100 protein-coding genes, 1 pseudogene and 1 riboswitch (2 of these 102 cut by a window edge) are annotated in these 115,343 nt (G+C 71.6%); of the genes and pseudogenes, 36 read left to right on the top strand and 65 right to left on the bottom strand.

The features are described from left to right. The 6 genes from ACQPZK_RS02170 to tmk all read right to left on the bottom strand — a co-directional run. Positions 1-316, bottom strand: the 5' portion of a protein-coding gene (locus tag ACQPZK_RS02170; protein WP_433536676.1) for a PSP1 domain-containing protein. The gene continues 524 nt to the left of window position 1, outside the view; the window shows 316 of its 840 coding nt (coding positions 1-316); it begins with the start codon at positions 314-316; the stop codon falls past the left edge of the window. A gap of 338 nt (positions 317-654) precedes the next feature. Beyond that, on the bottom strand, positions 655-1,335 hold the full coding sequence (locus ACQPZK_RS02165) for a hypothetical protein (protein ID WP_433536675.1): 681 nt from the start codon (positions 1,333-1,335) through the stop codon (positions 655-657). Then, positions 1,335-1,640, bottom strand: a complete 306-nt coding sequence (locus ACQPZK_RS02160) for a hypothetical protein (protein ID WP_355049258.1) — start codon at positions 1,638-1,640, stop codon at positions 1,335-1,337. Before ACQPZK_RS02160 ends, ACQPZK_RS02165 begins: the two co-directional genes overlap by 1 nt. Before the next feature lies 1 nt (position 1,641). Further along, the gene (locus tag ACQPZK_RS02155) at positions 1,642-1,971 is read right to left on the bottom strand and encodes a YbaB/EbfC family nucleoid-associated protein (protein ID WP_433536674.1); all 330 of its coding nucleotides are present in this window, start codon (positions 1,969-1,971) and stop codon (positions 1,642-1,644) included. A gap of 122 nt (positions 1,972-2,093) precedes the next feature. Next, the gene (locus ACQPZK_RS02150; RefSeq protein ID WP_433536673.1) at positions 2,094-3,350 is read right to left on the bottom strand and encodes a DNA polymerase III subunit delta'; all 1,257 of its coding nucleotides are present in this window, start codon (positions 3,348-3,350) and stop codon (positions 2,094-2,096) included. Further along, positions 3,350-5,440 carry a dTMP kinase gene (tmk, locus tag ACQPZK_RS02145; protein ID WP_433539084.1) on the bottom strand — a complete coding sequence of 697 codons (2,091 nt, stop codon included), beginning with the start codon at positions 5,438-5,440 and terminating at the stop codon, positions 3,350-3,352. The genes ACQPZK_RS02150 and tmk overlap by 1 nt, the downstream gene beginning before the upstream one ends. Before the next feature lie 317 nt (positions 5,441-5,757). On the opposite strand from tmk, the gene ACQPZK_RS02140 reads away from it, so the two are divergent. Then, a complete protein-coding gene (locus ACQPZK_RS02140) occupies positions 5,758-6,963 on the top strand; it encodes an amino acid deaminase/aldolase (RefSeq protein WP_433536672.1) in 1,206 nt (401 codons plus the stop codon). Positions 6,964-6,980: 17 nt separating this feature from the next. Here the strand turns inward: ACQPZK_RS02140 and ACQPZK_RS02135 are convergent, their stop codons facing one another. Beyond that, complete coding sequence (locus ACQPZK_RS02135) at positions 6,981-7,571, bottom strand: TetR family transcriptional regulator (protein WP_433539083.1); 591 nt, start codon at positions 7,569-7,571, stop codon at positions 6,981-6,983. 226 nt (positions 7,572-7,797) lie between these two features. Between ACQPZK_RS02135 and ACQPZK_RS02130 the strand changes: the two genes are divergently transcribed. Then, entirely contained in the window at positions 7,798-9,114 is a 1,317-nt protein-coding gene (locus ACQPZK_RS02130) for a D-arabinono-1,4-lactone oxidase (RefSeq protein WP_433536671.1), read from the top strand. A 99-nt stretch (positions 9,115-9,213) separates the two neighbouring features. Here the strand turns inward: ACQPZK_RS02130 and ACQPZK_RS02125 are convergent, their stop codons facing one another. The 7 genes from ACQPZK_RS02125 to ACQPZK_RS02095 form a co-directional block, all read right to left on the bottom strand. Further along, the gene (locus ACQPZK_RS02125; RefSeq protein WP_433536670.1) at positions 9,214-10,443 is read right to left on the bottom strand and encodes a CapA family protein; all 1,230 of its coding nucleotides are present in this window, start codon (positions 10,441-10,443) and stop codon (positions 9,214-9,216) included. An 80-nt stretch (positions 10,444-10,523) separates the two neighbouring features. Continuing rightward, positions 10,524-13,361, bottom strand: coding sequence for a type I DNA topoisomerase (gene topA / locus ACQPZK_RS02120; RefSeq protein WP_433536669.1), 2,838 nt, complete (start codon positions 13,359-13,361; stop codon positions 10,524-10,526). Positions 13,362-13,774: 413 nt separating this feature from the next. Then, on the bottom strand, positions 13,775-14,539 hold the full coding sequence (locus ACQPZK_RS02115) for a hypothetical protein (RefSeq protein ID WP_433536668.1): 765 nt from the start codon (positions 14,537-14,539) through the stop codon (positions 13,775-13,777). Next, the gene (locus ACQPZK_RS02110; RefSeq protein WP_433536667.1) at positions 14,530-15,072 is read right to left on the bottom strand and encodes a hypothetical protein; all 543 of its coding nucleotides are present in this window, start codon (positions 15,070-15,072) and stop codon (positions 14,530-14,532) included. Before ACQPZK_RS02110 ends, ACQPZK_RS02115 begins: the two co-directional genes overlap by 10 nt. A gap of 101 nt (positions 15,073-15,173) precedes the next feature. Further along, positions 15,174-17,522: a sodium-translocating pyrophosphatase gene (locus ACQPZK_RS02105; protein WP_433536666.1), complete on the bottom strand. Its 2,349-nt coding sequence runs from the start codon at positions 17,520-17,522 to the stop codon at positions 15,174-15,176. 322 nt (positions 17,523-17,844) lie between these two features. Further along, positions 17,845-18,279, bottom strand: a complete 435-nt coding sequence (locus tag ACQPZK_RS02100) for an ATP-binding protein (RefSeq protein ID WP_234584146.1) — start codon at positions 18,277-18,279, stop codon at positions 17,845-17,847. Next, the gene (locus ACQPZK_RS02095; RefSeq protein WP_355049272.1) at positions 18,279-18,635 is read right to left on the bottom strand and encodes an STAS domain-containing protein; all 357 of its coding nucleotides are present in this window, start codon (positions 18,633-18,635) and stop codon (positions 18,279-18,281) included. Before ACQPZK_RS02095 ends, ACQPZK_RS02100 begins: the two co-directional genes overlap by 1 nt. Positions 18,636-18,767: 132 nt before the next feature. On the opposite strand from ACQPZK_RS02095, the gene ACQPZK_RS02090 reads away from it, so the two are divergent. The 3 genes from ACQPZK_RS02090 (at position 18,768) to ACQPZK_RS02080 (ending at position 22,229) form a co-directional block, all read left to right on the top strand. Beyond that, positions 18,768-21,110 carry a DEAD/DEAH box helicase gene (locus ACQPZK_RS02090; RefSeq protein ID WP_433536665.1) on the top strand — a complete coding sequence of 781 codons (2,343 nt, stop codon included), beginning with the start codon at positions 18,768-18,770 and terminating at the stop codon, positions 21,108-21,110. Between the two features lie 99 nt (positions 21,111-21,209). Further along, positions 21,210-21,413: a hypothetical protein gene (locus tag ACQPZK_RS02085; RefSeq protein ID WP_433536664.1), complete on the top strand. Its 204-nt coding sequence runs from the start codon at positions 21,210-21,212 to the stop codon at positions 21,411-21,413. Positions 21,414-21,650: 237 nt separating this feature from the next. Next, complete coding sequence (locus ACQPZK_RS02080; protein ID WP_433536663.1) at positions 21,651-22,229, top strand: hypothetical protein; 579 nt, start codon at positions 21,651-21,653, stop codon at positions 22,227-22,229. Positions 22,230-22,450: 221 nt separating this feature from the next. On the opposite strand, the gene ACQPZK_RS02075 is transcribed toward ACQPZK_RS02080, so the two are convergent. The 10 genes from ACQPZK_RS02075 to ACQPZK_RS02030 form a co-directional block, all read right to left on the bottom strand. Beyond that, positions 22,451-22,912 carry an Rv3654c family TadE-like protein gene (locus ACQPZK_RS02075; RefSeq protein WP_433536662.1) on the bottom strand — a complete coding sequence of 154 codons (462 nt, stop codon included), beginning with the start codon at positions 22,910-22,912 and terminating at the stop codon, positions 22,451-22,453. Next, positions 22,912-23,262 (bottom strand): TadE family type IV pilus minor pilin, encoded by a 351-nt coding sequence (locus ACQPZK_RS02070; protein WP_433539082.1) that lies wholly within the window; start codon positions 23,260-23,262, stop codon positions 22,912-22,914. Before ACQPZK_RS02070 ends, ACQPZK_RS02075 begins: the two co-directional genes overlap by 1 nt. A gap of 77 nt (positions 23,263-23,339) precedes the next feature. After that, entirely contained in the window at positions 23,340-23,507 is a 168-nt protein-coding gene (locus ACQPZK_RS02065) for a DUF4244 domain-containing protein (protein WP_234584142.1), read from the bottom strand. 22 nt (positions 23,508-23,529) lie between these two features. After that, complete coding sequence (locus ACQPZK_RS02060; protein ID WP_433536661.1) at positions 23,530-24,168, bottom strand: type II secretion system F family protein; 639 nt, start codon at positions 24,166-24,168, stop codon at positions 23,530-23,532. Next, positions 24,168-25,454 carry a type II secretion system F family protein gene (locus ACQPZK_RS02055; RefSeq protein WP_433536660.1) on the bottom strand — a complete coding sequence of 429 codons (1,287 nt, stop codon included), beginning with the start codon at positions 25,452-25,454 and terminating at the stop codon, positions 24,168-24,170. Before ACQPZK_RS02055 ends, ACQPZK_RS02060 begins: the two co-directional genes overlap by 1 nt. After that, positions 25,451-26,662, bottom strand: a complete 1,212-nt coding sequence (locus ACQPZK_RS02050) for a TadA family conjugal transfer-associated ATPase (RefSeq protein ID WP_433536659.1) — start codon at positions 26,660-26,662, stop codon at positions 25,451-25,453. The genes ACQPZK_RS02055 and ACQPZK_RS02050 overlap by 4 nt, the downstream gene beginning before the upstream one ends. After that, positions 26,659-27,759: a septum site-determining protein Ssd gene (gene ssd, locus ACQPZK_RS02045; protein ID WP_433536658.1), complete on the bottom strand. Its 1,101-nt coding sequence runs from the start codon at positions 27,757-27,759 to the stop codon at positions 26,659-26,661. The genes ACQPZK_RS02050 and ssd overlap by 4 nt, the downstream gene beginning before the upstream one ends. A gap of 222 nt (positions 27,760-27,981) precedes the next feature. Next, the gene (locus tag ACQPZK_RS02040) at positions 27,982-28,119 is read right to left on the bottom strand and encodes a hypothetical protein (protein ID WP_433536657.1); all 138 of its coding nucleotides are present in this window, start codon (positions 28,117-28,119) and stop codon (positions 27,982-27,984) included. 597 nt (positions 28,120-28,716) lie between these two features. Continuing rightward, positions 28,717-29,310 (bottom strand): hypothetical protein, encoded by a 594-nt coding sequence (locus tag ACQPZK_RS02035; protein WP_433536656.1) that lies wholly within the window; start codon positions 29,308-29,310, stop codon positions 28,717-28,719. A 556-nt stretch (positions 29,311-29,866) separates the two neighbouring features. Beyond that, positions 29,867-30,295: a hypothetical protein gene (locus ACQPZK_RS02030; protein ID WP_433536655.1), complete on the bottom strand. Its 429-nt coding sequence runs from the start codon at positions 30,293-30,295 to the stop codon at positions 29,867-29,869. Positions 30,296-30,933: 638 nt separating this feature from the next. On the opposite strand from ACQPZK_RS02030, the gene ACQPZK_RS02025 reads away from it, so the two are divergent. The 3 genes from ACQPZK_RS02025 to ACQPZK_RS02015 all read left to right on the top strand — a co-directional run bounded on the left by ACQPZK_RS02025 (position 30,934) and on the right by ACQPZK_RS02015 (position 33,913). Further along, positions 30,934-31,971, top strand: a complete 1,038-nt coding sequence (locus tag ACQPZK_RS02025) for a tyrosine-type recombinase/integrase (RefSeq protein WP_433536654.1) — start codon at positions 30,934-30,936, stop codon at positions 31,969-31,971. A gap of 170 nt (positions 31,972-32,141) precedes the next feature. Beyond that, positions 32,142-32,948, top strand: coding sequence for an HAD family hydrolase (locus tag ACQPZK_RS02020; RefSeq protein WP_433536653.1), 807 nt, complete (start codon positions 32,142-32,144; stop codon positions 32,946-32,948). Between the two features lie 332 nt (positions 32,949-33,280). After that, on the top strand, positions 33,281-33,913 hold the full coding sequence (locus ACQPZK_RS02015; protein WP_433536652.1) for a TetR/AcrR family transcriptional regulator: 633 nt from the start codon (positions 33,281-33,283) through the stop codon (positions 33,911-33,913). A gap of 8 nt (positions 33,914-33,921) precedes the next feature. Here the strand turns inward: ACQPZK_RS02015 and ACQPZK_RS02010 are convergent, their stop codons facing one another. Continuing rightward, positions 33,922-34,668, bottom strand: coding sequence for an oxidoreductase (locus ACQPZK_RS02010; RefSeq protein WP_433536651.1), 747 nt, complete (start codon positions 34,666-34,668; stop codon positions 33,922-33,924). Positions 34,669-34,901: 233 nt separating this feature from the next. Between ACQPZK_RS02010 and acs the strand changes: the two genes are divergently transcribed. The 5 genes from acs (at position 34,902) to ACQPZK_RS01985 (ending at position 44,271) form a co-directional block, all read left to right on the top strand. Continuing rightward, a complete protein-coding gene (gene acs / locus ACQPZK_RS02005; RefSeq protein WP_433536650.1) occupies positions 34,902-36,866 on the top strand; it encodes an acetate--CoA ligase in 1,965 nt (654 codons plus the stop codon). 241 nt (positions 36,867-37,107) lie between these two features. Continuing rightward, the gene (locus ACQPZK_RS02000) at positions 37,108-39,900 is read left to right on the top strand and encodes an immune inhibitor A domain-containing protein (RefSeq protein WP_433536649.1); all 2,793 of its coding nucleotides are present in this window, start codon (positions 37,108-37,110) and stop codon (positions 39,898-39,900) included. Positions 39,901-40,233: 333 nt separating this feature from the next. After that, the gene (locus ACQPZK_RS01995) at positions 40,234-42,669 is read left to right on the top strand and encodes an immune inhibitor A domain-containing protein (protein ID WP_433539081.1); all 2,436 of its coding nucleotides are present in this window, start codon (positions 40,234-40,236) and stop codon (positions 42,667-42,669) included. 203 nt (positions 42,670-42,872) lie between these two features. Continuing rightward, complete coding sequence (locus ACQPZK_RS01990; protein WP_433536648.1) at positions 42,873-43,274, top strand: hypothetical protein; 402 nt, start codon at positions 42,873-42,875, stop codon at positions 43,272-43,274. 64 nt (positions 43,275-43,338) lie between these two features. After that, positions 43,339-44,271, top strand: a complete 933-nt coding sequence (locus ACQPZK_RS01985) for an alpha/beta fold hydrolase (protein ID WP_433536647.1) — start codon at positions 43,339-43,341, stop codon at positions 44,269-44,271. 3 nt (positions 44,272-44,274) lie between these two features. Here ACQPZK_RS01985 and ACQPZK_RS01980 read toward each other — a convergent pair whose 3' ends face one another. Next, entirely contained in the window at positions 44,275-44,640 is a 366-nt protein-coding gene (locus ACQPZK_RS01980; protein WP_030486287.1) for a hypothetical protein, read from the bottom strand. Beyond that, entirely contained in the window at positions 44,637-47,543 is a 2,907-nt protein-coding gene (locus ACQPZK_RS01975; protein WP_433536646.1) for an SseB family protein, read from the bottom strand. Before ACQPZK_RS01975 ends, ACQPZK_RS01980 begins: the two co-directional genes overlap by 4 nt. A gap of 152 nt (positions 47,544-47,695) precedes the next feature. Between ACQPZK_RS01975 and mycP the strand changes: the two genes are divergently transcribed. Continuing rightward, entirely contained in the window at positions 47,696-48,913 is a 1,218-nt protein-coding gene (mycP, locus tag ACQPZK_RS01970; RefSeq protein WP_433536645.1) for a type VII secretion-associated serine protease mycosin, read from the top strand. A gap of 85 nt (positions 48,914-48,998) precedes the next feature. On the opposite strand, the gene ACQPZK_RS01965 is transcribed toward mycP, so the two are convergent. Both ACQPZK_RS01965 and ACQPZK_RS01960 read right to left on the bottom strand, forming a co-directional pair. Beyond that, complete coding sequence (locus tag ACQPZK_RS01965) at positions 48,999-49,292, bottom strand: WXG100 family type VII secretion target (RefSeq protein ID WP_433536644.1); 294 nt, start codon at positions 49,290-49,292, stop codon at positions 48,999-49,001. A gap of 20 nt (positions 49,293-49,312) precedes the next feature. Continuing rightward, positions 49,313-49,633, bottom strand: coding sequence for a WXG100 family type VII secretion target (locus ACQPZK_RS01960; RefSeq protein WP_433536643.1), 321 nt, complete (start codon positions 49,631-49,633; stop codon positions 49,313-49,315). Between the two features lie 289 nt (positions 49,634-49,922). On the opposite strand from ACQPZK_RS01960, the gene eccE reads away from it, so the two are divergent. The 4 genes from eccE (at position 49,923) to rarD (ending at position 53,869) form a co-directional block, all read left to right on the top strand. Further along, positions 49,923-51,884 (top strand): type VII secretion protein EccE, encoded by a 1,962-nt coding sequence (gene eccE, locus ACQPZK_RS01955; protein ID WP_433536642.1) that lies wholly within the window; start codon positions 49,923-49,925, stop codon positions 51,882-51,884. 75 nt (positions 51,885-51,959) lie between these two features. Then, positions 51,960-52,346 (top strand): phage holin family protein, encoded by a 387-nt coding sequence (locus ACQPZK_RS01950; protein ID WP_433536641.1) that lies wholly within the window; start codon positions 51,960-51,962, stop codon positions 52,344-52,346. A gap of 111 nt (positions 52,347-52,457) precedes the next feature. Next, positions 52,458-52,955 carry a GNAT family N-acetyltransferase gene (locus ACQPZK_RS01945; RefSeq protein WP_433536640.1) on the top strand — a complete coding sequence of 166 codons (498 nt, stop codon included), beginning with the start codon at positions 52,458-52,460 and terminating at the stop codon, positions 52,953-52,955. Continuing rightward, positions 52,952-53,869, top strand: a complete 918-nt coding sequence (rarD, locus tag ACQPZK_RS01940) for an EamA family transporter RarD (RefSeq protein ID WP_433536639.1) — start codon at positions 52,952-52,954, stop codon at positions 53,867-53,869. Before ACQPZK_RS01945 ends, rarD begins: the two co-directional genes overlap by 4 nt. Positions 53,870-54,019: 150 nt before the next feature. On the opposite strand, the gene ACQPZK_RS01935 is transcribed toward rarD, so the two are convergent. Then, positions 54,020-54,742 (bottom strand): anti-sigma factor family protein, encoded by a 723-nt coding sequence (locus tag ACQPZK_RS01935; protein ID WP_433536638.1) that lies wholly within the window; start codon positions 54,740-54,742, stop codon positions 54,020-54,022. Further along, positions 54,739-55,233, bottom strand: coding sequence for a sigma-70 family RNA polymerase sigma factor (locus ACQPZK_RS01930; protein WP_433539080.1), 495 nt, complete (start codon positions 55,231-55,233; stop codon positions 54,739-54,741). The genes ACQPZK_RS01935 and ACQPZK_RS01930 overlap by 4 nt, the downstream gene beginning before the upstream one ends. Positions 55,234-55,469: 236 nt before the next feature. On the opposite strand from ACQPZK_RS01930, the gene ACQPZK_RS01925 reads away from it, so the two are divergent. Beyond that, positions 55,470-57,584 carry a PhoX family protein gene (locus tag ACQPZK_RS01925; RefSeq protein ID WP_433536637.1) on the top strand — a complete coding sequence of 705 codons (2,115 nt, stop codon included), beginning with the start codon at positions 55,470-55,472 and terminating at the stop codon, positions 57,582-57,584. Between the two features lie 96 nt (positions 57,585-57,680). On the opposite strand, the gene ACQPZK_RS01920 is transcribed toward ACQPZK_RS01925, so the two are convergent. Next, positions 57,681-58,463, bottom strand: coding sequence for an IclR family transcriptional regulator (locus ACQPZK_RS01920; protein WP_433536636.1), 783 nt, complete (start codon positions 58,461-58,463; stop codon positions 57,681-57,683). A 154-nt stretch (positions 58,464-58,617) separates the two neighbouring features. Between ACQPZK_RS01920 and ACQPZK_RS01915 the strand changes: the two genes are divergently transcribed. Beyond that, positions 58,618-59,817: an MFS transporter gene (locus ACQPZK_RS01915; RefSeq protein WP_433536635.1), complete on the top strand. Its 1,200-nt coding sequence runs from the start codon at positions 58,618-58,620 to the stop codon at positions 59,815-59,817. A gap of 302 nt (positions 59,818-60,119) precedes the next feature. Here ACQPZK_RS01915 and ACQPZK_RS01910 read toward each other — a convergent pair whose 3' ends face one another. The 20 genes and pseudogenes from ACQPZK_RS01910 to mqnC form a co-directional block, all read right to left on the bottom strand. Then, complete coding sequence (locus ACQPZK_RS01910; protein ID WP_433536634.1) at positions 60,120-61,205, bottom strand: polyprenyl synthetase family protein; 1,086 nt, start codon at positions 61,203-61,205, stop codon at positions 60,120-60,122. A 90-nt stretch (positions 61,206-61,295) separates the two neighbouring features. Next, a complete protein-coding gene (gene nuoN / locus ACQPZK_RS01905) occupies positions 61,296-62,849 on the bottom strand; it encodes an NADH-quinone oxidoreductase subunit NuoN (protein ID WP_433536633.1) in 1,554 nt (517 codons plus the stop codon). Continuing rightward, positions 62,846-64,378, bottom strand: a complete 1,533-nt coding sequence (locus ACQPZK_RS01900; RefSeq protein WP_433536632.1) for an NADH-quinone oxidoreductase subunit M — start codon at positions 64,376-64,378, stop codon at positions 62,846-62,848. The genes nuoN and ACQPZK_RS01900 overlap by 4 nt, the downstream gene beginning before the upstream one ends. Positions 64,379-64,442: 64 nt before the next feature. Continuing rightward, complete coding sequence (gene nuoL, locus ACQPZK_RS01895; protein WP_433536631.1) at positions 64,443-66,368, bottom strand: NADH-quinone oxidoreductase subunit L; 1,926 nt, start codon at positions 66,366-66,368, stop codon at positions 64,443-64,445. A gap of 12 nt (positions 66,369-66,380) precedes the next feature. After that, complete coding sequence (nuoK, locus tag ACQPZK_RS01890) at positions 66,381-66,698, bottom strand: NADH-quinone oxidoreductase subunit NuoK (protein WP_433536630.1); 318 nt, start codon at positions 66,696-66,698, stop codon at positions 66,381-66,383. Further along, positions 66,698-67,468: an NADH-quinone oxidoreductase subunit J gene (locus tag ACQPZK_RS01885; RefSeq protein ID WP_433536629.1), complete on the bottom strand. Its 771-nt coding sequence runs from the start codon at positions 67,466-67,468 to the stop codon at positions 66,698-66,700. Before ACQPZK_RS01885 ends, nuoK begins: the two co-directional genes overlap by 1 nt. Then, a complete protein-coding gene (nuoI, locus tag ACQPZK_RS01880; RefSeq protein WP_433536628.1) occupies positions 67,465-68,106 on the bottom strand; it encodes an NADH-quinone oxidoreductase subunit NuoI in 642 nt (213 codons plus the stop codon). The genes ACQPZK_RS01885 and nuoI overlap by 4 nt, the downstream gene beginning before the upstream one ends. Before the next feature lies 1 nt (position 68,107). Then, positions 68,108-69,460, bottom strand: coding sequence for an NADH-quinone oxidoreductase subunit NuoH (nuoH, locus tag ACQPZK_RS01875; protein ID WP_433536627.1), 1,353 nt, complete (start codon positions 69,458-69,460; stop codon positions 68,108-68,110). Continuing rightward, positions 69,457-71,949, bottom strand: coding sequence for an NADH-quinone oxidoreductase subunit G (locus tag ACQPZK_RS01870; protein ID WP_433536626.1), 2,493 nt, complete (start codon positions 71,947-71,949; stop codon positions 69,457-69,459). Before ACQPZK_RS01870 ends, nuoH begins: the two co-directional genes overlap by 4 nt. Further along, on the bottom strand, positions 71,949-73,265 hold the full coding sequence (gene nuoF, locus ACQPZK_RS01865) for an NADH-quinone oxidoreductase subunit NuoF (RefSeq protein ID WP_433536625.1): 1,317 nt from the start codon (positions 73,263-73,265) through the stop codon (positions 71,949-71,951). Before nuoF ends, ACQPZK_RS01870 begins: the two co-directional genes overlap by 1 nt. A gap of 341 nt (positions 73,266-73,606) precedes the next feature. Continuing rightward, positions 73,607-74,473: pseudogene (gene nuoE / locus ACQPZK_RS01860) on the bottom strand (NADH-quinone oxidoreductase subunit NuoE); the annotation flags it as partial. Next, positions 74,470-75,795: an NADH-quinone oxidoreductase subunit D gene (locus tag ACQPZK_RS01855; protein ID WP_433536624.1), complete on the bottom strand. Its 1,326-nt coding sequence runs from the start codon at positions 75,793-75,795 to the stop codon at positions 74,470-74,472. The gene ACQPZK_RS01855 and the pseudogene nuoE, both read right to left, overlap by 4 nt. Next, the gene (locus ACQPZK_RS01850) at positions 75,792-76,529 is read right to left on the bottom strand and encodes an NADH-quinone oxidoreductase subunit C (RefSeq protein ID WP_433536623.1); all 738 of its coding nucleotides are present in this window, start codon (positions 76,527-76,529) and stop codon (positions 75,792-75,794) included. Before ACQPZK_RS01850 ends, ACQPZK_RS01855 begins: the two co-directional genes overlap by 4 nt. Further along, positions 76,526-77,203, bottom strand: coding sequence for a NuoB/complex I 20 kDa subunit family protein (locus tag ACQPZK_RS01845; RefSeq protein WP_433536622.1), 678 nt, complete (start codon positions 77,201-77,203; stop codon positions 76,526-76,528). The genes ACQPZK_RS01850 and ACQPZK_RS01845 overlap by 4 nt, the downstream gene beginning before the upstream one ends. A gap of 14 nt (positions 77,204-77,217) precedes the next feature. Further along, a complete protein-coding gene (locus tag ACQPZK_RS01840) occupies positions 77,218-77,583 on the bottom strand; it encodes an NADH-quinone oxidoreductase subunit A (RefSeq protein WP_007454588.1) in 366 nt (121 codons plus the stop codon). Positions 77,584-77,718: 135 nt separating this feature from the next. Next, entirely contained in the window at positions 77,719-78,996 is a 1,278-nt protein-coding gene (locus tag ACQPZK_RS01835; protein WP_433536621.1) for a geranylgeranyl reductase family protein, read from the bottom strand. Positions 78,997-79,135: 139 nt separating this feature from the next. Continuing rightward, positions 79,136-79,360 (bottom strand): hypothetical protein, encoded by a 225-nt coding sequence (locus tag ACQPZK_RS01830; RefSeq protein WP_433536620.1) that lies wholly within the window; start codon positions 79,358-79,360, stop codon positions 79,136-79,138. 81 nt (positions 79,361-79,441) lie between these two features. Next, complete coding sequence (locus tag ACQPZK_RS01825) at positions 79,442-80,089, bottom strand: demethylmenaquinone methyltransferase (RefSeq protein ID WP_433539079.1); 648 nt, start codon at positions 80,087-80,089, stop codon at positions 79,442-79,444. Positions 80,090-80,281: 192 nt separating this feature from the next. Continuing rightward, on the bottom strand, positions 80,282-81,520 hold the full coding sequence (locus ACQPZK_RS01820) for an LPXTG cell wall anchor domain-containing protein (protein WP_433536619.1): 1,239 nt from the start codon (positions 81,518-81,520) through the stop codon (positions 80,282-80,284). A 362-nt stretch (positions 81,521-81,882) separates the two neighbouring features. Further along, positions 81,883-83,073, bottom strand: a complete 1,191-nt coding sequence (mqnC, locus tag ACQPZK_RS01815) for a cyclic dehypoxanthinyl futalosine synthase (RefSeq protein WP_433536618.1) — start codon at positions 83,071-83,073, stop codon at positions 81,883-81,885. 175 nt (positions 83,074-83,248) lie between these two features. Here mqnC and ACQPZK_RS01810 point away from each other — a divergent pair, with 175 nt between their 5' ends. After that, entirely contained in the window at positions 83,249-83,644 is a 396-nt protein-coding gene (locus ACQPZK_RS01810; protein WP_433536617.1) for a hypothetical protein, read from the top strand. A gap of 36 nt (positions 83,645-83,680) precedes the next feature. After that, complete coding sequence (locus tag ACQPZK_RS01805) at positions 83,681-84,208, top strand: hypothetical protein (RefSeq protein WP_433536616.1); 528 nt, start codon at positions 83,681-83,683, stop codon at positions 84,206-84,208. Between the two features lie 159 nt (positions 84,209-84,367). On the opposite strand, the gene paaE is transcribed toward ACQPZK_RS01805, so the two are convergent. Genes paaE through paaA form a run of 5 tightly spaced genes read right to left on the bottom strand, consistent with a single transcriptional unit; the run spans position 84,368 to position 88,112 of the window. Next, positions 84,368-85,477 carry a 1,2-phenylacetyl-CoA epoxidase subunit PaaE gene (gene paaE / locus ACQPZK_RS01800; protein WP_433536615.1) on the bottom strand — a complete coding sequence of 370 codons (1,110 nt, stop codon included), beginning with the start codon at positions 85,475-85,477 and terminating at the stop codon, positions 84,368-84,370. Then, positions 85,474-85,980, bottom strand: a complete 507-nt coding sequence (gene paaD, locus ACQPZK_RS01795) for a 1,2-phenylacetyl-CoA epoxidase subunit PaaD (RefSeq protein WP_433536614.1) — start codon at positions 85,978-85,980, stop codon at positions 85,474-85,476. The genes paaE and paaD overlap by 4 nt, the downstream gene beginning before the upstream one ends. Next, positions 85,977-86,702 (bottom strand): 1,2-phenylacetyl-CoA epoxidase subunit PaaC, encoded by a 726-nt coding sequence (gene paaC / locus ACQPZK_RS01790; RefSeq protein ID WP_433536613.1) that lies wholly within the window; start codon positions 86,700-86,702, stop codon positions 85,977-85,979. The genes paaD and paaC overlap by 4 nt, the downstream gene beginning before the upstream one ends. Before the next feature lie 46 nt (positions 86,703-86,748). Next, on the bottom strand, positions 86,749-87,036 hold the full coding sequence (paaB, locus tag ACQPZK_RS01785; protein WP_266248073.1) for a 1,2-phenylacetyl-CoA epoxidase subunit PaaB: 288 nt from the start codon (positions 87,034-87,036) through the stop codon (positions 86,749-86,751). Then, positions 87,033-88,112: a 1,2-phenylacetyl-CoA epoxidase subunit PaaA gene (gene paaA / locus ACQPZK_RS01780; RefSeq protein WP_433536612.1), complete on the bottom strand. Its 1,080-nt coding sequence runs from the start codon at positions 88,110-88,112 to the stop codon at positions 87,033-87,035. Before paaA ends, paaB begins: the two co-directional genes overlap by 4 nt. A gap of 371 nt (positions 88,113-88,483) precedes the next feature. On the opposite strand from paaA, the gene ACQPZK_RS01775 reads away from it, so the two are divergent. Together ACQPZK_RS01775 and ACQPZK_RS01770 are read left to right on the top strand one after the other, a co-directional pair. Beyond that, the gene (locus ACQPZK_RS01775; protein WP_433536611.1) at positions 88,484-89,482 is read left to right on the top strand and encodes a hypothetical protein; all 999 of its coding nucleotides are present in this window, start codon (positions 88,484-88,486) and stop codon (positions 89,480-89,482) included. After that, positions 89,482-90,438, top strand: a complete 957-nt coding sequence (locus ACQPZK_RS01770; protein ID WP_433536610.1) for a hypothetical protein — start codon at positions 89,482-89,484, stop codon at positions 90,436-90,438. The genes ACQPZK_RS01775 and ACQPZK_RS01770 overlap by 1 nt, the downstream gene beginning before the upstream one ends. A gap of 227 nt (positions 90,439-90,665) precedes the next feature. Here ACQPZK_RS01770 and ACQPZK_RS01765 read toward each other — a convergent pair whose 3' ends face one another. Further along, complete coding sequence (locus ACQPZK_RS01765) at positions 90,666-91,517, bottom strand: menaquinone biosynthetic enzyme MqnA/MqnD family protein (RefSeq protein ID WP_433536609.1); 852 nt, start codon at positions 91,515-91,517, stop codon at positions 90,666-90,668. Between the two features lie 389 nt (positions 91,518-91,906). Between ACQPZK_RS01765 and ACQPZK_RS01760 the strand changes: the two genes are divergently transcribed. The 7 genes from ACQPZK_RS01760 (at position 91,907) to ACQPZK_RS01730 (ending at position 99,840) form a co-directional block, all read left to right on the top strand. Then, the gene (locus ACQPZK_RS01760; RefSeq protein WP_433536608.1) at positions 91,907-93,157 is read left to right on the top strand and encodes a DUF222 domain-containing protein; all 1,251 of its coding nucleotides are present in this window, start codon (positions 91,907-91,909) and stop codon (positions 93,155-93,157) included. A 392-nt stretch (positions 93,158-93,549) separates the two neighbouring features. Continuing rightward, positions 93,550-96,078 carry an AAA family ATPase gene (locus tag ACQPZK_RS01755; RefSeq protein WP_433536607.1) on the top strand — a complete coding sequence of 843 codons (2,529 nt, stop codon included), beginning with the start codon at positions 93,550-93,552 and terminating at the stop codon, positions 96,076-96,078. A gap of 275 nt (positions 96,079-96,353) precedes the next feature. After that, positions 96,354-96,992: a transporter gene (locus ACQPZK_RS01750; RefSeq protein WP_433536606.1), complete on the top strand. Its 639-nt coding sequence runs from the start codon at positions 96,354-96,356 to the stop codon at positions 96,990-96,992. Further along, entirely contained in the window at positions 96,989-97,315 is a 327-nt protein-coding gene (locus ACQPZK_RS01745) for a transcriptional regulator (protein WP_433536605.1), read from the top strand. The genes ACQPZK_RS01750 and ACQPZK_RS01745 overlap by 4 nt, the downstream gene beginning before the upstream one ends. Next, positions 97,312-98,232, top strand: a complete 921-nt coding sequence (locus tag ACQPZK_RS01740; RefSeq protein ID WP_433536604.1) for an ABC transporter ATP-binding protein — start codon at positions 97,312-97,314, stop codon at positions 98,230-98,232. The genes ACQPZK_RS01745 and ACQPZK_RS01740 overlap by 4 nt, the downstream gene beginning before the upstream one ends. A gap of 11 nt (positions 98,233-98,243) precedes the next feature. Next, positions 98,244-98,981: an ABC transporter permease gene (locus tag ACQPZK_RS01735; protein ID WP_433536603.1), complete on the top strand. Its 738-nt coding sequence runs from the start codon at positions 98,244-98,246 to the stop codon at positions 98,979-98,981. A 94-nt stretch (positions 98,982-99,075) separates the two neighbouring features. Next, the gene (locus ACQPZK_RS01730) at positions 99,076-99,840 is read left to right on the top strand and encodes a VOC family protein (protein ID WP_433536602.1); all 765 of its coding nucleotides are present in this window, start codon (positions 99,076-99,078) and stop codon (positions 99,838-99,840) included. A gap of 100 nt (positions 99,841-99,940) precedes the next feature. Here the strand turns inward: ACQPZK_RS01730 and ACQPZK_RS01725 are convergent, their stop codons facing one another. The 4 genes from ACQPZK_RS01725 to ACQPZK_RS01710 all read right to left on the bottom strand — a co-directional run bounded on the left by ACQPZK_RS01725 (position 99,941) and on the right by ACQPZK_RS01710 (position 104,984). Further along, on the bottom strand, positions 99,941-100,729 hold the full coding sequence (locus tag ACQPZK_RS01725; protein ID WP_433536601.1) for an ABC transporter ATP-binding protein: 789 nt from the start codon (positions 100,727-100,729) through the stop codon (positions 99,941-99,943). Further along, positions 100,726-101,790 (bottom strand): FecCD family ABC transporter permease, encoded by a 1,065-nt coding sequence (locus ACQPZK_RS01720; protein ID WP_433539078.1) that lies wholly within the window; start codon positions 101,788-101,790, stop codon positions 100,726-100,728. The genes ACQPZK_RS01725 and ACQPZK_RS01720 overlap by 4 nt, the downstream gene beginning before the upstream one ends. Positions 101,791-101,914: 124 nt before the next feature. Beyond that, a complete protein-coding gene (locus tag ACQPZK_RS01715; protein ID WP_433536600.1) occupies positions 101,915-102,844 on the bottom strand; it encodes an ABC transporter substrate-binding protein in 930 nt (309 codons plus the stop codon). Positions 102,845-102,954: 110 nt separating this feature from the next. After that, positions 102,955-103,019, bottom strand: a riboswitch (cobalamin riboswitch). Between the two features lie 87 nt (positions 103,020-103,106). Beyond that, positions 103,107-104,984 (bottom strand): M14 family zinc carboxypeptidase, encoded by a 1,878-nt coding sequence (locus ACQPZK_RS01710; RefSeq protein ID WP_433536599.1) that lies wholly within the window; start codon positions 104,982-104,984, stop codon positions 103,107-103,109. A 213-nt stretch (positions 104,985-105,197) separates the two neighbouring features. Here ACQPZK_RS01710 and ACQPZK_RS01705 point away from each other — a divergent pair, with 213 nt between their 5' ends. After that, the gene (locus ACQPZK_RS01705; RefSeq protein WP_433536598.1) at positions 105,198-106,535 is read left to right on the top strand and encodes a C39 family peptidase; all 1,338 of its coding nucleotides are present in this window, start codon (positions 105,198-105,200) and stop codon (positions 106,533-106,535) included. Positions 106,536-106,642: 107 nt separating this feature from the next. Here ACQPZK_RS01705 and ACQPZK_RS01700 read toward each other — a convergent pair whose 3' ends face one another. Genes ACQPZK_RS01700 through mqnE form a run of 3 tightly spaced genes read right to left on the bottom strand, consistent with a single transcriptional unit; the run spans position 106,643 to position 108,609 of the window. After that, positions 106,643-106,939, bottom strand: coding sequence for a DUF4229 domain-containing protein (locus tag ACQPZK_RS01700; protein WP_433539077.1), 297 nt, complete (start codon positions 106,937-106,939; stop codon positions 106,643-106,645). 39 nt (positions 106,940-106,978) lie between these two features. Further along, positions 106,979-107,416, bottom strand: a complete 438-nt coding sequence (locus tag ACQPZK_RS01695; RefSeq protein WP_433536597.1) for a hypothetical protein — start codon at positions 107,414-107,416, stop codon at positions 106,979-106,981. Positions 107,417-107,439: 23 nt separating this feature from the next. Next, complete coding sequence (mqnE, locus tag ACQPZK_RS01690) at positions 107,440-108,609, bottom strand: aminofutalosine synthase MqnE (RefSeq protein WP_433536596.1); 1,170 nt, start codon at positions 108,607-108,609, stop codon at positions 107,440-107,442. A gap of 237 nt (positions 108,610-108,846) precedes the next feature. Here mqnE and ACQPZK_RS01685 point away from each other — a divergent pair, with 237 nt between their 5' ends. The 4 genes from ACQPZK_RS01685 to ACQPZK_RS01670 all read left to right on the top strand — a co-directional run. Next, complete coding sequence (locus ACQPZK_RS01685) at positions 108,847-110,403, top strand: C40 family peptidase (RefSeq protein ID WP_433536595.1); 1,557 nt, start codon at positions 108,847-108,849, stop codon at positions 110,401-110,403. Between the two features lie 112 nt (positions 110,404-110,515). Further along, positions 110,516-112,429 carry a hypothetical protein gene (locus tag ACQPZK_RS01680; RefSeq protein ID WP_433536594.1) on the top strand — a complete coding sequence of 638 codons (1,914 nt, stop codon included), beginning with the start codon at positions 110,516-110,518 and terminating at the stop codon, positions 112,427-112,429. A 197-nt stretch (positions 112,430-112,626) separates the two neighbouring features. Further along, a complete protein-coding gene (locus ACQPZK_RS01675; protein WP_433536593.1) occupies positions 112,627-114,660 on the top strand; it encodes a DEAD/DEAH box helicase in 2,034 nt (677 codons plus the stop codon). A 107-nt stretch (positions 114,661-114,767) separates the two neighbouring features. After that, positions 114,768-115,343 carry the 5' portion of a putative glycolipid-binding domain-containing protein gene (locus ACQPZK_RS01670; RefSeq protein ID WP_433539076.1) on the top strand. Its footprint extends 45 nt past the window's final position, so 576 of the gene's 621 nt are visible here — the first part of the coding sequence; it begins with the start codon at positions 114,768-114,770; the stop codon falls past the right edge of the window.

Raw genomic sequence — 115,343 nt, 5'->3', positions numbered from 1 at the left:
CATGGTCGACGGCCACCACCTTCATCGGCAGGCCGTGCGCGCGGATCAGCCGCTTGGCCGCCACCTTCGCCTCGGCCTTACGGCGGCGCAGCGCCTCGTCACGGCGCAGGTCGTCGTCGCCGGCCAACCCCACCAGCCGGGGGAAGCCGTCGGTCTCCTCGCTCACCCACTGGGCGGCCCAGACGCACTCGGCAACCTCGGGCCCGTCGTCGGTCGGCACGAGCACCCGGTCGCCCACCTGGGGACGCAGGTCGCCTGGGTCGAGGTAGTAGAGGCGCCCGTACCGGTTGAAGCTGACCGCGCAGAGCATGCCCATCCCCCCACCCTACGACGGATCACCGCGAAGGACGTCGGGGGCGATACCTCCAGTGCCATTCATGACCGTCGACTTGACCGATTGCCGGGCCACCCGTCGTGCCGATGATCCTCGCCCGGACGGTTGAATCCATGCCCGGGAAGGGGACAAACGCTGCCGGGCAGCGTTGAGTGGAGACAGACCTGCGGGGGGTGCAGGGGGAAGACCACGGCGTCGCCGTGGGCGCCGGCTCTGCTCTGGCGCCCGCGAGCGACGCCGTGGCCTGTCCGCGCACCAAAACCACGCCCGGCCCCGAACCAAACACCACGACCGGCCCGCTGACCGGACGCCGGATACGGCTACCAGCCGACCCGGGTGTGCTGGTCGTAACGGGCGCGCTCCTGGGTCGGCGACCGCCAGGCGGACTCGGCCAGGCTCGGCGCCCACTGGCGCAGCAGCGTCTCGGCGCCGTCGTACGCGACGCAGAGGACCGCGAGCACCCGCGCGGCGATCTCGGCGGCGTCGGCGACGCCCGGCCCGACCGGTGTCAGGCGGTTCGGTGGGCCGGCGGCGGTAGCGGCGACCACTGCCACCGCCTCGGCCGAGCGCAGCAGGTCGGCCAACGTGCGGGCGAGGGCGAGACGGCTGCCCTCCACCCAGTCGGCCAGCGCGTCCGCGTACCCGGCGGTGGACTCCATCCGCCCGACCAGGCTCTCCGGCCCCTCGTCCAGGTGGCGCAGCAGCGCGGCACGCTCCTGCCCGTACGCCGAGGCGGCCGGGCCGGACCAGAGCACGGGGTCGGTGAGCGCGGCGCCGACGTCGTCGTACCCCCGGACGAGCCGGCGCACGGCGTGCCCGGCGCTGACGAGCGGTGCTGGGTGCAGATCGAGGAAGCCCCGGACGGCGTCGCCGGGCAGCACCTGCATCCGGCGGAGCAGGGGCCACACCCGGTGGCCCTCGGGCACACCGGCCGCGAGCAACGCGTCCACCCGGCGCAGCAGGTCGAGGCCGGGTTCGGCGAGCCGGTCCAGTGGGTCCATCACGGCTCTCCGGTGATGCGGCGGCGGGCGGCCCGGTCGACCTCGGCGTACCGGTCGGCGGCCTCGCGGACCGCCGAGGCGGCGGCGGCCAGGCGGCCGGCGGCAGCTCGTGCCTCGCGGGCGCGGTCGTCGGTGGCGGCGGCCCACTGCCGGTGCAGGGCGCGACCGATCTCGCCGGGGCGGCCCGGGGCGTCCGCGCCGAACGCGGCCTGCGCCGGATCGCTCGCGGTAACGGTGTGGGACAGGGTGGTGAGCGTGGCGCTCGCCTCGTCCAACCGGGCGGAGAGCGCCCGCAGCGTGTCCATGTCAGGCCCCCGCGAGCGGTCGGTAGGCGGTGAACGTCTCGTTGTGCAGCTTCTCCCGGGCCCACTCGGCCGCGTCCGCCGCGGCGGTGACCGCGGCCTGCACCGAGCCGGCCACGTCGCGCGGGCTGCGGGCGTGCAGTGGCCCCAGGAACCGGACGTCGGTGATGCGCCCGGCGGCGGTGACCACCACCTCGACCAACCCGTCCGGCGAACGGACGGTGACCTCGACCGTCGACACGGCCTGGTCGAACTCGGCCTGCAGCGACTCGATACGGCGGTAGCGCCGCACCGCCTCCTCGATCCAGGCCTCGTCGATCTCCCCCCGCGGCATCGGCGACTCCTCCCGGATGGGTCCTCACTGAGCGTGCCGCCACCGTCACCACGGCACACCGGACCGTACCGCACAGCAATCGCACGTGTCGATGGCTGTGGACAACCGGTGGGAGCTGCGCGTCAGCCCTTCCAGAGGGCGAGCATCATCGCCTCGACGGCGATGCGCGGCTTGACGTTCGCGTCGATGGCCGCACGGCAGGCGAGCACGGCCTCCAGCCGGCGCAGCGACCCCTCGGCGTCCCACTTCTGGGCGCCGGCACCGGCGAGCGCGGCGGTGTCGGTGTGCACCGGGTCGACAGGTGCCCGCAGCGCCATGGTGAGCGCGTCACGGTAGAAGCCGGCCAGATCGACGAGCGCCCGGTCCAGCGCGTCGCGCTGAGCGCGGGTGGCCCGCGACTTCTGCCGCTTCTCCAGATCCTTGAGCTGACCGGCAGCACCCCGGATCGCGCCGGCAGCACCCCGGCCGGTGCCTCCCGCGCCGAGCGCCGTCTCCAACGCCGCCCGTTCGGCCGCGTCGGCCTCGGCGACCGACGCCTCGGCCTCCGCCTCGGCGGCCTCGATCAGCGCGGAAGCCGCGTCGAACGCCGCACCCACACCGGTCAGGCGGCGCGGCACGGCGAGTACCGCCTCACGCCGCTTGCGGGCCTCCGGGTCGCGAGCCAGCCGGCGGGCACGACCCACGTGCCCCTGCGCGGCCGCCGCCGCCCACTGCGCCACGTCGGGCGCGATGCCGTCCCGACGGACCAGCACCTCGGCCACCGCGGTGGCCGGCGGCTGCCGCAGGGGTACGACCCGACAGCGCGACCGGATGGTCACCGAGATGTCGTCCGGGTGGGTGGACGGGGCGCAGAGCAGGAAGACCGTCCGCGGTGGCGGCTCCTCGATGGCCTTGAGCAGGGCGTTACCGGCTGCCTCGGTGAGCCGGTCGGCGTCCTCGATGACCACCACCTGCCAGCGCCCGCCGGACGGGGTGCTGGCCGCGCGGAGCACCAGCGCGCGCATCTCGCCGACGCCGATGGAGAGCCCCTCCGGCACCACCATCCGGACGTCGGCGTTGGTCCCGCCCATCGTGGTGTGGCAGCCGGGGCATTCGCCGCAACCGGTGCCGTACGCACACTGCAGAGCCGCGGCGAAGGCGCGCGCGGCGACCGAGCGACCGGACCCGGGTGGCCCGGTGAAGATCCAGGCGTGGGTCATGCCGGCGGCCGGGTCGGGGGCGCCGGCGGCGGGCGCGGGAGCGGCCTCGCCAGGTGCGACGAGCGCGGGCGTCCGGTCGGTCGCCCCGGCCCGCAGCACGGCGGCCGCCGCGGCGGCGGCCCGGCGCAGTTCGGTCACCGCCTCGTCCTGACCGACCAGATCGGCGAAGACGTCCGGCATCAGGTCTTGTGCTCCATCGTCACCAGCTCCGCGTCGGATAACTCGGGCTGTACCGAGGTGTCCGGGCCCTGCGCCGGTCGGGGGTGCACGACGCCGCCGGGCTTGCCCAGCATCTCCTCGACGCGCCGGACCACCAGCGCAGTGATCTCGTCGGCCGGCCGGGACGCGTCGAGCACCAGGTAGCGCTTCGGGTCGGCGGCGGCGAGGTCGAGGAAGGCGTAGCGGACGCGCTCGTGGAAGGCGATCGACTCGGCTTCGAGCCGGTCGGCCTGCCCGCTGCGCGCGGAGACCCGGGACAGGCCGGTGCGCGGCTCGACGTCGAGCAGCACCACCAGGTCGGGCTTGAGGCCGCCGGTGGCCCAGGAGGAGAGCCAGGACACCTCGTCGACCGGGAGCGTGCGCCCGGCACCCTGGTACGCGAGCGACGAGTCGACGTACCGGTCGCTGATCACCACGTCGCCGCGGACCAGCGCGGGCCGGACCACGGAGGCCACGTGGTGCGCCCGGTCGGCGGCGTACAGCAGCGCCTCGGCGCGGGGGGACGGCGCCTCGTCGTCGGAGGTGTCCAGCACCAGCGACCGGATCCGCCGGCCGACGGCCGTCGCCCCGGGCTCGCGGGTGACCAGCACGTCGCGCCCGTCGGTGCGCAGCCGCTCGGCGAGCGCGGCGAGTTGGGTGGACTTGCCGGCGCCCTCGCCGCCCTCGAACACCACGAACAGCCCGGCGGAGACGAACGGCTCGGCCGGCGTCAGCGGACGGCCCCGGATCGAGCCCCAGAGGTCGGCGAGGACCGGGACGCCCTTCTTGTCGTCCATCTGGCCGAAGGCGCTGATCCCGGCGAAGATGCCGGCGGCGCCGGCCGCGAGCAGCAACAGTCGGGTGGAGGACACGGAGATGCCGAGGTCGGCGATCTCCAGCTTGCGCGAGCCGCCGACGCCGACCAGCACGCTGCTCAGCCCGATGGCCAGGATCAGCACCAGTCGGGTGCCGATCTGCACCACCGCGAACACCCGGCCGCGAACCTCGTCGGCCACCTCCCCGCCCAGCAGCGTGGTGCCGGCCAGGAAGGCCATGCCGGCGCCGGCGCCGACCAGCACCGCGCCGACGATCGCCATGGACAGGTGGATGGCGAAGGCGAGGGTCATCACGGCGGCGCTGGCCAGCACGATGCTCATGCCGAACCAGCGACGCCGGGACATCTCCTTGACGACCATCGGGCCGAGCCCGATGCCGAGCGCCAGACCGACGAAGATCGCGCCGAAGAGCAGCGAGAACGCGGCATCGCCGGCGCCCAGTGAGTTGGCGAAGAACTTGGCCGTGCCGACCACGATGCCGCCGCCAGCGAACGCGCCGAAGATGCCCAGCACCAGGCCGCGGACGAGCGGGGTCTGGCCGATGAATTTCCAGCCCTCGGAGAACTGCCGGAACATGCTCTGCTCGGAACGCCCCGCCTCGCCGCGCTGCGCGTCGCTGATCTCCTTGATCCCGAACGCCACCACCAACGCGGTGGCGAGCCGGGAGAAGGCGTTGAACCAGAGTGCGAGTTGAGCCGGCTCGGCCCAGGAGGGCAGGTCGCCTCCGACAGCGCCTCTGACACCACGGTCGAGCACCGCGAGGCCGATGGCCGCGGCCACCGGGGTGAGGCCGTACGTGGTGATCAACGTGAGCTGGTTGGCCGCCTCCAGGCGGGCCCGTGGGATCAGGTTGGGGACCGCGGCCTCCTTGGCCGGGATCCAGAGCAGGGTGAGCGACTCGATCAGGAAGGTGGCGATCAGCGCCCAGCCGACCACCAGGCCGCCGGCGGCGCCGCTGAGGGCGTAGAGCGGGATGGAGGCGAAGAGCACGAAGCGCAGCAGGTCGCAGATGACCATCGTCCAGCGCCTGTCGAACCGGTCGGCGAAGACGCCGGCCACCGGGCCGAGCACCAGAGCGGGAAGCAGCCGGATCGCGGTGACCCCGCCGAACGCGGCGCCCTGGGCGGTGCTGCCCTGCACCTGCGACGCGGCGAAGAGGGCGGTGGCGAGCAGGCCGAGCCAGTCGCCGAAGGAGGCCGCGCCAAGTACGATCCAGAGCCGGCGGAACGGCCTGATGCGCAGTACCGAGCGAATCGCGGCGTAGCCGGACGCATCGACCTGACCACCGCTGGACTGGTTGGCGGCGCTGCCCGACTGGTCACCCGCGCGCGACACGCCGGGCGACTCGCCGCTGTTCTGGCTTTCGATGGCCGTACCTCCACGTGCCGGCCCATCGCTGGGCACCCCCGGTGGAACACTCTAAACCCGGTGGGGGCCGCCCCACCGGCGACATTCTCCTGCTCGCTGAGCCTAGGCCGCCGACGGCATCGACCGCAGCCCGGGACGTATGCGAGGGTATTTCGCATTCATCGTCGGACAGTTAGCGTGCACACGTGGCCATCGAAAGCGACAAACTGCGCGAGCGCCTGGACCGGGCGACCGCCCATCTCGACCCCCCGTACGCCGTGGTGGATCTCACCGCCTTCGACGCCAACGCGGCGGCTCTGGCCGACCGCGCCGCCGGCAAGCCGATCCGGCTGGCCAGCAAGTCGGTACGCAGCCGGGACCTGATCGCCCGAGCGCTTCGCCGAGCCGGCTGGCAGGGCGTCATGGCGTTCACCCTGCCCGAGGCGATCTGGCTGGTCCGGGCCGGCCTGAGCGACGACGTGCTGGTGGCGTACCCGACCGCCGACCGGGCGGCGCTCACCGAACTGGCGGTCGACCCGACGCTCGCCGCCGCGATCACTCTCATGATCGACGGTACCGGCCAGCTCGACTTCGTCGACGCCGTCCGCGCCCCGGGGCAACGCGCCGAGCTGCGACTCTGCCTGGACCTGGACGCCTCCTGGCGACCGCTGCGTGGTGTGCACGTCGGCGTCCGCCGCTCGCCGGTGCACAGCGCCCGGGCGGCCGGCGCGCTCGCCGCCACCGTCGCCGACCGCGCCGGCTTCCGGCTGGTGGGGCTCATGTCGTACGAGGCGCAGATCGCCGGGCTGGGCGACGCGCCGCCGGGGCGGACGCTGCTGGCGGGCGCGATCAGGCTGGCCCAGCGCGGCTCCTACCGCGAGCTGCTGGCCCGCCGTGGTGCCGCGGTGGCAGCGGTACGCGAACACGCCGACCTGGAGTTCGTCAACGGCGGCGGCACCGGCAGCGTGGCCGCGACCAGCGCCGATCCCGCGGTCACCGAGGTCACCGCGGGATCGGGCCTGTACGGGCCCACGCTGTTCGACGCGTACCGCGCCTGGCGGCCCACCCCGGCGGCGTTCTTCGCCTGCGCGGTGGTCCGCCGGCCGACGCCGGAGTTGGCGACCGTTCTCGGAGGCGGTTGGATCGCCTCCGGCCAGGCCGCCGACAGCCGACTGCCCCGACCGTGGCTGCCGGCCGGCCTGAAGCTCGTGGGCACCGAGGGCGCCGGCGAGGTGCAGACCCCTCTCTCCGGCGCGGCGGCGGCCGCCCTGCGCGTCGGCGACCGGGTGTGGTTCCGACACGCCAAGGCAGGTGAGCTGTGCGAACGGGTCAACGAGCTGCACCTCGTCGAGGGGGATACGGTCGTGGCGACCGTGCCCACCTACCGGGGCGAGGGCCACGCCTTCCTCTAGGTGCGCGCACCGCCAGGTCAGGCGGACTGGGCGGCCTCGGCGTGCTGCTCGCTCTCACACCCGTCGACCTGGCGGTGCAGGTACTCCCGGATCAGCGCCTTCGCCTCGAGCAGGACCCGCTCGTCGCCGTCGGACTTCCGCCGGAACGCGAGCTTGATCAGCGCGTCGGCGGCTTCCACGGCGATCTCCAGGACGAAGCGCAGCTTCGGCACGTCGGTCAGACCGAAGCGCTCGGTGAGCACCCGCGCCAACTGGTCGGCGATGACGCCGTTGTTGTCGCGCTGCTCGTCGAGCAGGTGCAGGTCGACCACGTCGCCGAAGTGCAGGGTACGGAACCCGGGGACGGTGCGGTGCATCGTGATGTACTCGTCGATCCCCGCGTCGACGCCGTCCCACCAGTGCGTCATCTCGTCGGAGGCGAAGCGCTCGTCGAGCCGTTGCAGGTAGGACTCCATCGTGCGCAGGGTCAACGCCTGCACGATCGCCCGCTTGTCCGGGAAGAACTGGTAGACCGACCCGATCGCCACTTCGGCGCGCTCCGCGAGCAGGGTCGTGGTCAGCCCCTCGTACCCCACCTCGTCGACGAGTTCGGCGCAGGCGTCCAACATGCGCTGTACCCGCGCGACACTTCGACCCTGCACCGGTACGCGGCGCAGCGGCCCGGTCGTGGCGGCTGGTGTGGACACTCGGCGCCACCCCCCTTCGACGGATGAACATATCTCCACGTCACGAGTCCGTGACTACCGGTACAACGAGCGGACCGCAATTGCGGTATTTACCAGGGACAACGTTCCTGATATGAAGTCAGTTCATATTCATGAATGAGGAGTGCGCATGGTCGGCACCGCACCGCTCACGGCCCCCTGGTCCAACTGGGCCGGCAACCAGCGTGGCAGCGCCACCGCCATCCTGCGGCCCGGCTCGCCGGACGAGGTAGCGGAAGCCGTCCGGGACGCCGCCGCCACCGGAAGCCGTATCCGTGTCGCGGGCAGCGGCCACTCGTTCACCGCCGTCGCCCTCGCCGACGACCGGCGGATGGAGCTGTCCGAGCTGGAGACCGGCGTCAGCGTCGACGTCGCGCGCCGGCTGGTCACCGTACCGGCGGGAATGCCCCTGCGCACGCTCAACGGACTGCTCGCACGGCACGGCCTCGCGCTGCCCAACCTGGGCGACATCGACGCGCAGACCATCGCCGGGGCCATCTCCACCGGCACCCACGGCACCGGCGCCGGCTACGGCTGCCTCTCCACCTTCGTCGAGGCGCTCACCCTGGTCACCGGCACGGGCGAGGTGCTGCGCTGCTCCGCCGACGAGCACCCCGACGTCTTCGCCGCCGCCCGGGTCTCGCTCGGCGCGCTCGGCGTCCTGGTCGACGTGACCCTGCGGTGCGTGGACGCCTTCGTCCTGCACGCCCACGAACGCCCCGCCGCCCTCGACGAGGTGCTCGGTGACCTGCCCACATTGATCGGCCGCCACGACCACGTCGAGTTCTACTGGTTCCCCTACACGTCACGGGTCCAGGTCAAGGCCAACGACCGGGTGCCCGCCAACGACCGGCCGCTGTCCCGCTGGCGCGGTTGGCTGGACGACGACTTCCTGTCCAACAGGGTCTTCGCCGGCGCCTGCCGCCTCGGCCGGGCCGTGCCCGCCCTGGCACCCGGCATCAGCGCCGTCTCCGCCCGGGCGCTCACCGAACGGCGGTACACCGGACGCTCCGACCGGGTGTTCTGCACCCCGCGCCGGGTCCGCTTCGTCGAGATGGAGTACGGCCTCCCCCGCGCGGCGCTGCCCGAGGCGCTCACCGCGCTGCGACGGATCGTCGACGGGCTCCCGTTCAAGATCCTCTTTCCGGTCGAGGTGCGCTTCACCGCCGCCGACGACATCTGGCTGTCCCACGGCTACGGCCGGGACAACGCGTACATCGCCGTACACCAGTACGTCGGCATGCCGTACGAGCCGTACTTCCAGGCGTTCGAGAAGGTCACCGCCGCGCTGGGCGGCCGCCCGCACTGGGGAAAGCTGCACTACCGCGACGCGGCGTCCCTCGCCGAGGCGTACCCCCGCTTCGCCGACTTCCAGACCGTCCGCGACCGCCTGGACCCCCACCGCGTCTTCGCGAGCGCGCACCTGACCCACATCCTCGGCGCCTGAGGCGTCAGACGTCCAGGACGACCCAGACCCACTCGCCAACCCGGCCGGCACGGTCGGCCTGGAAGTCACGCACCATCGCCGGTCGGGCGGCGGTGGCGCTCAGCCGCCCGACGCCACCACCTGGTCCGGGCCGGCGCCGAGGGCCCGGACGTAGCCGAGCACCCGCTGGTACGCCGCCCGGTAGTCGCCCCGCCGACCTGGCGGCGTGCCCGGGTCGGCAAGCGCCGCGGTCAGGTCCACCAGCCGAAGGGCCGGCGCCAGGTCGGTCCAGGTCGGCAGGGCCTCCATCCGGGTCACCGTCCAGTGCCCCGGGGTGGTCTCGGTGAAGGTCGCCCGGGCCATCACACCCTCGCGGTTGTCGTCGATCGGCTCCGCGTGCCGGGCCAACTCGTTGCCCATGCCGAAGACCACCCACTTGTCGCCGAAGCGTTGGAACGGCTGCACCGCGTGGGCGTGATGACCCAGGATGAGGTCCACGTCGGGCGATGAGATCAACTGTCGGGCCCAGGCCCGCTGGTCGGCGTCCGGCAGGTGCTGATACTCCGTACCCCAGTGCAGGCTGAGCACGACGATGTCGGCGCCGGCGGCGCGCGCCTCGTGGGCGGCGGCGAGGATCTTGGGCGGATCGATCAGGTTGGCCAGCCACGGCTTGCCCTGAGGGCGACTCAGCCCGTTGAAGTTCAGGCTGTACGCCAGGTGGGCGACGCGGACGTCGCCGACCTGGTAGATCCGGGGCCGGGCCGCCTCGGCGGCGCTGCGGGCGCTGCCGGTGTGTCCCAGCCCGGCGGCGTCGAGTGCGCGGAGTGTCCGGGCCACTCCGTCGGCCCCCTGGTCGAGGGTGTGGTTGGAGGCGGTCGAGCAGCCGTCGAATCCGGTGGTGCGCAGCCCGTCGAGCACCTGCGGGGGCGCGTTGAACGACGGATAGCCGGCGAACGGGCCGGCGGGGTCGGCCAGTGGCGTCTCGAGGTGGCACAGCGCCAGGTCGGCGTCGCGGACCGCCGGGGCGACCCCGGCGAACATCGGGGCGAAGTCCATGCCGCCGGCACGGGCACCGTCCCGGCGCGCCTGGTCGGTCACCGCTGGATGGATCAGAACATCGCCGGCGGCGACGAGTCGCACGGTCCGCCGACTGGCGGGATCCCGGGGGGTCGGCCCGGTGGGCGACCCTGAGGCGACGGTCTGCGGGAGAGCGTGCGACGCGGTGGCCCCGGCCGGCCCGGAACTCTCGGCATCCATCGCCCAGAAGCCGACCGTGGCCACGGCAAGCAGCAACGCTCCGGCCGAGGCGCCGACGAGAACCCGGCGACGCTTGGCGGCATTGGCGAACATCCCCTCACGTTAGGGAACCTCCACCAACCCCCGATCCCAAATAGGACATTTCAGCCATTAGGGACAGGGGTGCGTGACCATCACTCCTCGGCGGGCCTTGCGGCGGTGGCCTTCTTCGGGGCCGCCTTCTTCGCCGGGGCCGCCTTCCTGGCCGCCGTCGCCTTGGCGGTGGTGGTCTTCTTCGCTGCCGTGGACTTGCTGGCGGCGGCCGTCTTCTTGGTGGCCGTCGCCTTCTTCGCCGGGGCCTTCTTCGCGGCCTTCTTGCGCGGCGCCGGACCCTTGGCCCGCTTGTCGGCCAGCATCTCGGACGCTTCCTCGATGCTCAGCGCCTCCGGCGTCTGCCCACGCCGCAGGGACGCGTTGACCTCGCCGTCGGTGACGTACGGACCAAAGCGCCCGTCCTTGATCACCAGCGGCTTCTCGGTCAGCGGGTCGACGCCCATCTCGCGCAGCGGCGGGGCGGCGGCCCGGCGGCCCCGGGTCTTCGGGGCGGCCAGCAGGGCCAGCGCCTCGTCCAGGGTGACCGTGAACATCTGCTCTTCGGATTCGAGCGAACGGAACTCCTCGCCCCGCTTCACGTACGGACCGTAGCGACCGTTGTTGGCGAACACCTCGACGCCATCGGGCGCGGTGCCCACCAGCCGGGGCAGGCTGAGCAGCCGCAGCGCCTCGTCGAGGGAGAGCGATTCCGGCGTCTGCGAGCGCAGCAGCGAAGACTTGCGCTCGCCGCTGGAGACGTACGGGCCGAAGCGGCCGGACTTGAGCACGATCGGCTCGCCGGTGGCCGGGTCGTCGCCGAGCTTGCGCTCGCCGCTGCCGCCGAGGAACAGCTCGTGCACCTTCTCCGGGGTCAACTCGTCCGGAGCCAGGCCCTCGGGGATCGGCGCCCGGTCGCCCTGAGGGCCGGCCTCCTCGCCCTCGGCCGGAGCGGCAGGCGTCTCGCCGGGGACCGCCCGCTGGAGGTACGGCCCGTACCGGCCGACCCGGACGACGACCTCGCGGCCGTCCTCGTCGGTGAAGAGCGGGATCGAGTTCACGCTGCGCGCGTCGATCTCGCTCAGGTTCTCGGTGACGAGCTTCTTGAGCCCACCGGAGCGGGCGATGTCCTGGTCACCGGCGCCGTTGGCGCTGCCGAAGTAGAACGCGGTGAGGAAGTCGACCGCGGCGTGGTCACCGCCGGCGATCTCGTCCAGCTCGTTCTCCATGCTGGCGGTGAAGTCGTAGTCGATGAGGCGGGGGTAGTGCCGCTCCATCAGGCCGATCACCGCGAAGGCCAGGAACGTGGGGATCATCGCCTGGCCGCGCTTGGTGACGTACCCCCGGTCCTGGATCGTCTGCATGATCGACGCGTACGTCGACGGGCGCCCGATGCCCAGCTCCTCCAGGGCCTTGACCAGCGACGCCTCCGTGTAACGCGACGGCGGCTGGGTGTGGTGGCCCTGCGCGGCCAGCTGCTCGGCGGTCAGCGGCTGGTCCTTGACCAGGGTCGGCAGCCGGCGCTCGGCGTCCTCGGCCTCGGCGTTCTCGTCGTCGCTGGACTCGACGTACGCCCGCAGGAAGCCCGGGTCGGTGATCGTCTTGCCGGTCGCGCCGAAGTCGGCCTCCTCCTGGGAGGTGGAGACCGCGCGGATGCGCACCGACACGCTGGAGCCGACCGCGTCGGTCATCTGGGAGGCGATGGTGCGCCGCCAGATCAGCTCGTAGAGCTTGAACTCCTCGGCGGACAGCTCCTTGGCCACCTCGCCCGGGGTACGGAAGTTGTCCCCCGCCGGGCGGATCGCCTCGTGCGCCTCCTGGGCGTTCTTGACCTTGCCGGTGTAGCGGCGGGGCTCCGGCGGGACGCTACGCTCGCCGTACAGCTCGACGATCTGCCGGCGGGCCGCCGAGATGGCGGTCTCCGACAGGTTCACCGAGTCGGTACGCATATAGGTGATGTAGCCGTTCTCGTAGAGGCGCTGCGCAGTGCGCATCGTCTGCTGCGAGGACAGGCGCAGCTTGCGGGCCGCCTCCTGCTGGAGCGTGGAGGTGATGAACGGCGCGTACGGGCGGCGACGGTAGGGCTTCTCCTCGACCCGGGTGACCGTGAACGGCCGCCCGTCGAGCCGGGCCGCCAGACCCCGGGCACCACCCTCGTCGAGGTGGACGACGCCCGCGCCGGCCCGGACCTTGCCGGTGGTCGGCTCGAAGTCCTTACCGGTGGCGATCCGGTCGCCGTTGAGCGCGATCAGGGTGGCGTTGAAGGTACGCGGCCCCTCACCGGCGTTCGCCACCGCGAGGGTGGCCAGGATGTCCCAGTACTCGGCGGTGCGGAACGCCATCCGCTGCCGCTCCCGCTCGACCACGATCCGGGTCGCCACGGACTGCACCCGGCCGGCCGAGAGCTTCGGCATGACCTTCTTCCACAGCACCGGGGAGACCTCGTAGCCGTAGAGACGGTCGAGGATGCGCCGGGCCTCCTGGGCGTCGACCAGGTCGCGGTCGATCTCGCGGGGGTTGGCCACGGCGGCCTGGATCGCCGGCTTGGTGATCTCGTGGAAGACCATCCGCTTGACCGGCACCTTGGGCTTGAGGGTCTCGACCAGGTGCCAGGCGATCGCCTCGCCCTCGCGGTCCTCATCCGTCGCCAGGAAGATCTCGTCGACCTCCTTGGCCAGCTTCACCAGTTTGCTGATCTGCTGCTTGCGGTCGGCCGAGACGACGTAGAGGGCGTGGAAGCCGTTGTCCACGTCCACCCCGAGGCGGGCCCAGGACTCGCCCTTGTACTTGGCCGGCACGTCGGCGGCGTTGCGCGGCAGGTCGCGGACGTGACCGAAGCTGGCCTCCACGACGTACCCCGGGCCGAGGTAGCCCGAGATCGTCTTGGCCTTCGCCGGTGACTCGACGATGACCAGACGGGTGGTTCCAGCGTTGCTCGGCACGTCTCTCCCCGACCTCACTCCTGCTCGTGGTCCGCCGGCGCCTTACGACAGCGACCGCTCTCGACCCCGCCGTGGCACCGGCGGTCCGGATGTCCAACGTAACGCGCCGTCCGCGTTTCGGGTTTCGCGGGCGGCAAACCGCTGCGGCGCGGCGGTCGACTCCCGCCCGCCGTGCTCGACACTGCCGGACGGCGCCACCGTACACCGTGGGTAGGGCTCGAAGCGGGTCACTGTGACGATGGCGGACCCCCAACCAGCCCGTCCAAGCCCAGCTGTCCAACACCAGACACCCCGCCCCACGCCACCCCCGCTCGCGTCGATCATGGGGTTGTGGTGGGCGTTCAGGCCCCGAAGGGGGGATATGTCCACCACCACAACTTCATGATCGACGCCCGTCAGCGCCGAGCGACGGGTCAGGGCCAGGCGTCGGGCGGCGTGGCGGGGGGTGGGGGGCCGACCAGCTCGGCGAGGCGGGCCAGGCGGCGGCGGCCGGTGATCCGGTACGCCGGGCCGCCCTCCTCGGGGCCGAGCAGCGTGCCGGCCAGGCCGGCGGCGGCGAGGGCCGCGCCGACCGCGTCCCAGGACCGCTGGTCGTCGGCGCCGAGGCGGAGCAGGAAGCCGGTGGGCGGCTCCGGCGTCCCGGCGGCGGCGAGCCACAGCCGCAGCCGCCGGCCGGTCAGGTGGAAGGCCGCCGGAGGACGCTTCGTCGGGCCGTCCAGCCAGGCGACCGCGAGCGGCTTCAACAACCGGGTGTACGACGTCCGCACGGCGTGCCGCTGGTCCTCGGTCGGCTCCCAACTCGCGGCCAACCCGCGCAGGGCCAGTTCGGCGACGAGCACGTGCACCCGCCAGGCGGCGTCCACCCGTACCGCGAGTCGGGCGGTGCCACCCATCCGGACGACCTCGCCGGGCCCGGCGAGCAGCCCGGCCAGATCGGCGACCGATGGATCGGCGGCGTCCGCGCCGAAGAAGACGAGTTGGCGTCCCGCGTCGTCGGCCCGGGGTGGCCTGGGCTGGTTCGGGTCGGACCGGTCCGAGCCGCCACGCCGCCGACTCGCGCCCGGGACAGCCGGGTCGGTGGCCGACGGGTCGGCGCGCGCCGGCTCGGGCTCGGGTACGGGGAACAGCGCCGGCAGCGACTGCGCGGCCGGCGTGTCACCGAGCCCGTTCAGCGACACTCGGGCACCTCGTCGAAGGCCTGTTTCAGCTCCTCGGAGTTGAGCTTGCTGGTGTCCAGCGCGCTGGCGTCGTACTCCTTGTTCAAGGTGTTCACGGCGGCCCGGACGCCGTCGTAGAAGGCGGCCGGTTCGTCGGTGCCCAGGCCCTCGATGGCGTCCCGGGCCCGGCCGTAGGCGTCCCGCATCTTCTCCAGCGACCCGCGGAAGCCCGCGGAGATGGCCTCGCCGTTGTCGGTCTCCGGGACCCCGGCCTGCTCGACCTTGCGGCGCGCGGTCTCGCTGGCCTGTTCCGCGCCACCGAAGAGCCGCACCAGGTTCTCCTTGGCCTGCGCCGGAGTGGTCTGCGCCGTCATCTGCTGATCGGTGCTGCTGGTCAACTTGCTGATCTCGGAGCGCCACGGGGTGAGCGCGCCGCAGACCGAGGCGGCCCAGGCCCGTGGGCTCGGTCCGCCACCGCAGCCGGCGAGGACGACGACGAGCGTGGCCAGGACCACCGTGAGCTTTCCGGCGGCAGACGCCTGGCACGTACGCATGCGTTGCAGCGTACGACCTTCGGCCAGGTGTGGCACCGGTCCGGATGGCCGGGGTCCCCGCCCGACGGGTGCGTCGAGCGGGGACCCCGGTACCGCCGGTGTCAGGCGTTGACGGTCTCCGGACGGTGGTCGGCGCTGCCCGCGCCGGTGTCGGAGTCGTCCATGGCGATGCCCTTGCGCTTGCTGAAGACCACCGACGCCACGATGATCAGCGTGGCGACCAGCGCGATGCCCACCCGCAGGCCGACGTTGCGGTCGTCGCCGACGCTGTACGCCACCACGGCGGGCGCGATCAGCAGCGAGACCAGGTTCATCACCTTGATCAGCGGGTTGATGGCCGGGCCGGCGGTGTCCTTGAACGGGTCACCGACGGTGTCGCCGATGACCGTCGCGGAATGCGACTCGGAGCCCTTGCCGCCGTACGCGCCGTCCTCGACGAGCTTCTTGGCGTTGTCCCACGCGCCGCCGGAGTTGGCCAGGAACACCGCCATCAGGGTGCCGGCCCCGATCGCGCCGGCCAGATAGGAGGCCAGCGCGCCCGGGCCGAGCCCGAAGCCGACCGCGATCGGCGCCAGGATGGCGAGCAGGCCGGGGGTCATCAGCTCGCGCTGCGCGTCCCGGGTGCAGATGTCGACGACCTTGCCGTACTCCGGGCGCTGGGTGCGGTCCATGATGCCGGGCAGCTCACGGAACTGCCGGCGTACCTCCATCACGACCGCGCCCGCCGAGCGGGACACCGCGTTGATGGCCAGCCCGGAGAAGAGGAAGACGACCGCCGCACCGATGATCAGCCCGACCAGGTTGCGCGGGTTGGCCACGTTCAGCGAGTTGAGGATCTCGGTACCGACGTCGCCCACGCCGGCGTCCGCGTACGCGGTGCGCAGGGTGTCCGTGTACGAGCCGAACAGCGCGGTCGCGGCGAGGACCGCCGTGGCGATCGCGATGCCCTTGGTGATCGCCTTGGTGGTGTTGCCGACCGCGTCCAGCTCGGTGAGCGTCCGCGCGCCGTGCTCGTCGATGTCACCGGACATCTCCGCCACGCCCTGGGCGTTGTCGGAGATCGGCCCGAAGGTGTCCATGGCGACGATGACGCCGACGGTGGTGAGCAGGCCGGTGCCGGCCAGCGCCACCGCGAACAGCGACAGCGTGATGGAGCTGCCGCCGAGCAGGAACGCCCCGAAGACGCCGGCGCCGATCAGCAGCGCCGAGTAGACCGCCGACTCCAGGCCGACGCTGATGCCGGCGAGGATGACGGTGGCGGCGCCGGTCTGGGAGCTCTTGCCGATGTCCTGCACGGGACGCTTGTTGGTCTCGGTGAAGTAGCCGGTCAGCGCCTGGATCGCGGCGGCCAGCACGATGCCGATCACCACCGCGCCGATGGCCACCAGTCGCGGGTTGCGGTCGACGTCGGTGAGGCCACCCTCCAGGTCGGCGAAGGTCGCCGGCAGGTACGCGTACGCGGCGATCGCCACCAGCACCGCCGAGATCACGGCGGAGATGTAGAAGGCCCGGTTGATCGCGGTGAGGCCGTTGCGGTCGGAGGCGCGCAACCGGGTGATGAAGACGCCGACGATGGCGACCAGCACGCCGATCGTGGAGATGATCAGCGGGAAGACCAGACCGTCCTCGCCGAACGCGGCCCGGCCGAGGATCAGCGCGGCCACCAGCGTCACCGCGTACGACTCGAACAGGTCGGCGGCCATGCCGGCGCAGTCGCCGACGTTGTCGCCCACGTTGTCGGCGATGGTGGCGGCGTTGCGCGGGTCGTCCTCGGGGATGCCCTGCTCGACCTTGCCGACCAGGTCGGCGCCGACGTCGGCGGCCTTGGTGAAGATGCCGCCACCCACCCGCATGAACATCGCCAGCAGGGCGGCGCCGAAGCCGAAGCCCTCCAGCACCGTCGGCGCGTCACCCCGGTAGACCAGGACGACCAGCGCGGCACCGAAGAGGCCGAGGCCGACGGTGAGGAAGCCGACCACGCCGCCGGTGCGGAAGGCGATCTTCATGGCCGCCTCGCGGCCACCCTGTCGCTCCCGGGCGGCGGCGGCAACGCGCAGGTTCGCGCGGGTCGCCAGCCACATGCCGGCACCACCGATGGACGCGCTGAACACCGCGCCCACCACGAAGAAGAGCGAGCGGCCGAGCTTCACGGCCGTCTCGCTGCCGTCGGTGTCGTGCACCGGCAGCAGGAAGAGCAGCACCACGGCGACGACGACGAAGATCGCCAAGGTGCGGAACTGGCGGAGCAGGTAGGCCGAGGCGCCCTCCTGGACCGCCCCCGAGATCTCCTGCATGTTGGTGGTGCCCTTGCCGGCTGCCAGCACGGCCTTCGTCAAAGCGGCGGCGAAGACGAGCGCCACCAGCGCGATGACCGCGGCGATGACGACGTACGTGACATTGCTTCCGGTAAGGGAAAGCCCGCCGCCATCGGCGGCCAAGGTCTCGGACATCTGTGTCCTCCTGTTACCGAACACTCGCGTCGACGGGTGGAGACGCACCGGTCGACGCCTGGATGCGGACTCGCAAGCGCGCGCCAACCCACCCCAGCGGACCAGCGATGACCACCCATACCCGCTGGCTGCGGGTTGGATCACTTGCTGACAACCCGGGTACTGTAGCCCTCCACAGTGTTCGAGGTCACAGGCAGGGGGCACCGTGTCTCGATGATCTTCGTCGCTGTGTTATGAAACGAAATCTGATATAGGGCCCGATCCATGACGACAAGGCCGCATCCCCAGCGGGGACACGGCCTTGTGAGTTGTCGTTCGGAAATCAGCGCCCGACGGGCCACACCATTCGCACCTCGGTGCCGATGCCCTCGTCGACCGGGCGCACCTGAAGGTCCTCGACGAAGCCCGCGAGCAGGGCGAACCCGACGCCGGTCGTCAGCGCCTCGTCGGTCAGCGACTCGTTCGCCAACTCGTCCGGCGGCAGCGCCGCCAGCCCGATGCCGGCCTCGATCGGCGCCCGGTCCACGACCCGCACCGCGTACGTGCCGCCGTCGGACATCTCCACCAGCACCGGATCGGCCAGGCCGTACTGGCGGTGCAGCGCGACCGCCCGGGTGCACGCCTCACCGATGGCCAGGCGCACCTCGTCCAGCAGGTCCTCGCGGACACCGGCCCGCCGGGCGACGGCCACGCCGACCAGTCGGGCGGTACGCACGTGCACCGGGGCCGGAGAGAAGGAGAGCCGGACCGTCGCCATCACGCGTTGGCGCCGCTCGGGCCCGCGCCGGCCGCCGCCTCGACCGTGGCGTGCAGCGGGAACACCTGGTCCAGCGCCGTGATCCGGAAGATCTTGAGCAGCGGCTCCTTGTCACAGACCAGGGCGAACGAGCCGCCGGCCGTCCGCAGCCGCTTGTGCGCGCCCACCAGCACGCCCAACCCCGTGGAGTCGAGGAAGTCCACCCGCCCGAGGTCCACGATCACGTGCCGCGCGCCACCGTCGATCAGTTCGAGGAGACGTTCGCGGAGCCGGGGCGCGGTGTAGACGTCCACCTCACCGCCGACCTCGAGCACCGTGTGCTCGCCCACGGTACGCGTCGCCAGCGACAGCTCCATCGGTCCTCCTCGCCAGAGCCGTAAACTCTCCTGGGCATCTAACCACTACCGCCGGGACACCCTGCGGTCACCGGCGGCGGCTATCCCCTTACCCCCGGGCCCGGCTTTTCATCTCCGAACACCAGTGCGAGAGTGCAGGACGTGACTACCTCCCCGCCGGTCGACCTGCTGCGCCGGCTGCGCGCACGGGGCGCGGGCGACCCGGTCACCCACGTCGAGCGGGTGCCCGCCCGCGTCGGGGTGCCGGCACCGTGGCCGGCGTGGGCGCCACCGGAGCTTCCGGCGGCGTTCGCCCGCCGCGGCGTGGTCGCGCCCTGGCAGCACCAGGCCGAGGCGGCCACCCTGGCGTACGAGGGCCGCCACGTGATCGTCGCCACCGGCACCGCGTCCGGCAAGTCGCTGGCGTACCAGCTCCCGGCGCTGGCCACGCTGCTCGCCGACCCCCGGGCCACCGTGCTCTACCTCGCGCCGACCAAGGCCCTCGCCGCCGACCAGCTGCGGGCCGTCGCCGACCTGGAGCTGGAGGGGGTACGCCCCGCCTGCTACGACGGGGACACGCCACGCGCGGAACGGGAGTGGATCCGCCGACACTCCCGCTTCGTGCTGACCAACCCGGACATGCTGCACCACGGCATCCTGCCCGGCCACGCCCAGTGGTCCGGGTTCCTGCGCCGACTGGCGTACGTCGTGATCGACGAGTGCCACACCTACCGGGGCGTGTTCGGCTCGCACGTGGCGCACGTGCTGCGCCGGTTGCGCCGGCAGTGCGCCCGCTTCGGGGCCAGCCCGGTGTTCGTCCTCGCCTCGGCCACCTCCGGCGACCCGGCGACCGCCGCCACGCGACTCACCGGCCTGCCGGTGACCGCTGTCACCGAGGACACCTCGCCGCGCGGCGGGGTGACCTTCGCACTCTGGGAACCGCCACTGCTACCACCCGACTCGGGCTCCTCTTCGCCGGTCCCGCCGCAGGCGACGGGCGACCACGACGACCTCCACCAGGTCCGCCGGTCGGCGCTGCGCGAGACCGCGGACCTGCTCGCCGACACGGTCGCCGAGGGGGTACGCACCCTCGCGTTCGTCCGTTCCCGCAAGGGCGCCGAGGTGGTGGCGGCCAACGCGCGCCGGGCGCTCGACGACGCCGTGCCCGGGCTCGGTGACCGGGTGGCCGCCTACCGGGGCGGCTACCTGCGCGAGGAGCGGCGTGAGCTGGAACGGGCGCTGCTGCACGGTGACCTGCTCGGCCTGGCCTCCACCAATGCGCTGGAGCTGGGCGTGGACCTGGTGGGGCTGGACGCGGTGCTGATCTGCGGCTATCCGGGCACCCGGGCGTCGCTGTGGCAACAGGCGGGCCGCGCCGGACGTTCCGGCCAGGAGGCCCTCGCGGTGCTGGTGGCCCGGGACGACCCACTGGACACCTACCTGGTGCACCACCCGGAGGCGATCTTCGGTGCGCCGGTGGAGGCGACGGTCCTCGACCCGGCCAACCCGTACGTGCTGGCCCCGCAGTTGGCCTGCGCCGCCGCCGAGGCACCACTCACCCCGGCCGACCTGGCGCTCTTCGGCGACGGGGCGAAGGAGGCCGTGGACGAGCTGGTGGCCGCCGGGGCGCTGCGACAGCGGCCCACCGGCTGGTACTGGCGGCACCGCGAGCGCCCCGAAGTGGATCTGCGCGGCGAGGGCGGCGCACCGGTCTGCGTGGTGGAGTCGGCCACCGGCCGCCTGCTCGGCACGGTCGACGGCAGCTCGTCCCACTTCCTGCTTCACCCCGGCGCGGTCTACCTGCACCAGGGCGTCTCGTACGTGGTCGACCAGCTCGACCTGGCCGACGGCTGCGCGCTGGTGCACGCCGAGGAGCCGGACTGGTCCACCCACGCCCGGGACGTCACGGACCTGTCGGTGGTGTCGGTGCGCTCCTACGTCGACGCCGGGCCGGTCGGGATGTTCCTCGGCGAGGTGGACGTCACCAGCCAGGTGGTGTCGTACCAGCGGCGCAGGATCGCCACCGGCGAGGTGATCGACACCCGACCGCTGGACCTGCCCACCCGGGAGCTGCGCACCGTGGCGGTGTGGTTCACGCTGTCCGAGCGGTCGCTGACGTCCGCCGGGGTGCAGCCGGCCGACGTGCCGGGTGCGCTGCACGCCGCCGAGCACGCCGCGATCGGCCTGCTTCCGCTGATGGCGACGTGCGACCGGTGGGACATCGGTGGCCTCTCGACCGCCCTGCACCCGGACACCGAGGCACCGACGGTCTTCGTCTATGACGGGCACCCGGGCGGCGCGGGCTTCGCGGAGCGCGCCTACGGGACGGCGTCGGCGTGGCTGCGGGCCACCCGCGACGCGATCGCGGAGTGCGGCTGCGAGACCGGCTGCCCGTCCTGCGTGCAGTCACCGAAGTGCGGCAACGGCAACAACCCTCTCTCGAAGCCGGACGCGATCCGGGTCCTCGACGTGGTGCTGGGGAATCTGCCCTCCTGAGTCACCTTGCATGAATCCCGGTGGCACTGGGCACAATGGTGTGGGAGCGCTTCCATCGATGCTTGTGTTGTAGTTCGCCCCCGCGCCCGAGGAGAAGTTGTGGCCGACACGATCGCTGAGACCGTCGACCTGCTCTACACCATCGACCAGGAACACCTCACCCTCGACCAGCAGATCGCGCTCGGGGCCGCGCTGGCCGCGCTGGCTCAGGCCGAACGGCTGGAGCAGATCAACGAGAGGCTGCGCGGCATCCACCAGGTGCTCAACACCTGGTCGCTGCGGTCGACGGTGGACAGTCGCTGAATCACGGCGTGACCGGTCCGGCCGGGCGGACCGGTCAGGTGGGACAGCCTGGCGATCGGGTCAGGCGGGCCGCCGAACGCGGCCGGCGGAGCGGGCCGGTCAGGGCGGGCCGGTCAGGGCGGGCCGGTCAGGGCGGGCCGGTCAGGGCGGGCCGGTCAGGGTGGCCGGTCGGGCACGGGCCGACGAGGGTTGACCGGCTGTGCGAGACTCCGGCGCGACACCCCCTGAGGAGACCAGATGCAGCTCGACAACTTGCAGACCCTGCAGCAGTTCCACATCCGCCAGCGGCTGCGGATGATGGTCAACCAGTACGAGGTCCGGGCGGTCGCGCCGGACGGCAGCGAGGGCGAGCTGCTCGCCTTCGCGCAGCAGAAGCGGCTCGCCTTCAAGGAGCAGGTGACGATCTACACCGACGACTCCAAGCAGCAGCCCCTGCTCGGTTTCAAGGCCCGCCAGCGCATCGACCTCGGCGCCACGTACGACGTCACCGACGCGACCGGTAACCCGATCGGCCTGTTCCGCAAGGACTTCGCCCAGTCTCTGCTCCGCTCCACCTGGCACGTCGAGCAGGCCGGCCTGCCGCAGGTGACGGGTCAGGAGCGCAGCCTGCCGGTGGCGCTGCTGCGCCGGTTCGTCGACTCGCTGTCCTGGCTGCCGTACCACTTCGACTTCCTCGCCGGCGGTCAGCCCGTCTTCTCGGTGGTCAAGAAGTGGGGCCTTCGCGACAAGTACGTCGTCGACGTGCAGAACCCGCAGATCGACCGCCGCCTCGTCATCGCCATGGCCGTCGCCCTCGACGCTCTCCAGTCCCGCTGACGCACCGGCTGGCGTTCTAGCCACCCCGCCCGCGATCTTGCACTTTGTGCGCCGGCATAGGCCACGAAAGCCACATCTCGTCGACACAAAGTGCAAGATCGGCGGAGCTACCCCCTCAAGCTCGGCCGGCGGGGCGGGGCTCACAGCTGCGCCCCGCCGCCGACGCTGCCAGTCCAACCCGACCCAGGCTCTACCCACTCCGATCCGGCCGGGTCTGCCGTTCAGCCGCGCACCGGCCCGGCGCGGGCCGTCGACGTGGCGACCCGTGTCAGACCCGGAACCGGCGTGAACGCCACCTCGACGGTCACCAGCACGTCCAGGCCGTCGACGACGCAGTCGACCATCCGGCCGGCGTTGCGCTGGGCGATGTCCGCAGCGGACGCGCACGCCACCACATCACCGTCGAGCGCTCGGGTGGCCCCGGCCAGCGCGCCGAGATCAGCGGCCACCGCGGCCCGCTGGGCTGCCACACCGGTCGCGGCGACGGCGGCGCCGAATGTCCCGACCAGCACGAACACCAGCCCCAGCGCGAGCAGCAGGATGGTCGCCCCACCCCGCTCCGTGTCTGCTCGGCCGTCAAGGTCTCGCCCGATGTCGGGGCTGCGGCTACGGAACTGACCACGGACTGGGCCGGTGCCATGGCTGCCGCCGTTACCGCCCGACCGTACCCTCGGCCGGGGCATCACCGGCTCATCTCTTGAGCGCCGGGTTCCACCGCTGCGACGGCGGTGGCCACCACGGTGATCCGTGGTAACCGGCCGCCCAGCGCACGAACGGGCGCCCGGACGGTCGCCTGCACCCGGTCGCCGTCGAACGACACCGACACCTCGGCCCCCGGTGGCGCGACCTGCGCACCGCCCGCGTCGCCGGCACCCCGGGCGGCGGCGAGCGCGGCTTCGCGCGCGGTGTGCAGACAACTCGCCTGCGTGCTGACGGCGTTCACCGCCGTCAGGCCGGCGAGCAGGAGCAGGAGAAGCGCCGGCAGGCCGGCCGCCAGTTCGGCGGTGAAGGTTCCCCGCTCGCCGCCGACGATGTGGGCCCACCGGCCACCGTCGGACGCGCGCCCGGGAGCGTCCGGGTTCCGCGTACGGTCGACCTGCCGGCGCCCGATCACTTGAGCGCCCGGTCGATGACGGCGGTCAGCGCGGACTGGACGTTGCCGGAGGTCAGCACCTTCAACAGGATCCCGGCGAAGGCCACCGCGGCGAGCGTGCCGACGGCGTACTCGGCGGTGTTCATCCCGTCGTCGCCGCGCAGTCGGGCGATGAGTTTGCGCATGGATGTTCCCTTCCTCGATGGGTCAGAGCACGTCGCCGAGAACGGCGACGATCACCGGCACCAGGCCGGCGAGAATGAACGCGGGCAGAAAGCAGAGCCCCAGTGGCAGCACGATGAGGACGCCCGCCCGACGGGCCGACGCCTCGGCGGCGGTGGCCCGGTCGGCCCGCAGGTCGTCGGCGAGGCGGGTCAGCGCACCCGCCAGCGCCGCGCCGCTGTTGGCCGAGCGGAACGCCGCCGCAGCCATCCGATCCGCCCCTGGCACACCGTCCAACGCCGACCACGCCTCCACTGGGCCGCCACCGAGGAGCAGCGTGCGGCCCACCCGGGCGAGTCGGGTGGCCAGCGGGCCGTCCAAGGCCTCGGCCACCGCCAGGACCGAGCGGTCCACCGGTGCGCCGGCCCGCATCGCCGCCGCCAGGAGGTCGGCGGCGAGCGGCAGGTCGGCGGCCTCCCGAAGCCGCTTGTCACGTACGGCGGGAGGCTCGATCCGCCGCAGCGACACATCCAGCAGAACGGCGACCGGAACCGCGCCAAGCATCCCGAACCAGCCCTCGACCAGCACTGCCACGGCAAGCCCGGCCATGCCTGCCGCGAGTCGGATCGCATCCGGGCGGCGGCGTATGCCCGCAGTCCGGCGAATGCGCACCGGCGGGGACATCAGGTGGTCCGCCCCGGTCCGGCGCCCAGCCGCTCGGCCCAGAACAGGCCGACGATCTGCAGGGCGACGGCGAGGACCGCGCACACCCCACCGACCGTGTCGTGCAGGAGCACCGCCAACGGGTCGACCCCGATCCCGTACCCCAGTCCGATCCCACCGATCGGCAGAGCCGCCAGCAACCAGGCTGTCGCGCGTGCGCCGGCCGCCTGTGCCGCTGCGGCGGCCAGCCCACGGTCGGTCGCACGGGCATCCGCCTCGATCCGCTCGACCAGCTCCGCCAGCGGCGCGCCGGTCCGATCCGCAAGTCGCACGGCGGCCGAGGTCAGGTCGCGAAGCCGATCGGCGCCGCCCACCGATGCTCCGGCCATCGGGGCGATCCCGAAGGCCGGCGGCACGGGCAGACCCGCCCGGAGGTCCGCCGCCAGACCACACAGCAGGTCCAGGGCGTGTCGTCGAATCAGCTCGGCCTGCCGATTCGTCCTCCAGCGCAGCAGGGCGCGGGTGGCGAGCGCGCCGTAGCCGGCCATCGCCACCGCGGCCACCGGGCCGCCGGCCACGCCGCCGACACCCGCTCCCGCAAGACCGACCAGGAGCAGCACACGACGCGGTGACCGTCGGACGCGTACCGGACGGGTCGCGAGCTGCCCACCGCCTTCCGGACCCGCCGGCTCTGCGACCAGCCTGCCGCCTCCCGGACCCGCCGGCTCCTCGAACAGCCCGCCGGCCGCGTGGCCCGCCGAGTCCGCGAACAGCCCGCCGGCCGCGTGGCCCGCCGAGTCCGCGAACAGCCCGCCGGCCGCGTTGCCCGCCTGGTCCGCGAACTGCCCGCCGGCTGCGCGATGCGGGGAGTCGACGGCCTTGAGGATCCCGGCCTCCGGCCCGGCGATGGCGGACGGGCGGCGCGAGTCCCGGCGGGCCGGCGGACGTCCCGGGCCGGCCGGTCGGGTGGGTCCCGCCGGTCCACCGGTCGCTCTCGATCGGGCCGGGCCGTCGTCCAGGTCCCAGCTGAACCAGGCGACCGCCGTCCGCCCACCGCTGGGCGTCGGCTGCGCGAGTACGCCCGGTTGAGCCGAGGCCGCCACACCATCCAGCGCCTCGATCGGACGGTCCTGCCCGCGAGCGAGATCCCTGATCCACTCGACCAGGGCGTCGTCCGGGTCGACACCGGAACGCCGTGTGGGCGCCAGCACCCGACGCCGGCGGTCCCTGATGCTTTTCGCCCGCCAGATCAACAGGATCGCGGTGGACAACAGCAGCGCCGCGACCAGCGCCATCGTGGCGTTCATGCCGGACCTGCCGATCCGGGCCACGGCTCGCTGAGGATCGGCGGAACCGCGACGCCCCGGTCCCGCAGCAGCGCGCCGAACGTACGGGCGGCCAAGCCCAGCCCTCGTCCACGTATCCAGGCGGGCACCACGGTGGCCAGGCGCTCCGGCCCTTCGGGGAGCAACAGACAGATCGATTCGAGGACGCGGCCCTGATCGCCGCGACGTACCTGAAGCAGGACCTGTAGCGCGGCGACCACCTGGGCGTGCAGCGCGGCGCGGGGCAGCCCGCCGAGCATGCCGAGCGCCTCCAGCCGGGCCGGCACGTCGTACGGGGTGTTGGCGTGCAGCGTCCCCGCGCCGCCGTCGTGACCCGTGTTCAACGCGGCCAACAGGTCGACCACCTCTGCGCCCCGGCACTCCCCGACGACCAGGCGGTCCGGGCGCATCCGCAGCGCCTGCCGGACCAGGTCACCGAGGCTGACGACGCCCGTCCCCTCGACGTTGGCGGTGCGGGCCTGGAGCCCCACCACGTGCGGATGCCCCGGCTGGAGCTCCGCCGCGTCCTCCACGAGGACGATCCGTTCGGTGGCCGGCACCAACCCGAGCAGAGTGTTGAGCAGGGTCGTCTTGCCCGAGCCCGTGCCGCCGGTGACCAGGTACGCCAACCGGGCTGCGACGACGGCGGTGAGCAGCGGTGCCACCGGTCGTGGCACCGTCCCCTGGCTGACCAGCTCGTCGAGCGTGTACGGGTGGTGCCGGAACGTCCGCAGGGACAGGTACGGGCCCTCGGTCGCGACCGGCGGAAGGACGGCGTGCAGGCGGGTGCCGTCGGGCAGTCGGGCGTCCGCGTACGGGGAGCCGTCGTCGAGCCGCCGACCAGCGCTGGCGATGAGCCGCTGCGCCAACCGGCGGACGTCGTCGACCGAGCCCACCGGGATCGCCACCTGATGCAGCCCTGTGCCCCGGTCGACCCAGACGCGTACGCCGTTGACCAGGACGTCCGTCACGTCTGGATCGGCCAGCAGCGGGGCGAGCGGTCCGGCGCCGACGAGGTCGTCGTGCACCCGGTCGGCGATCCGCAGGACGGCGGTGTCGCCCAGCACCGCGGCGGTGGGCTCGGCGCGTACGGCGGACACGATCGCCGCCGGGGTGACCGGGTCGGTGGCGGCGACGATCCGCTGCCGCACCCGGGCCGCGAAGGAGGAGTCCTCCGGCTGGCCGCTCATGCCGCACCGGTCGCGGCGCCGGTGAGGTCCGCGACGATCCGCTGGCACAGGGCGGCGAGCGGGCCCTTGCCCGCCGCCGCCGGGGCCTCGCCGCGTTCGAGGCCCCGGCAGAGCCCGGGCTCGGGACGCAGCGTGCCGGCCAGGGGCAGCCCGAGCGCCCGTGCCACCTCGGTGGCGCGTAACCGGCCGGGGGCGGGCCCGCGCACCACCACCGAGAGCGCGTCGCAGTGTGGTGCGGCCACGGCCACCACCCGGGCGGCGGCCGCGGTGGCCCGCAACTCCGCCGGTACGACGACGAACGCCTGGTCGGCCGCCTGCAACGCGACCACGGCGGCGTCGTCGAGCTGCCGGGGAAGATCGATCACCACGAAGTCCCGGCCCCGGTGGGCGGCGTCGACGGTCGCCGCCATGGCTGCGGCGGGCAGCGCCAGCATCTCGCCGCGGTCCCAGGAGAGCACCACCAGGTCGCCCCGACTGGGCAGGGCCTGTACCAGCGCGGGGGCGTCCACCCGTCCGTCCGCGCTGGTGAGCGACGGCCAGCGCAGCCCCTCCAACTGCTCCCAGCCGAGGACGAGATCGAGGCCGCCGCCGAGCGGATCGGCGTCGATGAGCAGGGTGCGCAGTCGGGCCCGCGCGGCGGTCACGGCGAGCCCGCCGGCGAGCACGCTCGCCCCGGCGCCACCTCGGCCACCGAACAGCGCGACGACCCGCGCCCCCGGGCCGTCCGGCTGGTCGGGGCCGTGCTCGGCCAGGCGGTCCACGAGCCAAGGCTCGGCGGCGGGCAGCGCGGCGACGTGTTCGGCGCCGATCAGCTCGGCGATCTGCCAGCCGGGGTCGATCTGGCCGGCCCTGCCGACGAGCACCAACCGGGACCGTTTCGGTAGTCGGGCCCGCAGACACGCCTGCGCCTGGTCGACACCGAGCAGCACCAGCGGCGCGGAGACCCAGCGGGTGCGCGCCGCGGCCGGGTCGGCGGCGAGCTCCACCTCGGCACCGCCGGCAGCGGCGAGTCGGAGCAGGTCGTCGAGCAGGTCGCCGTCCCCCGTGACGACCAGAGGGAGCCGTCGGATCGGCGGAACGGAGGTACGGGGTGCCATCGCGGCCTCCAGCGGTCGGGATCGGATGCACCGCCGACCCTGCTCGCCACGAACCCACGCCGCGCCCCGGAGCGGGTCGCCTGTGGACAACTTCGGGGCCTGTGGACAACGCCCGCCAAGACTCTTGATCTGCTATGCGCGCTGGCGTTCGCGCAGCTGGCGGCGCTGCCGCAAAAACACAGCAGGGCCGCTCCCGAGAGAGCGGCCCCAGAAAATCGCCGGTCAGCCGACGCGATCGGTCCAGGCGGCGTCGCTGATCATCGTCCGAAGAGACCGCGGCATCGGCCCGCCCAGCGCGGGGTTGCCGCAGATCGTGGCCTTCGACCAGGTGCTCGGCGAGGTGGCGGACCAGGCCGACACCTGGGACGTCCGTGCGGCTGCCGCTGCGTCAAAGCGGCCTGCCGACGAGCGTTGGGACCTCACCGACGAAGACGAGTGGCGGAGGCGACCGCCCAGGCTCTTCGAGCTGATCCACGCCCGACGACTCGCGGCCCGGCAGGAAGGGCGGGAGCGCTCCCCCGAAAGGGACGACCCCCGTCGGGGGGAAAGTGACCTGACGTAGCAGCGAGTGTGATCAAGTGCCGTACCGCGTGGTCAGACGTACCGGTCATGTCGTTGAGCATGATCGAGAGCTGCCGCGCGGTACGGCACTTACTGACGATCTGCTGACTCTCGAATGAGGCGCTGCGGGTGCCCGAGGACGGCCGGAGGCCGCCCGCAGGGCAGGCCGCAAGCGGGCCGCGTTCCGAACCCCTGCCTCGCAAGATCAAGACTGCTGTCGCCCAGCGTCGGTGACAGTCGTTGGCCTGCTCGCCGCGTCGTCTCTCGTCGACCACACGCTGAGCCGGTCGGTCAGCTTGGCTGTACGGATGGCTGTACAGCCAAGCCACCGCAGCAATCGTCCTCGGTCTTGTTTTGCTGCCAGCGTTACGCAGTTTGCGACCGGGTACAGCCTCGTCAGTGGAACTGGGACAGCCGCCTAGTCGACTGCTCCATTTGACGAACGATTCCGGGAAGCACCTCAGCGGCGTGGGCGAGAGCTCTGGCGCTCCTATCGAAGCTGTCCGCACCAAACACCTCAGCCGAGTAGGCCAGCGCCCGCACCGTCCGGGCGTCGACGCCACTTTCGGACGACGCCATCGTACGGATAATCTGCTTCAACTCGGCCACCGTCTCAGCCGTGACGGTTCCCGTCTCCTCCAACTGCTTTGTGATGATCTCCAACCGCTCTAATGGTGGAGCCGCAAGCTCGGTCAGCGCCCTCATCAAGGTGTCCACGTCGGCGACCTTCAGCCGGTTAAGCACGGAGGTATCTGCTCCCTCGTGCTCAACCTTCCACTGCTTCAGCAACTCCGGTGGGTACAGCCGAGCATCCCCGTCAACCTCTTCATGGTGACCAAGGCAGAGCAGGACAAGGTTCGCGAAGGAGTCGCGCTCCTCGGCGGGTAGGTCCTCGCGGTACCGGGCGGCACCCGGCCTCACCCCGTAGATGTGGGCGGCCTGAGCGTTCTTCTGGTAGACGCCGGGCCGAACTTCGAGCACGACCGGCATAGGACAACCCGGCGCGTAGCACTTGCCGTTGCTGACGGCCCAGAGGGCAGCCACCGTCGCAGGAGGAAGCTTCTTACGGACGCCAGCGCCGTCGGCGCGAGGCTGGGGAGCAGTCGTCATCATCACAGAGTGGCAGCACCGTATGACGTACTGTGCCCACGACTCTCCACCGAGTGGCTACTCCATCCGAGACACAACGCCGCACCTACCGTCTGATCCGCAGCGTCGGGTGAATGCGATCTCTATTGGCCTCGCCCAACCGTCGGCATCTCGTGGCGGCTCAATCCGTTGCTGCGCTTCCTGCTAGCCCTGCCCGTCCTCGACGCAGGCCCGGTAGAGCGAGCTGGCGTTTGCCGGCCGCTTCGCCCCGAACGCCAGTACGGCGTGCCAACGACTGCCGTCCGCTGTCGTCCTGCACTGCTGAGCATGACCGCTACGCTGACCCGGGGTAGATGCTGTCAACAGCAACTGGCTGTCTCGCTGCCTCTTGGCTGCCTCTGAGCCCGTTCCGAACAGCAGATCAAGATCAAAGCCTCGTATCGGCTCGTCTGGACCCCTACTCGATGACAAACCCTCTACTGTTTCGCTTCTTGACTTGAATTCCGTCCCTGAGCATCCGCGCAGCAGTAAACACCATGAATCCTGCGAAAAGAGCGCCCCCGAACTGAACAACAGATGACAGGTCTTCCTTCTCGAGAAAGGAGATGAGCGTGAACAGCCCAAATCCACCAACAAACAATCCGTTGAATATTAGTCCGGGGTTCCTGCGACGTTCAGTCTCATCTTCGATAAGCTTTTCTACTCGTTGGTCAATGTATTGCGTCAGGCGATCCTTGGACTTACTAGAAGAAGGCAACTCTTTGAGAATCTCAATATCTGCCCTGATCTGATCCCTTTTGCTCTTGGGTCGAAACGGGACCCGGAAAGCTGCTGCGGCTACTGCCAGCACTGCAAGGGCCACTTTGACGAGAAGATCCCAATCCACAAATCCAACCCTATGGACATCGTCAAGAACCTACGCTGCGAGTAGCCAACCTGCCATCCCGTCTGCCGCCGACCCACACACCGTGGAGCGGGCCAGGGCCAGGGTGACAAGGTGGAGCGCCCTACCGGACGAACGACCTTGGCACCCTGGCCCTGGCCCGCTCGGCTTGCCTGGGTCGGCGGTAGACGGGATGGCACCCCCTAACCACTACCACCCGCGACCGCAACCGTTCGGCAACTCCATCCTGGAGTCGTCTGGCCCCCGCCGGAGGCACAAGCTCTAACCCCAACCCGCCCTCATCCTCCGCCCCCTTCCTTACCTTCACCTCTTCCCCACCTCGGACCCGTGAGCGGTCGACGTGATTCCGTTCGGCAACTTGTCCGGCCTGGCCGTTGACCGGTCCACGGTTCCTGTGGTGAGGCTGAATGCGTGACGTGAGGTAGGACGTTGTAGTCCTGGTCCCGGTTGACCTCGGGGACTCGTCACCGGTTCCCTTTACGGAACCACGGGTGACGCGCGGGGCGGCCGTGGCTTTTCGGGCCGGCTGACTTTCCGCCCCGCCGCCGAAGGCGGGCGGGGCGGCGCCTCCGTCAGGAGCCGGTTACCGCGCCCGGCCCGCGCCGCGCGGAGCGCGCTTGATGATCATGCAGACGGCGATCCGGGCGCGGCTTCTCGCGGTCAACCCCTGTGAGGGGGTCCGGGTGCCTCGCAACCGGGCGGGTGAGGCGCGCGCAGGCACGATCAGCCGGGAGACGTTCGTCGGCCGGCTGCTGCCCGCCGTTCCGGCTGAACATCGGGGGATCGTCTGCGCTGCCGCCGGGGCGGGGCTGCGGTGGGGTGAGTGTGCGGGCCTGCCGTGGGAAGCGGTCGACCTTGACGGCGGGCTGCTGCACGTCGCCCAGGTAGCGGTGGAGACCCACGGCGGGGTCGTGCTGCGGGCGTACCCGAAAAGTCGGGCCGGCGTGCGGGCGGTGCCGATGCCGCCGTTCCTCGTCGCCGAGCTGCGCCAGCGACGCGGCCAGACCTCGCCGGACGGGCGGAGGTTGGTCTTCGCCGACCGGGACGGCGGGCCGCAGCGGCGGTCGAACTTCCGTCGGCGGGTGTGGCTGCCGTCGTTGGTGCGGGCCGGGCTGCTCGGTCGGGTCAACGAATTGGCGCGGGGTCGGTGGTTGGCGGTGTGGCCGGACCGGGACGGCCGGGAGCAGCGGGCGGAGTTTCCGACGGAAGCGGCGGCGGTGGCGCACGCGGCGGCGGCTGCGGTCGGCGGGTTGCGGTTCCACGATCTGCGGCACTCGTACATCACGTGGCTGGTGACGGACGGGGTGCCGGTCAACGTGGTGCGGCGGGTGGTCGGGCACGAGAAGGCATCGACGACGCTGGACCGGTACACGCACACGCCCGAGGACTACGCCGACCGGGTCCGGCTGACCTTCGCTGACGACTCGCTGACTTTCCGCCCGTCGGCCCGCCCGGCCGACCCGGGAGGACACACCGTCACCAGCCCGGGAGCGCTCCCCGGCAAAGGGACGACCCCCGTCGGGGGGAGACGGGGGTCGTCAACGGTTCGGCTCCGGGGGGGTCGAGCCGAACCACTCAGCGGTCACGGGGGGTGCAACCGCCGAGGGTCTGTCTGTTTCGGGGATGTGAAAGCACGTCGTGCGGACAAGTCTGCCTGAGCGGGCCCGTCACGTCGAGTGGTGTTCACTCCACTCAGCGCGAAAATCTCCTCGCTGAATGTGAGCACGGTCACGCTAAGCGGTGGTGGGGGTGCCCGTCCGCAGGTCCACGGGGTGGCCTGACCCCGGGCACCCGCCGACGATAGACCATCCGGCTAGACTTTCGCGCCGTGGGCCGAAGTGCCGCTTTCTTCGATCTGGACAAGACCGTCATCGCCAAGTCGAGCGCCCTGGCGTTCGGTCGGCCGTTCTACCGGGACGGGCTGATCACTCGGCGTGACGTGGTCAAGTCGGCGTACGCGCAGCTGATGTTCCGGCTGGGCGGCACCGACGAGCAGACCATGGCCCGAACACGGGACTACCTGGCCGCGCTCTGCAAGGGCTGGCAGGTGGAGCAGGTCCGCCAGATCGTCGCGGAAACACTTCACGAGCTGATCAACCCCTATGTGTACGCCGAGGCCGCCGCCCTCATCGAGGAGCACCAGGCGGCCGGGCGGGACGTGGTGCTGGTGTCGGCGTCCGGCGAGGAGATGGTCCGGCCGATCGGTGAGTTGCTCGGGGTGACCGACGTGATCGCCACCCGGATGACGGTGCGGGACGGCCGTTACAGCGGTGAGGTCGAGTTCTACGCGGCCGGCCCGAGCAAGGTCGAGGCGGTCACCGAGCTGGCTGCCGCGCGGGACTACGACCTGGCCGACTCGTACGCCTACTCCGACTCGTACAGCGATCGCCCCCTGCTGGAGTGCGTGGGCCACCCGAGCGTGGTCAACCCGGACCGGCAGCTACGCAAGCTGGCCTCGGAAAACGCCTGGCCGGTGCTGGAGTTCCGGCACCCGATTCCGCTGGGTCGCCGTTGGCGGGAGCGGCCGGCCGTTCCGGTGGCCGCGGCCGCGCTGGGGGTCGGTGTGGGCGTGGCCATCGGCATCGCCTGGTACGGCCGGCACCGCCGCACCCGCGCCGCCGCCACCCCGGCCTGACCGAGGCCCGTCCGGGCAACGAAAGACCTTCGCGCTCGCCGACGACGCCACCCTCGGTAGTCGTCGGCTCTCTCGGCGCTCACCCCGGAGGGCGTCATCGGCGTCGTCGACAGTCGTCTATCCGACACAGTTCATCGCCCCCGGTCCCACGCCGTATTGAGCGACCGCTCAAAAGAACGTACCCTCCGCTTGAGCGACCGCTCAAGACGGGCGAGATTCGCATGACTGACGACAGTGCACGACGCCGCGCTGCCCGGGGCCACCTGGCTGGCTCAACTGGTCACCGATGCGGTGATCGCACCGCCGCGCCCGGCGGGTCCGAGAGGAGAGCCATGTCCGACACCAGGCAGCGTCTCCTCGATGGCGCCATCGCCGCCATCCGGGAGCACGGCATCGCCGGCGTCTCGGCCCGTACCATCGCCGCCGCCGCAGGCGTGAACCAGGCGCTGGTCTTCTACCACTTCGGCACGGTGAACGACCTGCTCGCGGCGGCCTGCCGGGTCAGCACGGCCGAGCGGGTCGAGCACTGGTCGGCCCGGCTGGCCTCGACCGGTTCGCTGCGCGAACTGCTCGCGGTCGGACGGGCGCTGCACGAGGAGGAGCGCCAACTCGGCAACGTCAACTTCCTGGCCCAGATGTTGGCGGGCGCACAGGCGGACCAGCGCATGGCCGCCTCCACCGCCGGAGCGCTCCAGCTCTGGGTGAACGAGATCGAGCAGGTCCTGCGGCGGCTGCTCGCCGGGTCACCGTTCGCCGAGGTGGCCGACGTGCCCGGCCTGGCCCGTGCGGTCTCGGCGGCGTTCATCGGGCTGGAGCTCTACGACGGGGTGGACCCGGCGGGCGCGGACCGGGCGATGGCCGCGCTCGACCAGCTCGCGCTCCTCATGGAGATCGTCGACGACCTCGGGCCGATCGCCCGCCGCGCGCTACAGGCCAAGGTCAACCGGGCGACGCGGCGGGACTGAACCACCGCTCACGCGGCGGCGAGGATGTCGTCGCCGATGGCGGTGAGTTGGTCGGCGCCGACCTCGACGGCCACCATGTAGTGGCGCAGCCAGGAACGCAGCCCGTCCGGGGTGCCGGTGGCGAAGGCGCCGGCCGCGCCGACGTACTCGGGCTCGCGTTCGGCGTGACCGACGTCCACGGCGAGCAGGCCACGCGGGTCGAGGCCGCTGGCGAGCAGCACCAGGCGGGCGGCGCCGCGCGCCACCACGCCCGACGGCCCGGCGAACGGGCGCAGGTTGAGCAGTTCTCCGTGTACGACGGCGGCCAGCACCAGCGGGGAGACCGTCGTCCCGCCGGCCACCAGACCGGCCAGCCCGTCGAGGCGGGCGGCGACCACCGGATCGGCGACCGGACGACCCAGCTCGGCCTCCGGCACGATGTCCCGGGCGGCGAGGACGTGCAGCCGGGCGAGGGCCTGCCGGGGCGCCTTCGGCCAGAGTTCGCTCAGACCGGGCAGGGCACCGGCGACCCGGAGCGCCCCCTGGAGCACCGGCTCGGTGACGGTGCCGGCGCGTACCTCCTCGCGCTCGTGGGCGGCCCCTTCGAGCGCGGCGCTGGCCACCGCCGAGCGAAGGCTGACCTCGGCCGCGACCTGGCCGCCGTTGCGGCGCAGGGCGCGGTGCCCGAGCGCCTGGTCGAAGCGTTCGCGGGCCCGGTCGACGGCGGGCGCGATGTCGGCGAGCGCGAGCAGCGGGGCGAGCGGATCGGTGGTCACCCCGCCACGCTAGCGATCCCCACCGGGCCGATCGGCCCACACCCGCCCGCAACGCGACCCGGACCACCCGGTCCAGCGCGAAGCTGCGGGGCGCGAGGGGTCGGACGGGCCGTCGGGCGCGTGGCGGGGGCCGCTCGGCGCGATGAGGTGGGCAGCGGTCGCCGGCCGGGGGGCCCGCGACTACCCTCGTGCCCATCGAGACGCAGGTCACCCCGAGGACGAGGAGTCACGGCATGAGCGAGGCATTGGCCAATCTGCTGAACGAGACGCGCCAGTTCCCCCCGCCGGCCGAGCTCGCCGCGCACGCCAACGTCACCGTCGACGCGTACGCCGAGGCGCAGGCCGACCGGCTCGCCTTCTGGGCGAAGCAGGCCGACCGGCTGGCCTGGTCGAAGAAGTGGGACGAGGTGCTCGACTGGTCGAACCCGCCGTTCGCGAAGTGGTTCGTCGGTGGGCAGCTCAACGTCGCGTACAACTGTCTGGACCGGCACGTCGAGGCGGGCCGCGGCGACAAGGTGGCGATCCACTGGGAGGGCGAGCCGGGCGACACCCGCACCATCACGTACGCCGAGCTGCACGCGCTGACCTGCCGCGCGGCGAACGCGCTCACCGAGCTGGGCGTGACCGCCGGCGACCGGGTGGCGATCTACCTGCCGATGATCCCGGAGGCGGCGGTGGCCATGCTGGCCTGCGCCCGGATCGGCGCGGCGCACAGCGTGGTGTTCGGCGGGTTCTCGGCCGACTCGTTGAGCAACCGCATCCAGGACGCCAGCGCCAAGGTGGTGATCACCGCCGACGGTGGTTACCGACGGGGCAAGCCGTCGGCGTTGAAGCCGACCGTGGACGAGGCGGTGGCGAGCTGCCCGTCGGTGGAGCACGTGCTCGTGGTCCGCCGCACCGGCGAGGACGTGGCGTGGTCGGAGAAGGACCACTGGTGGCACGAGACGGTGGAGACGGCGTCGGCCGAGCACACCGCGCAGCCGTTCGACGCCGAGCACCCGCTGTTCATCCTCTACACCAGCGGCACCACGGCCCGCCCCAAGGGCATCCTGCACACCACGGGCGGCTACCTGACGCAGGCGTCGTACACGACGCACGCGGTGTTCGACCTGAAGCCGGAGACGGACGTCTACTGGTGCACCGCCGACATCGGCTGGGTCACCGGCCACTCCTACATCGTGTACGGCCCGCTCTCCAACGGCGCCACCCAGGTCATGTACGAGGGCACCCCGGACACGCCGCACAAGGGCCGGTTCTGGGAGATCGTCGACCGGTACCAGGTCAGCATCCTCTACACGGCGCCCACGTTGATCCGCACCATGATGAAGTGGGGCGAGGACATCCCGGCGGGCTTCGACCTGTCGTCGCTGCGGCTGCTGGGCAGCGTCGGCGAGCCGATCAACCCCGAGGCGTGGATGTGGTACAGGCAGCACGTCGGCCGAGGTGAGCTGCCCATCGTGGACACCTGGTGGCAGACCGAGACGGGCGCGATCATGATCTCGCCGCTGCCGGGCGTGACGGCGACGAAGCCGGGTTCGGCGATGACCCCGCTGCCGGGCATCGTCGCCGACGTGGTGGACGACCAGGGCCAGTCGGTGCCGAACGGTGGTGGCGGCTACCTGGTGCTCCGGGAGCCGTGGCCGTCGATGCTGCGCACCATCTGGGGCGACGACAACCGGTTCATCGAGACGTACTGGTCGCGGTTCGAGGGGATGTACTTCGCGGGCGACGGGGCGAAGAAGGACGACGACGGGCACATCTGGCTGCTCGGCCGGGTGGACGACGTGATGCTGGTGTCCGGGCACAACATCTCGACGACCGAGGTCGAGTCGGCGCTGGTGTCGCACCCCTCGGTGGCCGAGGCGGCGGTGGTGGGCGCGACCGACCCGACCACCGGTCAGGCGATCGTGGCGTTCGCCATCCCGCGCGGCAGCACGGACATCGCCGGCGAGGCCGGTGAGCAGCTCATCGCCGACCTGCGCAACCACGTGGCGAAGACGCTCGGGCCGATCGCCAAGCCGCGGCAGATCATGCTGGTGCCGGAGCTGCCGAAGACCCGCTCCGGCAAGATCATGCGCCGGCTGCTGCGGGACGTCGCCGAGAACCGCTCCCTCGGTGACGTCACCACCCTGCAGGACTCCTCGGTGATGGAGCTGATCTCCTCCGGCATGAGTGGCACGAAGTCCGACGAGGACTGACGACAGGCGTACCCATCGGTGGGTGACGGTCCGTACGGACCGTCACCCACCGTCTTCTTTTGTGGACTTGCGACCACCCCGCCTGCCGCTGGCCGCGGGCGGGACGGATAACGCCTGCATCACGTTCCTGTTGTTCGGCTGGATTCTCATTTAGTTTCACGAAGGTCGGTTGGCCTCGACGCGACGCTGCGTGCCTGGAGACTGCCGGCTTCCCTCGCCCATGCCCGAGAAACGGAGCGGCATGAACAGAAATTCCCATCCGGGGTCGCGCCGACGACTACTCGTCGCGCTGCCCGTCATCGCCCTCGCGGCCACGTCACTGACCGTGAGTGGCAGTGCGGCGGCACAGCCGTCCACCACCCCCCGGGCGGTGATCGGGGCTGACGAGTACTACATCAACTACGCCGAGCCCGAGGTCCAGACGGACACCACCGGCCGTGAGGTCAAGGGCAAGAACGGCGTCTACACGCCCGCCGTCGACTCGGCTCGCGCGTTCGACCAGAAGCACGCGCGGGGCAACCCGGTGACCGCGCGCCAGCTCGCGCAGATCGAGGCCAAGTCGATCAAGACGGGCAAGAGCCCGCGACAGATCAAGCAGTCGCCCACCACGCAGACGGCGAAGCTGCTGACGCTGCTGGTCGAGTTCAACGACCAGGCGAACGACGACTTCACCAACGTGATGGTCCCGAAGACGGTGTTCGAGGACCGCACCTGCGTCCCCGGCACGGTGCAGAACGGGCCGAAGCACAACAAGATCCCGGACCCGTCGCGGCTGCCGCACGAGGACAACAACTCGTTCTGGGTGCCGAACTTCTCGCCGTCGCACTACGACAAGATGCTGTACAGCAAGAAGGGCATCACCGAGCGGGTCCGTACGGACCTCAAGGGCCCGGACGGCAAGAAGGGCATCGACATCTCCGGTCGCACGATGCACAACATGTACCTGGAGATGTCCAAGAACGCGTACACCGTCGACGGGCAGGCCAGCCCGTGGATCACCGTGCCGCACTCGGAGGGCTGGTACGCGGCCAACCGCTGCACCCAGGACGAGAACGGCAACTGGGTTCCCGGCCGGGAGCAGTCGATGAACGGCCACCCGGACAACCCGGCCGGCGCGGGCCGACTGGCGACCGACGCGATCGAGGCGCTCGCCGCCAAGGACCCGAACTTCCCGTGGGCCGACTACGACAAGGAAGACCAGGCCGACCGCGACGGTGACGGCAACCTCTTCGAGCCGGACGGCGTGATCGACCACCTGGTGCTGGTGCACGCCGGCCAGGGCAAGTCCCGCGGCGGCGGCGACCAGGGCGTGTACGCCGTCTGGGCGCACTCCTCCTCGGTCCCGGGTGGCTACACGATCCCGGGCACCAGCCTGAAGGTGTCGAACTACATCGTGCAGCCGGAGGACGCCGGCGTCGGCGTCTTCGCGCACGAGTTCGGCCACGACCTCGGTCTGCCGGACCTCTACGACACCTCCGGCAACGCCGACTCCGACGTGGACTTCTGGGACCTCATGGCCTCCGGTTCGCACTCGGGTGAGATCTTCCAGGCGCTGCCGACGCACATGGGCATCTGGGACAAGTGGGTGCTCGGCTGGGCGGACCCGCTGACCATCCGTCCGGGGTCCAACCCGCGTGAGGTCAAGCTCGGGCAGACCTCGCGTACGCCGATCGACGCCGAGGACGGCATCAAGGTCGACCTGCCGGACAAGGTGACCGTCCTGGCCACCCCGCACAGCGGCACCAAGATGTGGCACAGCAACAACGACCAGAGCTGGGCCGACGTCAAGCTGAGCCGCTCGGTCGACGTGCCGAACGCCTCGGACGCGAAGTTCTGGATGTGGAACAACTACATCATCGAAGAGGACTGGGACTTCGGCTTCCTGGAGCTGTCGACCGACGGTGGGACGACCTGGTCCGAGCAGAAGGTGTACGCCGAGGACGGCACGGTCGTCACGACGCCGGACAACTACGGTGACCCGAACGGCCGGATGAACGACTTCGGTGGCAAGAAGTACGGTCTGACCGGCAGCACCGACGGCTGGCGTCACGACTACGTCGACCTGTCGGCGTACGCGGGCAAGACCGTCCAGGTGCGACTGCGCCTGGCCACCGATGAGGCGTTCGAGGAGCGCAACTGGTTCGTCGACGACTTCTCGGTGACCGGCGGCGGCGCCACCACCTGGAGCGACGACGTCGAGGGCGGCGCCAACGGGTGGGAGACCACCGGCGGCACCTTCGTCGACACCACCGGCGCCGGCTGGAAGGTCGCCGGTGGCACCGAGGTGCACGCCCAGTACTACCTGGCCGAGTGGCGCAACTTCGACGGCTTCGACAAGGGCCTGAAGTACGCCTACGACACCATCTACTCGCACGAGGCGTGGAAGGTCGACCGGATCTCCTACAACGCCCCGGGCATGCTGGTGTGGTACCGGGACAGCGCGCTGGGCGACGTCAACCACGTCACCGGTCAGATGACCTCCCTGCCGAGCTACGGCGCCAAGGGCGGGCTGCTCATCGTCGACTCGCACTACGAGCCGTACCGGCGTACCGGCACGGCGGCCGAGAAGGACCCGTCGGTGACGGACAACCTGCCCAGCCGTCCGCAGTCGTCGAACGCGGCCTTCACGCTCCAGAAGACGTACCCCTTCACGGAGTGCCTGGAGGCGGCGGACGAGCCGTACAGCGCCTACTGCACCAAGTTCAAGGCGCAGGCGCCGGTGAAGAGCTTCACCGACGCCAAGGGCTGGTACCCGGGCATCGAGATCCGCGACGGTGCCGCGTACGCCCGGGACAACGACGCCTCCGTGGTGGTCCCGTCGCGTGGCAACTCGCCGTACACCACCCGGGTGACCAACCCGGACGGCAGCCCGGCGCCGGACTACTACGGCGTCACGCTGGGCGGCGGCGCGATCGTGCTCGGTACGGGCAACCCGGCCGACGCGGGCGTGGCGAACGGCGTCTCGTTGACGATCCGTAAGGCCGCGAAGGACAACTCGTCCGCCACGATCTACGTCACCCCGGCGAAGAAGTGACGGTTTAACGGGTTCGGCAACTGATGGTGGGGCCGGTGGCGGGAACGCCACCGGCCCCACTGTCGTTGCACCTGATCTTATTGATCGAAAAGCATCGTTGCGGGCGTTGTCGGCCAGTCCACCCCTTCTCGAGCGCAGATGAAGCGCGGGGGTGTGACGGTGAAAAGCGTTCCCAACAAAATCTTGCAACAAATCGACGCGCGCATCTTCCCACCCGTCCCGGCAGTGTCTATGTTCACCATTGGTCCCACTAGTGGGATCGATGTATCACCGGCCCGTACCCCCGTTGGGTCGGTTCCCTCACACCGGAGGTACCACGTGCGCAAAGTCGCAGTGGGTCTGCTCGGGCTTTCACTGACGGCGACGGGGCTGGCGTTCGGACCGTCCGCCAGTGCCGCGCCGCAGCCGAAACTGCCGACGGCCGCTCCGTCGGTCGCCGAGCCCGCCCTTGCCGACCACGACCTGCCGAACCCGCTGGAGGACAAGCGGCGAGCGCTGCGCCAGGAGGGCCTCAGCAAGGTCCTCACCGGCAAGGCCAAGGCACAGAAGGTCAACGGCAGCACCGTCGTCAAGGTCGGTAAGACCCAGGCCGACGGGGCCGCCGCCCGCACCACCGGGGCGGGCACGGCACAGACCGAGGACCAGTACGTCGAACTCTCCCGTGAACGGACCGACAAGATCTTCGTGATCCTTGCCGAGTTCGGCAACGAGCGGCACCCGGACTTCCCGGACAAGAACATCGACCCCAACACCGCGGGGCCGACCAAGTTCGACGGGCCGCTGCACAATGAGATCCCGGCGCCCAACCGGGCGGTGGACAACTCCACCGTCTGGCAGCCGGACTACAACGCCGACCACTACCGGCAGCTCTACTTCGGCACCAACCCCGGTGACGAGTCGCTGAAGCAGTACTACGAGGCCCAGTCCTCGGGTCGCTACAGCGTCGAGGGCGAGGTCACCGACTGGGTCAAGGTCAAGTACAACGAGGCGCGGTACGGCCGCTCGGACGACCCGATCGCCGACGACGACGTTGCCAACCCGGCCAACGACCCGGCGGTCTGCGACAGCAACGTCTGCGACAACACCTGGGACCTGGTCCGCGACGCGGCCAACCAGTGGGTCGCCGACCAGAAGGCCGCCGGCCGCACCGACGCGCAGATCGCCGCCGACGTCAAGTCGATGGACCAGTACGACCGGTACGACTACGACGGTGACGGCAACTTCAACGAGCCGGACGGCTACATCGACCACTTCCAGATCGTCCACTCCGGCGGCGACCAGGCCGACGGTGACCCGATCCAGGGTGAGGACGCCATCTGGAGCCACCGCTGGTACGCGTACGCCTCGGACCAGGGCAGCACCGGCCCGGAGGACTTCCCGGCCGGCGGCACCCAGATCGGCAACACCGGCGTCTGGATCGGTGACTACACCATCCAGCCGGAGAACGGTGGCCGGAGCGTCTTCTACCACGAGTACGGCCACGACCTCGGTCTGCCGGACGACTACAACGTCATCAACGGTGGCGACAACAACAACGAGCACTGGACCCTGATGGCCCAGAGCCGGCTCGGCGCCAAGAACGACGGCGGCATCGGCGAGCGCGGTGGCGACCTCGGCGCGTGGAACAAGTTCCAGCTCGGCTGGCTCGACTACGAGACCGTCGTCGCGGGGCAGAAGAAGACGCTGGTCCTCGGCCCGCAGGAGTACAACTCGCCCGAGGCGCAGGCCGCGGTCGTCGTACTTCCGAAGCGGGACTACACCTTCTCGAACGGCGCGCCGTTCGAGGGCAGCAAGCAGTTCTTCACCGGCAACGAGGACAACCTCAACAGCACGATGACCCGGACGCTGGATCTCACCGGGAAGTCGTCGGCGGCCCTGTCCATGAAGGGCCGCTACAACATCGAGGCCAACTTCGACTACCTGTTCTTCGAGGCCTCGACGGACGGCGGCAAGACCTGGGCGACCCTGCCCGGCACCGCCAACGGCAACCCGCTGAAGGAGATCTCCCCCGGGCGCTTCGCCCTGGACGGCTCCAGCGCCGGCAAGTGGGTCGACGTCAACATCCCGATGAACTCCGTGGCGGGCAAGGTCGTGCAGTTCCGGCTGCGCTACCAGACCGACGGCGGCCTGTCCCGGGGCGGCTTCTACGGTGACGCGATCACCGTGACCGCCGACGGCCAGACCGTGTTCACCGACGGCGGCGAGAACGGCGCCAACGGCTGGACCTTCGCCGGGAAGTTCGAGATCGCCTCGGCCACCTACACCAAGGCGTTCGAGAACTTCTACATCGCCGGCACCCGGTCGTACACCTCGTACGACAAGTACCTCAAGACCGGCCCGTACTACTTCGGCTACCAGAACACCCGCCCGGACTACGTGGACCACTACGCGTACCAGGAGGGTCTGCTGATTTCGTACTGGAACCTGCGGTGGTCGGACAACGACACGTTCGCGCACCCGGGTGAGGGTCGGAACATGATCATCGACTCCCACCCGGAGCCGTCCTACAACCTGACCGGCGCCCCCTGGCGGGCCCGCGTCCAGGTCTACGACGCTCCGTTCAGCCTGAAGAAGGCGGACTCGTTCACGCTGCACATCAACAGCCAGGCCAACTACGTCCGTGGCCAGGCGGCGCAGCCGCTGTTCGACGACACCAAGCAGTACTGGTACCCGGAGCTGCCGAACCACGGCGTCAAGGTTCCGGCGACCGGCACCAAGATCCGGGTCGTGTCGCAGGACGGGATCAACACCACCGTCCGCTTCAACTGATCCCTCGATCAGGCACCACCCGCACCACGGCGATGCCCGGGCAGGTCACCTGCCCGGGCATCGCCCGTTCCAGGGAACCTCGACCGGACGGCGCACGTCCGACCACCGTGCAGCCGCGAACCCGCACCACCCTTACCGGCGCAGGTCTGGCCACCCTGCTGGCGCTGACCGGTTGCGCCGGAACACGGAACGAAGGAGGCACCGTGTCCGCCGAGCCGACCCCGTCCGGCACTCCCGCGCCCGGCGCGCCACCGTCCTCCGCCGCACCGACGACGCCCACCGAGTCGACGCCGTCGTCCCCCGCCGGCCGCCCGTCGCGCTCACGCGTCCCGCTGCCCACCCTGCGCCCGCCCACCGGACCGCCGCGCAAACCGACCGACGCCCGCCGGGCCAACGCCCTGGCCGGGCGGATCAACCGGGGCGGCGACGGACCCTGCTACGGCCTCGTCACCGACGACGGACGGCAGTACGCGCTGCACGGCACCGGCAAGGGCACCTTCGCCGTCGGGACGACCGTCCGCGTGACCATCGGCCCGGCCGACCCGGCCGCCGACTGCGGCCCGGGCATCCCGGCCACCATCGTCGACATCAGCCCGGTCGTCTGATCCCCGCCGGCTCACACCGGCCGGCGAAGCGGTCCCCTCCCGCAGGGGTCCTAGGCTGTCAACCATGACCGACCAGCGCGGCGAGACCGTCGACGAGTCCTGCGTCCTCACCGAGGGGCCGTGGACACACCGGTTCGTCGGCGCCAACGGCAGCCGTTTCCACGTGGTCGAGGCCGGCACCGGCCCGATGGTGCTCTTCCTGCACGGCTTCCCCGAGCACTGGTGGGCCTGGCACCAGATGCTCCCCGCCGTCGCCGACGCCGGCTTCCGCGCGGTCGCCGTGGACCTGCGCGGCTACGGCGCGAGCGACAAACCACCCCGGGGGTACGACGGCTACACCCTCGCCGCCGACATCGCCGGCCTCATCCGGGCCCTCGGCGAGCGCTCGGCGACCCTCGTCGGCAGCGGTGTCGGCGGCATGGTCGCCTGGACGGTGGCGTCGTTCCACCCGACCCTGGTCCGCCGGCTGGTGGTTCTGGGCGCACCTCACCCGCTGCGGCTGCGCGCCGCCATCTTCGCCGACCCGCGCGGACAGTTCGCCGCCTCCACCCCGGCCTTGAAGTTCCAGCTCCCCCGCTACGAACACGTGCTCACCAGGGACGGCGCGGCGGGCGTCGAGGAGATCCTGCGCCGCTGGGCCGGCCCGCGCTGGGCCGCCAGCGCCGAGTTCAAGGCGTACGCCGAGCGGTGCCGGGAGGCGATGCGCATCCCGCAGGCCGCTTTCTGCGCGCTGGAAGGCTATCGCTGGGCCTTCCGTTCGGTACTGCGGCTGCACGGCTACCGGTTCGTGCGCCTCATGCAGAAGCCGCTGATCACCCCGACCCTGCAACTGCACGGCGCGGCCGACATCGCCGCCCTGCCCCGGACCGCCCTCGGCTCCGGCCGGTACGTCGTCGCACCGTACGAGTGGCGTCTGCTGGACGGGGTGGGGCACTTCCCACACCTGGAAGCCCCCGAGCTGGTGCTCGGCGAGATCCTGCGGTGGGCCAAGTCGTGAGCGTCAGACCCGCTGCTCGCGTAGGTCGGTGACCTCGGCGGCCGGCGCCCAACCCTGGTAGACGCCGAAGTCGAAGACCTCCAACCGCATCGCCTCGGCCACCGGCCAACGACCACCCGTGTACTCGACGCGCAGCCAGGCGTCGTGCTCGCCGAGCACGATGAACGGCTGGCCCTGCCAGGTGCAGGTGGTCCGCACGTACGCCAGATCCTCGATCTCGCTCGCCGGCAGCACCCGCACGTAGCGGCCCGCGCGGACCTCCTCGAAGCCCTCGCCCGGCTCGGGCTGGTAGAGGCGGATGTCGTCGCCGTCCGGGCTGGCCTGGTACTCCCGGCCCTGCCAGCGGGCCACGTAACCGTCGCGCATCACTCCTCCGGAACCCGTCGCCAGGTGACCGCGTCCGTGTCGAGCACCGCGACCACCCGCTCGGTGCCGTCGTCGCCGATCCGCCAGAGCTTCGCGCCGTGCGGGAGACGGGCGCTGTCCACCTTGAACTCCGCCACCACGTCACTGCTCTCGCCCGGGGCGAAACCGTTGCCCCGGAACGGTGGGCGCTCGATGACCCAGCCCTCCATGGCACGCATCGCCGCCTCGTTCTGCCCGCCGTACGGGATCCGGTAGAGGCTGGGCCGGTGCGCCGGCCAACGCAGCACGTAGATCTCCTCGGCGTCCCGCTCGAACGGCGAACCGGGGTAGTTCAGGCCCAGTGCGTCGTGCAGCTCGGCCGGCGTGGTCAGGTGGGCCAGCTCGCCGGCCCGGTGCACGAAACCCGAGACCCGGTCGTACCCCCGCTCCAGGTAGTACGCGAGCTGGCTGGGCGCGATCGCCTTCTGCATGACGGTGGGGCGGGCCGGGTCGACCGCCGCCGGGGCGTACCGGGGTCGGGTGGCGGGTTCCGCCTCGGCCGCCGGCTCCACCGGGTCGACCTCCAGGTCGTCGCCGAGGCCCACCTCGGCGGCCCAGTTGGCCAAGGCGACGATCTGGTCACCGGGCAACTTCGCGCCGACCGGAGTGCCCGGGTTGACGGCGAACGACCAGTCCTCGTCGGGCCAACGCCGGATCAGCTGGGCAAACTTGACCCGGACCGTGTCGACGGCACCCTCGACGTGGTCGGCGAGGCGCTCCGGGGACGTGTAGACCACCACGTACGTCTCGCCGTCGAGGCGGGCGGTGCGCCAGACGAAGCCCGGATCGCCGGGACGGCTGCCCCGCTTCGAGTCCGCCGCCGCCGGCAGCAGCACGCGGGCCAGCAGCAGAGTGGACAGGAACGTGTCCGTGCTCCCGGCCCCGGCGGCGCCGAGCAGGTCCTCCTCGACCGTGTTCGCCGGCTGGAACTGCGGCGACGCCGGTTCGTCGATCGGCGGAGGCTCGACGGCGTCCGCGATCGTGGCCTCCGCGTCCGAGTCGGGGCGGGTCGGCTCGGGTTCGTAGCCCAACGGGGATCGGGGCGAACGGCCGGTGTCGTCGCCGGCCCGGTAGCCACCGTCGCTGGTCGGGCCGGGACCGCCCAGGCCGGCGTCGCTGGTCGGGCCGGGACCGCCCAGGCCGGCGTCGCTGGCCGGGCCGGGACCGCCCAGGCCGGCGTCGCTGGCCGGGCCGGGACCGCCCAGGCCGGCGTCGCTGGCCGGGGTGACGCCGGGTGGATCGAGCAGGCCCGCTTCACTGCCCGACGCGGCCCAGGCAGCTGGGTCCGGCACACCTCGGTCGAACACGCCCCGGTTAAGCGCGGACGGGTCGGGCGCGGACGGGGTGAACGGTGGCGGGGCAGGGGTGGTCGGGCCGGGTCGCCGTGCGGTGTCGAAGAAGGGGCCCACCTCGGGCGGATCGAGGAGATCCCGCGACTCGATGATGGTGCCCTCGATGACGATGGGCGTGAAGCCGCGACGGGGGGCGGGCGGGCCGGAGACCGGTTCGGCGACCGTCGGTGGCAGCTCCTCCACCGGGTCGAAGCGCCGCCGCTCCGAGGGACGGTCACGCGGGATCGCCTGGGTCTCGTCCGCCGAGGGCGTCGGCCCTGCGGTGCGGGCCGGTGGCGGCCCGCCATTGACCGGACCCGGCACCCGGAACGCGCGGGTGGGCTCCTCGGCCAACGGGTCGGGCCGTCGTGGCGGCAACGGCTGCGTGGCCTCGTCGTCGGTCAGCGGCGCTCGTACCACCCGGGACGTGCCCAGGTCGGCGGCGGGCGGCCACGATCCCCGGCTGGCATCCGGCGCGGGCATCGCGAAGGCCTGGGTCGTGCTGTCGCCGCCCGGCGCGTCGGCGGGGCGGCGGCGCGGAAAGGGCTGACTGCCGCGCCCGAACCGCGACGGCGGCACAGCCCGGTCGCCCGGCCGACCGTCCCCCGGAGGCAGGCCCGACTTACGGCCGGACGTCGGTTCGAAGAAGGAACGCCGGCCGTCCTGGTTGGTGCCGTCACCGGCGGCCGGACCGCCGCCCTCGCTGGTCGGACGGGTCGCGGCCGGCCGGCCGAGGCGTGGGATCGGCTGGTCGACCGGGGCGGTGCGGGTGCGGTCGGCGGCCAGGGGCACATAACGCGAGGCGGCGGTGCGGCTCGTTCCCGGCCCCACGCCGGCGCCCGGCAGGGTGCTGCGGGGCGGTTCGCTCGGCTGCGGTTGCCCGGCGGCGGGCAGGTCCTCCGCGCCGGACCGGCGCGGCCTGTCACCCGGGGCGGACGGGCGGGTGGGAATGCCGGCGGCGGAGGGCGGAGACGCCGGAGGCGTCGCACCCCTCGGCCCGGGTCGTCCGGACGACGTCGCCTCCGGGACCGGCGGCGCGGGTGGTACGAACCCGGCGGCGGGCGAGGCGTCCCGACCGGTCGTACCCGCCCGGAACCGGGAAAGGGTCTCGGCCCGCTCCAGCCGGGCCCGGGCGCCCATGGCGCGACCCGGCAGCCGGACGTCACCACGGGAGAGCTGCGACACGAACCAGGACGGCAGGTACCCCTCGACGGGCAGGCCGGGGTTGACCGCGAGCCACCACTCGTGGTTCGGCCAGCCGAGAGCGAGGTCGGCGAACGGCACACGCCGGTGGGTGCCCGCGTGCTCGCCCAGGCAGGCCCGCAGCGCCGCGGCGGAGGTGAAGGCCAGTACGTGCGTCCGGCCACCGGTCGTCCAGGTCCCCCAGCCGGCGGCCTGACCGGACGACGCCGGAGCGGAGACGGGCAACAGCAGATCGGTGCGGGACAGGAGGCGGAAGTAGAGCTCCTGGTCGTTGGCGCGCAGCGCTTCCCGCATCGCCACCTCGGCCTCCGTGGCCGGCTCCCATTCGGTCACGGCCACCTCTCCTCCCGAGAACAGGCCACAGGTATCGCGTACAACCTACAAGGTGGCATCAAGATCACAATGGCTGGCTGGCGGCGGTCCGCCCGGGCGAGGGGGAAGCGATAACATCCCGTTCCGGAGCCGACACGATACGGAGGCTGTCGATGTCCCGGTCGATTGCGCGCCCGGTCCTGGCCGGTCTGGCGGTCGCGCTGCTGACCGGCGCGACAGATCCGGCCGTCGCCGGCGCACCGCTCCGATCGGCCCCGGTCTGCGCGACCCCGCTGACGCCCGTTCGACCGGTCGAGGCCACACCGTGGCCACAGCAGCGGTACGACCCCGTGCGGCTCGCGCCGCTGACCACCGGCGCGGGGGTGACGGTCGCGGTGGTCGACTCCGGGGTGGACCGGGCACACCCCCAACTGGCCGGACGGGTGCTGGCCGGCACCGACCTGCTCGAACCGGGTGGGGACGGCGGTCGGGACTGCGCCGGGCACGGCACCGGTGTGGCGAGCATCATCGCGGCGGCACCGCGGCCCGACGTCGCCTTCCACGGCCTGGCGCCGGCCGCCCGGATCCTGCCGGTACGCGTGAGTGAGCAGCAGGTGGTGCAGGGCCGGGAGTCGGGGCGAACGGTCAGCGCCGCCGAGTTCGCCCGCGCCATCCGCTGGGCCGTCGACCACGACGCCGACGTGGTGAACCTCTCCGTGGTGCTGTACGCCGACGACCCGCAGGTCCGTTCCGCCGTCCGGTACGCCGTCGAGCGGGACGTGGTGCTGGTCGCCGCCGTGGGCAACCTGCACGACAACGGTGACCCGCGCCCGTTCCCGGCCGCGTACGACGGGGTGCTCGGGGTGGGCGCGATCGGGGCGGACGGGGCGCGGGCGACGTTCTCGCAGATCGGCGCGTACGTCGATCTGGTCGCCCCCGGCAGCGAGGTGCTGGTCGCCGCGCCCGCCCAGGGCCACCAGCGGGTGGATGGCACCAGTTACGCCACGCCGTTCGTCGCCGCCACCGCGGCGCTGCTGCGCGCGTACCGACCCGAACTGACCGCCGCCGAAGTGGCGGAGCGGATCGTCGCCACGGCCGATCCGGCGCCCGGCCCGGGACACGGCGGCGGGTACGGGGCCGGCGTGTTGAACCCGTACCGGGCGGTCACCGAGACCGGCGGCCGGCCGGGCGGCCCCCGATCGGCCGCAGCGCTCGCCGACGACCGGGCCGATCAGGCCGCGCTGGCCCGCCAGGCGCGTCGCGCGACCGCCCGGGATCGGGCACTGCTCACCGGCGCGGTGATCGGTGTGACGGCGGTCGCCGTGGTGGTGATGGCCCTCGTGCTGCCCCGGGGCGCGCGCCGACGCTGGCGACCGGCCGAGCCGGCCTGACCCGACCCGGTCGCCACCGTGGCCCTCGCCCGAGGGTGACCGGGACGCCGACGCGGCCATCGTCAGCGCTCCCGGCCCACCGACGTCACTGGAACAGCCCGGTGTTCTTCTTCTCGGTGTCGAGGTAGTCGGCAGCGGAGTCGTCCACCGCCAACTTGATCGCCCGCAGCATCGCCTGCAGGTCCTGCGAGGCGGAGCGCCACCGCGCCTGGCGCTGCTCGTACGCCTGGCGGGCGTCACCGGACCAGGCCGACACCAACGGCCCAGCGTCACGTTCCAGCTGGCCGAGTTGCGAGTCGAGCGTGTTCAGCGCCCGCTGAATGTCCGCGCCGGCCTGTTGCAGCGCGGCGAAGTTGACGACCAGCACACCGTTGTCCATCGGAAAACCCTCCCGGCAGGTCAGAGCGGCAGCTGGATGCCGCCGCGGTTGGTGCCGGCCACCCGGCTGGCCGCCTCGTCGTCCGAGACGTCGTACTGTCGGCCGGCGGTGCGAATGGCACCGGCGGTCTCCCGCAGCGCGCGGTGCAACGCCGCCTGATCCTCTGCCCACTGTCGCTTGACCTGCTCGAACGACCGCCCCCCGGCGCCGCGCCAGGCCTGCTGCAGCACCTCCAACTCGGCCAGCAGGCCGGTCAGCATGGACTGCAACGACTGGTCCACCTGCTCGAACTTCGCGGCGGTCTGCTTCATCACCGCTGCTTCTGCCTGGGTCTGGGACACCCGGACGTCACCTCGTCTCCTCGGTCGTGCCTGGCTGTCAATGCGCCCGCGGTGGGAGCGCACCGCTCGCGTGGCCCGCTCGACGAGCGTGGTCGGACACGGGTCAGCGATGAACTTCGTGGCTGACGGTAGCGGCCCGGTAGCGGTTCTGCTACCCCCTGGCTCTCCCCTGTGGACAACCATGGCAGCCATCGGTCGCCTACGATGTGCGGCAGCCCGGTCGCGGCGCGTGACGGGCGTCCGGGGGCGCTCGGCCGCCGGGCACGTCCAGACTGGTCGAGGAGGCGCGATGCCGCCGATCACCACTTCAGGCGCGCAGCCGGCGAGCCACTCCGGGTGGGGCCCGGTCGCCGCTCCCCCGACAGCCGGGACGGACATCCACGCCGCCTCGTCGGTCGACACCGCACCGGCCATCGGGTCGACCACGATCGGCGGCAGCGCGCCGAGCCCTCTCGGTGTCGTCGCATCCGGCGGCGACGTGCTGTCTCGACGATCTGCCGGGCGGTGGGCCGCGATCGGTCGGCTCGGTGCGGGGGTGCGTGCGGGCCAACTGGTCACCGGGCAGGTCGCCGTCGCGGTCGTTCTCGCCGCCCTCGGTCAGGGCGCCCCGATCATGATCGCCGCGCTGCCGGTGGCTGCTCTTCTGGTGGCCGCCGTCTGCGTCCGGGTCCGGGGCCGGTGGCTCTTCGAGTGGTTGGGCACCGCCGCCGGGCACGTGACCCGCCGTCGCGAGTTGGGCGAGCGGGCCGGCCCGGCCGAACTGCTCGACCTGGTCGCTCCCGGGGCCGTGGTCGGCTCGACCGAGTTGTCCAGCGGGCCGGCGGCGGTGCTGGAGGACACCGGCGGCATGGTGGTGGTCCTGGAGCTCGGAGACCCCGGTGACCTCCTCGGTGACGCGTCCAGGGCGATTCCCACGCCGTCCGCGCTGCTGCCGACGCCGGGACCGGACGTGCCACCGGTACGGATCCAACTGCTTCTCACCGGTACACCGGCGCCCGTCCCGGCGGCGGGTGGCACGGTCGGGACGTCGTACCGGCAACTCACCGACGGCCGCCTCGTCGGGCGCGAGCGGGCGGTCCTGGCGGTCCGGGTGCTCCGGGCGGACGGCTGGACGCCGGAGGCGCTGCGGCGGGCGCTCGCCGGCACGACCCGCCGGATCGTCCGGCGGCTGGGCCCGGTGACCGCCCGGCCGCTGGGCGTACCCGCGGCCCTGCGTGTCCTGGGCGAGCTGGCCCATCACGACGGCGAGCGACTGCTTGAGGCCTGGCCGTCGCTGCGCACCGGCACTCTGGTCCAGACCACGTTCCGGTTGGTCCGCTGGCCGCAGGCCGGTGGGGCGGGCGCGCGGCGGCTGGTACCCCGGCTGCTGACGCTGCCGGCGACCGCGACGACGGTGTCGCTCTGCGTGGGACCGGCCGCTGGCGCGGACGCCGCGGTCACCGAGCTGACCGTACGCCTGGCCGCCACGTCGACGGCCGAACTCACCGTGGCCGTCGACGCGCTGGGCCGTCTCGTCGACGGCGCGGGCGGGGAACTGCGGCGGCTCGACGGCGCACACCTGGACGGTCTGGCCGGCACGCTGCCGCTGGCGCTCCTCTCAGCCGGGCGGCCCGAGGCGGCGCTCGACGACTGGGAGCTGACCCTGGGCGAGGCGGGGATGCTGGTCGGCACCAACCGGCACGGTGGCGCGGTGACCGTGCGGCTGTTCCGGCCGGAGGGTACGCGGGTGCTGTTGCTGGGCGGGGTGCGGGTCGCGCAACTCGTCGCGTTGCGCGCGATGGCGCTGGGAGCGCTGGTGGTGGTCCAGACGTCGCGGCCGCGCGCGTGGGAGCCGTTCGTACGGGGGGTGGGCGCGCCGGGTGGCACGATTCCGCTGATCCCGCCGGGTCGGCCGGTCGCCGACTCGGCCGGCGCCGCGCTTCGGCCGTTGCTGCTGATCGTCGACACCGGACCGGTGCCGGCCGCGGCCGAACCCGGTCCGGCGTGGCGGGCAACCCTCGTGGTGCGGGACGAGCTGACAACGGCCGACGTGGACGCGTTGAGCCGCGCCGACCTGGCGGTGCTGCAACGGCTGCATCCGGCGGAGGCGTCGCTGGCCGGCGCGGCGCTGGGCCTGGGTCCCTCGGCCGACTGGCTCACCCGCATCCGCGACGACATGGTGGCGGTGGTGAATCGTCGCGCGCTGCGGTGGGCGCTGCTCTCTCCGACTCCGATCGAGGCCCAGCTGATCGGCCGGCCGGCACGGGCCTGAGTCGGCCGCCACGGTCGTCCTTGGTGGTCAACTGCCGGGTTACGCCCGTGGATGGTCCGTGGCACGATCCCCGCCATGGGTTTTCTGAAAGGGTTGCTGATTCGGCTGGCCACCACGGCACTGGCCTTCTGGCTGGCCACGCTGCTCATTCCGGGCATCGACCTGGAGTCGACCTCCGCCGTCCAGACGGTCACCACGCTGGTCCTGGTGGCGGCGATCTTCGGCATCGTCAACGCGGTGCTCCAGCCGGTCATCAAGACCGTCGGCTGCGGCTTCTACCTGCTCACGCTCGGCCTCATCGCGCTGGTGGTGAACGGGCTGCTCTTCCTGCTCACCAGTTGGATCGCCGACCAGGCCGGGCTGCCGTTCTCGGTGGACGGGTTCTGGCCGGCCGCCGTCCTCGGCGCCCTGTTCGTGAGCATCGTGACCTGGATCCTCGGAGCCGTCCTCGACCGCGACTGACCGACCACCACCGTCCCGGACCGCCCAGCCCCGACCGGCGGGGCGGTCCGGTGACCAGAGTCCGGGAATTGGTCGGCCGGCGGACCGCGCGGGTGGGTTAGCGTCGCCGACGTGTTCACCCTGACGCGGGCCGACGGCCACCTGCTCAGCACCGATCCCGCCCGGCTCGATCTGGACCGCGTGCACCACTGGCTGTCCACCGACGCGTACTGGGCACTGGGACGCGACCGGGAAACCGTCGTGCGCGCGTTCGAAGGGTCACTGCCGTTCGGCGTCTACCGGCCGCAGGACGGCCGTCAGGTGGCGGTGGCCCGTGTGGTCACCGACCGTGCGACCTTCGCGTGGCTCTGCGACGTGTACGTCGACCGGTCCGCGCGGGGCTCCGGGCTGGGCACGTGGCTGGCTGGCGCGGTCCGCGACCACCTGGCCGACCTGGGCGTACGCCGGATCCTGCTGGCCACCAACGACGCGCACGAGGTGTACGCGCGGGTCGGCTTCACTCCGTTGGACGTTCCCGAGCGGTGGATGAACCTCGACCGGCGACCGCCGGTGAGCCCCGTCACCGGAAAGGAACAAAACGGAGGTTCGCCCCTTACGGTGGAGGCGTGACGCCACTCCGCCTGGGATACCTCTACGGCATCGGCGCGTACCTGCTCTGGGGCTTTTTTCCGCTGTACTTCAAGCTGCTGCGACCCACCGGCCCGTTGGAGATCCTGGCCCACCGGATCGTGTGGTCGGTGCTCTTCGTGGCCCTGCTGCTCGGCGCGCTGCGCAACGTCGGCTTCCTACGGGCGCTGCTGCGCCGACGCGGGGCACTCGCCGGGATCGTCGCCGCGGCGGCGCTCATCGCCGTCAACTGGGGCGCCTACATCTACGGCGTCAGCTCCGACCGGGTGGTGGAGACCGCGCTCGGCTACTTCATCAACCCCCTGGTGGTGGTGCTGCTCGGGGTGACCGTGCTGCGGGAGCGGCTCCGGGCCGCGCAGTGGGTGGCCCTGGGCATCGGCGGGTCGGCCGTGGCGGTGCTCGCCGTCGACTACGGCCGACCGCCCTGGCTGGCGCTGACCCTGGCGTTCAGCTTCGCCGGCTACGGCCTGATCAAGAAGCGGCTCGGGCTGCCCGCCGCCGAAGGGCTCTTCGTCGAGTCTGCGGTGCTGGCGCTGCCCGCGCTGGGTTACCTGGCCTGGCTGTCCCGGCACGGCGGACTGACCTTCGGGCACGTCTCGGCCGGGCACACCGCGCTGCTGGTGCTGGCCGGCGCGGCCACCGCGATCCCGCTGCTGCTCTTCGCCGGGGCCGCCAACCGGCTGCCGCTGACCGGCCTCGGGATGATCCAGTACCTGGCGCCGATCCTCCAGCTCGCCTGCGGTGTGCTGATCTTCCACGAGCCGATGCCGCCGGCCCGCCTCGCCGGCTTCGCGCTGGTCTGGCTCGCCCTGATGGTCTTCACCGCCGACGCCATCAACAACTCCCGCCAGTCCCGCAACACCCCCCGAGTCCCCACCCCAGTCCCAACCCCGTAACCCCGCCCCGCCCCGCCCCGCCCCGCCCCGCCCCCGGCGATCTTGCAGTTTCTGTTGTCGATTTGTCGATCTGCACCCGATATGGCGCCACAGAAAGTGCAAGATCGCGGCACTGAGGGGTGGGGCGGGGCGGGGTGGGGTGGGGTGGGGTTAGGGGACTGCGTAGGTGAGGAGGGGGGTGCCGTCGGCTCTCTGGAGTTCCACGCTTACCAGTTCTGCGTCGGTGAAGCGGGTCATGCCGGTGAACACCAGGTCGTCGCCGGGGGCCGCCAGCCAGGAACCGATCTGCTCGCTGGCGCCGCTCGGGCCCCTCGCCACCAGACGGAACGGGTACGCCTTGCCGTAGCTCGTCCGCGCGTCGTAGCCGCAGTGCATGGTGATCTCGGTGCCCCACTTGCTGCCGGCCAGCCCGATCTCGGCGTGCACCGGACCGGCGAGCGCCACCGGCCGCATGGCGACCATCGACACCTGCGGAGCGGGGCGGGACGTGCCACGCGCTCCCGGGTCAGCCGGCGGCTCGACCGGTCGGGGCAGCACGGCGGCCGTTCCGACGCCGACCACCAGTGCCAGGGCGGCGGCGGCCAGCGCCGTCAAAGCGTACCGACGACGGGTCCTGGCGCGTTCGCGGCGCCGGCGCGCCCGGGCCTCCTCGAGCAGCGCGGGCGCCCGGGGTGCGGTCGGCGGTGGCAGGAACTGTTCCAGGCCCGCCGGGTCGAGGCGGCCGAGCAGTCCCGGTAGGACGGCGATCTCCGCGACAGCGTCCCGGCAGGAGGCGCAGCCGGCGAGGTGCCGCTCGTAGGCCGCCCGCTCGGCGGGGGCCAGGGCACCCAGCACGTACGCGCCGTCGTCGTGCGCGAACTCGCACCGGGTCATCCCGTCACCCCCATCTCGGCCAGGACCAACCGTAGTGAGCGCAGCGCGTAGTGGGTGCGTGACTTGACGGTGCCCGGCGGCACCCCCAGTCGCGCCGCCGCCTCCGCCACCGACCGCCCCTGGTAGAAGCACTCCACCAGGACTTCACGATGGGTCGGGCTGAGGCGGTTCAACGCCTCGGCGACGGTCCACGCCTCCACGGCGCGCTCGGCTTCGTCGACGACCTCCGGCGGCTCGGGAATCTCGTCGGTGAACACCTCACCGACCCGGGTGGAGCGTCGACGCCAGGCGTCGATGGCCAGGTTGCGGGCGGTCGTGAACAGCCAGGCCCGCACGGAGCCCCGCCGCGGGTCGAGGGACTCGGGGTGCCGCCAGGCCCGCAGCAGCGTCTCCTGCACCAGGTCCTCGGCCCGCTGCCGGTCGCCGTTGACGAGTCGCAGGGCGTGTGCGTACAGCGCCTCCGCGTGCTCGTCGTGCAGCGCCCGCAGCAGTTGGGCGTCATGGTCGCTGATGGCGGTCTCCTCACTTCCGGCGCGTGTCCGGCGGTGCGTCCGCCCGGGAATACGTGCGGTGACGCCGAACGGTTCAGCCCGAGGTCAGACCACTGGTGGCCAGGCAGGTGTTCACGCCTGGTTCACATCGCGGCCGACGACCGCTCACCGCGTCCTCCTAGCGTCCGGCTGGTACGCCGCCTGTCGTGCCACCCACTTACCTGGAGGCCTCTTCAATGAGCGACCGTCCCCGGCTGCTCCCGCTGTTGACCGGCAAGCGCCACGGCACCCGTGACGCCATGACCTGCCTGTACCGCTGCGGCAACGCCTGTGACCACCCTGTCCCGAACATGTCCGACAACGCGTACTTCGGTGACGTGGTGGACGCGGAGGTCTCGCGGCGCGGCGTGGTCCGGGCCGGCGCGGTCGGCGCCCTGGTGCTCGGCTTCGGCGGCGCGGCGGCCGGCGCGGGCCCCGCCGTCGCCGCACCCAATGCTCCCGAGGTGCCGGAGAACTTCGGCTTCGGCCGTCCCAACACGGGCGTCGGCAGCGGCGCGCTGACCTTCAAGCCGATTCCGCCGAACAGGCTGGACACCCTGGTCGTACCCAACGGCTACGACCACGCCGTGGTGATCAAGTGGGGTGACCCGGTGCTGCCGGGCGCGCCGGCGTTCGACCTGCACCACCAGAGCGCCGCCGCGCAGTCGAAGCAGTTCGGTTACAACAACGACTTCGTGGGCGTGCTGCAGCTGGACAAGCAGGGCAAGCGGGCGCTGCTCGTGGTCAACCACGAGTACACCAACGAGGACCTCATGTTCCCGGGCTTCCCCGGCCTGGACGGGCTCTCCGTGGAGCAGTTGCGCACCGCGATGGCCGCACACGGCATGTCCGTGGTCGAGCTGGAGCGGGTCGGTGGCACCGGGCAGTGGAAGCCCGTGGGCAACGGCCGCCGGCCGTACAACCGGCGGGTCACCGCGCTGAGCACCAAGTTCGACCTGACCGGCCCGGCGGCCGGCTCGGCGTGGCTGAAGACCGCCGCCGACCCCAAGGGCCGTACGGTCGTCGGCACGCTGAACAACTGCTCCGGTGGCGTCACCCCGTGGGGGACCGTGCTCTCCGGTGAGGAGAACTTCAACCAGTACTTCGTGGGCGCGGACGCCGCGCCGGCCGACCTGAAGCCGAAGCTGGACCGGTACGGCATCAGCACCGCCAGCCGCTACCCCAGCGGCAGCCGCAAGTGGGAACGCGCCGACGAGCGTTTCGACCTGGCCAAGCACCCCAACGAGGCGCACCGGTTCGGGTGGGTCGTCGAGATCGACCCGTTCGACCCGGAGAGCCGTCCGCGCAAGCACACCGCGATGGGCCGCTTCAAGCACGAGGGCGCGAACGTCATCGTCGCCAAGGATGGCCACGTGGTCGCGTACATGGGCGACGACGAGCGGTTCGACTACCTGTACAAGTTCGTCTCGGACAAGAAGTTCCTCACGGGCAACTCGTGGGCCGCCCGCAAGCACAACCTCACCCTGCTGGAGTCCGGCACGCTCTACGTGGCGAAGCTCGACCAGACCAGCGCCGCCGAGATCGACGGCTCCGGCAACCTGCCCAGCGACGGCGCGTTCGACGGTCGGGGCCGCTGGATCAAGCTGGTCAGCGGCAACAGGTCGTACGTCGACGGGATGACCGCGGCGGACGTGCTCACCTTCACGCGGCTCGCCGGTGACAAGGTCGGCGCGACCAAGATGGACCGTCCCGAGGACGTCGAGCCGAGCCTGCTGACCGGCAAGGTGTACGTGGCGCTGACCAACAACACCGACCGCGGCAAGGCCGGCAAGGCGCCGGCGGACGAGGCCAACCCGCGCAACGCCAACAAGCACGGGCAGATCCTGGAGCTGGTCGAGGACCGCAACGACAACACGGCGGAGACGTTCGCCTGGTCGCTGCCCATCGTCTGCGGCGACCCGACCGACCCCTCGACCTTCTTCTCGGGGTACGACAAGACCAAGGTCTCCCCGATCTCGTGCCCGGACAACGTCGCCTTCGACGCCACCGGCAACCTGTGGATCTCCACCGACGGCAACGCGCTGGGCAGCAACGACGGCCTCTTCGCCACCGCCGTCGAGGGGCCGGAGAAGGGCCACCTCAAGCAGTTCCTGACCGTGCCGATCGGCGCGGAGACCTGCGGCCCGTTCATCACCGGCGACAACCGCTCGGTGTTCGTCGCGGTGCAGCACCCCGGCGAGATCACCGGCGCGTCGGTGGAGAACCCGGCCTCCAACTGGCCCGACGGCGACTACGCCAAGCCGGGCGTGGTGGTCACCTGGCGCCTCGACGGCGGCCCGGTGGGCAGCTGACGATGCGCCGCTGACGTTGCTCGGGCGGTTCGGCGCCGGACCGCCCGCCAGAGGCCCTCTCCCAGCCCGGGAGGGGGCCTCTGGCGCGTCCTGAGGTCAGTGGTCGGCGGCGATGCCGTCGGCGACCGTACGGGCGACGGTGAGCAGCTTCGCGCGTACGACTCGGGCGGAGGTCATCATCTCGCTCGCGGGCAGGGCGCAGGCCAGCACGACCCGGCGCTCCATGTCCTTGTCGGGGGCGACGAGCACCGCCGCGCAGGCCACCCCCTGACGGAACTGTCCCAACTCCAACTGCATCCCCCGGCGGTCACCGGCGGCCAGGTCGGCCTCGAACGCCTCGCTGGTGGTCAGCGTGCCGCTGGTGAAGGGGCGCATGCCGTACTCGCGGAGATAGCGGAAGCGCTGCTCGGCGGTCAGGGTGGCGAGCAGGGACTTGCCGAGAGCGGTCGCGTGGGCTCCCTCGTCGAAGCCGGGGACGAGGTCCTCCAGGTAGGGCGATCGGTGCCCCTCGGCCACCGCCGTGATGGCGACCTGACCGCCGACGAACCGACCCAGGAAGTGGCTGTAACCGGTGTCGACGGCGGCGCGGCGCAACGTCTCGCCGACCACCGGCGGCCCACGGAAGGCGGTCACCAGCTCGCGGTAACGGTCGGCCACCTCGAGGCCCACGATGTACGTGCCGTCCTCGCGACGGATCACGTAGCCCTCGTACGCGAGGGTGCGGACGAGGTGGTAGGTGGTGGCCACGGTCAGCTCACACCGTCGGGCGATCTGCTTCACGGTCAGCCCCTTCGGGGCGCGACCGACCGACTCGAGCACCCGTAGTGCTCGGGACACGCTGCGGATCAGGTCCGAAGGTTCTGCCAAGGGGTCGCGCACAACCACCTCCGCCGCCGGGGACTTACACCATATGAAAAACAGGCCGCGTGCGAAATGCCTGTTCGGGTCGAGGATGCCAGATCCCCATCCACTCTTCGTACCGCAGCGGTCACCAGGAGTTGCCTGAGCACGACTCGCGTAGGTTTGCCGCACGATGACCGACACCGCCCTCACCCCCGCCCGCGCCCGCACCCGCCCGATCCGGGCCAGCGCGGGCGCCGTGGCCACCACCGTGGCCTGCGTCCTACCCGTCTTCCTGCTCGGCGGCCTCGCCGTCCAGATGGGTACGGATCTCCACTTCTCCCCCGCCGGGCTGGGTCTGGCGGTCTCCGTCTACTTCGGCGTGAGCGCGCTGGCCTCGGTGCCCTCCGGACGCCTCGTCGAGCGGTACGGGCCGACCCTGGTGGCTCGCTGCGGCATCGTGCTGGCCTCCGGCTCGATGCTGGCCGTGGCAGCGGTCGCCCGCTCGTACGGGGTGCTGCTCGTCCTGCTGGCGCTCAGCGCCGCCGCGAACGCCCTCGGACAACTGGCGAGCAACGCGGCGCTGGCCGAGCACGTCCCGCCGAGGAGGCAGGGGCTGTCGTTCGGCGTGAAGCAGGCGGCGATCCCGGTCTCCACCCTGCTGGCCGGCGCGGCGGTGCCCACGATCGCGCTCACCGCCGGCTGGCGCTGGGCGTTCGTGGTCGCGGCCGTCGCGGCGCTGACGACGCTGCCGGCCGTACCCCGGCAGGTGTCGGGCCGCGCCCGTCGGGCCGATGCGACGCGCGAGGGCCGGGCCACGACGGCCCTGGTGGTGGTCGGGGCGGCGGCGACGTTGGCGGCGGCCGCGGCGAACGCGCTCGGCACCTTCCTGGTCGACTCGGCCGCTGCCCGGGGCCTCTCGCCCGGCCTCGCCGGCCTCACCCTGACCCTCGGCAGCGCGGTCTGCGTCGTCGCCCGGGTGGGTGCCGGCGGACTGGCCGACCGGCGGGCCAACGGTCACGTCGCGCTCATCGCCGCGATGCTGGTGATCGGGGCGCTGGGGCTGGGTCTCCTCGCGGTGGCCGGCCCGGTTCCGCTGGTGGCGGGCGTGGTGCTCGGGTTCGGTCTGGGCTGGGCGTGGCCCGGCCTCATGAACTTCGCGGTGGTCCGCCTGCATCCGCAGGCTCCGGCCGCCGCCACCTCGATCACGCAGACCGGGGTGTACGCGGGCGGCTGCCTCGGTCCGTTGAGCCTCGGCCCGCTCGCCGCCCACCTGGGCTACCCGGCGATGTGGGCCACCGCGTCGGTGTCGATGCTCCTGGCCGCCGCCCTGATGCTGACCGGCAGCCGCCTCCTGACAACCACCAACACCCCAAACCCAGCCCACCCCTGACCCGCCCGCCCCGCCGCCCCACCCGGCCGCCGCCCCGCCCGGCCACCGCCCCGCGCCGCCGCGCCCCGCCCCGCCTCGCCTCGCCTCGCCTCGCCCGGTGATCATGAAGTTATTGCTCGACCACTCGGCGTGTCGAGGCGATAACTTCATGATCAACCGAGCTGGAAGGGGGCGCAACCGAGCTGGAAGGGGCGTAACCGAGCTGGAAGGGGGCGCGACCGAGCTGGAGGGGGCGCGACCCTGCGGGGGGCGCGGACCAAGGTGGAGGGGGTGCTGACGCGGACCGGTGGGCTTGGTGACGGTCAGCTGGTGCGGTCGGCGATGTAGTCGCAGAGCGATTCGAGGGCCTGGCGTGACGAGCTCGCGGGGAGCGGGGCCAGACACGCGCGGGCGTCCTCGGCGTAGCTGCGCACGGTCTCCCGGGCACGCTTGAGCGCCGGGCTCTCCCGCAGCAGCCCCAGGGCCTCGGCGTGCAGCGCGTCGTCGGTCAGCGGGCCGGTCGCCAGGATCTCGCGCAGCCGCACCGAGGAGGCGTCGGAGTCGTCGGCCGCACGGGCGTAGAGCACCGGCAGCGTCGGGACGCCCTCGCGCAGGTCCGTGCCGGGCGTCTTGCCCGACTGCACCGACTCGGACGCGATGTCGAGCAGGTCGTCGGAGAGCTGGAAGGCGACGCCGATCGTCTCGCCGTACCCGGCGAGTGCCTCGACGTGCTCCGCCGGAGCGCCGCTGAACATGCCGCCGAAGCGGGCCGACGTGGCGATCAGGGAGCCGGTCTTCTCGGCGATCACGTTCAGGTAGTGCGCGACCGGGTCGTCGCCGGCACGTGGCCCCACCGTCTCGGCGATCTGGCCGTGTACCAGCCGGGCGAAGGTGCGCGCCTGCAACCGGACCGCCTCCGGCCCCAGTTCCGCCGCGATGTCCGCGGCCCGGGCGAAGAGGTAGTCGCCGACCAGGATGGCGACCGAGTTGGTCCAACGCGAGTTGGCGCTCGGCGCGCCCCGCCGCACGTCCGCCTCGTCCATGACGTCGTCGTGGTAGAGGGTGGCCAGGTGCGTGAGCTCCATCACCACGGCCGCCGGGACCACCTGCGCGCCCGTGGGATCGCCGAACTGAGCGCCGAGCGCCACCAGCAGCGGCCGGAACCGCTTACCTCCGGCGTCGAGAAGGTGCCGGGCCGCCTCGGAGACGAACGGGTCGGCGCTGGCCACACTGGCACCCAGCTCGACCTCGACCGCTTCCAGCAGGCCCAGCACGGATGCCTCGACGCGGGGATCGGCGAGATGAAGGCCGAGCGCGCCGAACTGACTCATGCTCGCCCGACCCCGGCGACCGCCGGAACCGGTGGCACCTGAACGCTCGCCAGCCGGAATCACCACACCATCAACCATGCCACACCCGTTCTACCTGCTCCGGGTCGGGGATACGCACCGGGGGCCGACACGCTGTCGCGCGCCGGCCCCCGGTGGTCGAGCTACGTGTCACCGCACGAATTCGGCGGCTCCGGTAGCCAGGTCGAGCAGCGGCGCCGGGGCGACACCCAGTGCCAGGGTGGCCAGCACGCCGATCATCAGGGCGGCGGAGGTGAGCCCGCCCGGCACGGTCACGGTCGGCGTGGACTCGCCCGGCTCGGACAGCCACATCATCACCACGACCCGCAGGTACGGGAACGCGAGCACCATGCTGGTCAGCACACCGGCGATCACCAGCCACGCCTGGCCCTCCTCCAGGGCCGGCCCGAAGATCGCGAACTTGCTGGTGAATCCGCTGGTGAGCGGGATACCGGCGAAGGCCAGCAGGATGAACGTGAACAGCGCGGCGAAGAACGGCGAGCGCCGGCCCAACCCGGCCCACCGGGACAGGTGGGTGGCCTCGCCGTCGGCGTCCCGGACCAGGGTCACCACGGCGAACGCGGCGAGCACCGAGAAGCCGTACGCGACCAGGTAGAACATCGTGCCGGACAGCCCGTCCCGGCTCGGTGCCAGCACGCCGACCAGCAGGTAACCGGCGTTGGCGATCGACGAGTACGCGAGCAGCCGCTTGATGTCGGTCTGGGTGACCGCGAGCACCGCGCCGACCAGCATGGTCAGCACCGCCACCGCGCCGAGGACCGGGGTGAAGTTCCAGTCCCCGCCCTCGAACGCGACGTGGAAGACACGCAGCAGGGCGCCGAACGCGGCGACCTTGGTGCAGGCCGCCATGAAGCCGGTGATCGGGGTCGGCGCGCCCTGGTAGACGTCCGGGGTCCAGACGTGGAACGGCGCCGCGGCGGCCTTGAAGAGCAGACCGATGGCGAGCAGCGCCATGCCGGCGAAGAGCAGCACCGGACTGGCCGGAGACTCGATCACCGCCGCGTGGACGGTCGCGAAGTCGACACCCGCGGAGCGGCCCGGAACACCGGCGGTGAAGCCGTAGATCAGGGCCACACCGAACAGGAAGAACGCCGAGGCGTAGGCGCCGAGCAGGAAGTACTTCATCGCCGCCTCCTGGCTCAGCAGCCGCCGGCGGCGAGCCAGTGCGCAGAGCAGGTACAGCGGGAGGGAGAAGACCTCCAACGCGATGAACATGGTCAGCAGGTCGTTCGCCGCCACGAAGATCAGCATGCCGCCGATGGCGAACGTGATGAGCGGGTACACCTCGGTGAGGCCGTTGCGGCCCTCGGCCTGCTTCCGGTCGTCGGCCGACTCCGCCGTCACGGCGGCCTGGGCGACGAACGCACCGCCCCGCTCGACGGAGCGGTCGCCGATCAGGAGCAGCGCCATGGCCGCCAGCACCAGGATCGCGCCCTGGAGGAACAGCGTCGGCCCGTCCACCGCGATGGCCTGACCGGCCGTCACGAGCCGATCGTCGGCGTTGAGGACCACCATGGTCAGCGCGGCGAGCACCGCCAGCAGTGCCAGCGTCAGCTGCACCAGGTGTCGCGAACGCCGGGGCACGAAGGCCTCGACCAGCACGCCGAGCAACGCGGTGCTCAGCATGATCATGATCGGGGCGAGCGCCGCGTAGTCGAGCGACGGCAGTTTCAACTCGGTCACTTTGCCGCCTCCTGGACGGTGCCCACCGATGGGGCGGGGTCGGTCCTGCCGATGTCGTCCATGGTCGCCTGGACGGCCGGGTTGATCACGTCGGTGACCGGCTTCGGGTAGAAGCCGAGCAGCACGATCAGCGCGATCAGCGGGGCGACCACGACCTTCTCACGCAGGTTGAGGTCCCGGCGCATCCCGTCGACCTCGGTCAGCGCCGGGTTGAGCGTGCCCTGCGTGGTGCGCTGCACCATCCACAGCACGTACGCGGCCGCCAGGATGATGCCGAGCGTGGCGATGACCGCCACCGGCTTGTTCACCGTGAACGTGCCGATCAGCACCAGGAACTCGGAGATGAACGGCGCGGTCCCCGGCAGCGCGAGCGAGGCCAGACCGGCGAAGAACAGCACACCGGCGAGCACCGGGACCATCTTGCCGGCCCCACCGAAGTCGCTGATCAACGCCGAGCCACGCCGGGCGACCAGCATGCCCACCACGAGGAAGAGCAGACCGGTGGCCAGACCGTGGTTGAGCATGTAGAGGACCGCGCCGGTGCCGGCCTGGGAGGTGAACGCGAAGATGCCCACCCCGATGAAGCCGAAGTGCGCGATCGAGGTGTACGACACCAGCCGCTTGAGATCGTTCTGACCGACCGCCAGCAGCGCCGCGTAGATGATGCCGATCACGCCCAACGCCAGCGCCCAGGGCGCGAACCACTTCGACGCCTCGGGGAACAGCGGCAGGCAGTAGCGCAGGATGCCGAACGTGCCGACCTTGTCCAGCACACCGACCAGCAGCGCGGCAGCGCCCGCCGGGGCGGCGCCACCGGCGTCCGGAAGCCAGGTGTGGAACGGGAAGAACGGGGCCTTGATGGCGAACGCGAGGAAGAAGCCGAGGAACAGCCACCGCTCGGTGCCGGTGCTGATGTCGACCTGCGAGAGCGCCTGCCAGTCGAACGTCTTGCCACCGACCACCCACAGGCCGATCACCGCGGCCAGCATGAACAGGCCGCCGACCAGCGAGTAGAGGAAGAACTTCACCGCCGCGTACTGCCGCTGGTGGCCGCCGTAGCTGCCGATGAGGAAGTACATCGGCACGAGCATGACCTCGAAGAACACGTAGAACAGGAAGACGTCGGCGGCCGCGAAGACGCCGATCATCGTGCTCTCGAGGATCAGCAGCAGGGCGAAGTAGACCGGGATGGACCGCTTCGACGACTCGGCGTCGTGCCAGGACGCCAGGATCACCAACGGCACCAGCACCGCGATGAGCATCAGCATCACCAGCGCGATGCCGTCGGCGGCGAAGGTGAAGCTGACGCCCCAGTTCGGGATCCAGGTGTACGACTCCCGGAACTGGAACCGGTCACCGCCGGCGTTGAAGCTGACCCACATCACCACCGAGAGCACCAGTACCAGCAGTGACCAGGCGAAGGCCACCTGCTTGGCGAGCTCCGGCCGGCGGCGCGGCAGGAAGGCCACCACCAGAGCGCCCACCAGTGGCGCCACGGTGAGCACCGAGAGGAACGGGAAGTTGGACATTATGCGGCCTTACCTCCGTCGTGGATGCGTGGTCCGCCGGCGGGGGCGGGCGTCTTCAGGTCGGTCACGCCAACCACCCCGCCTGCACCGCCAGGAACGCCGCCATCACCAGCAGCGCGCCGGCCAGGATCGAGGTGGCGTACGAGCGGACGAAGCCGGTCTGCATCCGCCGGAGTCGACCCGAACCACCGCCGACGGCGGCGGCCAGCCCGTTGACGAGACCGTCGATACCCCGGTTGTCGAGGAAGACCAGCGCCCGGGTGAGGAAGATGCCCGGCTTCTCGAAGACCGCCTCGTTGACGGCGTCGGTGTAGAGGTTGCGTCGGGCGGCGGTGACCAGGATGCCGGCCGGCTGCGGCGCGGTGGCCGTACCGGCCCGGAAGAGGAACCAGGCCAGGCCGGCGCCGAGCACGGTGACCAGCAGCGACAGCGTGGTGATCACGAGGTGCGAGAGGACCGGCTCGTGCTCCGCGTGCTCACCGCCCAGCCCGGCGGTGGACGTCAGCCAGTCCGGCACGGAGGTGGAGAGCAGGAAACCGGCCCCGACCGAACCGACCGCCAGCAGGATCAGCGGGATGGTCATCAGCTTCGGCGACTCGTGCGGGTGCTCGATGTCCTCGGTCCACCGCTTCGGGCCGTGGAAGGTGAGTACGAACAGCCGCGTCATGTAGAAGGCGGTCAGCCCGGCGCCGAGCAGCGCGGCGCCGCCGTAGAGCCAGGCGGTCCAGTCCTCCCGCTCGAAGGCGGCCACGATGATCGGCTCCTTGGAGAAGAAGCCGGAGAACGGGAACATGCCGATGATGGCCAGCCAGCCCATCATGAACGTCAACCAGGTGACCTTCATGTACGACGACAGCCCACCGAAGCGGCGGATGTCCACCTGGTCCTTCATCCCGTGCATGACCGAGCCGGCGCCCAGGAACATGTTGGCCTTGAAGAAGCCGTGCGCCAGCAGGTGCACGATGGCCAGCGCGTACGCCCCGCCGCCGAGGCCGACGCCGAGGAACATGTAGCCGATCTGGCTCACCGTCGACCAGGCGAGCACCCGCTTGATGTCGTCCTTGGCCGCGCCGATGATGCAGCCCATCAGCAGGGTGAGCGCGCCGACGCTGACCACCACGAGCTGGAGCGTCGAGTTCGCGGAGAAGATCGGGTTGGACCGGGCGATCAGGTAGACACCGGCGGTGACCATGGTGGCGGCGTGGATGAGCGCCGACACCGGGGTCGGGCCCTCCATCGCGTCCGGAAGCCATGCCTGCAACGGGAACTGGCCGGACTTACCGGCCGCGCCGAGCAGCAGCAACAGGCCGAGGACCAGAACGGTGGCGCCGGTCAGCGAGCCGACGCCGTTGAACACCTCGTCGTACTGGGTGGTGCCCAGGGTCGCGAACATGATGAAGATGCCGATGGCGAGGCCGGTGTCACCGACCCGGTTCATCAGGAACGCCTTCTTGCCGGCCGTGGCAGCGCTCGGCCGCCCGTACCAGAAGGAGATCAGCAGGTACGACGCCAGACCGACGCCCTCCCAGCCGAAGTAGAGCATCACGTAGTTGTTGCCGAGCACCAGCAGCAGCATGGCGGCGACGAACAGGTTGAAGTACGCGAAGAACCGGCGACGACCCGCGTCGTGCGCCATGTACTCGACGGCGTACAGGTGGATCAGGAAGCCGACGCCGGTGATCAGGAGCACGAAGACGGCGGCCAGCGGATCGAACAGCAGGCCGAAGTCGACGCGCAGGTCACCGACCGTGATGAAGTCCCACAGGCTCAGCTCGACCGACTTGTTCTCCAGGCCACGAAGCTGGAAGAAGGAGGAGAGGCCGAGCACGAACGCGGCGCCGATGGCCGCCACACCCAACCAGTGCCCCCAGCGGTCGGCCCGCCGGCCGAGCAGCAGCAGGATGGCCGCGCTGAGCAGCGGGATCGCCACCAGCAGCCAGACGCCCCCGAGCAGCCCCGTGGCCTGGGCGTATTCCACAGTCTCTTCCACCGGTGGACCCCTTTAGTACTTCAGCAGGTTGGCGTCGTCGACGCTCGCCGAGCGTCGCGTCCGGAAGATGGCCATGATGATCGCGAGGCCGACCACGACCTCGGCCGCCGCCACCACCATCACGAAGAACGCCATGATCTGGCCGTTGAGGTCACCGTTGATCCGGCTGAAGGTGACCAGTGTCAGGTTGGCCGCGTTGAGCATCAGCTCCACGCACATGAACAGCACGATCGCGTTGCGCCGGATCAGCACCCCGGCAGCGCCGATGGTGAACAGCACCGCGGCGAGGAAGAGGTAGTAGTTCGGCTCGACCGAGAAGAACGATCCCATTATTTGTCCGTCCCCTTCAGCGAGGTCTCCTCGGCGGTCAGCTCGCGCTGCGGAAGGATCGCCGGGGTGCTGCGGTCGGTCAGGCGGCCGTCGGGCAGCCGGGCCGGCGTGGCCACCGAGGAGGAGGTCGCGAAGACACCGGGGCCGGGCTTCGGACCGGGGTAGTTGCCCGGGGCGAAGCGCGCCCGCATGGTCGACACCTGGTCGACCTTGTCCTGCTTACGCCGCTCCACGTGGGCCAGCACCATGGCGCCGACCGCCGCGGTGATCAGCAGCGCCGAGGTCAACTCGAACGCGAAGACGTACTTGGTGAACAGCAGCCGGGCGATGCCCTGCACGTTGCCCTCGGCGTTGACCTGGTCGAGGCCGACCGCCGTGGTCTTGTCGAGCGCCCGGTAGACGCCGGTGCCGACCAGCGCGGCGAAGCCCACACCGAGCACGATCGCGGCGACCCGTTGGCCGCGCAGCGTCTCGATCAGCGAATCGGACGCGTCCCGGCCGACGAGCATCAGCACGAACAGGAACAGCATCATGATCGCGCCGGTGTAGACGATGATCTGCACCATGCCGATGAACGGACCGGACTGGAGCACGTAGAACACGCCCAGGCAGAGCATGGTCAGCACCAGCCACAGCGCCGAGTGCACGGCATTGCGGGCCGCCACCATCCCGATCCCGCCGATCAGCGCGAGCGGCGCGAGGATCCAGAAGGTGATCGCCTCGCCGTTGGAGACGGAGTTCGCCGCGGCGAGCACCGTAGACGTGGTCATGCGTTTTCTCCCTTGCCGGCCGCCGCACGCTGGGCGGCCTGCTCGGCGCCCGGGAACGTCACGCCGGGGTGCTCCTCGACCTGGTAGCGGCCGGGGCCCATCGGCGACGTCTCCGCACCGGCGGACGTGCCCGGGTTGTCGAGCGCGCCGACGTAGTAGTCCTTCTCGCTGTCACCCAGCCGCATCGGGTGCGGCGGCTGCTCCATGCCCTCCAACAGCGGGGCGAGCAACTGCTCCTTGGTGAAGATCAGGTCCTGCCGGTTGTCCCGGGCCAGCTCGTACTCGTTGCTCATGGTGAGCGAACGGGTCGGGCAGGCCTCGATGCACAGCCCACAGAAGATGCACCGCGCGTAGTTGATCTGGTAGGTGCTGGCGTACCGCTCACCCGGCGAGAAGCGCTGCTCGTCGGTGTTGTCGCCGCCCTCGACGTAGATGGCGTCCGCCGGGCAGGCCCAGGCGCACAGCTCGCAGCCGATGCACTTCTCCAGGCCGTCCGGGTGCCGGTTGAGGATGTGCCGCCCGTGGTAGCGCGGCGCCGACACCGGCGGCTTGAACGGATAGTCGGTGGTGACGACCTTCCTGAACATGTGCGAGAAGGTGACACCGAAGCCCTTGAACGTTCCGGTGATCGCGCCCACGTCACACCTCCCTGGAGTCCGAGCCGGCGACGATGTTGGCCGGCTCCCGCTCGGCGACCACGCGCGTGATACGCGGGCTCGGTGGTACCTGTAGATCCATCGGCGGCAGCGGGAAGCTCCCGTACGGCCGGCTGTCGACCTGTTCCTGCGTCGTCGGCTTCGGTTGCGGCTTCCGGCTCGGCCAGAAGAGCGTGGCGATCAGCAGGATGCCGGCCGGGATGCCGACCGCGGTCGCCTTGCCCTCCCAGCTCCAACCCTCGATGGACCGCAGGCCCGACAGGACCAGGATCCAGACCAGGTTGATCGGCAGCAGGACCTTCCAGCCGAAGCGCATGAACTGGTCGTAGCGCAGCCGGGGCAGCGTGCCGCGCAGCCACACGAAGACGAAGACCAGCGCGATGACCTTGCCGAAGAACCAGAGCATCGGCCACCAACCGGAGTTGGCGCCCTCCCACAGCGTGATCGGCCACGGTGCCCGCCAACCGCCGAGGAACAGCGTGGTGGTGACCGCGGACATCGTCACCATGGCGACGTACTCGCTGAGCATGAAGAGCGCGAACTTCAGCGAGCTGTACTCGGTCATGAAGCCGGCGACCAGCTCGGACTCGGCCTCGGGCAGGTCGAACGGCGCCCGGTTGGTCTCACCGACGGTGGCGATGAAGAAGATGATGAAGCTGGGCAGCAGCAGGATCGCGTACCAGCCCGGGGCCGGGATCTCGGTGCCGAAGATGGTCAGCCGGGTGGCGTCACCCTGTGCGGCGACGATCCCGCTGGTGCTCATCGTGCCGGCGGTCATGAAGACCGCCACGATGCTCAGGCCCATCGCGACCTCGTACGAGATCATCTGGGCGCTCGACCGGAGACCGCCGAGCAGCGGGTACGTCGAGCCGGAGGCCCAACCGCCCAGCACGATGCCGTAGACGCCCATGGAGGAGCAGGCCAGCAGCAGGAGCACGGCCACCGGCACGTCGGTGACCTGCAACGGCGTGTGGTGGCCGAAGATGCTCACCATCGGGCCGAACGGCACCACCGACAGCGCGGTGACCGCGCAGATCACCGAGATCGTCGGCGCGAAGAAGTAGACGACCTTGTCGGCCGCCTTCGGGAGGATGTCCTCCTTGAAGGCCATCTTCAGGCCGTCGGCGAGGGTCTGCAGCAGACCGAGCGGGCCGACCTGGTTCGGGCCGGGCCGCACCTGCATGTAACCGACCACGCGCCGTTCGAACCAGACACCGAGCAGGGTGGCCAGCAGACCGAACGCGAAGGCGAAGACAATCTTGCCGAGAACCAGCCACCACGGATCGTGACCGAAGTCGGCGAGCGTCGGGTCCTGAGCCAGGACGATCGAGTTCACTGGTTACCCCCAGAACTGAGGATGGTCTCGTCGGCCGCCACGCGTCCGGCCGGGATGGCCGTACCCGATGCGGGGACGGAGATCCGGACGACCGTGCCGGACGTCGCCCCGAGGCTGCGTCGCACGGTCGAACCGGGTGAGTTCGTGGGCAGCCAGACCACGCCGTCCGGCATCTCGGTGATCTCCGCCGGCAGGGTCAGCGCGCCCCGGTCGGTGCCGACCGTGACCGCGTCGCCGTCGGCGACACCGAGCGTCTCGGCGGTGTCCTTGCCCAGCCGGACCACCGGCGGACGGGCGGTCCCGGCGAGGTTCTCGTCGCCCTCGGTCAGGGTGCCGTTGTCGACGAGCTGGTGCCAGGTCGCCAGCACGGCCTCCCCGGCGCCCGGGTGCGGGACCGTGCCCGGTGACACGGACGGCGCGGACGGCCGGGTCGTCCGCGTGGCCGGCAACGAGCCCAGCTCGCGGCGGACACTCGGCACGTCGGCGGTGCCGAGGCGGACGTCGAGGAGCGCGGCCAGCGCGTCGAGCACCCGTCCGTCGGTCATCGCGGCCGTGTTCAGCACCGCCTCGAACGGACGCAGCCGGCCCTCCCAGTCGAGGAAGCTGCCGGCCTTCTCGACCACCGGCGCGACCGGCAGGACCACGTCGGCCCGCCGGGTCACCGCGCTGGCGCGCAGTTCCAGGCTGACCAGGAACGGCACCGCGTCCAGCGCGGCCTCGGCCAGCCGCGGGTCGGCCAGGTCGGCCGGGTCGACACCGCCCACCACCAGCGCGCCGAGCTGCCCGTTGGCCGCCGCCGCCAGGATGCCGTCGGTGTCCCGACCGGCCTGGCTGGGGATCACCCCGGCCGGAATGTCCCACGCCTCGCCCAGCTCGGCCCGCGCGGCCGGCTCGGTGACCAGCCGGCCCCCGGGGAGCAGGTTGGGCAGGCAGCCCGCGTCGACCGCGCCGCGGTCACCCGCGCGCCGCGGCACCCAGGCCAACTTCGCGCCGGTACGCCGGGCCACGTCCGCCGCGGCGGAGAGCCCGCCCGGCACGGTGGCCAGCCGCTCGCCGACGATGAGGATCGCGCCGGGCGCGCTGAGCGCCTCGCTGACCGTGGCGTGCTCGGCGAGCACGCTCGCCTCCTCGCCGGGCACGACCCGGGCCAGCTTGGCGCCGAGCTTCTCCAGGCCGCGCGTGGCGAACGGCGCCAGCGCGTACACCGTCAGGGTCTTCTTGAGGTACGCCTTGCGCAGCCGCAGGAAGAGGATCGGGCACTCCTCCTCCGGCTCCAGGCCCACCAGCACCACGGCCGGCGCGTTCTCCACGTCGGTGTACGTGACGTCGGTGACCCCGGCGACCGAGCTGGCCAGGAAGTCGGCCTCCTCACGGGAGACCGGCCGGGCCCGGAAGTCGATGTCGTTGGTGTTCAGCGCGACCCGGGCGAACTTGGCGTACGCGTAGGCGTCCTCGACGGTCAGTCGACCGCCGGTGAGCACCGCCGTGCCCTGGCCGCCCTCGCGGGCCGCGTGCAGCCCTTCGGCAGCCCGGGTGAGCGCCTCGCTCCAGGACGCCTCCCGCAGCTCACCGGTCTGCTCGTCACGGACCAGCGGGTTGGTCAGGCGGTCGGCGGCCCGGGTGTACTGGAAGCCCCACCGACCCTTGTCGCAGTTCCACTCCTCGTTCACGGCGGGCTCGTCACCGGCGAGCCGGCGCAGAACCTTGCCGCGCCGCCAGTCGGTGCGCTGCCCGCAGCCGGCCGAGCAGTGCTCGCAGACGCTCGGGCTGGACACCAGGTCGAACGGGCGGGCCCGGAACCGGTACTGCGCGCCGGTCAGCGCGCCCACCGGGCAGATCTGCACGGTGTTGCCGGAGAAGTAGGAGTTGAACGGCACATCGCCGTCGTCGCCCTGCTCGCCGTACGCGTCGTCCCGGTAGATGTTGATCTCCTCGGCGGACGACCGGCCCATCAGGTCGATGAACTTGTCGCCGGCGATCTCCTCGGAGAACCGGGTGCAGCGCTGGCAGAGCACGCAGCGCTCGCGGTCCAGCAGGACCTGGCTGCTGATCGCCATCGGCTTCTCGTACTCGCGCTTGTGCTCGTGGAAGCGCGAGTCGGTGCGGCCGGTGGACATCGCCTGGTTCTGGAGCGGGCACTCACCGCCCTTGTCGCACATCGGGCAGTCCAGCGGGTGGTTGAGGAGCAGCAGCTCCATCACCCCCTCCTGCGCCTTCTGCGCCACCGGGGAGGTGAGCTGGGTCCGCACGACCATGCCGTCGGCGACGGTCTGGGTGCAGGAGGCGACCGGCTTGCGCTGGCCCTCCACCTCGACCAGGCACTGCCGGCACGCGCCGGCCGGGGCCAGCAGCGGGTGGTCGCAGAACCGGGGGATCTCGGTGCCCATCTGCTCGGCGACCCGGATCAGCAGCGCCCCCTTCGGGGCGGTGACCTCGACGCCGTCGATGGTGAGGGTGACGGTCTCGGTCTGCTTGGCTACGTCGGTCATCAGTGCGCCCCTACCAGGGTCTTCTCCGACAGCTTGGGTGCGGTCCGACCCTCGATGTAGTCGAGGTAGTCCTGCTTGAAGTACTTCAGGGACGAGGTCACCGAGCTGGTCGCGCCGTCACCCAGACCGCAGAACGAGCGGCCGAGGATGTTGTCGCAGGTGTCCAGAAGGGTGTCCAGATCCTCGTGGGTGCCCTGGCCGGAGAGGATCCGCCGGTAGACCCGGACCATCCAGTAGTTGCCCTCCCGGCACGGGGTGCACTTGCCGCACGACTCGTGGTGGTAGAACTCCAGCCAGCGGTACGTCGCGTATACCGGGCAGTCCTGGTCGGAGAAGATCTGCGTGGCCGTGGTGCCCAGGATCGAGCCGGCCGCCGCCACACCCTCGAAGTCCAGCGGCACGTCCAGGTGCTCGGCCGCGAGCAGCGGGGTCGACGATCCACCCGGGGTCCAGAACCGCAGGTTGTGACCGGGCTGCATGCCGCCGGCCAGTTCCAGCAGCTCCCGCAGCGTGACGCCCATCGAGCACTCGTACTGGCCGGGGTTGGCGACCCGCCCGGAGAGCGAGTAGATCATCGGGCCGGAGGACTTCTCGGTGCCCATGCTCTTCCACCAGTCGGCCCCACCGAGCACGATCGGCGGCACGCTGGCGATGGTGCCGACGTTGTTGACCACCGTCGGGCTCGCGTACAGGCCGTGGGTGGCCGGGAACGGCGGGCGCAGCCGAGGCTGCCCCCGGAACCCCTCCAGCGAGTCGAGCAGCGCCGTCTCCTCGCCGCAGATGTACGCCCCGGCGCCGGAGTGCACCACCAGCTCCAGGTCGAAGCCGCTGCGCAGGATGTTCCGGCCCAGGTAACCCTTGTCGTACGCCTCCTGGACGGCGTTGCGCAGCCGCCGGGCGGCGTGCACGGCCTCGCCCCGGATGTAGATGTAGGCGCGGCTGGCCCGGATCGCGTACGACGCGATGATCACGCCCTCGACCAGCGCGTGCGGGTCGTGGGTCATCAGCGGCAGGTCCTTGCAGGTGCCCGGCTCGCCCTCGTCGGCGTTGACCACCAGGTAGTGCGGCTTACCGTCACCCTGCGGAATGAAGCCCCACTTGAGACCGGTGGGGAAGCCGGCGCCGCCACGACCGCGCAGCCCGGAGTCCTTGATGAGCTGGATCAGGTCGTCCGGGTGGGCCTTGAGGGCCTTGCGCAGGGCGGCGTAGCCGTCGAGCTGCTCGTAGGTGCCGATCCGCCAGGCGTCCGGCGACAACCAGCGCTTGGTCAGCACCGGCGTCAGCTTGGCCAGCGTCTCCGGGCGGGGAGTGGTCACTTGTGGGCCCCCGTTTCGCTCGCGGCGGCGGGGTCCGTGCCATCCGCGTCCGCCGACGCTTCGGTGAGGTTGCGCTCCTGCGCGCCGGTCGAGTCGCCGGCGGGCTTGCCGTCGCCGGCCGGGGTGTTGGCCGCCGCGCCGGCAGCCTGGGCCGCCTGCGCGTCGCGCGGGGCCGGCGGCGACGTCTCCGCCGGCACCTTCGTGCCGGGCGCGTCCGGCACGGCCGTCTCCGCGTCGGGCTGCCGGGTCTCGGCGGTACGCACCTGCGGCGACTTGTCGTCCGGCGCCTTCACGTCCGGTGCGGTGCTGCCGGTGGCCGCCGCCGGCTCGACCGGCTCGGCGTTGCCGGGCGTACCCGTGGGGGTGGCCGCACCGTCGCCGCTGGTGACGTCAGTGGCGGGAGCCGCAGCCGGGGTGGCCGCACCGTCGCTGCCCTTGACCGGCGCGGTGGTGGCCTCGACGGGGGCCGGCTTGGCGGCCTCCGCCTTCGCCTTCGCCTCGGCGGCGGCCTTGTCGGCCTCGGCCTTGCTGCGGATCGGGGTGTTCGGGTCGAAGCCCGGCACCGAGACGCCGTGCTCCTGCGCCAACCGCAGGCCCCGCAGGGTCGGCTCGCCCGGTCCGCCGTCGGCGACCGCGCCGTCCCGCTCGTCGGCGAAGCCGGCGAGTTGCACCGCCATCTCCTTGAGCGTGCACAGCCGCGCGCCGCGCGTCGGCGTCGGCCGCCCGCCCGCGCGCAGCTCGTCGACCACACCGACCGCCGTGGACGGATCCACGCCGTCGAAGAAGTCGTAGTTGACGGTCATCACCGGCCCGTAGTCACAGGCCGCCAGGCACTCGGCGTGCTCCAGCGTGATGGTGCCGTCGGCGGTCGTCTCGTCGTGCCCGACACCCAGGTGCTCGGAGAGGGTGTCGTAGACCTCCTGACCGCCCAGCACGTTGCACATGGTGTTGGTGCAGACGCTGACCAGGAAGTCGCCGGTGGGCTTGCGCTTGTACATGGTGTAGAAGGTGGCGACCGCGCCGACCTGGGCCTTGTTCAGCCCGAGCACCTCGGCGCAGAACGTCACGCCGGCCGGAGAGACGTACCCCTCCTCGGCCTGGACCAGGTGCAGCAGCGGCAGCAGGGCCGAGCGGGACCGGTCCGCCGGGTAGCGGGCGATGATCTCGCGTGCCCGCTCGCGGGTCTGCTCAGTGAAAACAACGCTCATCGGTCACAACCACCCATCACGGGGTCCAGCGAGGCGCCGCCGGCGATCACGTCGGCGATCAGGCCACCCTCGGCCATCGCCGGGAGGGCCTGGAGGTTGACGAAGCTCGGCTCCCGGTAGTGCACCCGGTAGGGCCGGGTGCCACCGTCGGAGACGGCGTGCACGCCCAGCTCGCCGCGCGGCGACTCGATGCCGACGTACACCTGGCCGGGCGGGACCCGGAAGCCCTCGGTGACCAGCTTGAAGTGGTGGATCAGCGATTCCATCGACTGACCCATGATCTTCGCGACGTGCTCCAGCGAGTTGCCCATGCCGTCGACGCCGATGGCGAGCTGCGCGGGCCACGCGATCTTGCGGTCGGCGACCATCACCGGGCCCGGACGCAGCCGGTCCAACGCCTGCTCGACCAGCTTCATCGACTCGCGGATCTCGGCGAGCCGGACCTGGTAGCGGCCCCACACGTCACCGTCGGGGTGGGTGGGCACGTCGAACTCGTACGTCTCGTAACCGCAGTACGGCATGGTCTTGCGCAGGTCCCAGCCGAGCCCGGCCGAGCGCAGCACCGGACCGGTGATGCCCAGCGCCACGCAGCCGGTGACGTCCAGCACCGCCACGCCCTTGGTCCGCTCGGTCCAGATGGGCTGGCCGGAGAGCAGGTCCTCGTACTCCTTGAGCTTCTTCGGCATCATCTTCAGGAACTCGCGGATCTTGCGGATCGCGTCGTCCGGCACGTCCTGCGCCACACCGCCCGGCCGGACGTACGCGTGGTTCATCCGCAGGCCGGTGATGGTCTCGAAGATGTCGAGGATGTACTCCCGCTCGCGGAAGCCGTACAGCATGATCGAGATGGCGCCCAGCTCCATGCCGGTGGTGGCCAGCCAGACCAGGTGCGACGAGATCCGGTTGAGCTCCATCATCAGCACGCGGATGGTGGTGGCCCGCTCGGTGACGTCGTCGGTGATGCCGAGCAGCTTCTCCACGGCCAGCGCGTACGCCGTCTCGTTGAAGATCGGGGACAGGTAGTCCATCCGCGTCACGAACGTCGAACCCTGGACCCAGTTGCGGTACTCGAGGTTCTTCTCGATGCCCGTGTGCAGGTAGCCGACGACCGAGCGGGCCTCGCGGACCGTCTCACCCTCCAGTTCGAGGATCAGGCGGAGCACCCCGTGGGTGGACGGGTGCTGCGGACCCATGTTGACCACGATGCGCTCGTCGTTGATCGGGTCGGTGCCCGACACGACCGTGTCCCAGTCCCCACCCGTGACGGTGAAGACCCGGCCCTCGGTGGTCTCGCGTTCGGTCGCGTAGTTCGACGTGGTCACTGGTAGGACCTCCTACGGTCCGGCGGTGGAATTTCCGCACCCTTGTACTCGACGGGCACGCCACCGAGCGGGTAGTCCTTGCGCTGCGGGTGGCCCTCCCAGTCGTCCGGCATGAGGATCCGGGTCAGGTTGGGGTGGCCGTCGAAGACGATGCCGAACATGTCGTACGCCTCCCGCTCCTGCCAGTCGGCCGTCGGGTAGACGGCGGTGACGCTGGGCAGGTGCGGAGACTCGGCGGAGACGGCGGCCTCCAGCCGGATCCGACGCCGGTAGGTCATCGAGGTGAGCAGGTAGACCACGTGCAGTCGGCGCTCGTCCGCGCCGAGGTAGTCCACCCCGGACACCGAGGAGCACAGCTCGAACCGCAGCGCCATGTCGTCGCGCAGCACCTGGCAGACCTCGGCGATCCGCTCGGGGCGGACGTGCAGGGTCAGCTCACCCCGGTCGACGACCACCTTCTCGATCGCGTCGCCGAAGGCCGGGTACGCCTCTTCCAGCGCGTCACGGACCTCGTCGAAGTACCCGCCGTACGGCCGGGAGGCCTCCTCGATGGGCTGGCGCGGGCGGACCAGGCCGCCGTAGCCGGACACGTCACCCGTGCCCTGGTTGCCGAACATCCCGCGACCCGCCGGGCTGACCGGCGGGTACTCGGCCGGGGCGGTCGCGCTGGCGCCGGGCGGCGTCACCGGCACCGGCACCCCGCCGTCGTTGGTCTTGTCCGTGGGAGACGTCATTTCGGGCCTGCCTGCGGGTGGAGATGGTTCTGGGCGTTCATCCAGTTCTCGATCCGCAACTGCTCCTCGCGCCCCTCGCGGACCGCCTGGGTCCACTCGGCACGCCGGGCCTTGTCGTTGCGGTAGGAGGACGGCATCGAGCCGTACGGCACGACCGGGACGTCGCCGCGCTCCTGGCGGGCCGCCAGCATCTTGCGGCCGTTCGCGCCCAGCGGCTCGTACATGATCTTCTCGCGGAGCTTGAGGATCGCGTCGATGAGCATCTCCGGCCGGGGCGGGCAGCCGGGCAGGTACATGTCGACGGGTACGACGTGGTCGACACCCTGCACGATGGCGTAGTTGTTGAACATGCCGCCGCTGCTGGCGCACACGCCCATCGAGAGCACCCAGCGGGGCTCGGCCATCTGGTCGTAGATCTGGCGCAGCACCGGCGCCATCTTCTGGCTGACCCGACCGGCCACGATCATGAGGTCGGCCTGTCGGGGCGAGGCCCGGAAGACCTCCATGCCCCAGCGGCCCATGTCGTAGTGCGGACCACCGGCGGCCATCATCTCGATGGCGCAGCAGGCCAGGCCGAAGGTGGCGCCCCACACGGACGACTTCCGGGACCAGTTGACCAGCTTCTCCACCGAGGTGAGCAGGACGCCGGCGGGGAGCTTCTCCTCGATGCCCATCTGACGTTCCTTCCTCAGTCCCAGTCCAGGCCGCCGCGCCGCCACACGTAGGCGTAAGCGACGAAGACCGCGACGATGAACAGGACCATCTCCACGAAGCCGAAGATCGGCAGAGCGTCGAACGAGACCGCCCAGGGGTAGAGGAAGATGATCTCGATGTCGAAGACGATGAAGAGCATCGCCGTCAGGTAGAACTTGATCGGGAACCGCCCGCCGCCGACCGGCTGCGGGCTGGGCTCGATGCCGCACTCGTACGCCTCGAGTTTGGCCTTGTTGTAACGACGGGGACCGGCGAAGCGGGCGGCGCCGACGGAGAACAGCGAGAACGCCGCGGCGAGGGCGAACAGCCCGATGATCGGTGCGTAAGGCGAGAGCGACATCGTTTTCTCCTGCTCGTCCTTCCCTGCCGTCAGTGCTTGACGAAAATCACACTATTCACGTCCCTCGCGGTGGCTGCCGGCGGGGGTCGATCTTTGTCGGCGTCGAGGCTGTGACCAGCACCGATGCCGTCCCAACTAGACGGCTGGGGCCGCCTTCGTCATCGCATTGATGACCCGGTCCATCGCGTCCCCACCACGGGGGTCGGTCAGGTTGGCCAGCAACTTGAGGACGAATCGCATCAGCGTCGGATGAGGCATGCCGTGCTTGGTGGCGATCCGCATGATCTCCGGACGGCCGATCAGTTTCACGAAGATGCCACCGAGGCGGTAGTAACCGCCGAGGCGGGCCTTCAGCTCGTTCGGGTACGCCATCAGCGCCCGTTCCCGCTCCGGCCCGGCCGGACGCGCGAGCGCCTGCACCGCCACCTCCGCGGCCAGCTCGCCGGACTCCATGGCGTACGCGATGCCCTCGCCGTTGAACGGGTTGACCATGCCGCCGGAGTCGCCGACCAGCAGGACGCCGCGGGTGTAGTGCGGCACCCGGTTGAAGCCCATCGGCAGGGCGGCGCCGAGGATCGGGCCGTCCGCGTTGGCCTCGTCGGCCATGCCCCACTCGGCGGGGGTGTTGGCCAGCCAGTCGGTGAGCAGCCGGCGGTAGTTGGTCTTGCCGAACGCGGACGACGAGTTGAGCACGCCGAGGCCGACGTTGACCCGCCCGTCGCCCAGCCCGAAGATCCAGCCGTACCCGGGCAGCAGGTTGTCGCCGCTGTCCTTGCTGCGCAGCTCCAGCCACGACTCCAGGTAGTCGTCGTCGTGCTTGGCCGGCGAGTGGTAGTAGCGGCGGACGGCCACGCCGATCGGCCGGTCCTCCCGCTTGGCCAGGCCGAGCGCGAGCGGGAACCGGCCGGAGACACCGTCGGCAGCCACGACCAGCGGGGCGTGGAAGGTGGTGGGCTCCTTGCCGGGACCCACCTCCGCCTGCACGCCGGTCACCCGGCCGTCGTCGTCGAGCACCGGGCCCAGCACGTTGACCTGGGTCCGCAGCTTGGCGCCGGCCGCCACCGCCCGCTGGGCGAGCAGGTCGTCGAAGTCCAGCCGGGTACGCACCAGCCCGTAGTTCGGGAAGCTGGCCAGCTCCGGCCAGTCCAGCTCCAGGCGTACGCCGCCGCCGATCACCCGCAGGCCCTTGTTGTGCAGCCAGCCGGCCTCGGGCGAGGTGTCCACGCCCATCCGGATGAGCTGGCGCACCGCACGCGGGGTCAGCCCGTCACCGCAGACCTTCTCCCGGGGGAACTCGGTCTTCTCCAACATCAGGACCCGTACGCCGTGCCGGGCCAGGTGGTACGCAGTTGCCGATCCACCGGGACCGGCGCCAACGACGATGACATCGGCGTCGTGTTCCACCGCGGTCATTCGCGCCTCCTCCCGCACGCTCGTGAAATGCTTCACAAGCCAGACGGGACGAGTGTATGACCGGCGTCATACCTGCGCAGGATCAGGGGTACCTAACTCGCCGATGTGACAGCCGCCGACCGTCCACAGCGGGCAACTGTCAGGCCGGGCTGGGCGCGTCCAGGCCGGCGTCGACCCGGATCGTCTCCGGCAGATGCTCCCGCAGCGCGCCGCCCGCCGCACGATCCAGGGCGCCCAGCACCTCGGCGACCACCTGTCGGACGTCCGCCGGGTCCGCGCCGGCAAGCGCGCGCAACTGCGCGATGAGTTCGGTCGCGTCGTCGTCGGTGGCGGCCACCGGGCTCGCCGGGTCTGCTCCGGTCATGCGGACGAGCGTACGGCGCAAAGTGGACTAAAGTCGGATATTCCTGAAACGCGTGAGCGTCTCGCGTGCTAGGTACGCGTCCTATTCGCGGACGGCCCGGTGCAGCGCGACGACGCCGCCGGTCAGGTTGCGCCACGCCACCCGGCCCCACCCCGCCGCGGCCACCCGCCCGGCCAACGCGGCCTGGTCCGGCCAGGCCCGGACCGACTCGGCCAGATAGACGTACGCGTCGGGGTTGCTCGACACCGCGCGGGCGACCACCGGCAACGACCGCATCAGGTACGACAGGTAGACCGTCCGGAAGACCGGATTGACCGGGGTGCTGAACTCACACACCACCAGCCGGCCGCCGGGCCGGGTGACCCGGGCCAGCTCACGCAGCGCGGCGTCGGTGTCGTTCACGTTCCGCAGGGCGAAGGAGATGGTCACCGCGTCGAAGCTCGCGTCGGCGAACGGCAGCCGCAGCGCGTCACCGGCCAGCAACGGCACCTCGGGACGCACCCGCTTGCCGACCTGGAGCATGCCCAGCGACAGGTCCGCCCCGACCGCGTACGCCCCGGACTGGGCCAGCTCGCGGGTTGACACACCGGTGCCCGCTCCCACGTCCAGCACCCGCTCACCCGGCCGGAGCCCGAGGGCCGCGCGGGTGGCCCGCCGCCAGGAGCGGTCCTGCCCGAAGGCGAGCACGGTGTTGGTCAGGTCGTAACGCTCGGCCACGCCGTCGAACATCGCGGCGACCTCGTGCGGTTGCTTGTCGAGACTGGCGCGCTGGCCCTGCGGGGTACGGCTCACCCCGCCCACTCTGCCAGCCCGACGCGAGCCGTCGGCCGCTGGGTCCGCGTACCCCCGAGCGCCCGGTGTCCTGCGACAAACGAAAGGGCGGGGTGGTCGCCCACCCCGCCCTCGCGTCGTGCCTGCGTGTCAGTCGGTCGACGTCTCGTCGCCGGGAGCGACCACGACGACCTTGCGACGGCGGGAGAGCACCAGCAGCGCCCCGCCGGCGAGCAGGATCAGACCACCGATGCCACCGATCAGGCCGGCCTGCACACCGGTGACCGGCAACCCGCCGCCACCGGAGCCACCGCCGCCCGCGGTCGGCGACGTGCTCGTGCCCGGCGTCGTCGTGCCGCCCGGAGTCGGAGTGGCGGTCGGAGTAGGCGTGACGGTCGGGGTCGGGGTCGGCTGCGCGCTGAGGTCGACGAACACGTCGAACTGCGCGGTGTTGTCCACCTCGTCGGTCTCGGTGAACGCCCGGCGCTGCGTGCCGGAGGCGTCCCGCGGCGCCTCCTCGGGGCTGCCCTGGGCCGCCTGGAGACCGGCGGCCCAGACGAATCCGGGCCGGAGCACCGACTCGGTGACGTCCTCGCCGATCTTCACCCGGACGTCGCCCGTGTAGAACTGCCCGGGCTTCAGCACGACGCCGCTGTCCTCGCAGTACGCGTTCGCGAACCCGCCCAGCGGCTGCTCCACGCAGCCCTCCGGCAGCTTGGCGAAGGTGACGCCCGCCGGCAGCGTGATCCCGTACGCCACGCCGGTCGCCTTCTTGCTGCCGTCGTTGTAGACCGCCCAGTCCAGCGGCGCGGTGTCGCCCCGCTTGACCGGCTTGAGGCCGGACTCGTCGGCGTCGTCGCCGTCCACCGTCACGTCGGCGTAGACGTCCTGCACCCAGGTGGTCAGGTCGTAGCCCGGCTTGGCGACGGTGATGTCGTGGTCGACGGTGACGGCCTTGGCGTTGGCCGCGCTGATGCTGACCACCAGCGTGCCGGCGTCGCCGCGACCGCCGGTCGAGAAGATCGGAATGCCGAAGTCCTCCGTGGTGCCGGCGGGCAGATCGCCGAGCAGGCAGGTGAAGGTCGTGCCCTTGAGGTCACAGCCGTCCGGCGCGATGACGCCGACCTTGCGGTTCTTCAGGCCCTTCGTGTCCACGGTGACCCGGACGTCCTTGGCGTCGACCGTGCTCCGGGTGTTGTCGACCTGGAACTTGAACGGCTTCGCCTTGGCCGCCTTGACGCCCTGAGCCACCTCGTAGCTGAGCGGCACCAGGGCCAGGTCGGCCTGGTCGGCGGCCTGCGCCGGGGCGGCGACGGTGGCCACGCCACCGGCCGCGAGCAGGGCCACGACGCCGGCACGCACCAGGGCCGAGCGGTGGAACGCTGTCATCAGTCCCCCGGGGGGTAGGGAAGAAGGAATGGTTCGCGGAACGAGCGGACGTTATCCGAGGTCGATCTCCCACGCCAGCGTGGCGGCCGGTTTTCAACCGTCCGGCCTGGACCCGACACACGGATCGGGCGGGATGGTCACCCATCCCGCCCGATACCGCCGTGCGTTATGTGAACGACCCTCATGGGCCGATGGAGGACGCGCCTCAGACGGACGGCCGCACGCTATCCGTCGGCGATCATCTCCACCAGCCCCACAGAGGGCGGCATGCCGCCTCAGCCACCGGGAACACCCGTACCGCCGACCAGGGAGCGCGGAAGCAGGACCCCCAGGTCAGCCGAACGGCCGGACCGCGACGGACCTCAGTTGACCTCGACCAGCGGCAGCGACCGGCCCGCGCCGCCACCGGGCAGCGCGATCGAGGAGAAGTGCGAGACCACCCGATCGTCGGTCGGGTCGTCGGCCGGCGTGTGGTGCACCGCCAGCCGGTTGTAGAGGGTGTCGCGCTGGGCGGGGATCCGGTCGGCGGAGCGGATCATGCCGATCAGCTCGTGCAGGTTGGAGCGGTGCCGGGCGCCGGCGGAGGAGATCACGTTCTCCTCCAGCATGATCGAGCCGAGGTCGTCCACGCCCATGTGCAGGGCGAGCTGCCCGACGTCCTTGCCGGTGGTCAGCCAGGACGCCTGGAGGTGCGGCACGGTCTCGAAGAAGAGCCGGGCCACCGCGACCAGTCGCAGGTACTCCAGCGTGGTCGCCTGCGTACGACCCTTGAGGTGGTTGTTCTCCGGCTGGTACGTCCACGGGATGAACGAGCGGAACCCGCCCGTACGGTCCTGCACGTCACGGATCATCCGCAGGTGCTCGATCCGCTCGGCGTGCGTCTCGCCGGTGCCCATCATCATGGTCGCGGTCGACTCGACACCCTGCCGGTGGGCCAACTCCATGACCTCCAGCCAGCGCTCACCCGACTCCTTGAGCGGGGCGATGGCCCGGCGCGGACGCTCGGGCAGCATCTCCGCGCCGGCGCCGGCGATCGAGTCGAGGCCGGCGGCCTTGATGCGGGCGATGGCCTCGTCCAGGCTGACGCCGGAGACCTTGGCCATGTGCAGGATCTCGCTCGGCCCGATCGAGTGGATGGCCAGCTGCGGGTACGCCTGCTTGACCGAGGAGAACAGCTCCTCGTAGTACTCGACGCCGTAGTCCGGGTGGTGCCCACCCTGGAGCATCACCTGGGTCGCGCCCAGCTCGACCGCCTCGCCGCAGCGACGCAGGATCTCCTCGGTCGGGTGCGTCCACCCCTCGGAGTGCTTGGGCGCGCGGTAGAACGCGCAGAACTTGCACGCCGTCACACAGACGTTCGTGTAGTTGATGTTGCGATCGATCAGGTAGGTGACGACGTTGTCCGGATAGCGCCGCCGGCGCACCGCGTCCGCCGCCTCGCCCAACGCGTGGAAGGGCGCCTCGGTGTAGAGCAGCAGGGCCTCGTCGGGCGTGATCCGCCCGCCGTCCGCGCCACGCTGCAGGATGTCGTCGATCTCCCGGCTCACCGTCACGCCCCCGAGCCTACGTCGCGAGAAGTAGGTCCTGCCGGACCGGGGATGGCGATGTGACCTGACCGAGCACGCAACACATTAGCAAGATCAAAATAAGATATTCATGCGGCATTGACAACTTAAGTCATGGGAGCGAAGATTTTGTTTCGGTCTGCGGTTTGAGAGGGGGCTGGTTGTGAGCGAAGCCGACACCGCTCCGGGTATTGCGGCCCGTTGCAGGGCCGACGGCGGGCTAACGGAAGCAACCCTCGGCGAGTTACGGGACGAATTGGGCTACCGAAAGCTCGGCCGATGGGTGTTGGCGGAGATCGCCGAGACACTCAGGGCGACGGGCCTGGGCTTTTTTCCTCCAGAGCGGCTCGACGCTGAGCACAACACTGAGCCGCGCCAGTGGCAGACGGTGTGGATCTATGTCCGGGACGGTGGGCCGCGGGCTCGGGTGATAGACGCCGTACTCCAACCCGACGGCTGCGACGTTCGCGCGGAGTTGAGCGCCCTGAGCACCGAAAGTCTGGCCGCATTGACACCCCAGCAGAGACTCGATCGGATCCGGGACATCGTCACGGCGTGACCGGGCTCCTCTGATGCACAGGAAGGTCCACGCTCCATGAGTGCGCACGTCTTCGTCGACGAGACAAAGGAGCGAGGGCTTCTCGTCGCGGCCGCCGTCGTGCTCCCGGCGGACGTGGGCACGGCCCGCCGATCCATTCGCGACCTGATCCTTCCCGGGCAGCGCCGCATTCACTTCCACAAGGAGAAGGACGACAGGCGTCGGCAGATCATCGCGGCTGTCGCCGCCCTGCCCGCCCATGCCGTGATCTTCGACGCGAGGAGTCACCGCAACGCCAGGGCAGCCCGCGAGGCCTGCCTCGTCGAGCTCGTGGAGCACGCAGCAAAGATCAACGCGGCTCGTCTGATTTTGGAACGGGACGACTCGACATTCCAGGCCGACCAACGCCTGCTCTTCGAACAGGTGAGGCGAACGGGGGTGTCGGGGACGCTTCGTTACGACCATCTGAGGGCCCACGAGGAGTGCCTGCTGGCGATACCTGACGCGCTGGCCTGGTGCTGGGCAAAGGGTGGGCGATGGAAGACGTCCGTGCAGCGTGTCGTCAAGGAGTCGCGCGAGGTTTGACGAGTGCCAGGAAGCGCGAAACCCGGCTCACCCACCGTCCGGAAGGCTGCCGGGTCCACTTCCAAGGGCTAGTGCCCCTGGCAATCGCAGAATATCTCTGCTCGTACCTCACGGGCAAGGATATAGCCCGCCACCGTTGCCGGGCTGTACAGCCGTCGGTCATGCGTCGTAGTCGACCCTGAGCTTGTCGGTGGTCGGGCTGGACTGACAGGTGAGGACGTAGCCGGCGGCCACCTCGTCGGGCTCCAGGGCGTAGTTGCGGGCCATCGTGACCGACCCGTCGACGACCTTCGCCTTGCAGGTCGAGCAGACACCGCCCTTGCAGGCGTACGGCAGTTCGCCGCGCACCTTCAGCGCCGCGTCCAGCACCCGTTCCTCGCGGCCCATCGTGAAGTTCGACGATCGACCGTCGAGCACGATGGTGACGTCCGTTCCGGCGCCCGGCTGCTCGGTGGGGCGCGCCACCGGTTCCGGCGGCGCGTCGACGTGGAACAGCTCGGTGTGCACGGCCGACTCCGGCAGACCCCGCGCGGCCAGCACCTCCCGGGCGTCGACCACCATGCCGTACGGGCCGCAGAGGAACCATTCCTCGATCAGCTCGCCGGGGACGATGGTGCCGAGCAGGCGTTCCAACCGTTCGGCGTCGATCCGTCCGGACAGCAACGGCGACTCGCCCTGCTCGCGGGACAGCACGTGCACCAGGTGCAGCCGGGACGGGAAACGATCCTTCAGGTCGGCCAACTCCTCGGCGAACATCACGGTGTTCGCCGTGCGGTTGCCGTACACCAGGGTGAAGGTGCTGGCCGGCTCGACGGCCAGGGCCGTCGCGACCAGCCCGAGCACCGGGGTGATGCCGGAGCCGGCGACGACCGCGCCGTAGTGGCGGACCCGGTCCGGCGCGAACGCCGTGGTGAAGGCGCCCAGCGGGGGCAGCACCTCGACCGTGTCGCCGCCGCGCAGCGCGCCGCACGCGAAGGCCGAGAAGGCGCCGCCGGGGACCTCCCGCACCCCGATCCGCAGCCGGCCACGCCGGGCCAGGTCGTCCGGGGTGGAGCAGATCGAGTACGAGCGGCGCACGTCCTCGCCGTCGTCGGTCACCCGCCGCACCGTCAGGTGCTGGCCCGCGCGGAACGCGAAGGTCTCCCGCAACTCCTCGGGTACGGCGAAGGTGACCGCCACGGAGTCGTCGGTGAGCCGGTCGACGGCCGCGACCGGCAGCGGGTGGAAGGCCGGCCGACGACGGACCGGCCGGGTGATGGTGACTGTCACAGCGCCTTCAGGTGGTCGAAGGGTTCGGAGCACGAGCGACACCGCCACAACGCCTTGCACGCGGTCGAGCCGAACCGGCTGACCTGCTCGGTCTCCGGCGAGCCGCAGAGCGGGCAGCGGACCGCGAGGGTCAGCGCCACCACTCCCGGGCCGGACGCCGGGGCGGGCGGGGCGATCCCGGCGGCGGCGAGCTTGGCCCGCCCGGTGTCGGAGATCCAGTCGGTGCTCCACGGTGGGCTGTAGACCGTCCGCACCTCGGCGTCCGGATAGCCGGCCACCGCCAGGGCACGGCGCACGTCGGCCCGGATCACGTCCATCGCTGGACAGCCGGTGTACGTCGGGGTGATGGTGACGACGACCCGACCGGTGACCGGGTCGTCCTCGACCGCGCGCAGGATCCCCAGCTCGTCAATCGTGATCACCCGGATCTCCGGGTCCACCACGCTCGCCGCCGCCGTCCACGCGTCGGTCCCGGTCCGCTGTGCGGTGGCTCCCGCGCTCACCACTGCGCCCCTGGATGAGCGCGGTGCAGCACCTGCATCTCGGCCAGCAGGTAGGACAGGTGCTCGGTGTGCACGCCGGCCCGCCCGCCGGTCGGCGCCCAGCCGCGCTCGGGGCGGGTGAGCGTCGCCTCGGCCAGCACCGGACCGACGACCTCGTCGAACGCCGGCCGCAGGCCCGCCGGGTCGACCGGCGCCGCCGGGTCCGCCGCGAAGAGTTCATGGGTGTACGGCCAGACATGGTCCACGGCGTCCTGCATCCGGCGGTGCGACTCCTCGGTGCCGTCACCGAGCCGCTTCACCCACAGCGCGCCGTGGTCCAGGTGGTACGCGGACTCCTTGCGCGCCTTCGCGCCGATCGCGGCCAACCGCTCGTCGGCGCAGCCGGCGAGCGCGGTGTAGAGCGGTGCCTGGTACGCCGCCAGGAAGAACAGCTTCGCCATGGTCACCGCGAAGTCGCCGTTGGGCAGCTCGACCAGGAGCACGTTGCGGAACTCGCGGTCGTCGCGCAGGTACGCGAGCGCGTCCTCGTCCCGACCCGCCGCTTCCAGCTCACCCGCGTACGACAGCAGCAGGCGGGCCGCGCCGAGCTGGTCCAGGGCGATGTTGGCGAGCGCGATGTCCTCTTCCATCTCGGGCGCGTGGGTCGTCCACTCGGCCAGCCGCTGCGCGGCGACCAGCGCGTCGTCACCCAGGCCGAGAGTGAACGCGAAGGGCCCGTTCACAGGTGTGCCCCGTTGCTGAGCTGGCTGGTTCGCTCGCTCCGCTCGCTCACAGGTGTGCCACCCCGTCCGGCACCTCGTAGAACGTGGGGTGGCGGTAGACCTTGTCGGCGGCCGGGTCGAAGAAGGCGTCCTTCTCGTCCGGGCTGGACGCGGTGATCGCGCCCGCCGGCACCACCCAGATCGACACGCCCTCCTGGCGGCGGGTGTAGAGGTCACGGGCGTTGCGCAGGGCCAGCTCGGCGTCCGGGGCGTGCAGGCTGCCGACGTGGGTGTGCGACAGGCCCCGCCGAGCCCGGACGAAGACCTCCCACAGAGGCGAGTGTTCGTTGCTCACGCGGCCACCTTCTCCCTCGTGTCGGCTCGCTTGGCGGCGTACGCCGCGGCGGCCTCGCGTACCCACGCGCCGTCGGCTTGGGCGGCCCGGCGGTGCGCCATCCGCTCCCGGTTGCACGGCCCGTCGCCGGAGATCACCCGCATCAGCTCGTCGTAGTCCGGCTGGCTGTAGTCGTACGCCTGTCGCTCCTCGTTCCAGCGCAGGTCGTCGTCGGGAATGCGCAGCCCGAGGACCTCGGCCTGCCCGACGCACATGTCGACGAAGCGCTGGCGCAGGTCGTCGTTCGAGAAGCGCTTGATCTTCCAGGCCATCGACTGGGCGGAGTGGGTGGAGTCGCCGTCCGGCGGGCCGAACATGGCCAGCGACGGATACCACCACCGGTCGACCGCGTCCTGGGCCATCGCCTTCTGCGCCGGGGTGCCGTGCGCGAGGGTGTGCAGGATCTCGTACCCCTGGCGCTGGTGGAACGACTCCTCCTTGCAGACCCGGATCATCGCCCGGGCGTACGGCCCGTAGGAGCACCGGCACAGCGGCACCTGGTTCACGATCGCGGCGCCGTCCACCAGCCAGCCGATCGCGCCCACGTCGGCCCAGGTCAGGGTGGGGTAGTTGAAGATCGAACTGTACTTCTGCCGGCCGTCCAGCAGCAGCCGGACCAGTTCGTCGCGGCTGATGCCGAGCGTCTCGGCGGCGGCGTAGAGGTAGAGGCCGTGGCCCGCCTCGTCCTGCACCTTGGCCAGCAGGATCGCCTTGCGCTTGAGCGAGGGCGCCCGACTGATCCAGTTGCCCTCGGGCTGCATGCCGATGATCTCGGAGTGGGCGTGCTGGGCGATCTGCCGGATCAGCGTCCGGCGGTACGCCTCGGGCATCCAGTCGCGCGGCTCGATCTTCTGCTCCGCGTCGACCACTTCGGTGAAGTAGGCCGCCAGGTCCTCGTCCGGCGCCGGGCCGCCGCGGCGCTCACGGGCGGCGGCGGCACGCAGCTCAGCCTCGGCCGCCTCGACCTCACCGAGCAGGCCCGCGCCGGGCGCGTCGTCCGGTGCGTCGCCGGGTGCGGAGAAGTCGTTGCCATACATGAGGACAAGTGTTACAGCTTGCGCCCGGATGCACTAGGGGGTGTAACAGGAAACCCGAGCGACGTTCCGTCACCGATGGGCGGATCGCCGCCACCCACCGTGACATCGGCGTTTATGAGGTGGCTCACGGGAAGATGGGTAAAACTGCCAAAAGCCGCATAACGCTGCGATTTTCTCCCGATTTCGCACGTTGCCTGGTGTCGACCCCTGGCGATCGGCCCGTCCGGACGTAGACTTCTGCCGGTCACACGATCGGCTGCCCCCACGCCGGCTCCACACAGGCCACCTCCCCCGGCCACGGCGCACGCACCGGTCGCCCCGGACAACGAAGCCGGTCCCCCCGGCCCTGACATGTGGAGCTCACCCAACTCATGCGATCTCGCGTGACCATGGTGCTCGCCGTCGTGGCGGTGATCCTCGGTGGCGTCCTACTGGTTCCCACCGCGTACGCCCGACTGTCCAGCGACGCCGGCAGAGGCGGCGAAGGCGGCGGTGGCGGCGCCACCACAAGCGTCGCCGCGCCGACGCCGGCTCCGCCGCCACCTCCCACGCTGGCCGCCGGCCGCGTGTCGGTGGCCTTCAAGGGCGAATTCTTCTCGTGGTCGCTGCTCGACCGGAAGACCGGCAAGATCTCCGGATCGTCGAACATGAGCGCGACCAGCTCCACCGAATCGATGATCAAGGCGTGGATCGTTTCCGACTACCTGCGCCAGCTCAAGGACAGGGAGCCGCCGGCCACGCTGAAGAAGGCGGCCAGCACCGCCATCCGGGACAGCAACGACGACGCCGCCAACCTGGTCTACAAGGCCGCCGGCGGCTCGTACGCCACTCCGCCCGGCGGGCAGCCGGGACCCGTAATCAAACGCGCGATCAGCATCTGCGGCCTGACCGACACCAAGCGCGGCAACGTGCCCAAGTTCGAGGGCTGGTGGAGCTTCACCCGGATGTCCCCCCGCGACGCGGCCCGGCTCGGTGACTGCATCGCCGACGGCAAGGCCGCCGGCCCCAAATGGACCAAGTGGGTGCTCAGCGAGATGAGCCAGGTCCGCGGCACCACGGCGAACAAGGACCAGAAGGCCAGCTCCGGTGGCGGCCGCTGGGGGATCATCGACGGCCTACCCAAGTCGATCACCGCACAGGGTCCGGTCAGCATGAAGAATGGCTGGACACCGATCGCCTACGACGGAAACTGGCACGTCAACTGCCTCGCGGTCAACGGAAAGTGGAGTCTCGCGGTCATGCTGCGCTACCCGATCAGGCAAGGGCTGAACTACGGGGCGCAGGTCTGCGCCAGCGTCGCCACCCAACTGGTCACCCCGCAGCCCGGCGCCGCGCTCAAGGTGCCGCAGCAGCCGGTCGGAAAGCTCTGATGGCCGGGAACCGGCGGGCCGATCGCCGCGGTGGAGGCGAGGCCTCGCCGCTGCGCCTGATCGCCGTCGCGGTCATCCTCATCGGGCTGGTGCTCGTCTCGCTCCGCCTGCTGCCCGGATCGCCGTTCGAGTCGGCCGCCGCCGCCAAGTGGGGTGACTCGGAGGCCACGACCACCGACCGGTCCACCGACGCGGCCACCGACCGCAGCGCCCGCCAGCCGGCCCCGCCGAGCCCCAGCCCTTCGCTGGCGCCGCTGCCGTTCCAGGCCAAGAACCTCGACCTCGACATCGAGGGCTGGTACTCCTGGAGTGTCCTCGACCGCCGGACCGGCCAGATCATCGGTTCGAAGAACATGGGCGAGACCAGCACCACCGCCTCGTTGATCAAGTCCTGGATCGTCGCCGACTACCTGCGCCGCGCCGCCGAGGCCGGCCAGACACCGAGCGACGCGAAGCTCGCCGACGCCACCCGCATCATCCGGGACAGCGACAACACGCGGGCCGAGCAGTTCTACAACTCGGTCGGCCGGGACGCCTCGATCCGACGGTTGCTCTCCATGTGCAAGCTGACCGACAGCAGCGTTGCCCCGGACAAGGGTTGGTCCCGTACCGCGCTCTCCCCCCGCGACACCGCGCGACTGGGCAACTGCATCGCCACCGGCACCGCCGCCGGCCCGAAGTGGACCAAGTGGCTGCTCAACGAGATGAAGCTGGTCCGGGGCGCGGGCGACTTCGGCATCCGCAAGGCGTTCCCGCCCGCGCAGCAGAAGCAGATCGCGATCAAGAACGGGTGGATCGACCGGACCGCCGAGCAGGAGATGCACATCAACTGCCTGGCCATCGGCGACACCTGGACGATGGGTGTGATGGTCCGCTACCCGATCGGCATGGGCTACGAGTACGGCATGAAGAACTGCCAGAAGATCACCGAGGCGCTGCTGCGGCCCGGCACCTGACCCCGGCTGTCCTTCCGCCTTCGCGAGCGCCGCTCTGTCCAGCAGAGCGGCGCTCGGTCCGTTCGCGGTTCGTAGCGGTCCGTCGCAGCGCGGCGCGGTAGCCGCCTTCGCAGCGCGGCGGCGGCCTTCGCAGCACAGCGGCGGCCTTCGCAGCACAGCGGCGGCCTTCGCAGCGCGGCGGCGGCCTTCGCGGCGCGCTGGCAGTCAGCCGGCGAAGAGCTGGCTGGTCAGCCGGCGAAGAACTCCGGGCCGCCGTCCGGTAGCGGCGGGACCTCGCCGAGCGCGGCGATCCGCCGGGCGAACTCCCGCAGCCCGGCGACCTGCCGCTCGCCCAGCGAGAAGTCCAGGGCCCGGAAGTACGTGGCCAGCGTCGCGGCGTCGAACGCCTCCCAACGCGCCGCCGCCTCCGCGACCTGGTCAAGCTCGGAGAGGCAGAGGTCCCGCGAGCGGAGGAACGCTTCGTGCACCTCCTTGACGAGGCCCGGGTGCGCGGCTGCGAAGTCGCGGCGTACCGCCCAGACGGCGAAGACCATCGGCAGCCCGCTCCAGTCCCGCCACGCCTGCCCGAGGTCCGTCACGGTGAGGCCCCGCAACGGCGCCTCGTAGTACGCCCGCAGCGCCACGTCCCCGATCAGGACCCCGGCGTCGGCCTCCAACAGCATCTGGGTCAGGTCGGGAGGGCACCGGAAGTACTCGGGCCGCACGCCGTACCGCTCGGTGAGCAGCAACTGCGCCAGCATCACCCCGGTCCGCGAGGTCGAGCCGAGCGCCACCCGAGCGCCGTCCAGCTCGGCGAGGGACCGCGTGGAGACCATGTTGACCGAGAGCACCGGACCGTCGCTGCCGACCGCCAGGTCGGACAGGAGGAGCAGCTCGTCGGTGTGCTTCAGGTACTCCATCAGCGTGATCGGACCGATGTCCAGGTCGCCGGACACCAGCGCCGCGCTCAGCCGATCCGGCGAGTCCTTGTGCAGGTCGACGTCGAGCAGGCTGCCCGAGCGCATCAGGCCCCAGTAGATCGGCAGGCAGTTCAGGAACTGGATGTGCCCGACCCGCGGGCGTGCGACGCGCTCAACCATGACCCGACCGTATCCCCGGCCTCAGGCTCCGGCTCGGCGGGCGGGTCCGGAGTGGCCAACCACGCAGCCGACCCACCCGATCGCGGGCGCTCCGACGACGTCACCGCTGGCCACCCACGTTCGGTGGGCTGCGCGTTCACCCGCCCTGCGGGTTTCGGCCAGCCACCTCACCGCCGGGCCGACGTGCCACCCGCACGACGACCGGCACGCCGCACCGCCGCGTCCGCCGCACGGGGTGGGGCCGTGCCGCCACTCGTCACGGGGCAGATAGGGCGTCATGGTCGCGCGGCGCAGGACCGCGCGGCGGAGATGCGGTGCCGCCGCAAAGGTTGACCACAGGGCGGTCCTTCGGGACGAAAATTGTCGTACACCTGTTCTATTGTTGGTCCATGTTGAGGGCGTTGGCGCAGGCGGGTGGCGGTGTCGACGCCTGCGCCGACACCGCGCCGTGGGCCCTCTCCGACCACGAACTGCTCGCGGCGTTGGACGCGTCGCACGCCCTGGCGCAGCGCCTGGCAACCATCCAACTCGCTCTCGTGCGCGAGCTCGACGGCCGTGGTCTCGCGGTCGCGCAGGGCGCATCGTCGACCGCCGTCTGGTTACGGGAGCGGCTGCGGCTGTCCGGGCGGTCGGCCCGCCAGTTGGTCCAGCTCGCCGCCACCATCGACGCGGCCCCGCCGACGGTCCGCACCGCTCTGCTCGACGGCAGCCTCACCGTGGAGCAGGGCAAGGTGGTGGCGGAGACGATCGCGGCCCTTCCCGCCGAGGCCGGCCCGGAGGTGGCGGACAAGGCCACCGAGTTGCTGATCTCGTGGGCCGACCGCTTCGATCCGACCATCCTGAGCCGCCTCGGCGAACGCGTCCTCGCGCACGTCGCGCCCGACCTGGCCGACGAGGCCGAGCTGGCGGCCCTCGACCGGGCCGCCGAACGGGCCGAGGCTCGCCGGCACGTCACCCTCTCGGAGCCGAAGGACGGGCAGGTACGCCTCACCGGCAACCTCGACACCGAGACCGCGAGCCTGCTGCGGGAGGCCATCGATCCGCTCTGCGCTCCGGCAGGCGAGCACGACGACCGCAGTCCCGGCCAACGCCGAGCCGACGCACTGGGCGATATCTGCCGGCTTGCACTGCGCACCGGCCACCTGCCGGACAACGGCGGAGACCGTCCGCAACTGGTCGTCACCATGTCGCTCGACGCGCTGGTGAACGGGGTCGGCCCGGGCACTCTGGACACCGGAGTGCGTCTCACGCCCAGCGCGGTCCGCCGCCTGGCCTGCGACGCCGCCGTGCTGCCGGCAGTCTTGAACGGCAACAGCCAGATTCTGGACGTCGGGCGTCAACGCCGGCTCTTCACCGGTCCGCTGCGGCGCGCGCTGGTGCTACGCGACGGTGGCTGCGCCTTCCCCGGCTGCGACCGGCCACCCCGTTGGTGCGACGGCCACCATGTGCGCCACTGGGCCGACGGCGGCACCACCGCACTGGGCAACGCGGTCCTGCTCTGCGGGCATCATCACCGACTCCTGCACCAGGGCGACTGGGTCGTCCGCATCGCATCGGACGGCCAGCCCGAATTCCTCCCGCCCGCCTGGCTGGACCCGCTGCGCGCCCCACGCCGCAACCTCTACCACCGGCGCTGCTGAGCAGAGGCGAGTTCATCCCGCCACCCGTCACGGAGGCGACGCAACCCGCGCCGAAGGACCGCCTAGCGCCCACAGCAGCTACGGCGCGCTCATGATCGCTACTGCGGCCGCGGCTGGCTCAACCGCTCTCCGCTGCGGCGCCGTCGTTGCCCATGCCGGAGATGGCGGCCCGTTGTGCGCAGCCCCGACGAGGTCGGGCTTGACGACGCGCCGACTCCTCCGGGTGGTTGCTTCGGTAATTCGGTGGAAGGGGCGGCCCGGAAGGCGTAGGGTTGCAGCCCGCTTGACGGCCGAGGTGAGCTGCACCGGAACGGACGTCGTCGCGCCGGGAGGTCGGCCATCCGCCCCCGGAAACGCGAGCGAGCAGCAGATGTGAACGATGGGACGTCAGCATGCCCGCACCTGATCTCGACACGGCTCTCGACACCGATCTCGCCGCCGAACGAGCCCACCTGGCCACCTCGCGCGCGGCCCTGCGCCGGATGCGGGAGCGGGCCGAAGCCCTCTTCTCCACCGGTGACCAGGTCGCCGGCGACTCCTACGCGGCAGAGACGCTCGGTCGCACACTCGCCCGCCGGGTCGCCGAACTGGCCGACGACCCCACCACTCCGCTGTTCTTCGGCCGCCTCGAATTCGGCGGACAAGCGTCAGACGAGGACACGGCAAACGGCCTGACGCAGGCGACCAGCCCGAACACCAGCACCCCGGGCAGCAGCGCCGGCAGCGCCGCAAGCAGGAACCCCAACAGCGCCGACAGCGGCAACGCAGGCAGCAACAGCCCAGCCAGCGGCAACGGCAGCGGCAACGGCAGCGCAGGCAGCGGCAGCCCAGCCAGCGGCAACGCAGGCAGCGGCAACGCAGGCAGCGGCAGGCCAGGCCCCGACAGCCCAGCCAGCGGCAACGCAGGCAGCAACAGCCCAGCCAGCGGCAGCGGCAGCGGCCCAACAAGCGGCAGCGGCACCCCAGGCAGCGCCAGCCCAGCAAATGGCAGCAGTAGCGCAGGCAGCAACAGCCCCGGCAGCGGCAGCGCAGGCCCCGACAGCGCAGGCAGCGGCAACGCAGCCAGCGGCAACGCAGGCAGCAGCAACGCAGGCAGCGGCAGTGAGCATGCTGGTCGGCGGTACCACGTGGGGCGGCGGCATGTCACCGATGAGCTTGGTGAGCCGCTGGTGCTGGACTGGAGGGCGCCGGTCTCCCGTTCGTTCTACCGGGCCAGCGCTCGTGACCCGCAGGGTGTCGCGGTGCGGCGGCGGTTCGGCTTCAGCAACGGGGTGTTGACCAGTTTCGAGGACGAGCGGCTGGACCGGGGCGAGGAGCTGGGTACGGCCAGCCGGATCCTCACGGCCGAGATCGAGCGACCGCGCGTGGGGCCGATGCGCGACATCGTCGCCACCATCCAGCCGGAGCAGGACGAGCTGGTCCGGGCCGACCTGGCCGACTCGATCTGTGTGCAGGGGGCGCCGGGCACGGGGAAGACGGCGGTCGGCCTGCACCGGGCCGCGTACCTGCTCTACCTGCACCGGGAGCGGTTGCGGCGGGCGGGTGTGCTGATCGTGGGGCCGAACCGGGCGTTCCTGTCGTACATCGCGGCGGTGCTGCCGGCCCTCGGCGAGGTTGAGGTCGAGCAGGCCACCGTGGAGGAACTGATCTCGCGGGTCCCGGTGCGGGCAGCGGAGACGACGGACGTCGCCGCGCTGAAGCATGACGCGCGGATGGCGACCGTGCTGCACAGGGCGGTGCAGGCCCACATTGGTACGCCGACCGACTCGATCACCGTTTCCGACGGCTCGTTCCGGTGGCGGATCGGGCTGGAGCCGCTGCACCGGATCGTCGAGGAGACCCGCCGGGAGGGGCTGCCGTACGGCACCGGTCGGGAGCGGGTCCGGGCGCGGGTGGTGAGTCTGCTGCAACGGCAGGCCGAGGCGCGGCGGGCCGAGTCGCCCAGCGACGCGTGGCTACGCCGGATGGGCCGGTGCCGACCGGTGGTGGATTTCCTGGACGCGGTGTGGCCGGCGCTCACCCCGGAAGGGCTGGTGCACGGCCTGCTCGCCGACCCGGCCCGCCTGGCCGCCGCCGCGGACGGGCTGCTCAACGACGCCGAGCAGGAGCTGCTGGTCTGGGCGACGCCGGCGCGTACCCCGAAGGCCACCCGCTGGACCGCCGCGGACGCCGTGCTCGTCGACGAGGCGGCCGGGCTGTTGGAGCGGCCTTCCGGGTTCGGGCACGTGGTGGTGGACGAGGCGCAGGACCTGTCCCCCATGCAGTGTCGGGCCATCGCCCGGCGCAGCGAGCACGGTTCCATCACGCTGCTCGGTGACCTCGCGCAGGGCACCGCGCCGTGGGCGGCGACCGACTGGCGGGAGTCCCTGACGCACCTGGGCAAGCCGGACGCCGCGGTGGTACCGCTGACCGTCGGCTTCCGGGTGCCCGCGGCGGTGGTGGCCTTCGCGAACCTGCTGCTGCCGGCGCTCGCGGTGAACGTACCCCTGGCGGAGTCGCTCCGTCACGACGGCGGCCTGGACGTGCGCACCGTGGCCGACCTGACCGCCGCGACGGTGGCCGAGGTGCGCGCGGCGCTCGTGCACGACGGGTCGGTCGGCGTGATCGCCGCGGACGACGCGGTCGACGGGCTGCGCGCGGCGCTGGCCGCCGCCGGCGTCGCCAGCGCGACCGCCGACGACGTCACGGCCGCCGAGCGGGTCACGGTGGTGCCCGCGACGCTGGTCAAGGGCTTGGAGTACGACCACGTGGTGGTGGTCGAGCCGGCCGCGATCGTCGCGGCCGAGCCGCGCGGGCTGCACCGGCTGTACGTGGTGCTCACCCGCGCGGTGTCCCGGTTGTCGGTGCTGCACACCGAACCGCTGCCCGCGCCGCTGCTGACCGCGCCGCAGGCCACGCCGCTGGCACCGGTGCCGCTGTAGGTCGCCTCTCGGCAGACGCCCCGACGTCGAACGCGTCCTGCGAACAGCCGACGCCACTCGCAGACGCCCCGACGTCGAACGCGTCCTGGGAACAGCCGACGCCACTCGCAGATGCCCCTGCGTCGGACGCGTCCTGGGGCACGGTCGACGCCTGTCGCAGATGCCGGGCGTCGAACAGGTCCCGGGGACGGTAGGCCAGCGCGTGGCAGTGCTGTCGGCAACCGGGCAGTTGGGCGGGGCACACCGACTCGACTTTGCGCCGTAAAGTAGTTTGCATGGCCCCTGAAGACGACCTGCCGCCCTCCGACGCCGCCACCGCGCTCCGGCTGATCGACGACCAGCGCGCGGACACCGTACGCCGGCTGCAACCCGACGCGCGGCTGCTCTACTGGCCGTGGGGCGTGGCCTGGCTGGTCGGCTTCGGGCTGTTCTTCCTGCGCTTCTCCCCGGGTGGTCGGGTGCTGGTCGCGCTCCCCGACTGGCTGCCGTTGACCGTGCTCTTCGCCCTGCTCATCGCTGCCGGAGCAATTCAGGCGGTGGCGATGAGCAGGGCGTACGGGCAGGTGTCCGGCGACTCGGCGGTGCGTGGCCGCTGGTACGGGTGCGCCTGGGCGCTGGGCTCGGTGAGCGTGTACGCGGCGGTCGGCCGGGTGTCCGAACACCTGCCGCACGACCTGGCGGGTCTGCTCTGGTCGGCCGCCGCGGTGGGGCTCACCGGCGCGCTGCACATGGCCGGCGGCGCGATCTGGCTCGACCGGGACCTGTTCCGGCTGGGGGTCTGGATCAGCGTCATCAATGTGGTCGGCGCGATCGCCGGACCGGGTTGGCACGCGCTGGTCATCTCGGTGGCCGGCGGTGTCGGGATCCTGGTCGCCGGGGCTGTCGCCCGACTGCGCCAGCGACGGCGTTCATGACCGATCTCGATCCGGTCATCCACGCCCAGGCACGGCTGCGGGTGGTCGCGGCGCTCTCCGCGCTCGGCGACGGCGATCGCATCGCCTTCCCCAGGCTTCAGGAACTGCTCGCGATGACCGCCGGCAACCTCTCGGTCCACCTGCGCAAGCTGGAGGACGCCGGGTACGTCGAGATCAGCAAGACCCACCGTGGACGTACGCCGGCCACCCTGATCCGGCTCAGCCGGCGCGGTCGGCTGGCGTTCGAGGAGTACACCGAAGCGATCCGCACCCTGCTCGATCCCTCCCCTCTGGACTCCACCGCGTCGAAGGAGCAGTCATGACCCTCATCCGCGCCGACCAGGTCAGCCGCCGGTACGGCGACGTCCTGGCCCTCGACCGCGTCGACCTGGAGGTCCGGGCCGGCGAACTGGTCGGCCTGCTCGGCCCGAACGGCGCCGGCAAGAGCACCCTGATGAACCTGCTGGTCGGACTGCGCCGACCCACCTCCGGACGGGTCGAGTTGAACGGCCGCGACCCGCGCGACCCGGAGGCCCGGCGGCAGATCGGCGTCACCCCGCAGGAGACCGGTCTCCCGGGCACGCTGCGGATCGGCGAGGTGGTCGACTTCGTCTCCGCCCACTACCCCGACCCGGTGCCCCGAGGCGAACTGCTCGACCGTTTCGGCCTGGGCGACCTCGCCCGGCGGCAGACCGGTGGACTGTCCGGCGGCCAGCGTCGCCGGCTGGCCGTGGCGCTGGCCTTCGTCGGCCGACCCCGGCTCGTCCTGCTCGACGAGCCGACCACCGGCCTGGACGTCACCGCCCGGCACACCCTGTGGGACGCGATCCGCGCCTTCCACGACGACGGCGGGACAGTGCTGTTGAGCAGCCACTACCTGGAGGAGGTGGAGGCGCTCGCCCGCCGCGTGGTGGTGATCGGGCAGGGTCGGGTGCTCGCCGACGACACCGTGGACGCCGTACGCGGCATCGTCGGCGTACGGCGGGTCAGCCTGGTCACCGACGAGCTGCCCGAACTACCCGGTGTCGTTCGCACCGAACGGGTCGACGGACGCCTGCAACTGCTCACCACCGACGCCGACGAGCTGGTCCGCGCGCTGGTCCGCTCCGGGGCCACCTTCACCGACCTGGAGGTCCGACCCACCTCGCTGGAGGAGGCGTTCCTCGCCCTCACCGGCGAGGCGGACACGCCGGCACCGGCCCACTCCGCCGCCACCAGCGGCCAACCCACCGCCGTCTGAGGAGGCGCACCGTGCAGCTCGCCCTGGTCCACGCCCGCTACCAACTTCTGGAGATCATCCGGATTCCGGTGGCCGTCTTCGGCAGCGCCTTCTTCCCCGCCGCCGCCATGATCTTCTTCGTGGTGCCGTTCACCGGTGACGATTCGGTCGGCGCCACCTTCGCCACCGCCTCGATGATCACCTTCTCGGTGATGAGCGCCAACATCTTCCAGTACGGCGTCGGCGTCGCCGAGGACCGCGACCAGCCGTGGAACCCGTACACGCGGACCCTGCCGGCCGGCCCGGCGCCCCGGTTCGCGGGCCGGGTGCTGGCCGGCCTCGCGTTGACGTACCTGTCGCTGATCCCGGTCGTGGTGATCGGCGCGACGCTCACCCCGGCCCGGGTCACCGCGACGGCGTTCCTGCTGACCGCCGTCATCGTCGCGGTCATCTCGGTGCCGTTCACGCTGATGGGCCTCGCCATCGGCTACTCGCTGCCCAGCAAGGCGGCGATCGTGGTGGCGCAGGTCGTCTTCCTGCCGCTCGCGTTCGGCGGCGGCCTGCTCTCGGCGCCGGGCGACGCGCCCGGGTTCATCGAGACGATCGCGCCGTTCCTGCCCACCCGGGGCGCGGCCGAACTGATGTGGTGGGCGGTCGGCGGCTACCGGGTCGAACCGCTGGCGTTGGTCATGCTCGGGGTCTGGGTGGTGCTCCTCGCCGCGCTCGCCGGTTGGGCGTACCGGCGGGACGAAGGTCGCCGGTTCAGCTGACGATTCGTCCGTTTTCGCCCCGTGCCACAGCGGGACGGTGCCAGGATTCCCGCAGGGGGCCCGCCCGTGGCCGCCGGCCGAGAGGGGTCTTGACGTGAGCACCGTCCCGCCGGGTACGCCGTGCTGGGCCGATCTGGCCACCCCGGACCTGACCGACGCGCGGCGCTTCTACCCCGAACTGTTCGGCTGGACCGGACGTGTGACACCGGAGCCCGAGGCGGGTGGCTACACCGTCTTCCTGCTCGACGGCAGGCCGGTGGCCGGCGTCGGCCCGCCCGCCATCGAGGACCAGGTGCCGATCTGGTCCACGTACATCGCCACCGACGACGCGGCACTGGCCGCCGGCCGGGTCGAACGGGCCGGCGGGCAGGTCGTCGTACCGCCGTTCGAGGTCTTCGACCGGGGCTGGATGGCCGTGTTCGCCGACCCGGCGGGCGCGACGTTCAGCGTGTGGCAGCCGCTGGCGATGCCCGGGGCCGAGGTGTTCAACGTGCCCGGCGCGATGAGCTGGAACGAGCTGGTGACGCCCGATCCGGAGGGCGCGAAGGTCTTCTACGAGCTGGTGTTCGGCTGGCAGCCGGACGAACAACCGGTCGGCGGCATGACGTACACGGGGTGGCGGCTCGGGGCGCGGATCGTCGCCGGGATGATGCCGCCGCTGGGCGACGGCTACCCGGCCGACCTGCCGGCGTACTGGACGGTGTACTTCGCGGTGACCGACGCGGACGCCGCCGCCGCGCGCGCGGCCGAACTGGGCGGGACGATCCTGGTGCCGCCCCGCGACATCCCGACCGGGCGGTTCGCCGCCCTGCGCGACCCCCAGGGCGCGCTCTTCTCGGTCATCGACCTGGGACCCTGACCCGCGACGCGCCGATCTTGCACTTTCGGTTGTTGACATGAGCGGGAATGCCCCTTGTGTCACGACAGAAAGTGCAAGATCGCGGGGGGAGGGGGGCGGGTCACGGGCGAGGACGGACGGGGACCACCAGGGGGCCGTTGGTGCCGGGGAGCACCCGGACGCTCGCCCGGTAGTGGGTGGCGAGGAGGTGTTCGGTCAACACCTCGTGTGGCGTGCCGGTCGCCACCACCCGGCCCTCGGCGAGCATGACCATCCGGTCGGCGTACTCGCCCGCGAGGGAGAGGTCGTGCATGGTGGCGAGCACCGTGAGGCCATGTGCCCGGCGCAACTGATCGACCAGTTCCAGGACCTCCTGCTGATGGCCGATGTCCAACGCGCTGGTCGGCTCGTCGAGCAGCAGCAGCGTCGCGCCCTGGGCGAGCGCCCGAGCCAAAAAGACGCGCTGTCGCTCTCCCCCGGACAGGGTGGCCAGCTCGCGACGGTGGAAGCCGCTGAGGTCGAGGCGGTCCAGCACGTCGTGGACGGCGGCCACGTCGGCGGCCGACTCCCGGCCGAGCGGCGGGATGTACGGGGTGCGGCCGAGCAGCACGTAGTCCAGAACCGACATGCCGGGCGGCACCACCGGGGACTGCGTCACCGTCGCCACCACCCGGGCGCGTTCGCGACGGTGCAGGGCGCCGCTCGGCGTACCGAAGAGGGAGATGGCGTCCGGCGCGGGCAGCAGGCCGCCGACGGCGCGCAACAGGGTCGACTTGCCCGCGCCGTTCGGGCCGATCACGGTGACCCACTCGCCGACGGCGACGGTGAGGTCGACGCCGGTGAGGATCGGCGTGCCGTCCAGGCTGACGTGCAGCTCGCGGACCTCGACGGCCGGCGCACCCGGAGTCACGTGAGCACCCGGCGGGCGGTCCGCAGCACGAGGACGAAGAACGGGCCGCCGAGCAGGGCGGTGACCACGCCGATGGGCACCTCCGCCGGGGCGGCGACGGTACGGGCGGCCACGTCGGTCAGCGCCAGGAACGCGCCGCCGAACAGCAGCGACAGCGGCAGGATCACCCGGTAGCTCGATCCGGCGAGCAGCCGGACGGTGTGCGGCACGATGATGCCGACGAAGCCGATCAGGCCGGTCGCGGAGACCGCCGCGGCGGTGCCCAGGGACGCGGCGGCGATCAGCAGGTAGCGGGAACGCTGCGGGTGCAGGCCGAGGCTCGTCGCCTCGTCGTCGCCGAGCGCGAGGACGTCCAGCTCGCGGCGGTGCAGCAGCACCACGACCGTGGTGACCGCGGCGTACGGCAGCACGAGCAGCACGTCGTGCCAGCCCGCCGTGGCCAGCCGTCCGAGCAGCCAGGAGTAGACCGGCTGGATGCTGTCCGCGTGGCGCTGGAGGAGGTACGTCTGCCCGGCGGAGAGGAACGCCGAGACCGCGACCCCGGCCAGGATCAGCATGGCCGGGGACCGGCTTCGTCCGCCGGCCGCGCCGAGCAGGTAGGTCATCGTCACGGCGAGCAGCGAGCCGACGAACGCCGCCAGCGGAATGGTCAACGGAAGTCCGGAGATCGCGCCCTGCCGACCGACGCCGCCGAGGGCGATCACCGCGGTGACCGCGAGGCCCGCGCCGGCGGCCACGCCGAGCAGGTACGGGTCGGCCAACGGGTTGCGGAAGACGCCCTGGTAGCAGCCGCCGGCGAGGGCGAGCAGACCGCCGACGAGCAGGCCCAGCACGACGCGGGGCAGCCGCAGTTCGGTGACGATGGCGATTTCCCGCTCGGTCAGTCCGCTGTCGAGGTGCACGCCGGGGATCAGGTTGAGCAGCTCGGCGGCGACGCTGCCCGGTGGCAGGCTGACCGGCCCGAGCGACACCCCGGCGACGAGCGCGACGAGCACCGCGAGGACCCCGATGACCAGCCAGCGCGTCCGCAGCCCGGCGGGCCGGGACGCCGCCGCAGTCAGTTCACCGGGTTGACGAGCAGCCGGGACCGGCCCGCCGGGCCGGGGCGCGGATCGCGTCCCGGCCGGCGGGGTCTCGGGTGTCGGGGTGGTCACCGGCGGCGTTCCGGTCACCGACGGACGACGGTCACGCGGGCACCTTGGCGACCGCGTCGATGATCGTCCGGAGCAGGTCGACGATTCGCGGGCCCCAGCGGGAGGCGATGTCGTCGTCCAACGTGACGACCTGGTTGTTCTTGACCGCGGTGAGCCCGGCCCAGCCGCTGCGAGCCTTCACCGAGTCGGCGTTCTGCTGGCAGCACTTGGAGTCGGCCAGGAAGACGAAGTCAGGGTCGGCCTTGACGATGACCTCCTGCGACAGCTGGGGATAGCCGCCGTTCTTGCCGTCGGCGTCGGCCGGGTCGGCGATGTTGGTCAGGCCGACGAGGCTGTAGATCGAGCCGATGAAGGTCCTGCTGGTCGCGCTGTACAGCTCCGGGCCCAACTCGTGGTAGTAGGTGAGCTTCTCGGTGCGCTGGGGCAGGTCCTTGACCAGCTTGGCGATGTCGTCCTTCATCCGCTTGGCGACGTCGGCGGCCTGGTCGGCGTGCCCGGTGAGGGTGCCCAGGTCGGTAATTTGCTGGTACGAGTCGTCGAGCGTGGTCGCCGCCGGGGTCAGGTACACCGGGATCTTCAGCTTGCCGAGCTGGTCGACGATCTTGTTGGTGTCGTTGGAGAGCACCACCAGGTCCGGGTTCTTGCCGGCGATCGCCTCGGCGTTCGGCTGGAAGCCGGACAGGTCGCTCTTGGGCGCGTCAGCCGGGTAGTTGGACTGGTCGTCGACGGCGCTCACCTGCGAGCCGGCGCCGATCGCGAAGAGCATCTCGGTGGCGCTGGGCGACAACGAAACGATCTTCTCGGGCCGCTTGTCGAGGGTGAGCGAGCCGACCGTCACCGGGTAGCTGGCGGCCGCGGTGCCGGCGGCCGGCTTGTCGTCGGTCTTCTCCGCGCAGGCGCCGAGGGCGAGCGCGGCGACCGCGAGGGTCGCGGCGAAGAGCCGAGGGGTACGTCTGAACATGGGGCCTCCTGTCGGTCGAGGAGTGTGGTGCTTCGCCGACAGGACTTCGGTACGCCCGCCCACGAGGCGCCCTTCCTCGAGAGCGCGTGTCGCGACCCCGCCGCAGGCGACCTGGCTCGTCCCCGCCGTCGGGCGGGGCATCACAGTTGCGGGACAGCGCCGGTTTCACACCGGCTTCGCTGCGGAGTGGTCGCTAAGACGGTAGCGCAGGCCCGGGAGCAGGTGGTGGGGCCCCGCAGGGGCGGTACGGGGCCCCACCCGCTCAGGAGGCGGTGATGGTGACGTTGTCCACAGCCGCCTCCACCAGGCTGGCGCCGGACGCGTCCGCCGCCTCGACGAGGATGCGGACGGACTGCCCGGCGTACGGGCTCAGGTTGAGGTTCGCCACCGCCCAGCTCCCGTTACGGTTGCTGGCCGCGCCGGCCTGGGTGAGCAGGGCGGTGGTGCCGCCGTTGTGCACCACGCTCACCCGGAGGTAGTCGGCCGACGAGGCGTTCGAGCCGTGCGCCAGGTACCAGGCCAGCGAGAGGGTCAGCGTGCCGGACGACGGCAGGGTCACCGCCGGGGACCGGGCGCTGGTCACGCCGCCGTCGACGTCGTAGTCACCGGCCGCCGACCCGGCGAGCCGGCCGGTGACCAGGTCGTTCGAGCCGGCGTACGGGGTGAGCTGCTTCGCTCCGGAGGAGGTGGTCGCCTGCGCGGCGCCCCGCTCCCACGCCCCGAGCGTCGCGGTGTCGGTGCCGGACGGGTTGATCGTCCAGCCGGTGGCGGTCTCGAAGGTGTCCGACCAGACCGTGGTGCCCCCACCGCCGCCGCAGTACTGCGGCTGCTTGCCGATGGCCCGGTACGGGCAGTCGGCGTACTCGCTGAGCATCAGGACGGCCTCGCGGTTACGGGTGGTCTGCGCGGGGATCACCTCGTCGGGCGGGTAGAAACCGCCGCCGCTGGACGAACCCGGGTACATCTCGAAGGTGTACGCCCAGATGCCGTGGGTGGCCCACATCCAGTCGATGCTGGTGCCGTCGGCGATGTAGAGGTCGCTGGACTGCTCCGGCGTGTAGCTGTTGGTGGCCGCCATCTGCTGGCCGATGGTGGCGAAGGTGTTGTACTGGTCCGCGCTCATCCCGGACGGGTTGTTCGCGGTCGTGTAGCCGAAGGGCCAGAGCACCAGCTGCGAGTACGTGTGGAAGTCGATGTTCGCCTTGATCTGCTGGGCGCCACCGACGACGCGACTGTTGACGAAGTTGCGCAGCGCCTGCGTCTCCGGGGCGGAGAACGCCGACGGCCCGCGGTAGGTCTCCGACGAGGTGGTGCCGGACGACCCACCGCAGCAGCCCCACTGGTAGGACCAGTTGCGGTTCAGGTCGGTGCCGACGTTCGACGAGCCGCTGTTCGGCTGGCGGTTCTTGCGCCAGGACCGGTACGACCCGGTGGCGATGTCGTACTCGCTGCCGTCCGGGTTGACCGTCGGCACGATCCAGATCTCCCGGCTGTTGACGATGCTGGTGATCCGGGAGTCACTGCCGTAGCTGTCGGTGAAGAGGTTGAGCAGATAGATCGCCATCTCGACGGTCAGGTGCTCGCGGGCGTGCTGCTGGGCGTTGAACAGGATCTCCGGCTCGTTCTCGTCGGTGCCGACGTTGTCGGAGATCTTCACGGCCATCAGGTCGCGGCCCTCGTACGACGTACCAATGCTGATCTTGCGGGCGATGGCCGGATGGTCGGCGACGGCCTGGTTCACGACGGCGGTCAGTTCCGCGTAGTCGTGGTAGTTGGAGTCGGCGGGCGGGAAGGCCAGCGTGCCCACCTCGCCCGCTCCGCGCTCGGCGCTCGGTGGCGGGGCGAGCGGTTCCAGCCGGAAACCGAGCTTGCTGATCGCGGCGGCCTCCGCGGCGGTGGCCGAGACGTGCAGGACGCCGTGCTCGGAGTAGTCGATGGCGGCCCCGGTGCGGGCCACCGCGTTGCGGTCGGTGAAGGTCCGGGGGCCGAGCACCCGGTAGCCGGCGGCGGCCGACTCGGCGGCGCGGTCCGGCGCCGGCTCGGCGGCGACCGGTCCGGCGGCGACGGTGACGATTCCCAGTCCGGTGACGACGGCGAGCACCAGGACGCGGCGGAGAGAGTGAGGTGGGCGGAGGGCCATGGACTACCTCCTCGAAGGGCGGAAGATCCCGCTCGGTGATGCACACTTCACCACCAGTCACATGGTCATATCAATATCGATCGCTGGGAAATCCATCCCAGGTTGACCATCGCTGCGGCAATGATTTTCTTCCGCTCAACATCTGGCGAAACTTCCCTCCAAGCGGAAAACTGACCAGCGACGATGCCCCCACTCGACACCCGCGGAGCACCCATGGCCCCCTCCCGCCTGCACGCGGCCGCCCTCGCCGGCGTCAGCGCGCTCACCCTGCTCGCCACCGCGGCCCCCGCCGCGGCGGCCCGGCCACCCGCACCCGCCCACGACGAGCAGATCACCTTCCAGGACTGGTCCGGACCCGCCGACTGGCACCGCGGCAGCCAGGCCGGCACCCGCGTCGTGCCCGGCCCGCGCGCGGGCGTCACCCTGGCCCGCCCGACCGGCACCACCGAGTACGCGGACCCGCACACCGGCGCCACCCGCACCTGGGAGTACGGCACCTGGACCTCACCCGTCACCCGGATCGGGTTCGACGCGACCGAACTGATCGCCTCCTGGAACGCGGAGACCCCCGCCGGCACCTGGATCCAGGTGGAGATGCAGGGCGGCTACACCAACGGCGACCAGACGCCCTGGTACGTCCTGGGCCGCTGGGCCTCCGGCGACACCGACATCAAGCGGACCAGCGTCGACGGGCAGGGCGATCCCTGGTCGACCGTCTGGACCGACACCTTCAGCATCGACGACGCCGACGCCGGGGTGCTGCTGCGGTCGTACCAGCTGCGGCTGACCCTCTACCGGACGCCCGGGCAGACCGCCGCCCCGGTGGTGCGGATGCTCGGCGCGATGAGCTCCACCGTTCCGGACCGGTTCACCGTCCCGCCGAGCGCCGGGCACATCGCCTGGGGCGTCGAGCTGCCGGTGCCGCGCTACTCGCAGAACATCCACAAGGGGCACTACCCCGAGTACGACGGCGGAGGCGAGGCCTGGTGCTCGCCCACCTCGACCGAGATGGTCGTCGAGTACTGGGGGCGCCGGCCGTCGGCGGCCGACACGTCCTGGGTGGACCCGACCTACCCCGACCCGACCGTCAACCACGCCGCCCGGATGACCTTCGACTACGCGTACGACGGCGCGGGCAACTGGCCGTTCAACACCGCGTACGCGGCCAGCTTCCCCGGTCTGGAGGGGCGGGTCACCCGGCTGCACTCACTGGACGAGCTGGAGCGCTTCATCGCCGCCGGCATCCCCGTGGTGACCAGCCAGTCCTTCCTCGCCAGTGAGCTGGACGGGGCGAACTACGGCACCTCCGGGCACCTCTTCGTGGTGGTCGGCTTCACCGCCGACGGCGACGTCATCGTCAACGACCCCGCCTCGTCGAGCAACGACGTCGTCCGCAACGTCTACAAGCGCGCGCAGTTCGAGCAGATCTGGCTGCGTACCAAGCGCACCAACGCCAGCGGCGGAGTGTCCGGCGGCTCCGGCGGCATCGCCTACCTGATCAAGCCCGAGTCAAAGCCCTGGCCCAAGGTCCCCGGCTCCACCAACTGGTAGACCGACCGGCCCGCCCAGCGCCGTTGATCATGAAGTTATTGCCCGACCGCGCGGCGTGTCGAGGCAATAACTTCATGATCGCCGGGCCTTTTCTGGGGGTTCTTGCCCTACGGCTGCCGCCGCTCGCCCTCGTCGGACTGCTCGTCCTCGCTAGGCTGCTCGTCCTCGCCGGCCAGGGCGGAGCGGAGGCGCTCCTTCTCCGCCTTACGCCGCGCCGTGGCCTCCGCCATCTCGTGGGCCATCTCGTCGCGCCAGCCGCGCAGCAGGAAGAAGGAGAGCGCGGCGGAGAACGCCAGCGCCAGGATCAGCTTCAGGAAGATGTCCACGTCGACCAGCCAGAGGGCCGCCAGCACCGCGACGAACAGCCCGATCCGGCCCAGCGTGTACTTGAGCGCCGCGCTCACCTCATGCACTCCGTTCTCCGCGCCCGGTGGGCGCGTCATTCAGCCGGTCCGGCGGGCCAGCCAACGGACGCCGGGGAACCAGATCGTCGCGTACGCCACGGTGAACGCCGCCGCCGCCAACGCGCCGGACAGCAGCGGCGGCAACCCCGCGCCCAGCCCGGCGATCAGCAGACCCACGAACACCGCGACCGCCGCCGCGACGAGCGCCGCCACCACCCGGGCGGCACCGAACGACCAGGCCCGGAAGTCGTCCCAGAAGAGCCAGGCCGGCAGGATCACCGCCAGCCAACCGTTGGTGTGCCCGAAGTCGCCGGCGCCGAACGACGCGAACGCCCACTCGAACAGCACGAGCGCCAGCACGCCGATGACCAGGCCGGCCAGACACACCCCGAGCAGGTCGCCCAGCGTACGCACGCGTCCCTCGGCGTCCCGTCGGGGAAAGCCGCCCTGCTGCTCTGCGCTGCGCTGCTCGGTCATCGACTGCGAGGGTACGTGGTGTCTCAGGCCCAGACCTGCTGCGGCTCGGCGCGGCGCTCGGCCAGCGACGGCGCCCTGTCGTACTCCCGGACCACGTTGTAACGGGTGTCCCGCTCGACCGGCTGGAAGCCGGCGTCCCAGATCAGGTGCAGCAGGTCCTCGCGGTGCATGGTGTTCGGGGTGCCGTACGAGTCGGCGTCGTGAGTGATCTTGTATTCGACCACCGAGCCGTCCAGGTCGTCCACGCCGAAGTTCAGCGAGAGCTGGGCCACCGAGAGGCCGTGCATCACCCAGAAGTTCTTCACGTGCGGCACGTTGTCGAACAGCAGCCGGGACACCGCGAACGTCTTCAGCGACTCGGCCGGCGAGGCCATCGTGGTCCGCGCCTGGATCCGGTTACGGACCTTGCCGTCCGCCGAGTCCACGAAGTCGTGCTGGTAGCGCAGCGGGATGAAGACCGCGAAACCGCCGGTCTCGTCCTGCAACTCCCGCAGGCGCAGCACGTGGTCGACGCGGTGCCGGGGCTCCTCGATGTGGCCGTAGAGCATGGTCGCCGGGGTCTTCATGCCCTTCGAGTGCGCCAGGGCGTGGATCCGCGACCAGTCCTCCCAGTGGCACTCGTGGTCGACGATGTGCTGCCGGACCTCCCAGTCGAAGATCTCCGCGCCACCGCCGGTCAGCGACTCCAGGCCGGCGTCCATCAGCTCGTCGAGGATCTCGTCGGCGCTGAGGCCGCTGATCTTCTCGAACCACTGCACCTCGGTCGCGGTGAAGCACTTGAGCTTGACGTTCGGCAGCGCGGCCTTCAGCTCGCGCAGCACCTTCGGGTAGTAGCGCCACGGCAGCGTGGGGTGCAGGCCGTTGACGATGTGCAGCTCGGTGAGCTGCTCACCCTCCATCTCCTTGGCCTTGCGGACCGCCTCGTCGATGCGCATCGTGTACGCGTCCTTCTCGCCCGGCTTGCGCTGGAACGAGCAGTACGCGCACGACGCCGAGCAGACGTTCGTCAGGTTGAGGTGCCGGTTGACGTTGAACATCACCCGCTCACCGTTCAACTCGGTGCGCCGGTGGTGCGCCAGCCGCCCCAACCAGGTCAGGTCGTCGCTCTCGTAGAGGGCTACGCCGTCCTCCCGGGTCAGCCGCTCACCGGCGTACACCTTCGCTTCGAGCTCACGCTTGAGTCCGGCGTCCATGGCACGTCCCTTCCACCTGCGGTCTTTCCCGAGGGTACGTCGGCGCCCCGGTGGGCACGGCGGCACGGTCGGCGACAGCGATCCGCTTCACCGGACTCTCAGCCTCCCGTAACCTGCCGACGCATCGACATAGTTGGCGCTGTGCGGTAAGACAAGATGGGGCGGAACTCACACACTGGTACCGTCCCGACGGCCGCGCCCACCGAGCGCGGCGACGAGCACCGGACGGGGAGCGGAATGGTCGACAGCGGGCGCGGGCGACGGCAGCGACGACGGAGCCCGGTGATCTCGCCGGTGCTGCGGCCGAAGCTCTGGGCCGCCCTGCTCGGCGCGATCGCCGCCGCCGTGCTGGCCACTCCCGCGTACGCCGAGCCCACCGTGCCCTCGACCGTGCCGGACGCCGGTGCGCGTCCGCCGGCCATCGGCGCCCCGCAGGTGCCCGGCAACCCGCCGGTCGCCGGCGTCCCGGCGCCCCCGGTGGTCAACCTCGGCAACGGCCCGCTGGCCGCCCAGATCGCCGCCGCCGAGAGCCAGGTCGGTCTGCTCGGTGACCAACTACTGCTGACCCGGCAGAAACGCACCGACGCGCAGGCGCAGCTCGTCGCGGCCGGCAAGGTGCTGGCGACCACGCAGGACGCCCTCCTCCGCGCCCAGCAGGCCGCCGACTCCGCCGCCTCGGACGCGGTCAAGGCGGCCGCCGCCCTGCCACCGGGTGACTTCGTCGACGACATCCAGGGGCTGAGCCGGCTCCAGCGCATCAACCGCGGCGAAAAGGTCGAGGGCGCCACCACCGCCGTGACCGGCGAGCTGGCCCGGGCCCGCGCCAACGAGCAGGCCGCCTACCAGGCACACGCCACCGCCAAGGCCGCCGTCGACGCCGCCGAGGTGGAGTTCACCACCGGCGAGAAGGCGCTGCGCACCGCCGAGACCGGCCTGCTCAAGCTCCGCAAGGACAACGCCGCGCAGCTGATCCTGCTCGAACGGCAGCAGGAGGCCGCCGACCAGCAGTTCGGGTCGGGCTACGTCGCCGGGCAGAACACCAGCGGCATGTCCGCGCACCCGCGGGCCCTGGCCGCCGTCCGGTACGCGCTCGCGCAGCTCGGTGACCCGTACAAGTGGTCCGAGGAGGGGCCGAACGAGTTCGACTGCTCGGGCCTGATGTGGGCCGCGTACCGCTCCCCGGGCGCCGACTACTTCGACCTGCCCCGGGTCTCCCGCGACCAGTACGCTGCCACCCGGTCCCGCACCGTACGGGCCACCGAGGCGCTCCCCGGCGACCTGCTGTTCTTCGCCTCCGGCAGCAGCTGGACCACGATCCACCACGTCGCCATGTACATCGGCAACGGCAAGATGGTGCAGGCGCCCACGACCGGTGACGTGGTCAAGATCTCGACGGTCGGCTGGAACCGCCTCTACGCCGTCACCCGGGTGATCGGGGCGGTGCCGACGCCGAACGTGCCCCTCCCGCCCGTGCCGCCGCCCACCACGACCAAGCCGACGCCGACCGCCAAGCCGACGCCGACCCCCAAGCCGACGCCCACCGGCAAGCCGACCACGAAGCCGACGACCCCGCCGCCCGGCACGGGTACGCCGACGCCCACCGGCTCTCCGACCGCCACGCCGAAGCCGACCGGCGGCACCTCGCCGACCCCGACCGGCAGCCCGACCAACACGCCGACGACGCTGCCGACGCCACCCACCACGGCACCGGCCAGCTCGTCGGCCTCCGCCACCACCACGCCGTCCACCAGCCGGAGCGGGACGACCAGCGACAGCCCGAGCGCAGGACGCTGATCCGCCACCGGGGCTCCGGCTGTCCGCCTGGGACGATCTGTGGCACGGTGACAACCAGGCACACCCGGTCCGATGTCACGGGCCGGGTGCGAGCGTGGCGCGGAGGGCGGAGATGGCCGAGCAGAAAGATCCGGCGGAGAGTGTCGACGTCGACCGGGCCGACCCACCGGAGCTGACGACCGCAGATCCGGCGACCGACGCCGACACCGCCTCGGCGGCCGGAGCTTCCACCGTCACGACCAGCGCCGACCCGGACACCGCGCCCACCAAGGCCACCGCAGCGGACGACTCCCCCGCCGCCCAGAACGACGACGCCGCGCGGGACGAGGACGCCGCGCTGCTCGGCGACGCCGCACGGAACGACAACGCCGCGCGGAACGACGACGCCGCGCGGAACGACAACGCTGCGCGGGACGGCAACGCCGCGCGGAACGACAACGCTGCGCGGAACGACAACGCTGCGCGGGACGGCAACGCCGCGCTGCTCGGCGACGCCGCACGGGACGACAACGCCGCGCTGCTCGGCGACGCCGCACGGGACGACAACGCCGCGCTGCTCGGCGACGCCGTGCGGGGCCACGATGCCGCCGGTGACGGCACCGCGGGCGACCTCTTCGACGACGCCGCCACGCACGGCGACGGAACGGACGTCGGGCCGTCGGAGGACGTCGCCGCTGATCCGACCGCCGCCCCGGTGCGGGCGCGGGCCAGCGTCGCGACAGCGCAGGCACGCCCCGGTGATCTTCCGGTGAGCGCCCCGGCCACCGCGACCACCTACCGGGGCTCGGCCAGCACCTTGCCCGCCCAACGGGAGAGCTCCACCACACCGCCATCGGCCGACGGCTCGGCCGCCCCGGCGCGCGCCCGTGCCTCGGCGTCGGTGACCGCCAGCGCCACCGCGCCGACCAGCGCCACCGCCCCGGAGCCCCGCGCTGTCACGGCACCGACCAGCGCCACGGCCTCGGCGACCGCCAGCGCCACCACGCCGACCAGCGCCACCGCCACGGGCTCCACCCCGGCGCGGGCCAGCGCCACGGTGCCCGGCAGCAGCCGGGTCGAGGCCGGCGGCGAGACCGCGCCGGAGTCCCGGGCGAGCACGTCCGCCGTCTACCGGTCGGGGCCGGTGAATCCCGAACCGCCGGAGCCGGCGCAGCCCCCGGAGCCGGCCCAGCCACCCGCGCCGCCGACTCCGGAACCGACGCCGCCGGGGCCGGGCGAGCCGGAGCCCGCGCCGAGCCCGGGGCCGTACCCGCCCGGTCCGACGCCGACGCCGGGTCCCTCCCCCACGCCGCGCCCGGACCCGGTTCCGCCGGTCCCGGGACCGCCCGTGCCACCACCCTCGCCGCTGCCGCCTTTCCCCGGGCCGCCCACGCCACCCGTACCCGGGCCGCCGATGCCGCCGCCCGGCCCGCCGGTGCCCGCGCCACCGCCGCCGCCCGGCCCGATGCCGGCACCGCCGTTCCCGCCCCCGCCGGCGATGATCGGTACGCCGGGCGCACAGGCCACCGCATCGGTCTCCGCGCCGCCGGCCGCTGGATGGACCGCCGGGCCGGACGCCCCGGGCAACGCCTGGGCCGGTACGCCCGTGTCCACCCCGCCGGTCGTTCCCGCGCCCGCGCTGCCGACCTGGCCCCCGTCGACCACCACCCCCCTGACCGGCGGTACGGACCACCGGACGACCGCCCCGCATGGCGGGCCCGAGCGGCGAAACACGACGTCCGGCGGTCGTAGCGGGGCCCGTGCCGGTGGTGCCGACCAGGCGGGCACCGTCTATGCCAGCGGTGACGGGCCGGGTTTCACCACGATCGCCCTGCCGGCCAACCCGGCGGTGGAGAATTCCGGCTCGCTGACCGGACACATCCTCGCCCAGGGCTGGGCGGACACCTCGGCCGAGCGCTCCCGGAACACCCGTGTGGTGATCGTCCTGATCGCCGCGCTGGGGCTCCTGATCGGGATCAGCGTGCTGGTCGTCCTGCTCGCCAACAACGCCCTGGACGGTCTGATCGGCGGCGCCCTCGGCGGCTGATCCACGCCACGGATGCGATGGTGAGTCCGCCCACTACGGTCGGTCAACCGGCTGGCGGCTCGGCCGAACCGCCGTACACTGGTCAGGATCACTGACCTGGCGCGCCCCATGCGCGCCCATGGGCGATCTTGCGGGCGATCCGGCGGCACAGCCGCGGCAGGCCATCGCGAAGATGCGCCCCGCTCGAAAGGCATTTGTTGACCACCTCTGCTGACCCCAGCACCGTTCCGTCCGTTTTCGATTCCGTCCCGGCGGCCATCGATGCCCCCGAGACGTCCGACGCCCCCGAGACGTCCGCCGCTGTTCCGGCCGAGACCGCCGAGTCGATCGACTTCGCCGGTCTGGGCCTGCCCGAGCCGCTGGTTCGCGCTCTGGCCCGACAGGGCATCACCGCCCCCTTCCCGATCCAGCGGGCCACCGTCCCCGACGCCCTCGCCGGCCGGGACGTGCTCGGTCGTGGGCAGACCGGGTCGGGCAAGACCCTGGCCTTCGGCCTGCCGCTGCTGGCCCGCGTCGCCGCTGGGCGCCCGGCCCGTCCCATGCGGCCACGCGCCCTGGTCCTGGTGCCGACCCGCGAACTGGCCATGCAGGTCAACGACGCGCTCCTGCCGTTGGGTAAGTCGCTCAACGTGTTCCTGAAGACCGCCGTCGGCGGTGTCCCGTACGACCGCCAGATCGACGCGCTCCGGCGCGGCGTGGAGATCATCGTGGCGACCCCGGGCCGGCTCGGCGACCTGATCGAGCGCGGTGTCTGCCAGCTCGACGACGTCGAGGTGACGGTGCTCGACGAGGCCGACCAGATGGCCGACATGGGCTTCCTTCCCGAGGTGACCGAACTGCTGGCGAAGACGCCGGCCGGCGGCCAGCGCCTGCTCTTCTCCGCCACTCTGGACGGTGACGTCGACGCGCTGGTCAAGCGGTTCATGAACGACCCGGTGACCCACTCCACCGCGCCGTCCACCGCCTCGGTGTCCACCATGGACCACCACATGCTGTTGATCCCGCCGCACGACAAGTTCCCGGTGGCCGCCTCGATCGCGGCACGGGACGGGCGGACGATGGTGTTCGCGCGTACCCAGATGGGCGTCGACCGGCTCGTCGAGCAGTTGGCCGCGGTCGGCGTACGGGCCGGTGGCCTGCACGGCGGCAAGACCCAGCGGATGCGGACCAAGACCCTCGCCGAGTTCCGCGAGGGCCGGATGAACGTCCTGGTCGCCACCGACGTGGCGGCCCGGGGCATCCACGTCGACGGGGTCACGCTGGTGCTGCACGTCGACCCGCCGAAGGACCCGAAGGACTACCTGCACCGCGCGGGTCGTACCGCCCGTGCGGGCGAGTCCGGCGCGGTCGCCACGCTGGTGCTGCCCAAGCAGCGCCGTACCACCCTCGCGATGATGGAGAAGGCCGGCGTCGCGCCGGCCGAGACCCGCGTCCGGGTCGGCGACCCGGTGTTGGCGGAGCTGATCGGTGCCCGCGAGCCCAGCGGCGTTCCGGTTCGCGTCGAGGCGGAGCCGCGCGGCTTCGGGGACCGCTCCGGCGGTGGGCGACGGTTCGACGACCGTTCCGGCGGCCCGCGCCGGTTCGGCGACCGGCCCACCGGCGAGCGTCGGTACGGCGACCGTCCGCAAGGCGAGCGCCGCTACGGCGACCGGCCCACCGGGGAGCGGCGCTTCGGCGACCGTCCGCAGGGCGACCGGCAGTACGGCGACCGTCCCCAGGGCGAGCGCCGCTACAGCGACCGGCCCACCGGGGAGCGGCGCTTCGGCGACCGTCCGCAGGGCGACCGGCAGTACGGCGACCGCCCCCAGGGCGAGCGCCGCTACGCCGACCGGGACAGTCGGGGTTACGGCGACCGTCCGCAGACCGACCGGGGTGACCGGCCGGCCGGCGAGCGGCGCTACGGTGACCGGCCGCAGGGCGACCGGCAGTACGGCGACCGTCCGCAGGGCGAGCACCGCTACAGCGACCGGCCGACCGGTGAGCGCCGCTACGGCGACCGACCGACCGGTGAGCGCCGCTACGGCGACCGTCCGCAGGGCGACCGGCAGTACGGCGACCGTCCTCAGGGCGAACGCCGCTACGCCGACCGGCCGCAGGCCGACCGGGGTGACCGGCGCTTCGCGGAGCGCGACAGCCGGGGCGGCTACCGCTCCGAGGGTCGCGGTCGGGACGACCGGCCGCGCGACGATCGGCGGGGCTTCGGCGGGCGGCCTCCGGCGCGTACCCACTGATCTTCTGATTTACCGGGACGCCGTCGCGGAGCTTGTGCTCCGCGGCGGCGTTCGCGCATGCGCTGCCGATGGCGTCCGGGTCGCGTAACGTCCGGCTCATGGCGACCATGACCAAGTCGATCTTCTGGTCCCGGACGGACACCGCCGGCAGCGAACAGGCTCTGCTCGACGACGGTGACGCGTTGTCGGCGCGCGGCACGATGCTCGCCGTCGACCCGATTCCGTTCACCGCCCGCTATCGGCTGACGACCGCGCCCGACGGGAGCACCGCCCGGGTCGAGGTCGAGGCCGAGGGGTCGGGTTGGCTTCGGCGCGTGACCCTGGAGCGGGGTATGTCCCGCTGGCGGGTGACCACCGCCGAGCAGGGCGACCTGGACGCCGCGCTGGTCGGTGCCGGACACCCGCGGGCCGGTCTGCCCGGCACCGACGACCCGGATCGCCTCGCCGACGCGCTCGACGTCGACCTGAGTGGCTCGCCGCTGTTCAATGCCCTCCCGGTACGCCGGCTCGGGTTGACCGGCGGGCCGGCCGACATGCCGCGCCGGATCACCGTCGCGTGGGTGCTGCTGCCGGGGCTGGAGGTGGTGCCGGCCGAGCAGGTCTACACCGGGCTCGGTCCGGGCCGGGTGCGGTTCGCCAGCGGCACCTTCACGGCGGAGATCGACCTGGACGCCGACGGTTAC

The organism is Micromonospora sp. CA-249363, assembly GCF_050950185.1.
Lineage (GTDB): Bacteria > Actinomycetota > Actinomycetes > Mycobacteriales > Micromonosporaceae > Micromonospora.
This window is presented reverse-complemented; position numbering and strand designations above follow the sequence as displayed.

Excerpts from the sequence above, each read along its gene's own strand:
- ACQPZK_RS02080 (WP_433536663.1), top strand. The coding sequence starts at position 21,651 with ATGCAGCTCGACAACTTGCAGACCCTGCAGCAGTTCCACATCCGCCAG.
- ACQPZK_RS02065 (WP_234584142.1), bottom strand. The coding sequence starts at position 23,507 with ATGCGCAAACTCATCGCCCGACTGCGCGGCGACGACGGGATGAACACC.
- ACQPZK_RS01900 (WP_433536632.1), bottom strand. The coding sequence starts at position 64,378 with ATGTCCAACTTCCCGTTCCTCTCGGTGCTCACCGTGGCGCCACTGGTG.
- ACQPZK_RS01755 (WP_433536607.1), top strand. The coding sequence starts at position 93,550 with ATGCCCGCACCTGATCTCGACACGGCTCTCGACACCGATCTCGCCGCC.
- ACQPZK_RS01825 (WP_433539079.1), bottom strand. The coding sequence starts at position 80,089 with ATGTTCGACGGCGTGGCCGAGCGTTACGACCTGACCAACACCGTGCTC.
- nuoK (WP_433536630.1), bottom strand. The coding sequence starts at position 66,698 with ATGGGATCGTTCTTCTCGGTCGAGCCGAACTACTACCTCTTCCTCGCC.
- ACQPZK_RS01760 (WP_433536608.1), top strand. The coding sequence starts at position 91,907 with ATGTTGAGGGCGTTGGCGCAGGCGGGTGGCGGTGTCGACGCCTGCGCC.
- ACQPZK_RS02155 (WP_433536674.1), bottom strand. The coding sequence starts at position 1,971 with ATGCCGCGGGGGGAGATCGACGAGGCCTGGATCGAGGAGGCGGTGCGG.
- ACQPZK_RS01770 (WP_433536610.1), top strand. The coding sequence starts at position 89,482 with ATGGCCGGGAACCGGCGGGCCGATCGCCGCGGTGGAGGCGAGGCCTCG.
- ACQPZK_RS01935 (WP_433536638.1), bottom strand. The coding sequence starts at position 54,742 with ATGACCCGGTGCGAGTTCGCGCACGACGACGGCGCGTACGTGCTGGGT.
- ACQPZK_RS02100 (WP_234584146.1), bottom strand. The coding sequence starts at position 18,279 with ATGGCGACGGTCCGGCTCTCCTTCTCTCCGGCCCCGGTGCACGTGCGT.
- ACQPZK_RS02165 (WP_433536675.1), bottom strand. The coding sequence starts at position 1,335 with ATGGACCCACTGGACCGGCTCGCCGAACCCGGCCTCGACCTGCTGCGC.
- ACQPZK_RS02095 (WP_355049272.1), bottom strand. The coding sequence starts at position 18,635 with ATGGAGCTGTCGCTGGCGACGCGTACCGTGGGCGAGCACACGGTGCTC.
- ACQPZK_RS01830 (WP_433536620.1), bottom strand. The coding sequence starts at position 79,360 with ATGACCGGAGCAGACCCGGCGAGCCCGGTGGCCGCCACCGACGACGAC.
- ACQPZK_RS01820 (WP_433536619.1), bottom strand. The coding sequence starts at position 81,520 with ATGACAGCGTTCCACCGCTCGGCCCTGGTGCGTGCCGGCGTCGTGGCC.
- ACQPZK_RS01845 (WP_433536622.1), bottom strand. The coding sequence starts at position 77,203 with ATGGGCATCGAGGAGAAGCTCCCCGCCGGCGTCCTGCTCACCTCGGTG.
- ACQPZK_RS02035 (WP_433536656.1), bottom strand. The coding sequence starts at position 29,310 with ATGCCGGTCGTGCTCGAAGTTCGGCCCGGCGTCTACCAGAAGAACGCT.
- ACQPZK_RS01750 (WP_433536606.1), top strand. The coding sequence starts at position 96,354 with ATGGCCCCTGAAGACGACCTGCCGCCCTCCGACGCCGCCACCGCGCTC.
- acs (WP_433536650.1), top strand. The coding sequence starts at position 34,902 with ATGAGCGAGGCATTGGCCAATCTGCTGAACGAGACGCGCCAGTTCCCC.
- ACQPZK_RS01695 (WP_433536597.1), bottom strand. The coding sequence starts at position 107,416 with ATGACCGAGCAGCGCAGCGCAGAGCAGCAGGGCGGCTTTCCCCGACGG.
- ACQPZK_RS01740 (WP_433536604.1), top strand. The coding sequence starts at position 97,312 with ATGACCCTCATCCGCGCCGACCAGGTCAGCCGCCGGTACGGCGACGTC.
- ACQPZK_RS02125 (WP_433536670.1), bottom strand. The coding sequence starts at position 10,443 with ATGTTCGCCAATGCCGCCAAGCGTCGCCGGGTTCTCGTCGGCGCCTCG.
- ACQPZK_RS01840 (WP_007454588.1), bottom strand. The coding sequence starts at position 77,583 with ATGTCGCTCTCGCCTTACGCACCGATCATCGGGCTGTTCGCCCTCGCC.
- ACQPZK_RS02055 (WP_433536660.1), bottom strand. The coding sequence starts at position 25,454 with ATGAACGCCACGATGGCGCTGGTCGCGGCGCTGCTGTTGTCCACCGCG.
- ACQPZK_RS02025 (WP_433536654.1), top strand. The coding sequence starts at position 30,934 with ATGATCATGCAGACGGCGATCCGGGCGCGGCTTCTCGCGGTCAACCCC.
- ACQPZK_RS01850 (WP_433536623.1), bottom strand. The coding sequence starts at position 76,529 with ATGACGTCTCCCACGGACAAGACCAACGACGGCGGGGTGCCGGTGCCG.
- ACQPZK_RS01805 (WP_433536616.1), top strand. The coding sequence starts at position 83,681 with ATGAGTGCGCACGTCTTCGTCGACGAGACAAAGGAGCGAGGGCTTCTC.
- ACQPZK_RS01745 (WP_433536605.1), top strand. The coding sequence starts at position 96,989 with ATGACCGATCTCGATCCGGTCATCCACGCCCAGGCACGGCTGCGGGTG.
- ACQPZK_RS01965 (WP_433536644.1), bottom strand. The coding sequence starts at position 49,292 with ATGGACAACGGTGTGCTGGTCGTCAACTTCGCCGCGCTGCAACAGGCC.
- ACQPZK_RS01885 (WP_433536629.1), bottom strand. The coding sequence starts at position 67,468 with ATGACCACGTCTACGGTGCTCGCCGCGGCGAACTCCGTCTCCAACGGC.
- ACQPZK_RS02105 (WP_433536666.1), bottom strand. The coding sequence starts at position 17,522 with ATGTCCGAGACCTTGGCCGCCGATGGCGGCGGGCTTTCCCTTACCGGA.
- ACQPZK_RS01915 (WP_433536635.1), top strand. The coding sequence starts at position 58,618 with ATGACCGACACCGCCCTCACCCCCGCCCGCGCCCGCACCCGCCCGATC.
- ACQPZK_RS01985 (WP_433536647.1), top strand. The coding sequence starts at position 43,339 with ATGACCGACCAGCGCGGCGAGACCGTCGACGAGTCCTGCGTCCTCACC.
- ACQPZK_RS02160 (WP_355049258.1), bottom strand. The coding sequence starts at position 1,640 with ATGGACACGCTGCGGGCGCTCTCCGCCCGGTTGGACGAGGCGAGCGCC.
- ACQPZK_RS02110 (WP_433536667.1), bottom strand. The coding sequence starts at position 15,072 with ATGCGTACGTGCCAGGCGTCTGCCGCCGGAAAGCTCACGGTGGTCCTG.
- ACQPZK_RS01705 (WP_433536598.1), top strand. The coding sequence starts at position 105,198 with ATGGCCCCCTCCCGCCTGCACGCGGCCGCCCTCGCCGGCGTCAGCGCG.
- ACQPZK_RS01910 (WP_433536634.1), bottom strand. The coding sequence starts at position 61,205 with ATGGTTGATGGTGTGGTGATTCCGGCTGGCGAGCGTTCAGGTGCCACC.
- ACQPZK_RS02135 (WP_433539083.1), bottom strand. The coding sequence starts at position 7,571 with ATGTTGGACGCCTGCGCCGAACTCGTCGACGAGGTGGGGTACGAGGGG.
- ACQPZK_RS01680 (WP_433536594.1), top strand. The coding sequence starts at position 110,516 with ATGGCCGAGCAGAAAGATCCGGCGGAGAGTGTCGACGTCGACCGGGCC.
- ACQPZK_RS01685 (WP_433536595.1), top strand. The coding sequence starts at position 108,847 with ATGGTCGACAGCGGGCGCGGGCGACGGCAGCGACGACGGAGCCCGGTG.
- ACQPZK_RS02000 (WP_433536649.1), top strand. The coding sequence starts at position 37,108 with ATGAACAGAAATTCCCATCCGGGGTCGCGCCGACGACTACTCGTCGCG.
- ACQPZK_RS01715 (WP_433536600.1), bottom strand. The coding sequence starts at position 102,844 with ATGTTCAGACGTACCCCTCGGCTCTTCGCCGCGACCCTCGCGGTCGCC.
- ACQPZK_RS01835 (WP_433536621.1), bottom strand. The coding sequence starts at position 78,996 with ATGACCGCGGTGGAACACGACGCCGATGTCATCGTCGTTGGCGCCGGT.
- mycP (WP_433536645.1), top strand. The coding sequence starts at position 47,696 with ATGTCCCGGTCGATTGCGCGCCCGGTCCTGGCCGGTCTGGCGGTCGCG.
- ACQPZK_RS02130 (WP_433536671.1), top strand. The coding sequence starts at position 7,798 with ATGGTCGGCACCGCACCGCTCACGGCCCCCTGGTCCAACTGGGCCGGC.
- ACQPZK_RS02060 (WP_433536661.1), bottom strand. The coding sequence starts at position 24,168 with ATGTCCCCGCCGGTGCGCATTCGCCGGACTGCGGGCATACGCCGCCGC.
- ACQPZK_RS01925 (WP_433536637.1), top strand. The coding sequence starts at position 55,470 with ATGAGCGACCGTCCCCGGCTGCTCCCGCTGTTGACCGGCAAGCGCCAC.
- ACQPZK_RS01870 (WP_433536626.1), bottom strand. The coding sequence starts at position 71,949 with ATGACCGACGTAGCCAAGCAGACCGAGACCGTCACCCTCACCATCGAC.
- ACQPZK_RS02015 (WP_433536652.1), top strand. The coding sequence starts at position 33,281 with ATGTCCGACACCAGGCAGCGTCTCCTCGATGGCGCCATCGCCGCCATC.
- eccE (WP_433536642.1), top strand. The coding sequence starts at position 49,923 with ATGCCGCCGATCACCACTTCAGGCGCGCAGCCGGCGAGCCACTCCGGG.
- paaA (WP_433536612.1), bottom strand. The coding sequence starts at position 88,112 with ATGTATGGCAACGACTTCTCCGCACCCGGCGACGCACCGGACGACGCG.
- ACQPZK_RS01710 (WP_433536599.1), bottom strand. The coding sequence starts at position 104,984 with ATGGCCCTCCGCCCACCTCACTCTCTCCGCCGCGTCCTGGTGCTCGCC.
- ACQPZK_RS01765 (WP_433536609.1), bottom strand. The coding sequence starts at position 91,517 with ATGGTTGAGCGCGTCGCACGCCCGCGGGTCGGGCACATCCAGTTCCTG.
- ACQPZK_RS01950 (WP_433536641.1), top strand. The coding sequence starts at position 51,960 with ATGGGTTTTCTGAAAGGGTTGCTGATTCGGCTGGCCACCACGGCACTG.
- ACQPZK_RS02075 (WP_433536662.1), bottom strand. The coding sequence starts at position 22,912 with ATGCCCCGGCCGAGGGTACGGTCGGGCGGTAACGGCGGCAGCCATGGC.
- mqnE (WP_433536596.1), bottom strand. The coding sequence starts at position 108,609 with ATGGACGCCGGACTCAAGCGTGAGCTCGAAGCGAAGGTGTACGCCGGT.
- ACQPZK_RS02150 (WP_433536673.1), bottom strand. The coding sequence starts at position 3,350 with ATGCCGGACGTCTTCGCCGATCTGGTCGGTCAGGACGAGGCGGTGACC.
- ssd (WP_433536658.1), bottom strand. The coding sequence starts at position 27,759 with ATGGCACCCCGTACCTCCGTTCCGCCGATCCGACGGCTCCCTCTGGTC.
- ACQPZK_RS01775 (WP_433536611.1), top strand. The coding sequence starts at position 88,484 with ATGCGATCTCGCGTGACCATGGTGCTCGCCGTCGTGGCGGTGATCCTC.
- ACQPZK_RS02050 (WP_433536659.1), bottom strand. The coding sequence starts at position 26,662 with ATGAGCGGCCAGCCGGAGGACTCCTCCTTCGCGGCCCGGGTGCGGCAG.